The sequence below is a fragment of the Pseudarthrobacter sp. RHLT3-21 genome, from assembly GCF_059383495.1.
In genome coordinates this window covers 1-111,881 of record NZ_JBWZCI010000007.1, presented here as the reverse complement: position 1 = coordinate 111,881, position 111,881 = coordinate 1, and the positions used below count along the sequence as shown (strand labels likewise).

General features: G+C 64.6%; 113 protein-coding genes and 1 pseudogene (1 of these 114 running past the window's edge). 52 read left to right on the top strand and 62 right to left on the bottom strand.

All coding sequences use genetic code 11. The features are described 5' to 3' along the window. Positions 1 to 273, top strand: partial view of a (R)-mandelonitrile lyase gene (locus AC50YA_RS10065; RefSeq protein ID WP_494982143.1) — the 3' portion only. 135 nt of this gene lie to the left of the window's left edge; only the last 273 of its 408 coding nucleotides appear in the window; the start codon falls outside the window, past its left edge; its stop codon occupies positions 271 to 273. A 39-nt stretch (positions 274 to 312) separates the two neighbouring features. On the opposite strand, the gene AC50YA_RS10060 is transcribed toward AC50YA_RS10065, so the two are convergent. The 7 genes from AC50YA_RS10060 to AC50YA_RS10030 form a co-directional block, all read right to left on the bottom strand. Further along, a complete protein-coding gene (locus AC50YA_RS10060) occupies positions 313 to 1,203 on the bottom strand; it encodes a helix-turn-helix transcriptional regulator (protein ID WP_494982142.1) in 891 nt (296 codons plus the stop codon). Positions 1,204 to 1,315: 112 nt separating this feature from the next. Continuing rightward, entirely contained in the window at positions 1,316 to 2,299 is a 984-nt protein-coding gene (locus AC50YA_RS10055; protein ID WP_494982141.1) for a sugar kinase, read from the bottom strand. Next, positions 2,296 to 2,988, bottom strand: a complete 693-nt coding sequence (locus tag AC50YA_RS10050; protein ID WP_494982140.1) for a bifunctional 4-hydroxy-2-oxoglutarate aldolase/2-dehydro-3-deoxy-phosphogluconate aldolase — start codon at positions 2,986 to 2,988, stop codon at positions 2,296 to 2,298. The genes AC50YA_RS10055 and AC50YA_RS10050 overlap by 4 nt, the downstream gene beginning before the upstream one ends. A 5-nt stretch (positions 2,989 to 2,993) precedes the next feature. Continuing rightward, the gene (gene dgoD, locus AC50YA_RS10045) at positions 2,994 to 4,142 is read right to left on the bottom strand and encodes a galactonate dehydratase (RefSeq protein ID WP_494982139.1); all 1,149 of its coding nucleotides are present in this window, start codon (positions 4,140 to 4,142) and stop codon (positions 2,994 to 2,996) included. 6 nt (positions 4,143 to 4,148) lie between these two features. After that, positions 4,149 to 5,048, bottom strand: a complete 900-nt coding sequence (locus AC50YA_RS10040; RefSeq protein ID WP_494982138.1) for a carbohydrate ABC transporter permease — start codon at positions 5,046 to 5,048, stop codon at positions 4,149 to 4,151. Beyond that, positions 5,045 to 5,986, bottom strand: coding sequence for a carbohydrate ABC transporter permease (locus AC50YA_RS10035; RefSeq protein ID WP_463916119.1), 942 nt, complete (start codon positions 5,984 to 5,986; stop codon positions 5,045 to 5,047). Before AC50YA_RS10035 ends, AC50YA_RS10040 begins: the two co-directional genes overlap by 4 nt. A gap of 131 nt (positions 5,987 to 6,117) precedes the next feature. Next, complete coding sequence (locus AC50YA_RS10030; protein WP_463916120.1) at positions 6,118 to 7,410, bottom strand: ABC transporter substrate-binding protein; 1,293 nt, start codon at positions 7,408 to 7,410, stop codon at positions 6,118 to 6,120. Between the two features lie 135 nt (positions 7,411 to 7,545). On the opposite strand from AC50YA_RS10030, the gene AC50YA_RS10025 reads away from it, so the two are divergent. Beyond that, positions 7,546 to 8,364 (top strand): FadR/GntR family transcriptional regulator, encoded by an 819-nt coding sequence (locus AC50YA_RS10025; RefSeq protein ID WP_494982137.1) that lies wholly within the window; start codon positions 7,546 to 7,548, stop codon positions 8,362 to 8,364. Here the strand turns inward: AC50YA_RS10025 and AC50YA_RS10020 are convergent. From AC50YA_RS10020 to AC50YA_RS10010, 3 genes are all read right to left on the bottom strand, one after another. Continuing rightward, entirely contained in the window at positions 8,361 to 10,211 is a 1,851-nt protein-coding gene (locus tag AC50YA_RS10020; RefSeq protein WP_494982136.1) for a S8 family serine peptidase, read from the bottom strand. The genes AC50YA_RS10025 and AC50YA_RS10020 overlap by 4 nt on opposite strands. A 185-nt stretch (positions 10,212 to 10,396) precedes the next feature. Next, positions 10,397 to 11,269 carry an NAD-dependent epimerase/dehydratase family protein gene (locus AC50YA_RS10015; RefSeq protein WP_494982135.1) on the bottom strand — a complete coding sequence of 291 codons (873 nt, stop codon included), beginning with the start codon at positions 11,267 to 11,269 and terminating at the stop codon, positions 10,397 to 10,399. Then, a complete protein-coding gene (locus AC50YA_RS10010; RefSeq protein ID WP_494982134.1) occupies positions 11,266 to 11,856 on the bottom strand; it encodes an adenylate kinase in 591 nt (196 codons plus the stop codon). Before AC50YA_RS10010 ends, AC50YA_RS10015 begins: the two co-directional genes overlap by 4 nt. A gap of 409 nt (positions 11,857 to 12,265) precedes the next feature. Here AC50YA_RS10010 and AC50YA_RS10005 point away from each other — a divergent pair, with 409 nt between their 5' ends. From AC50YA_RS10005 to AC50YA_RS09970, 8 genes are all read left to right on the top strand, one after another. Continuing rightward, positions 12,266 to 12,739 carry a hypothetical protein gene (locus AC50YA_RS10005; protein ID WP_494982133.1) on the top strand — a complete coding sequence of 158 codons (474 nt, stop codon included), beginning with the start codon at positions 12,266 to 12,268 and terminating at the stop codon, positions 12,737 to 12,739. 90 nt (positions 12,740 to 12,829) lie between these two features. Beyond that, positions 12,830 to 13,975 carry a COG1470 family protein gene (locus tag AC50YA_RS10000; RefSeq protein ID WP_494982132.1) on the top strand — a complete coding sequence of 382 codons (1,146 nt, stop codon included), beginning with the start codon at positions 12,830 to 12,832 and terminating at the stop codon, positions 13,973 to 13,975. Position 13,976: 1 nt separating this feature from the next. Next, the gene (locus AC50YA_RS09995) at positions 13,977 to 14,486 is read left to right on the top strand and encodes a hypothetical protein (RefSeq protein ID WP_494982131.1); all 510 of its coding nucleotides are present in this window, start codon (positions 13,977 to 13,979) and stop codon (positions 14,484 to 14,486) included. Continuing rightward, positions 14,483 to 16,924, top strand: coding sequence for a beta strand repeat-containing protein (locus tag AC50YA_RS09990; protein WP_494982130.1), 2,442 nt, complete (start codon positions 14,483 to 14,485; stop codon positions 16,922 to 16,924). Before AC50YA_RS09995 ends, AC50YA_RS09990 begins: the two co-directional genes overlap by 4 nt. 482 nt (positions 16,925 to 17,406) lie before the next feature. Further along, positions 17,407 to 18,042: a GAF and ANTAR domain-containing protein gene (locus tag AC50YA_RS09985; protein ID WP_494982129.1), complete on the top strand. Its 636-nt coding sequence runs from the start codon at positions 17,407 to 17,409 to the stop codon at positions 18,040 to 18,042. 135 nt (positions 18,043 to 18,177) lie between these two features. Continuing rightward, positions 18,178 to 18,585 carry a response regulator transcription factor gene (locus AC50YA_RS09980; RefSeq protein WP_494982128.1) on the top strand — a complete coding sequence of 136 codons (408 nt, stop codon included), beginning with the start codon at positions 18,178 to 18,180 and terminating at the stop codon, positions 18,583 to 18,585. Positions 18,586 to 18,891: 306 nt separating this feature from the next. Next, complete coding sequence (locus AC50YA_RS09975) at positions 18,892 to 19,251, top strand: hypothetical protein (RefSeq protein WP_494982127.1); 360 nt, start codon at positions 18,892 to 18,894, stop codon at positions 19,249 to 19,251. A 123-nt stretch (positions 19,252 to 19,374) separates the two neighbouring features. Continuing rightward, the gene (locus tag AC50YA_RS09970; RefSeq protein ID WP_494982126.1) at positions 19,375 to 19,998 is read left to right on the top strand and encodes a hypothetical protein; all 624 of its coding nucleotides are present in this window, start codon (positions 19,375 to 19,377) and stop codon (positions 19,996 to 19,998) included. Between the two features lie 91 nt (positions 19,999 to 20,089). On the opposite strand, the gene AC50YA_RS09965 is transcribed toward AC50YA_RS09970, so the two are convergent. Next, positions 20,090 to 20,785 (bottom strand): HAD family hydrolase, encoded by a 696-nt coding sequence (locus tag AC50YA_RS09965; RefSeq protein WP_494982125.1) that lies wholly within the window; start codon positions 20,783 to 20,785, stop codon positions 20,090 to 20,092. A 273-nt stretch (positions 20,786 to 21,058) separates the two neighbouring features. Here AC50YA_RS09965 and AC50YA_RS09960 point away from each other — a divergent pair, with 273 nt between their 5' ends. The 8 genes from AC50YA_RS09960 to AC50YA_RS09925 all read left to right on the top strand — a co-directional run bounded on the left by AC50YA_RS09960 (position 21,059) and on the right by AC50YA_RS09925 (position 28,301). Next, positions 21,059 to 21,850 carry a GntR family transcriptional regulator gene (locus AC50YA_RS09960; protein ID WP_494982124.1) on the top strand — a complete coding sequence of 264 codons (792 nt, stop codon included), beginning with the start codon at positions 21,059 to 21,061 and terminating at the stop codon, positions 21,848 to 21,850. A 167-nt stretch (positions 21,851 to 22,017) separates the two neighbouring features. Beyond that, positions 22,018 to 23,181, top strand: a complete 1,164-nt coding sequence (locus tag AC50YA_RS09955; RefSeq protein ID WP_494982123.1) for an ABC transporter substrate-binding protein — start codon at positions 22,018 to 22,020, stop codon at positions 23,179 to 23,181. Continuing rightward, positions 23,178 to 24,101 carry an ABC transporter permease gene (locus AC50YA_RS09950; protein WP_494982122.1) on the top strand — a complete coding sequence of 308 codons (924 nt, stop codon included), beginning with the start codon at positions 23,178 to 23,180 and terminating at the stop codon, positions 24,099 to 24,101. The genes AC50YA_RS09955 and AC50YA_RS09950 overlap by 4 nt, the downstream gene beginning before the upstream one ends. Next, a complete protein-coding gene (locus AC50YA_RS09945) occupies positions 24,089 to 25,003 on the top strand; it encodes an ABC transporter permease (protein ID WP_494982121.1) in 915 nt (304 codons plus the stop codon). Before AC50YA_RS09950 ends, AC50YA_RS09945 begins: the two co-directional genes overlap by 13 nt. Continuing rightward, the gene (locus AC50YA_RS09940; protein WP_494982120.1) at positions 25,000 to 26,085 is read left to right on the top strand and encodes an ABC transporter ATP-binding protein; all 1,086 of its coding nucleotides are present in this window, start codon (positions 25,000 to 25,002) and stop codon (positions 26,083 to 26,085) included. Before AC50YA_RS09945 ends, AC50YA_RS09940 begins: the two co-directional genes overlap by 4 nt. Next, complete coding sequence (locus AC50YA_RS09935; protein ID WP_494982119.1) at positions 26,082 to 26,891, top strand: alkaline phosphatase family protein; 810 nt, start codon at positions 26,082 to 26,084, stop codon at positions 26,889 to 26,891. The genes AC50YA_RS09940 and AC50YA_RS09935 overlap by 4 nt, the downstream gene beginning before the upstream one ends. A gap of 260 nt (positions 26,892 to 27,151) precedes the next feature. Beyond that, complete coding sequence (locus AC50YA_RS09930) at positions 27,152 to 27,349, top strand: hypothetical protein (RefSeq protein WP_494982118.1); 198 nt, start codon at positions 27,152 to 27,154, stop codon at positions 27,347 to 27,349. A gap of 106 nt (positions 27,350 to 27,455) precedes the next feature. After that, positions 27,456 to 28,301: an alpha/beta fold hydrolase gene (locus AC50YA_RS09925; protein WP_494982117.1), complete on the top strand. Its 846-nt coding sequence runs from the start codon at positions 27,456 to 27,458 to the stop codon at positions 28,299 to 28,301. Between the two features lie 64 nt (positions 28,302 to 28,365). On the opposite strand, the gene AC50YA_RS09920 is transcribed toward AC50YA_RS09925, so the two are convergent. The 4 genes from AC50YA_RS09920 to AC50YA_RS09905 all read right to left on the bottom strand — a co-directional run bounded on the left by AC50YA_RS09920 (position 28,366) and on the right by AC50YA_RS09905 (position 32,216). After that, complete coding sequence (locus AC50YA_RS09920) at positions 28,366 to 29,553, bottom strand: fatty acid desaturase family protein (RefSeq protein ID WP_494982116.1); 1,188 nt, start codon at positions 29,551 to 29,553, stop codon at positions 28,366 to 28,368. 13 nt (positions 29,554 to 29,566) lie between these two features. Further along, positions 29,567 to 30,664 carry a ferredoxin reductase gene (locus AC50YA_RS09915; RefSeq protein WP_193341641.1) on the bottom strand — a complete coding sequence of 366 codons (1,098 nt, stop codon included), beginning with the start codon at positions 30,662 to 30,664 and terminating at the stop codon, positions 29,567 to 29,569. 211 nt (positions 30,665 to 30,875) lie between these two features. Further along, positions 30,876 to 31,079 (bottom strand): hypothetical protein, encoded by a 204-nt coding sequence (locus tag AC50YA_RS09910; protein ID WP_494982115.1) that lies wholly within the window; start codon positions 31,077 to 31,079, stop codon positions 30,876 to 30,878. Positions 31,080 to 31,181: 102 nt separating this feature from the next. Then, the gene (locus AC50YA_RS09905; protein ID WP_494982114.1) at positions 31,182 to 32,216 is read right to left on the bottom strand and encodes an LLM class flavin-dependent oxidoreductase; all 1,035 of its coding nucleotides are present in this window, start codon (positions 32,214 to 32,216) and stop codon (positions 31,182 to 31,184) included. A 75-nt stretch (positions 32,217 to 32,291) separates the two neighbouring features. Between AC50YA_RS09905 and AC50YA_RS09900 the strand changes: the two genes are divergently transcribed. From AC50YA_RS09900 to AC50YA_RS09890, 3 genes are all read left to right on the top strand, one after another. Continuing rightward, positions 32,292 to 32,630 (top strand): YnfA family protein, encoded by a 339-nt coding sequence (locus AC50YA_RS09900; protein ID WP_494982245.1) that lies wholly within the window; start codon positions 32,292 to 32,294, stop codon positions 32,628 to 32,630. Between the two features lie 84 nt (positions 32,631 to 32,714). Beyond that, the gene (locus tag AC50YA_RS09895; RefSeq protein WP_494982113.1) at positions 32,715 to 33,119 is read left to right on the top strand and encodes a YidH family protein; all 405 of its coding nucleotides are present in this window, start codon (positions 32,715 to 32,717) and stop codon (positions 33,117 to 33,119) included. Between the two features lie 4 nt (positions 33,120 to 33,123). Further along, complete coding sequence (locus AC50YA_RS09890; protein WP_494982112.1) at positions 33,124 to 33,465, top strand: DUF202 domain-containing protein; 342 nt, start codon at positions 33,124 to 33,126, stop codon at positions 33,463 to 33,465. Here the strand turns inward: AC50YA_RS09890 and AC50YA_RS09885 are convergent. The 7 genes from AC50YA_RS09885 to AC50YA_RS09855 are packed head-to-tail and all read right to left on the bottom strand — an operon-like array spanning position 33,462 to position 42,744. Continuing rightward, positions 33,462 to 34,688, bottom strand: a complete 1,227-nt coding sequence (locus AC50YA_RS09885; RefSeq protein ID WP_494982111.1) for an MFS transporter — start codon at positions 34,686 to 34,688, stop codon at positions 33,462 to 33,464. The genes AC50YA_RS09890 and AC50YA_RS09885 overlap by 4 nt on opposite strands. A gap of 16 nt (positions 34,689 to 34,704) precedes the next feature. Beyond that, the gene (gene narI, locus AC50YA_RS09880; RefSeq protein WP_494982110.1) at positions 34,705 to 35,505 is read right to left on the bottom strand and encodes a respiratory nitrate reductase subunit gamma; all 801 of its coding nucleotides are present in this window, start codon (positions 35,503 to 35,505) and stop codon (positions 34,705 to 34,707) included. 2 nt (positions 35,506 to 35,507) lie between these two features. Next, positions 35,508 to 36,128, bottom strand: a complete 621-nt coding sequence (gene narJ, locus AC50YA_RS09875) for a nitrate reductase molybdenum cofactor assembly chaperone (protein WP_494982109.1) — start codon at positions 36,126 to 36,128, stop codon at positions 35,508 to 35,510. After that, on the bottom strand, positions 36,125 to 37,837 hold the full coding sequence (gene narH / locus AC50YA_RS09870; RefSeq protein ID WP_494982108.1) for a nitrate reductase subunit beta: 1,713 nt from the start codon (positions 37,835 to 37,837) through the stop codon (positions 36,125 to 36,127). The genes narJ and narH overlap by 4 nt, the downstream gene beginning before the upstream one ends. Then, entirely contained in the window at positions 37,837 to 41,547 is a 3,711-nt protein-coding gene (locus tag AC50YA_RS09865; protein WP_494982107.1) for a nitrate reductase subunit alpha, read from the bottom strand. The genes narH and AC50YA_RS09865 overlap by 1 nt, the downstream gene beginning before the upstream one ends. A 57-nt stretch (positions 41,548 to 41,604) precedes the next feature. Next, entirely contained in the window at positions 41,605 to 42,003 is a 399-nt protein-coding gene (locus AC50YA_RS09860; RefSeq protein ID WP_494982106.1) for a hypothetical protein, read from the bottom strand. Positions 42,004 to 42,057: 54 nt separating this feature from the next. Next, positions 42,058 to 42,744 (bottom strand): DUF2848 domain-containing protein, encoded by a 687-nt coding sequence (locus AC50YA_RS09855; protein WP_494982105.1) that lies wholly within the window; start codon positions 42,742 to 42,744, stop codon positions 42,058 to 42,060. 151 nt (positions 42,745 to 42,895) lie between these two features. On the opposite strand from AC50YA_RS09855, the gene AC50YA_RS09850 reads away from it, so the two are divergent. Further along, positions 42,896 to 44,287 (top strand): MFS transporter, encoded by a 1,392-nt coding sequence (locus tag AC50YA_RS09850; RefSeq protein ID WP_494982104.1) that lies wholly within the window; start codon positions 42,896 to 42,898, stop codon positions 44,285 to 44,287. Positions 44,288 to 44,301: 14 nt separating this feature from the next. Here the strand turns inward: AC50YA_RS09850 and AC50YA_RS09845 are convergent, their stop codons facing one another. Next, on the bottom strand, positions 44,302 to 44,958 hold the full coding sequence (locus AC50YA_RS09845; protein ID WP_494982103.1) for a GntR family transcriptional regulator: 657 nt from the start codon (positions 44,956 to 44,958) through the stop codon (positions 44,302 to 44,304). Positions 44,959 to 44,990: 32 nt separating this feature from the next. On the opposite strand from AC50YA_RS09845, the gene AC50YA_RS09840 reads away from it, so the two are divergent. Next, a complete protein-coding gene (locus AC50YA_RS09840) occupies positions 44,991 to 45,785 on the top strand; it encodes a carbon-nitrogen hydrolase family protein (RefSeq protein WP_494982102.1) in 795 nt (264 codons plus the stop codon). 342 nt (positions 45,786 to 46,127) lie between these two features. Beyond that, the gene (locus tag AC50YA_RS09835) at positions 46,128 to 47,429 is read left to right on the top strand and encodes an ammonium transporter (RefSeq protein ID WP_494982101.1); all 1,302 of its coding nucleotides are present in this window, start codon (positions 46,128 to 46,130) and stop codon (positions 47,427 to 47,429) included. 152 nt (positions 47,430 to 47,581) lie between these two features. Here the strand turns inward: AC50YA_RS09835 and AC50YA_RS09830 are convergent, their stop codons facing one another. Then, positions 47,582 to 48,208, bottom strand: a complete 627-nt coding sequence (locus AC50YA_RS09830; RefSeq protein ID WP_494982100.1) for a PadR family transcriptional regulator — start codon at positions 48,206 to 48,208, stop codon at positions 47,582 to 47,584. A 227-nt stretch (positions 48,209 to 48,435) separates the two neighbouring features. On the opposite strand from AC50YA_RS09830, the gene AC50YA_RS09825 reads away from it, so the two are divergent. Continuing rightward, complete coding sequence (locus AC50YA_RS09825) at positions 48,436 to 50,802, top strand: transglycosylase domain-containing protein (RefSeq protein WP_494982099.1); 2,367 nt, start codon at positions 48,436 to 48,438, stop codon at positions 50,800 to 50,802. A 40-nt stretch (positions 50,803 to 50,842) separates the two neighbouring features. On the opposite strand, the gene AC50YA_RS09820 is transcribed toward AC50YA_RS09825, so the two are convergent. After that, on the bottom strand, positions 50,843 to 51,436 hold the full coding sequence (locus AC50YA_RS09820; RefSeq protein ID WP_494982098.1) for a DnaJ family domain-containing protein: 594 nt from the start codon (positions 51,434 to 51,436) through the stop codon (positions 50,843 to 50,845). 97 nt (positions 51,437 to 51,533) lie between these two features. Next, on the bottom strand, positions 51,534 to 52,571 hold the full coding sequence (locus tag AC50YA_RS09815; RefSeq protein WP_494982097.1) for an Lrp/AsnC family transcriptional regulator: 1,038 nt from the start codon (positions 52,569 to 52,571) through the stop codon (positions 51,534 to 51,536). A gap of 144 nt (positions 52,572 to 52,715) precedes the next feature. On the opposite strand from AC50YA_RS09815, the gene AC50YA_RS09810 reads away from it, so the two are divergent. Further along, the gene (locus tag AC50YA_RS09810) at positions 52,716 to 53,936 is read left to right on the top strand and encodes a M20 metallopeptidase family protein (protein WP_494982096.1); all 1,221 of its coding nucleotides are present in this window, start codon (positions 52,716 to 52,718) and stop codon (positions 53,934 to 53,936) included. A gap of 27 nt (positions 53,937 to 53,963) precedes the next feature. Next, entirely contained in the window at positions 53,964 to 55,256 is a 1,293-nt protein-coding gene (locus AC50YA_RS09805; protein WP_494982095.1) for an MFS transporter, read from the top strand. A 98-nt stretch (positions 55,257 to 55,354) separates the two neighbouring features. On the opposite strand, the gene AC50YA_RS09800 is transcribed toward AC50YA_RS09805, so the two are convergent. Together AC50YA_RS09800 and AC50YA_RS09795 are read right to left on the bottom strand one after the other, a co-directional pair. Next, positions 55,355 to 56,827: an MFS transporter gene (locus AC50YA_RS09800; RefSeq protein WP_494982094.1), complete on the bottom strand. Its 1,473-nt coding sequence runs from the start codon at positions 56,825 to 56,827 to the stop codon at positions 55,355 to 55,357. Positions 56,828 to 56,908: 81 nt separating this feature from the next. Then, on the bottom strand, positions 56,909 to 57,382 hold the full coding sequence (locus AC50YA_RS09795) for a MarR family winged helix-turn-helix transcriptional regulator (protein WP_494982093.1): 474 nt from the start codon (positions 57,380 to 57,382) through the stop codon (positions 56,909 to 56,911). A gap of 151 nt (positions 57,383 to 57,533) precedes the next feature. Between AC50YA_RS09795 and AC50YA_RS09790 the strand changes: the two genes are divergently transcribed. Further along, entirely contained in the window at positions 57,534 to 58,238 is a 705-nt protein-coding gene (locus AC50YA_RS09790) for a molybdate ABC transporter substrate-binding protein (protein WP_494982092.1), read from the top strand. A gap of 121 nt (positions 58,239 to 58,359) precedes the next feature. Here the strand turns inward: AC50YA_RS09790 and AC50YA_RS09785 are convergent, their stop codons facing one another. Together AC50YA_RS09785 and AC50YA_RS09780 are read right to left on the bottom strand one after the other, a co-directional pair. Further along, positions 58,360 to 58,857, bottom strand: a complete 498-nt coding sequence (locus tag AC50YA_RS09785) for an SRPBCC family protein (protein WP_494982091.1) — start codon at positions 58,855 to 58,857, stop codon at positions 58,360 to 58,362. A 12-nt stretch (positions 58,858 to 58,869) separates the two neighbouring features. After that, positions 58,870 to 59,202, bottom strand: coding sequence for an ArsR/SmtB family transcription factor (locus AC50YA_RS09780; protein WP_494982090.1), 333 nt, complete (start codon positions 59,200 to 59,202; stop codon positions 58,870 to 58,872). A gap of 182 nt (positions 59,203 to 59,384) precedes the next feature. Here AC50YA_RS09780 and AC50YA_RS09775 point away from each other — a divergent pair, with 182 nt between their 5' ends. Next, positions 59,385 to 59,927, top strand: a complete 543-nt coding sequence (locus AC50YA_RS09775) for a TspO/MBR family protein (protein WP_494982089.1) — start codon at positions 59,385 to 59,387, stop codon at positions 59,925 to 59,927. 185 nt (positions 59,928 to 60,112) lie between these two features. After that, the gene (locus AC50YA_RS09770; RefSeq protein WP_494982088.1) at positions 60,113 to 60,310 is read left to right on the top strand and encodes a hypothetical protein; all 198 of its coding nucleotides are present in this window, start codon (positions 60,113 to 60,115) and stop codon (positions 60,308 to 60,310) included. Between the two features lie 84 nt (positions 60,311 to 60,394). Here AC50YA_RS09770 and AC50YA_RS09765 read toward each other — a convergent pair whose 3' ends face one another. Further along, entirely contained in the window at positions 60,395 to 61,078 is a 684-nt protein-coding gene (locus AC50YA_RS09765) for a DNA alkylation repair protein (protein WP_494982244.1), read from the bottom strand. Positions 61,079 to 61,261: 183 nt separating this feature from the next. On the opposite strand from AC50YA_RS09765, the gene AC50YA_RS09760 reads away from it, so the two are divergent. Next, entirely contained in the window at positions 61,262 to 62,422 is a 1,161-nt protein-coding gene (locus AC50YA_RS09760) for a calcium:cation antiporter (protein WP_494982087.1), read from the top strand. 17 nt (positions 62,423 to 62,439) lie between these two features. Here the strand turns inward: AC50YA_RS09760 and AC50YA_RS09755 are convergent, their stop codons facing one another. Next, entirely contained in the window at positions 62,440 to 62,619 is a 180-nt protein-coding gene (locus AC50YA_RS09755) for a hypothetical protein (RefSeq protein ID WP_494982086.1), read from the bottom strand. A gap of 131 nt (positions 62,620 to 62,750) precedes the next feature. Continuing rightward, a complete protein-coding gene (locus AC50YA_RS09750; RefSeq protein WP_494982085.1) occupies positions 62,751 to 63,524 on the bottom strand; it encodes an oxygenase MpaB family protein in 774 nt (257 codons plus the stop codon). Between the two features lie 212 nt (positions 63,525 to 63,736). Here AC50YA_RS09750 and AC50YA_RS09745 point away from each other — a divergent pair, with 212 nt between their 5' ends. Then, the gene (locus AC50YA_RS09745) at positions 63,737 to 64,585 is read left to right on the top strand and encodes a matrixin family metalloprotease (protein ID WP_494982084.1); all 849 of its coding nucleotides are present in this window, start codon (positions 63,737 to 63,739) and stop codon (positions 64,583 to 64,585) included. 29 nt (positions 64,586 to 64,614) lie between these two features. Here AC50YA_RS09745 and AC50YA_RS09740 read toward each other — a convergent pair whose 3' ends face one another. Next, positions 64,615 to 65,319 (bottom strand): phosphonatase-like hydrolase, encoded by a 705-nt coding sequence (locus tag AC50YA_RS09740; protein ID WP_494982083.1) that lies wholly within the window; start codon positions 65,317 to 65,319, stop codon positions 64,615 to 64,617. A gap of 11 nt (positions 65,320 to 65,330) precedes the next feature. Continuing rightward, the gene (locus tag AC50YA_RS09735) at positions 65,331 to 66,089 is read right to left on the bottom strand and encodes a GntR family transcriptional regulator (protein ID WP_494982082.1); all 759 of its coding nucleotides are present in this window, start codon (positions 66,087 to 66,089) and stop codon (positions 65,331 to 65,333) included. A 164-nt stretch (positions 66,090 to 66,253) separates the two neighbouring features. Here AC50YA_RS09735 and AC50YA_RS09730 point away from each other — a divergent pair, with 164 nt between their 5' ends. From AC50YA_RS09730 to nboR, 13 genes are all read left to right on the top strand, one after another. Continuing rightward, complete coding sequence (locus AC50YA_RS09730; RefSeq protein WP_494982081.1) at positions 66,254 to 67,453, top strand: TIGR03364 family FAD-dependent oxidoreductase; 1,200 nt, start codon at positions 66,254 to 66,256, stop codon at positions 67,451 to 67,453. A gap of 42 nt (positions 67,454 to 67,495) precedes the next feature. Next, the gene (locus tag AC50YA_RS09725) at positions 67,496 to 68,410 is read left to right on the top strand and encodes a phosphate/phosphite/phosphonate ABC transporter substrate-binding protein (RefSeq protein ID WP_494982080.1); all 915 of its coding nucleotides are present in this window, start codon (positions 67,496 to 67,498) and stop codon (positions 68,408 to 68,410) included. Then, complete coding sequence (locus tag AC50YA_RS09720; RefSeq protein ID WP_494982079.1) at positions 68,407 to 69,162, top strand: phosphonate ABC transporter ATP-binding protein; 756 nt, start codon at positions 68,407 to 68,409, stop codon at positions 69,160 to 69,162. The genes AC50YA_RS09725 and AC50YA_RS09720 overlap by 4 nt, the downstream gene beginning before the upstream one ends. After that, complete coding sequence (phnE, locus tag AC50YA_RS09715; RefSeq protein ID WP_494982078.1) at positions 69,159 to 69,962, top strand: phosphonate ABC transporter, permease protein PhnE; 804 nt, start codon at positions 69,159 to 69,161, stop codon at positions 69,960 to 69,962. Before AC50YA_RS09720 ends, phnE begins: the two co-directional genes overlap by 4 nt. A gap of 241 nt (positions 69,963 to 70,203) precedes the next feature. Continuing rightward, entirely contained in the window at positions 70,204 to 70,701 is a 498-nt protein-coding gene (uraD, locus tag AC50YA_RS09710; RefSeq protein ID WP_494982077.1) for a 2-oxo-4-hydroxy-4-carboxy-5-ureidoimidazoline decarboxylase, read from the top strand. Continuing rightward, positions 70,698 to 71,039: a hydroxyisourate hydrolase gene (gene uraH / locus AC50YA_RS09705; protein WP_494982076.1), complete on the top strand. Its 342-nt coding sequence runs from the start codon at positions 70,698 to 70,700 to the stop codon at positions 71,037 to 71,039. Before uraD ends, uraH begins: the two co-directional genes overlap by 4 nt. Before the next feature lie 471 nt (positions 71,040 to 71,510). Continuing rightward, positions 71,511 to 72,851 carry an MFS transporter gene (locus AC50YA_RS09700; protein ID WP_494982075.1) on the top strand — a complete coding sequence of 447 codons (1,341 nt, stop codon included), beginning with the start codon at positions 71,511 to 71,513 and terminating at the stop codon, positions 72,849 to 72,851. Between the two features lie 66 nt (positions 72,852 to 72,917). Then, positions 72,918 to 73,601, top strand: coding sequence for a GntR family transcriptional regulator (locus AC50YA_RS09695; RefSeq protein ID WP_494982074.1), 684 nt, complete (start codon positions 72,918 to 72,920; stop codon positions 73,599 to 73,601). Then, entirely contained in the window at positions 73,598 to 74,419 is an 822-nt protein-coding gene (locus tag AC50YA_RS09690; protein WP_494982073.1) for an aspartate/glutamate racemase family protein, read from the top strand. Before AC50YA_RS09695 ends, AC50YA_RS09690 begins: the two co-directional genes overlap by 4 nt. A 24-nt stretch (positions 74,420 to 74,443) precedes the next feature. Further along, positions 74,444 to 75,895: an amidohydrolase family protein gene (locus AC50YA_RS09685; protein WP_494982072.1), complete on the top strand. Its 1,452-nt coding sequence runs from the start codon at positions 74,444 to 74,446 to the stop codon at positions 75,893 to 75,895. An 8-nt stretch (positions 75,896 to 75,903) separates the two neighbouring features. Next, entirely contained in the window at positions 75,904 to 76,635 is a 732-nt protein-coding gene (locus AC50YA_RS09680; RefSeq protein WP_494982071.1) for a maleate cis-trans isomerase family protein, read from the top strand. 210 nt (positions 76,636 to 76,845) lie between these two features. Then, positions 76,846 to 79,611: a pyruvate dehydrogenase (acetyl-transferring), homodimeric type gene (aceE, locus tag AC50YA_RS09675; protein ID WP_494982243.1), complete on the top strand. Its 2,766-nt coding sequence runs from the start codon at positions 76,846 to 76,848 to the stop codon at positions 79,609 to 79,611. Positions 79,612 to 79,642: 31 nt separating this feature from the next. After that, the gene (nboR, locus tag AC50YA_RS09670) at positions 79,643 to 80,251 is read left to right on the top strand and encodes a nicotine blue oxidoreductase (RefSeq protein WP_494982070.1); all 609 of its coding nucleotides are present in this window, start codon (positions 79,643 to 79,645) and stop codon (positions 80,249 to 80,251) included. Here nboR and AC50YA_RS09665 read toward each other — a convergent pair. Beyond that, positions 80,181 to 80,484, bottom strand: a pseudogene (locus AC50YA_RS09665) (hypothetical protein); the annotation flags it as partial. The gene nboR and the pseudogene AC50YA_RS09665 sit on opposite strands and share 71 nt — an antisense overlap. A 438-nt stretch (positions 80,485 to 80,922) precedes the next feature. Between AC50YA_RS09665 and AC50YA_RS09660 the strand changes: the two are divergent. Next, positions 80,923 to 81,327: a hypothetical protein gene (locus tag AC50YA_RS09660; protein WP_494982069.1), complete on the top strand. Its 405-nt coding sequence runs from the start codon at positions 80,923 to 80,925 to the stop codon at positions 81,325 to 81,327. A gap of 403 nt (positions 81,328 to 81,730) precedes the next feature. On the opposite strand, the gene AC50YA_RS09655 is transcribed toward AC50YA_RS09660, so the two are convergent. Then, positions 81,731 to 82,477 (bottom strand): HpcH/HpaI aldolase family protein, encoded by a 747-nt coding sequence (locus AC50YA_RS09655; RefSeq protein ID WP_494982068.1) that lies wholly within the window; start codon positions 82,475 to 82,477, stop codon positions 81,731 to 81,733. A gap of 54 nt (positions 82,478 to 82,531) precedes the next feature. Beyond that, positions 82,532 to 83,452, bottom strand: coding sequence for a cupin domain-containing protein (locus tag AC50YA_RS09650; protein WP_494982067.1), 921 nt, complete (start codon positions 83,450 to 83,452; stop codon positions 82,532 to 82,534). Between the two features lie 210 nt (positions 83,453 to 83,662). Here AC50YA_RS09650 and AC50YA_RS09645 point away from each other — a divergent pair, with 210 nt between their 5' ends. From AC50YA_RS09645 to AC50YA_RS09635, 3 genes are read left to right on the top strand one after another with little or no spacing between them, the layout of a single operon-like run. Next, a complete protein-coding gene (locus AC50YA_RS09645; RefSeq protein ID WP_494982066.1) occupies positions 83,663 to 84,472 on the top strand; it encodes an IclR family transcriptional regulator in 810 nt (269 codons plus the stop codon). Positions 84,473 to 84,519: 47 nt separating this feature from the next. Further along, positions 84,520 to 85,902: an MFS transporter gene (locus tag AC50YA_RS09640; RefSeq protein WP_494982065.1), complete on the top strand. Its 1,383-nt coding sequence runs from the start codon at positions 84,520 to 84,522 to the stop codon at positions 85,900 to 85,902. Between the two features lie 32 nt (positions 85,903 to 85,934). Further along, positions 85,935 to 86,858, top strand: coding sequence for a DUF6282 family protein (locus tag AC50YA_RS09635; RefSeq protein ID WP_494982064.1), 924 nt, complete (start codon positions 85,935 to 85,937; stop codon positions 86,856 to 86,858). A gap of 409 nt (positions 86,859 to 87,267) precedes the next feature. Here the strand turns inward: AC50YA_RS09635 and AC50YA_RS09630 are convergent, their stop codons facing one another. Genes AC50YA_RS09630 through AC50YA_RS09620 form a run of 3 tightly spaced genes read right to left on the bottom strand, consistent with a single transcriptional unit; the run spans position 87,268 to position 88,149 of the window. Next, positions 87,268 to 87,561 carry a type II toxin-antitoxin system RelE family toxin gene (locus AC50YA_RS09630; protein WP_494982063.1) on the bottom strand — a complete coding sequence of 98 codons (294 nt, stop codon included), beginning with the start codon at positions 87,559 to 87,561 and terminating at the stop codon, positions 87,268 to 87,270. After that, positions 87,558 to 87,833 carry a type II toxin-antitoxin system Phd/YefM family antitoxin gene (locus AC50YA_RS09625; protein ID WP_494982062.1) on the bottom strand — a complete coding sequence of 92 codons (276 nt, stop codon included), beginning with the start codon at positions 87,831 to 87,833 and terminating at the stop codon, positions 87,558 to 87,560. Before AC50YA_RS09625 ends, AC50YA_RS09630 begins: the two co-directional genes overlap by 4 nt. Continuing rightward, positions 87,805 to 88,149, bottom strand: a complete 345-nt coding sequence (locus AC50YA_RS09620) for a hypothetical protein (RefSeq protein ID WP_494982242.1) — start codon at positions 88,147 to 88,149, stop codon at positions 87,805 to 87,807. The genes AC50YA_RS09625 and AC50YA_RS09620 overlap by 29 nt, the downstream gene beginning before the upstream one ends. Here AC50YA_RS09620 and AC50YA_RS09615 point away from each other — a divergent pair. Beyond that, positions 88,123 to 88,386 carry a LysR substrate-binding domain-containing protein gene (locus AC50YA_RS09615; protein ID WP_494982241.1) on the top strand — a complete coding sequence of 88 codons (264 nt, stop codon included), beginning with the start codon at positions 88,123 to 88,125 and terminating at the stop codon, positions 88,384 to 88,386. The two genes, AC50YA_RS09620 and AC50YA_RS09615, sit on opposite strands and share 27 nt — an antisense overlap. Before the next feature lie 117 nt (positions 88,387 to 88,503). After that, complete coding sequence (locus AC50YA_RS09610) at positions 88,504 to 88,707, top strand: hypothetical protein (protein WP_494982061.1); 204 nt, start codon at positions 88,504 to 88,506, stop codon at positions 88,705 to 88,707. Between the two features lie 999 nt (positions 88,708 to 89,706). On the opposite strand, the gene AC50YA_RS09605 is transcribed toward AC50YA_RS09610, so the two are convergent. The 20 genes from AC50YA_RS09605 to AC50YA_RS09510 form a co-directional block, all read right to left on the bottom strand. After that, entirely contained in the window at positions 89,707 to 90,915 is a 1,209-nt protein-coding gene (locus AC50YA_RS09605) for a thiolase family protein (protein WP_494982060.1), read from the bottom strand. Positions 90,916 to 91,247: 332 nt separating this feature from the next. Further along, positions 91,248 to 91,970 carry a FadR/GntR family transcriptional regulator gene (locus tag AC50YA_RS09600; protein WP_494982059.1) on the bottom strand — a complete coding sequence of 241 codons (723 nt, stop codon included), beginning with the start codon at positions 91,968 to 91,970 and terminating at the stop codon, positions 91,248 to 91,250. Positions 91,971 to 92,182: 212 nt separating this feature from the next. Then, positions 92,183 to 93,712, bottom strand: coding sequence for a cytochrome b/b6 domain-containing protein (locus AC50YA_RS09595; RefSeq protein WP_494982058.1), 1,530 nt, complete (start codon positions 93,710 to 93,712; stop codon positions 92,183 to 92,185). A gap of 92 nt (positions 93,713 to 93,804) precedes the next feature. After that, positions 93,805 to 94,779, bottom strand: coding sequence for an electron transfer flavoprotein subunit alpha/FixB family protein (locus AC50YA_RS09590; protein WP_494982057.1), 975 nt, complete (start codon positions 94,777 to 94,779; stop codon positions 93,805 to 93,807). Positions 94,780 to 94,835: 56 nt separating this feature from the next. Then, positions 94,836 to 95,615, bottom strand: a complete 780-nt coding sequence (locus AC50YA_RS09585; RefSeq protein WP_494982240.1) for an electron transfer flavoprotein subunit beta/FixA family protein — start codon at positions 95,613 to 95,615, stop codon at positions 94,836 to 94,838. A gap of 249 nt (positions 95,616 to 95,864) precedes the next feature. Beyond that, complete coding sequence (locus AC50YA_RS09580; protein WP_494982056.1) at positions 95,865 to 96,851, bottom strand: NADPH:quinone oxidoreductase family protein; 987 nt, start codon at positions 96,849 to 96,851, stop codon at positions 95,865 to 95,867. Positions 96,852 to 96,882: 31 nt separating this feature from the next. Then, positions 96,883 to 98,010, bottom strand: a complete 1,128-nt coding sequence (locus AC50YA_RS09575) for a CaiB/BaiF CoA transferase family protein (protein WP_494982055.1) — start codon at positions 98,008 to 98,010, stop codon at positions 96,883 to 96,885. Next, positions 97,994 to 99,682, bottom strand: coding sequence for an AMP-binding protein (locus tag AC50YA_RS09570; RefSeq protein ID WP_494982054.1), 1,689 nt, complete (start codon positions 99,680 to 99,682; stop codon positions 97,994 to 97,996). Before AC50YA_RS09570 ends, AC50YA_RS09575 begins: the two co-directional genes overlap by 17 nt. An 11-nt stretch (positions 99,683 to 99,693) precedes the next feature. Then, positions 99,694 to 100,725: an acyl-CoA dehydrogenase family protein gene (locus tag AC50YA_RS09565; RefSeq protein ID WP_494982053.1), complete on the bottom strand. Its 1,032-nt coding sequence runs from the start codon at positions 100,723 to 100,725 to the stop codon at positions 99,694 to 99,696. Further along, positions 100,722 to 101,501 (bottom strand): enoyl-CoA hydratase-related protein, encoded by a 780-nt coding sequence (locus AC50YA_RS09560; RefSeq protein WP_494982052.1) that lies wholly within the window; start codon positions 101,499 to 101,501, stop codon positions 100,722 to 100,724. Before AC50YA_RS09560 ends, AC50YA_RS09565 begins: the two co-directional genes overlap by 4 nt. Next, positions 101,498 to 102,352 carry a 3-hydroxyacyl-CoA dehydrogenase family protein gene (locus AC50YA_RS09555; RefSeq protein WP_494982239.1) on the bottom strand — a complete coding sequence of 285 codons (855 nt, stop codon included), beginning with the start codon at positions 102,350 to 102,352 and terminating at the stop codon, positions 101,498 to 101,500. Before AC50YA_RS09555 ends, AC50YA_RS09560 begins: the two co-directional genes overlap by 4 nt. A 23-nt stretch (positions 102,353 to 102,375) precedes the next feature. Continuing rightward, a complete protein-coding gene (locus AC50YA_RS09550; protein WP_494982051.1) occupies positions 102,376 to 103,254 on the bottom strand; it encodes a 3-hydroxyacyl-CoA dehydrogenase family protein in 879 nt (292 codons plus the stop codon). Positions 103,255 to 103,275: 21 nt separating this feature from the next. Continuing rightward, positions 103,276 to 104,022 carry an SDR family NAD(P)-dependent oxidoreductase gene (locus AC50YA_RS09545; RefSeq protein ID WP_494982050.1) on the bottom strand — a complete coding sequence of 249 codons (747 nt, stop codon included), beginning with the start codon at positions 104,020 to 104,022 and terminating at the stop codon, positions 103,276 to 103,278. Next, positions 104,019 to 105,242, bottom strand: coding sequence for an acyl-CoA dehydrogenase family protein (locus AC50YA_RS09540; RefSeq protein ID WP_494982049.1), 1,224 nt, complete (start codon positions 105,240 to 105,242; stop codon positions 104,019 to 104,021). Before AC50YA_RS09540 ends, AC50YA_RS09545 begins: the two co-directional genes overlap by 4 nt. Beyond that, a complete protein-coding gene (locus AC50YA_RS09535) occupies positions 105,242 to 106,045 on the bottom strand; it encodes an enoyl-CoA hydratase/isomerase family protein (protein ID WP_494982048.1) in 804 nt (267 codons plus the stop codon). Before AC50YA_RS09535 ends, AC50YA_RS09540 begins: the two co-directional genes overlap by 1 nt. Continuing rightward, on the bottom strand, positions 106,042 to 107,280 hold the full coding sequence (locus tag AC50YA_RS09530; protein ID WP_494982047.1) for a CaiB/BaiF CoA transferase family protein: 1,239 nt from the start codon (positions 107,278 to 107,280) through the stop codon (positions 106,042 to 106,044). Before AC50YA_RS09530 ends, AC50YA_RS09535 begins: the two co-directional genes overlap by 4 nt. Positions 107,281 to 107,334: 54 nt before the next feature. Continuing rightward, a complete protein-coding gene (locus tag AC50YA_RS09525; RefSeq protein ID WP_494982046.1) occupies positions 107,335 to 108,675 on the bottom strand; it encodes an MFS transporter in 1,341 nt (446 codons plus the stop codon). Between the two features lie 642 nt (positions 108,676 to 109,317). Further along, complete coding sequence (locus AC50YA_RS09520) at positions 109,318 to 109,614, bottom strand: hypothetical protein (protein WP_494982045.1); 297 nt, start codon at positions 109,612 to 109,614, stop codon at positions 109,318 to 109,320. A gap of 259 nt (positions 109,615 to 109,873) precedes the next feature. Then, positions 109,874 to 110,176: a DUF4193 domain-containing protein gene (locus AC50YA_RS09515; RefSeq protein WP_494982044.1), complete on the bottom strand. Its 303-nt coding sequence runs from the start codon at positions 110,174 to 110,176 to the stop codon at positions 109,874 to 109,876. A 231-nt stretch (positions 110,177 to 110,407) separates the two neighbouring features. Then, the gene (locus AC50YA_RS09510) at positions 110,408 to 110,629 is read right to left on the bottom strand and encodes a hypothetical protein (protein WP_494982043.1); all 222 of its coding nucleotides are present in this window, start codon (positions 110,627 to 110,629) and stop codon (positions 110,408 to 110,410) included. A 187-nt stretch (positions 110,630 to 110,816) separates the two neighbouring features. Here AC50YA_RS09510 and AC50YA_RS09505 point away from each other — a divergent pair, with 187 nt between their 5' ends. Then, on the top strand, positions 110,817 to 110,960 hold the full coding sequence (locus tag AC50YA_RS09505) for a hypothetical protein (RefSeq protein ID WP_494982042.1): 144 nt from the start codon (positions 110,817 to 110,819) through the stop codon (positions 110,958 to 110,960). A gap of 373 nt (positions 110,961 to 111,333) precedes the next feature. Here AC50YA_RS09505 and AC50YA_RS09500 read toward each other — a convergent pair whose 3' ends face one another. Beyond that, on the bottom strand, positions 111,334 to 111,744 hold the full coding sequence (locus AC50YA_RS09500; RefSeq protein WP_494982041.1) for a hypothetical protein: 411 nt from the start codon (positions 111,742 to 111,744) through the stop codon (positions 111,334 to 111,336). Between the last annotated feature and the right edge of the window lie 137 nt (positions 111,745 to 111,881).

Below are 111,881 nucleotides of genomic sequence, written 5' to 3'. Positions count from 1 at the left end.
CCTGGCGCGCACACCGCCTGGCACAAGCACGCTGTCGGGCAGACCCTGCACGTCACGGAAGGCATCGGGTACGTGCAATCGCGTGGGGAAGAGCTGATCAAGCTGCAGCCCGGCGATACCGTCTATACGCCCGCGGGAGAGTGGCACTGGCACGGTGCGACGGAAGACAACTTCATGTGCCACCTCGCCCTGTGGGAAGCGCCAGTGGACAGCGACGAGCCCGAAACAGTCTGGGGTGCCAAGCTCACGGCCAACGAATACCCCTCGACGTAGGAAGACGACAGGCACCCGCAGTAGGGCCGCAGCGCGGCGTTACTGCCGGTGCCTTGCAGTCGGTCCTGGTTCGGCAAAGGCCTCCTCGTGTGTGGCAGCCCAGGAGGCCAATAGCTGCAACGCATCGGCCGTCGGGGAGCCCGCCGGTGCGGTGTAGACGTTCAACACCAGGCCCGGCTCACTGGGCAGCTCCATGGACTGGTAGTTCAAGTCAAGGTTACCCACCACCGGGTGATGCAACCGCTTGAGCCCGCTGCGGTGGAAGACCACGTCCCGGGAAGCCCACCGGTCCCTGAACAGCTCGCTCTGCGTCGACAGCTCGCCGACGAGCCGGATCAGTTCGGGATCGTGCGGATGGCGGCCTGCTTCGAGCCGGAGCATCGCCGCGGCATCGTTGGCGATCTGATCGTAGTCACGCCAGAACTCCCGGGCCGCCGGGTCAAGGTAGGTGAACCGGGTGGTGTTCACAGGCCGGCGCGCATCTTTGAACACGGGCGCGTAAAGGGCCCGCCCCATCCGGTTTGCAGCCAGGATGTCATGGCGGCCGTTGCGAACCCACGCCGGCGCGTCAGCCATGGCATCGAGCACCTGCTGGACTTCGGGCCGGACGGTACCGGCAGGCTTGCTGCGGCTCCTGCGAACCGGCCCGGCGGCGCGGGCGAGGTCAAAAAGGTGCTCCCGTTCGGCTTCGTCCAGCTTCAACGTGCACGCAAGGGCATCCAGCACGCTTTCCGACGCCCCGGCGAGGTTGCCGCGCTCCAGCCGCACGTAGTAGTCCACGGACATGCCGGCCAGCATCGCCACTTCCTCACGCCGCAGGCCGGCGACCCGCCGGTTCCCGCCGTACGCAGGCAAGCCGGCCTCCTCGGGCGAAATCCGCGCCCGCCGGGAACTTAGAAACTCCTTTATGTCCGCGCGCACATCTCCCATACCCCTACGGTAAGCGCCCGCGGTCCCGGGCGGCAGGCACTGTCAGTACCTGCCTGCTCCGCGCCCAAGGAATGGAAGCCCAGACAAGACAAGCCCAGACAAGACCCGGACGCTACCGCTGGGTGGTTCCGCTGGCGGTGGTGCCCAGCATGGCGAGCTCGGCCCGGCTGGGCAGGCCCTCCCAGTCGCCGGCAGTGCTGACGGCGAAGGCCCCCATGACGGCGCCGCGTTGCAGGCGGCCGGCAACGTCCTCGCCGTCGAGCAGGGCAGAGAGGTAGCCGGCGGTGAAGGCGTCCCCCGCGCCCACGGTATCGATGCTTGTCACCGCGACGGCGGGCGCCTCGAACCGCCCGGAAGCTGCGTGGACGCCGGCGCCGGCGGCTCCCCGCTTGACCACGACTTCACCGACCCCCTGCTCCAGCAACGAGGCAGCGAGCGCGGTTTCGGCGTCGTCGTTCCCCAGGAAATCAGGGCCGCTCAAGGCGGCGGACGCCACCAGGTCCAGTTCGTCGTCGGACGCTATCAGGATGCTGGCGTGCCGCGCGATAGGAGACAGCACGGCGCGGGCCTCGTCCCGGGTCCAGAGCCGGCTGCGGTAGTTGACGTCGAGGGAGACCACCACACCGTCCGCTGCGGCACGCTCGGCGGCGTATTCAAACGCCTTCCGGGCTTCCGGGCTGAGGGCGGGGGTGATGCCGGTCAGGTGCAGGACGCGCGGGCCGGCAGCGAGGGCAGTGTCCACGTCGTCCCGGCTGACGGTGGAACCGGCCGAACCTGCGCGGTAGTAGAAGGCCCGGGTTACGTCCGCGGTCCGCTGTTCGAGGAACATCACGCCCGTGCTGCGGGACGGATCCACCCGGCATTGCGTCCGGATGCCCTCGGAGCGGAGCTGCCGCAGGATGTATTCACCGTGCGGATCGGCGCCAACCGCACCGGCCCACGTGACGCTGTGGCCCAGCCGGGCAACGCCCACAGCGACGTTCGATTCTGCGCCGGCCACGTGCATGGCCAGGCTGCCGCCGGCGGACAAAGGCCCGGCGGACCGCAGCGACACCATGGATTCGCCGAAGGTCAGAAGGTCGACGGCGGCGCTCACCGCACGCCCGCTGCCGCGGTCGCTGCGGCCGTCCGGCGGGCAAAGGCGTCCGCCAGGTCCACAAACGCGCGGGCACGCCCGCGCATCGGGGCTAGGTCTCCACCGGAGCCGGCATCACCGAACAATGGCCCGCCAAGCCCGACGGCAATCGCGCCGGCTTCCCAGTAGCCCGCCGCCTCGTCCAGGCCCACGCCGCCCACAGCGATGAACGGGATCCCGGGGAAGGGATCGCGCAGGGCTTTGAGGTAGCCGGGGCCGCCGATTGACGCGGGAAAGAGCTTGACCGCCGTAGCACCGCGGTTCATCGCTTCGTACGCTTCAGTGGGGGTCAGGGCCCCGGCCAGGACAGGAACGCCCTGCCGCGCCGACTCCGCGATCGATGCCGCCAGAGCCGGGGTCACCATAAACTGGCCGCCCGCCTCTGCCACGTTGTGCACGTCCTGAACGGTCAGCACGGTTCCGCCGCCCACGTAGCAGCCCGCCGGCGCGGCAGCGCGGACCTCCCGGATTGCCTCCAGCGCCCCCGGCGTGGTCAGGGCGATTTCGACGAAGCGGAACCCTTCCGCCATCGCGGCGAGGGCAGCCTGCGCGGCGGCCTTGCCGTCCGTGCCGCGCACGATTCCCACGAGCCGCGACTCCTGAATTCCGGACAGCAGGGCTTCGGGCGTGATGTCCGTGCTGTCAGTCATGTTGTCTACCATTCTGCAAAGGCTCCGTCCGAGTGGCGCCAGACCGGCCCGCGCCAGGCGTGGCCGCGCTTGTCTGCGGCGCGGACCACGGCCTCGTCGATTTCAATGCCGAGGCCGGGGCCGGTCAGCCGTTCAATGTGGCCGTCCACGAACTTCAGCGGCGATTTGTCCACCACATAGTCCAAAACTTCGGCGCCCTGGTTGTAGTGGATTCCGATGCTCTGTTCCTGGATCAGGAAGTTGGGCGTCGCGAAGCCCACCTGCAGGCACGCTGCCAGGGCGAGCGGCCCCAGCGGGCAATGCGGGGCCAGCTGGACGTCGTAGATTTCCGCGAGCGAGGCGATCTTGCGGACCTCGGTGATGCCGCCGGCGTGCGAAAGGTCCGGCTGGGCCACGGCAATGCCGGCCTGCAGGGCGGGCAGGAATTCCTGCCGGCTGTAGAGCCGCTCACCGGTGGAAACCGGCGTCGTGGTTGAGGAGGTAAATTCGCGCAGCAGGTGCGTGTTTTCCGGAACCACGGGTTCTTCGAGGAAGAACGGCCGGTACGGTTCCAGCAGCGGCGCCACCCGTCGGGCGTTGGCTAGGCTAAAGCGGCCATGGAAGTCCACCGCGACGTCGCGGTGATCCCCCAGCACCTCGCGGGCCGCGGCAACACGGCGGACGACGCCGTCGATCTCTGCGACCGAGGCGACGGGACTCATCCGGCCGCTGGCATTCATCTTGACGGCGGTCAGGCCCACTTCCAGCTGGGCGCTGATCTGGTCCGCCACTTCGTTGGGTTCGTCCCCGCCCACCCAGCCGTACATCCGGATCCTGTCGCGGACGTGGCCGCCCAGGAGCTGGTGCACGGGGGTGTTGAAGTGCTTGCCGGCGATGTCCCAGAGGGCCTGGTCCAGTCCGGAGACTGCACTGGCCAGGATGGGTCCGCCGCGATAGAAGGAGCCCTTGGTCATGACCTGCCAGTGGTCTTCGATCCGGAGCGCGTCGTTGCCGATCAGCAGCTCCGAGAGCTGGCCGACGGCGGTGCGGACCGTTTCGCTGCGCCCCTCGCAGGTTGCCTCGCCCCAGCCAACGATGCCGCTCTCGGTCTCGATCCGGACAAAGAGCCATCGCGGCGCGACGAGGAAGGTTTCAATTCTGCTGATGATAGTCATGCCGGCCTAGCCCTTCGTAGCGCCGGCGGTCATGCCGGAGACGATGTACTTCTGCGTGAAGAGCGCAATGATCATGATGGGGATGGTCACCACGGTGGCGGCCGCCATCAGTCCGCCCCAGTCGATGCTGGCGTAGGAGACAAAGTCGAAGATGGCCACGGGAAGCGTCTTGGTCTTGGACCCGGACAGCACCAGGGCGAACATAAAGTTGTTCCACGAAAAGATGAAGGACAGGATGCCGGCGGTGGCCATGCCGGCCACGGACAGCGGAAGCGTGATGCGCTGGAACGCGCCGATGGGGGTGAGTCCGTCCACCTGCGCCGATTCCTCTAGTTCCATTGGGAGTGAATCGAAGTAGCTCATCATGATGTAGACGATCAGCGGCAGCGCGACGAACATGTGGCTGAGGATCAGCACCTCGAACCCGCCCACCATTTTCAGGTTGGAGAACACGTAGTACCAGGGGACCAGCAGCGAGACGCCCGGAATGACGCGGGCCATCAGGACCACCAGGGCTGAGCGGTGCATGGTGAACCGGCTCATGGCGTAGGCAGCCGGGACGCCCAGCACCAGCGAGAGGGCCGTGGAGACAAAGGCCACCCAGAAGCTGTTGAAGATGAACACGAAGTAGTTGTTCCGCTGTAGCACATTCGCGTAGTTCTCGAATGTGGGACTGAAGATGAACGATTTGGCGGTGTCGTAGATGTCAACGTTGGTCTTCAGCGAAGCCAGCAGCATCCAGAACAGCGGTGCCACCAGGAACAGCACGACGGCGATAAGGGCGGCTACGCGGAAGACCTTGTAGGCACGGGTGCCGAGGGGCTTCTTTGGGCGGCGGACCGGCCGGGGCTGCCCGGCGGGGGTTCGGTTTTCGATGTCTTCTGTGTTTTCGTTCAGTACGGTCATTTGCTTACCGCTTTCTTGCGCATGGTCAGCAGCCACATGGAGCCGATGATGATCATGAAGAACAGGATCAGCACCGCGGAGGACAGCCCGTACTGGTTGTAGTCGAAGCTCAGCCCGTAGGCGTAGACGTTCAGGGTCTCCACTTCGTGGAAGGATCCGCCGCCCTTGCCCTTGGTGGCGTACAGGATGTCGAAGGTCTTCAGGGCGTCGATGCCCCGGAGCAGGATGGCCACGATCACGGTGGGCATCATGAGCGGCAGGGTAATGAAGAAGAACCGCTGGAACGCGTTGGCGCCGTCCATGCGGGCCGCCTCGTCGGGCTCCTCGGACAGGGAGGTCAGACCGGCAAGCAGGATCAGGACCACCATGGGGGTCCACTGCCAGACGTCCATGAAGATGGTGGTGCCGAGTGCGGTGTCCTGGCCGGACAGCCAGGGCTGGGCGGGGATGCCCACGGCGCCGAGGAGCTGGTTCGCGAACCCGATGTTGGGATCGAAGATCAGCCGCCACATCATGCCAACGGCTACAGGGGTGGCGACGAGCGGCAGCAGGATGGCTACCCGGACCCACTTTTCGCCGCGAAACGGGCGCCAGAGCAGCAGGGCAATGCCCATGCCGAGCGCCACTTCGCAGACCAAGGCAACGCCGGTGAAGGTGAGTGTGCGGCCCACCGCAGGCCAGAAGCGTTCGACGTCGGACAGGACCGTCATGTAGTTTTCCAGGCCGATGAACTCGGTGGCTGCCCGGACGGAGCCCTGCGAGTCGGTCAGGCTCAAGTACAAAGTCCAAGCCAGCGGGAAGATGATCAGGACGCCGACGAAGGCCATCGCCGGGGCTGCGAAGAGCCATTTGCGGTGCCGGTTGGCCCAGTCAGAGAATTTGTCGCGGCCACTGGGGGCACGGCCTGCATTCCGGGCTGCGCTGCGGGGAGAAGTCATTACAGACATGGTTCACCTAAGGAGTTGGGGGGTGAAGAGTGGCCAGGGCGGGACGGCAGCGTCACTGCCGTCCCGCCGGGGCTGTTGGGGGCACCGGGCCACATTGGCTGAGCCCCGGTGCACCGCGTGCGTTACTTCTTTTCGCTGTCCAGGAACTTCTGGAAGGCCTCATGGGCCGAGTCCGCTGCTGCGGAAGCGTCGGCGCCGGTGATGCTGGCAACAATCGGCTCGCCCACGATTTCGCGGGCCTTGCCTACGGTGACTACCTCGGGACGGTCGTGGCCCACGCCGTTTTTGGCGCTGGTGGCAATGGCTTCGGCCAGATCCTTCGGGTACGTGGCGGTTCCCGCGGAGTCAGCCCAGACGGAGGCGCGGGGTCCGGGGACGCCGGCCTTCTGTGCGGCCAGGGTGCGTTCCTTACTCGTGGCCCACTGGATGAACTTCCAGGCGTTGTCCTGGTTGCCCGAAGCCTGGTTCACGGCCAGGCCCCATGACGGGATGTTGTACGGCTTGGAGCCGGCGGGACCGGCGGGCAGTGCGGCGAACCCGACCGTGTCGGCCACCTTGGACTTGGCAGGATCGGTGGCGTTCTTGTAGAGCGAGTCTGCCTCGGTGTAGAAGGCGGCCTTGCCCTGCGTGAAGATTGCCATCGCTTCGGGCCAGCTCATGTCCGTGCTGACGTTGGCGGGGCCGTAGTTCTTGATCAGGCCACCGTAGTAGGCGTAGGCCTTTTTGGCAGCAGCCGAGTTGACCGTGGACTTGCCGCTGGAATCGGTGAAGTCGCCACCGAAGCTGTACAGGAAGCTGGAGAACTGGGTGACAGCAGCGGACTTGCCGGTGCGGGCCACAAAGCCGGCAGTGTCCGGGTTGGCTGCCTTGATGGCCTTGGCGGCCGCTTCAAGCTCCTCCATCGTCTTGGGAACCTCAAGGCCGGCAGCCTTCAGCAGGTCCTTGCGGTAGTAGAGGACTTCGCGCTCGGTGATGATGGGGACGCCCACAACCTTGCCGTCCGCCGTGGTGGCCTTGACCGGGCCCTCCTGGTAATCCTTCCAGTCCCAGCCCGAATCCGAGGAAACCTTGCTGGTCAGGTCCGCGAGGTAGCCGTTCTTCGCGAACGCCTTGCCCTCCTGGAGCGGGCGGTACATCATCACGTCGATCTCGTCGCTGCCGGCGTTGAGCTTGACGTTGTACTGATCCGAAAGCTGGTCTTCGCCGAGCTGGGTCAGTTCCACCTTGAGCCCGGAGGACTTCTCGAATTCCGGAATGGCGGCCTTGATGCCTTCGGTCCAGACGTGGTTGGCGAGAGTCACCCGGACTACGCCCGATTCCTTGGCGTCGCTGCTACCGCTGCCGCCGCAGGCTGTCAGGCCCATTGAAAGTGCCGCGGCGACTGCCGCGTACTTCATTACTGAACGTCGCTTCATGACGACTCCCTTGCTTTTAGGCTGACCTCACTGTCCAGCCAACTACAAATGCATCTTTACATCTGCTCTGGAAGAGAGCATAGGTAAATAAGGCAGACTTAAACAACCCCTTTTGGTAACGAGTATGATTTATCTATGAAAACCCCAAAGGCGGAGTCCCCTACTGACCGGCATGCTGCGTTGGTCCAGAGCCTCGGACTCGCCATCGCAGAGGGGTCCCTTGCCCAGAATTCGGTGGTGCGGCTGGACGAGCTGGAGGCGCAGCACAAGGTATCCCGCTCAGTGGTCCGGGAAGCCGCCCGGGTCCTGTCATCGAAAGGCATGCTGGCATCCCGCAGGCGGTTCGGCACTGTGGTGCAGCCCGAGGACTCCTGGAATCTGTATGATCCCCAGGTGATCCGCTGGCGGCTGGCTTCGTCCCGGCGGCTGGAGCAGCTTCAGGCCCTCAACGAACTCCGTGGCGCGATCGAACCCCAGGCCGCCCGGCTCGCGGCCGAGCGCGCGTCATGGGATGCCGGCAGCGATCTTGTCTCCCTGGCAGCGCGGTTATGGGCCGCGGGTCAGCGCGGAGAGCAGGAGGAGTTCCTGCGGCTGGACGTGGAGTTCCATGCCGCCGTCCTCAAGGCTTCCGGCAACGCCATGTTTGCCCAGCTCCAGAATCTTGTGGCCGCGGTCCTCACCGGACGGACGGAACACGGCCTGATGCCGGCCCTGCCGCAGCACGAAGCACTGCAGCTGCACGTTGACGTGGCCAGCGCCATCCAGCGTGGTGAGGCCAGCGCGGCACACGCCGCCATGAGCAGGATCGTGGAACAGTTCGCCGAAGAGGTTGGCCATATCTGGTCCGAACATTACGCCGACGACGTGCCGGACGCGTCCCTGCAGCACGCAACGGAGGCCGACGGCGCCCCCCAATTGCCGCCGTCGGCCTCCCCTTCACCCATCGGCAGCTAGAACGAACCCGTGGTGAACTGCCAGGTCGTGGTGGCCAGCTGATTGCCCGCGAGGTCGCGGATGGACGTCCCGCCGCCGGTGACGGTCACTGTGTATTTCGTCTTGGCCGCAAGGGTGTTCTGCGGGTCCAGGATCCACTGGTTGCCGGTGCCGTTGCGGACGACGGCGGCCGGGACCACGGCCCCTGTGGCGGCGTTCCTCACCGTGAACGTGGCCGTGCCGACGCCCTGGACTGGCTCACTGAAGGTCACCGAGAGGTTGTTGTTCCGCCTGACCAGGATGGAGTTGCTGCCCGGCGTGAACCCCGTGACCGTGGGCGCCGGGCCGGTGGTGAACGTCCAGCTCGTGCTGGCCAGCGGTGTGCCTGCGGTGTCTCGGATGGCGGTGGCGCCACCCACCAGCGTCGCCGTGTAGGTGACATCCTCGGCCAGGTTGGCGGACGGATCCAGGGTGGCCGTTCTGGTTGTGGCGTTGTAGCTCACCGTTGCCGGCATGGCAGTGCCGGCGGCGTTCCGGAGCACATATGTTCCGGTGCCAACCCCTTGGACGGCCTTGCTGAACGTGGCCGTTACGTTGCTGGCGACGGGCACCGCCGTCGACTGCGGTCCGGGTGATTTGGCCGTAACTGTGGGGGCAGGGGCGGGCGCTGGTGCGGGGGCGGGTGCTGGTGTTGGTGCTGGCGTAGCCGGCGCCGTGGCGTACAGCAGGCGGTTCGGCGTGCCGGCTCCGGAGCCCGTGATGACTCCGGCGGTGGCGTTCGAGGTCAACGCAGAAGCGACCTGGGCCGGGGTGAGTGCCGGGTTCTGGGACAGCAGCACCGCCGCGGCGCCGGCCGTGTGGGGCGCTGCCATGGACGTGCCGGACATGGAGGCAGTTGCCGTGGACGACGTGAAATACGCGGAGGTGATGCCGACGCCGGGTGCATACAGATCCACGCAGGAACCGAAGTTGGAGAAGGAGGCCTGGCGGTCGGCGGAATCGCTGGCCGCCACCGTGACCGCTGCCGGGAGCCGCGCCGGCGAGCTCCCGCTGGCGTCCGCGGCGGAGTTGCCGGCGGCAACCACTGCCGTGACGCCGTCGTTGATGACACCCTGGAGCGCGGAATCCACGGCTGCGCTGGCCGCCCCGCCCAGGCTCATATTCACCACGGCGGGTGTTCCGGCGGCGTGGTTGGCGGCGATCCAGTCCAGGCCAGCCACCACGTCGGAGTTGAAGCCGGAGCCGGAGCAGTCCAGGACCCGGACGGGGACGATCGTTGCGGCCTTCGCCACGCCGTAGGTGGTTCCGGCCACCGTCCCGGCCACGTGCGTGCCGTGGCCGTTGCAGTCGCCCGAGCCCCGGCCATCAGCTACGGCCGTCCAGCCTGCCGCCACCCGGCCGGCAAACTCGGAGTGCGAGGCGAGCACGCCGGTGTCCACCACGTAAGCGCTGACTCCGGCGCCGGCGGCGGTCCAGGTGTAGGAACCCGAGAGCGGCAGGGCCCGCTGGTCCACCCGGTCCAACCCCCACGGCGCGGGCTGCTGCGTCGCGGACACGGTAAGGGGCGCATCCACCTCCACGGATGCGACGCCGGCCGAGCGGGACAGTGCCGCGGCTTGCGCCGGCGTCGCAGTGACCACGGCGCCGCGCAGGGCGTGCGAAAAGGAGCGGCCGACGCCGATGCCCTGGGACTTCAGGCGGGCCGCCTCAGCAGGGACGTCAGTTTCCGCGGTGTAGCGGACCAGGTACCGGACGCTTGGGTCGTTGCCGGCCGGCGCAACGGCCGCGGCGGGCAGGCCGGAGGCGGTCAGGGCCACCGCAGATATCAGCATGGCGGCAGCGGGCAGCACAAAACGGAAGGTGCGCATGGTGGGGTCCTAGCGTGGCGGTCTGGACTGTTGTGGGCGGCGGAAATCCCCGCTTAGCACCAGAATAGGAGCCCGCAACCCGACGTGCCCGGGAATTGAGCCGATCCTGCGCCAACCCTTCGACGGCTGCGGAATTCTGTGGCTTCCCTTGATGATCTGCACTCGGCGCTTAAGTTATCCGCACCTCAGTCCTCCGTGGACGTGGTCCTGTTGGAGTGGTAAGTCCGCCACGTATGTTCAGGCTCGAAGCCCAACAGGCGCCGGGCCTTGTCGATGGACAGCATGGTCTCGTGTTCGCCCAGATCCTTGGTCACGGTGACGTTGGGGAACACCTCCGCGGCAAGGCTGGCGCTGGAACGCGTCATGACGGTGTCCGCGTTCGCGATGATGAAAGCCTCGAATCCAGGCTGGCCGTTTTCCAGCGCACGCGCCACAGCCTGCGCGCCGTCGCGCCCGTCGATATAGCCCCAGAGGTTCCACTTGCGAAGCGTGGCGTCGGCATCGAACGACGGGAACCGTTCGTAGTCCTCAGGGTCCATGACGTTGGAGAACCGCAGGCCCGTGATGCTCAATTCCGGATCCCAGCGCGTCAGCTGGATCGCCATCTGCTCCTCGAGGTGCTTCACGAGCGAGTAGGTACTTTCCGGCCGGGCGGGGTATTCCTCATCCACGGGGATGTAGGGAGGGTCCACGTCGAAGGGCAGTCCCAGCACTGTCTCGCTGGAGGCGTAGACCACCTTTTTGATCCCGGCCCGCCGGCACGCCTGGAAGACGTTGTACGTGGACAGCATGTTGTTCTCGAACGTGGCCGCGTCCGGCATTAGGCCCGGTGCGGGTACGGCGCCCAAGTGGACAACGGCGTCGAACCCGGTGAGCCTGCTGTCAAGGCTGAAAAGCACATCCAGGACCTGCCCGTAGTTGCGCAGGTCCACGATGGCAAGCCCCGGGCTCCGTTCCCCAGTCCTGTCCAGGTTCATCACCTGGTGGCCCTCCTCGGTGAGCCTGCGGACCACGTGCCGTCCCAGTTTTCCGCTTCCGCCGGTCACTGCAATCTTCATGGTGTCACTCCTGGTGCTAGGAACTTTTCGACGGCGGCGATGGCACGTGTGGTGATGGCGCCGGGGTCACCGCTGCCGTCCACCGAAACCACCATGCCCCGGCCGGCGTAGACCGCCACGACCTCGTGGGTTTCGCGGTGGTAGAGGTCCAGCCGGCGCCGGAACACCTCGATGGTGTCGTCCTTCCTACCCTGTTCCTTGGCCCGCTGTAGCATCCGTTGCTCGAGTTCGGAATCGGGGGCGCGGAGTTCCACCACGGCGTCGAGACGGTGGCCCTGCGAAGCCAGCATGTTGTCCAGTTCCATGATTTGAGGAGCTGTGCGGGGGTACCCGTCCAGCAGGAAACCGGGCTGCAGATCGGCGTCGAGGAGCCGGTCCTTCACCAGGGCGTTGGTGAGCTGGTCCGGCACAAAAGCACCGTCGTCGAGATACTTGGCGGCCTCCAGACCCAGCGGCGTCTCCTGGCCGACGTTGGTCCGGAAGATTTCTCCCGTGGATACCGTCGGGATGCTGAAATGCCTGGCGATGTGCACCGCTTGGGTGCCTTTCCCTGAGCCCGGCGGCCCGATGATGAGCAGTCTGGTCATGTTCCTGTCCCTCCGCGGCGTCCTTGCCGGCTGGTCTCGGGTTCACCGCCGGCAGCGCCAACGTGTGCCTCATTCTGCCCATAAGTCGCAGCACAACACCAGCCTCCGGGAGGGCACCTGGAGGCTGGCGTTGTTGTGAAGGGTCTGCCATGCCTGCGGGGTGTCGCCTATCCCTGTGTCGCCTGTCCCTGTCCCATTCGACGCCGAGGAGTGGGCCAGCCTAACCGAGTAGACCAAGTAGGGCGGGAGCTTTTAGGAGAAGAAAGACAAGTACCTACCCACGTTGTTATGGGTAATTACCCATGGAACCTTTGGGCTATCGGTACTCAGCCAGGGGCCGCAACCAGCCAAACAGAAACACCGGCCGGCACAGCGAGTGCATCGGTCTCAACAAAAAGGGGAAATCCTCATGCGCAAAATGTCCAAGAAGAACAAGATCGTCGCAGTTTGTGCCGCTGCAGTCCTGACCAGCGTGGGAGGCGGAGTCGCTTTCGCCTACTGGACCACCACGGGTTCCGGTACCGGCTCCGGCGCAACTGGTACAAACGTCGCGATCTCGGTCGTGCAGACCAGCACTGTCACTAGTCTGCAGCCGGGCGGGGCACCACAGCTGTTGAACGGCAACTTCGACAACGGCAACACCAGCCCGGTCTACGTTACCGACGTGGTAGCGAGCATCGCGAGCGTGACCCCTGTCGGGGCAGGGACCTGTGACGCTACCGACTTCACCCTCGCAGGCGCCACGATGGCCGTAGGCGCGGAAGTGCCAGCCGGTACCAGTAAGGGCTCGTGGACCGGTGCGACGATCGCGTTCAACAACAAGGCGACCAACCAGGACGGCTGCAAGGGCGCCACGGTCAATCTCGCGTACGTCAGCCACTAATGACACCCGTCGGTGGGCCGGGTGCTGTAGCCCGGCCCAGCGACGGACCAACAAACCATTCGAAACACACCCGTTCAGAAGGGGTACGAGATGCAGAAGCAACGATGGTCCTTCCCGCCGTCCGCTCGCTCGGCCAGGACCGCCGTTAAGCTGCTGCTGCTCGGACTGCTGGTCATGCTGGTCCCGGCCGGTGCACTGCTCGCCGCCAGCCAGAACGTCAAGCCCGGCATCACCCTGCAGATCTCGCCTGCAAGCCAATCCATCGAGCGGGCCAAGACCGCCAGTTATATGGTGACCGCCACGTCAACGGGCGGTTTTTCCGGTGCCGTCTCGCTCAGTGCAAGCGCAATGCCTGGCGGATCCTCTGCCACCTTCTCGCCGTCGTCCGTCACCTTGAGCACAGGCAGCACAGCCACAGCAACGATGAATGTGTCGACCAGCCAATCCAGCCCGATCGGGACCTACAGCCTCAGCATCAGCGGCGTCAGCGGCAAAGTCAGCGGCACCGTTTCTGCCGGGCTGACCGTTAATTATCCGATTTCCAGTTCATTCTCGATAAGCGCGACGCCCGCCTCCGTGACCGTGCCGCCAGGTTCCATCGGTGTGTATTCAATCCAGCTCTCCCGCAACAACTTCGCCAGACCGGTCAACCTGAGTGTGTCAGGTGGCCTGCCGTCAGGTTCCACCCCCGCCTTCGCGCCGAACCCGGCCACTGGCAACTCTTCGACACTGCAGATCACCACGCCATCCAATGCTTCGGATGGCACCTACACGCTTAAATTGGTGGGCTCCGGGCCCGATGCCAATGGCACAACCCAATTTGCCTATGCCAGCGTTCAACTGGTCATCGACTCGACACAAAAGGATTTCACCCTCTCTGGAAACCTGGCAGGCCAGCTGGCGCCGGGCACGTCCCTCCCGCTGGATCTCGGCATCACCAATCCGAATAAAAAGGCCTTGGCGCTGACCAACCTGTCCGTCTCGATCAAGAGCGTGACCCGGACTGCCGACGCCATCGCCCGGAACCTCCAGTGCGGGACAGCCGATTACACGGTGACGCAGTACAGCGGCCCGTACCCGCTGACAGTGCCGCCCGGCAGCACCTCGCTGTCCGGCCTACGTATCCCTGCGAACCAGCGGCCGCAGTTCAGAATGCTCGACACACCCGCCAACCAGGACGGATGCAAGGGCGCAACCCTCCAACTGGTTTACTCCGGATCAGGACAAGGTAACTGAGATGAATTCCATGGGATGGATGAGGGCCAGCCGTGCCCGCGGTGCCAAAGTGGCAGTCCTGACGGGCGTGCTGTCTTTGGCGATCGGCGCCGGGACAGCGTATGGGTACTGGGCCACCGACGGCTCCGGCAGCGGGTCCGCTGCCGCCGGCACCATGCAGACTGTCACAGTGGACGCGCTCATTCCCGGTGACACTCCGGCGTCGACCCTGATTCCAGGCGGGACTGCCGACGTTGTGCTGCGCGTAACCAATCCCAACCCCTATTCCGTCCAGGTATACAGCGTCAGCAACAACGGCCCAGCCAGCGCCGACAACGCCCATCCTTCCTGCACCACCACGGGCGTCACCTTCGCCGGCTCTCCCGGTCCACTCAGCCCGGCCGTTTCCATCGCAGCGAATTCGAGCACCTTGGTCACTCTTCCCGGGGCGGCGAGCATGAACGCGACGTCGCAGTCAGCCTGCCAGGGCGCCACCTTCCACCTTCCAGTCACGTTGGCGGTCCGAAAATGAGCACTCAATCACGACACCAGATGCCCCGCGCCGGCTGGCTTAGGACCCGTGCCCCCTGGGTAGTGATCGGAATCCTCCTGGTGTCCGGCATCGGTTCCGCGGCCTACGCGTTCTGGCAGTCCATCAGCAGCAGCAATTTCGCCGTCGCGGCCGGCGACGTCGTCATGCCCGGAAGCAAGCCATCCGCCTCTGTCACTGGAGCCAACATCTCCGTCAGCTGGCCCGCCGGTTCGACCTCGGACGGCCGTGCTGTCACCGGCTATACCGTGGCCCGCTACAACGCCACTACGGGCGGATCCAAAACCCCAGCCACGGGCGCCTGCGGCGGCACCGTCACGGTCCTCAGTTGCGCGGAACAAAACGTCCCCGGCGGAACGTGGTACTACACCATCACCCCCACCATCGCACTCTGGAACGGCGCAGAAAGCCCACGCAGCGATGGCGTCAACAGTGACACCACGCCTCCAGTGGCCTCCGTGGCGTCCATTTCCCCGACGCCCAACGCGTCCGGCTTCAACAACAGCAGCCCCGTCATCGTCAACCTCACAGCCCAGGACAACGCAGGCGGGTCCGGCGTCGCCTCGATCACCTACGCAGTTGATTCCGGCAGCCCGACGACGGTGAACGCCGCCAACGCAGCCGTCACCGTGAGCGGTGACGGTACACACGTCGTGTCGTATTTCGCGACGGATAACGCGGGCAACGCAAGCGCCTCCCAGAATCTTGCGGTCAAAATCGACACGGTGGCGCCAGGAAGGCCTTCCATCATCGTGCCCACGTACGTGAACATCGCCAACGTGGCCGGTGTCCCCGTCAACGGCACAGCTGAGCCCGGTTCAACGCTGACCCTTACAGTTGCCGATGCCGGGGCGGCCCACACGGTGTCACAGACAGTGACAGCCAGCGGCGCCGGAGCATGGACCGCAGCCGGCCTCAATCTGACCTCCCTGGACCAAGGCACCGTCACGTACACCGCCAAAGCCACCGACGCTGCCGGCAACACTGGACCCAAGGTAACCGTCACCAGCATCAAGGACACACTCGCCCCCGGCGCCCCAACGATCTCTGCCCCGCTGTACGTCAACGGCGCCAACGTTGCCAACGTGCCGGTCAACGGCACGGCGGAGGCCGGCGCGGCAGTAACTCTGCGCGTTACCGATGCAGGGGCCGCCCACACAGTGTCGCAAACTGCGACGGCCAGCGGCACCGGTGCATGGTCCACAACCGGGCTCAACCTGACCGCACTCAACGACGGCGCGGTCGCGTACACAGCCACCGCTACCGACGCAGCCGGCAACACCGGGACTACCGTCACTGTTACCAAGACCAAGGACACACTCGCCCCCGGGCTGCCGACGGTCAGCGTTCCACCGTTCGTCAATACCGCCAATGTGGCTAACGTCCCGGTCAGCGGCACGGCCGAACCGGGCGCAACGGTTGCCCTGACCGTCACAGACCCTGGGTCAGCCCACACGGTGTCACAAACTGTGACGGCCAACGGTGCTGGCGCATGGTCCGCCACGGCCCTTAACCTGACCACGCTGAACCAGGGCACGGTCACCTACAAGGTCACTGCCACCGATGCGGCCGGCAATGCCAGCGCCACCGCGACCACGACGAACACGAAGGACACGGTTTCCGCCACTCCCGTAGTCACCCCTCCTCCCTCCGTGAATATCAGCAATGCGGCCAGTGTCCCGGTGAACGGCACGTCCGATGCGGGGGCCTCGGTCGCTCTCACCATCACCGACGCCGGTTCCGTTCACTCCATCAGCCGGACTGTCACTGCTAATGGCTCGGGAATCTGGTCCATCGGCACGGTCGATCTGGGCACATTCAACTCTGGTGTCATTAGTTACTCGGCGACGGCAACGGACCCGGCAGGCAATATCAGCGCCGCAGGTACAGCAACAAACACTAAGGACGTCGTGGCGCCAACGGTCACAGGGGTCGCGTTGGCCGGTGGAACTGGAGCCGCCGACAGCGGAGACTCAGTGACCATCACTTATTCGGAACGCATGGATGCCACCAAGTTCTGCGGCGCCTGGACCAACTCCGGCACCGGAACTCAGAATCTGAACGCCTTTGATGACGTGACCGTCACGCTGACGGACAACGGGTCCAACGACAAACTGACGGTCTCCAGTGTTGCATGTCCCTCCCTCAATATCGGGACAGTGAACCTGGGCGGAAACTACCTTAACTCGGGGACGGCAACGTTCCAAGGCACGGGCAACGGCAAGGTCTCCTCTGTTCAATGGGATCCGCTGACCTTCAAGCTCACCATCGTCCTCGGAAACCTCAAAACCGGGACAGTATCCTCGGGCGCCACCGTTGGAAACCCGTCCTACACCCCGCCGTCGGGCCTATCCGATGTGGCCGGGAACCCGCTCGCGACAACAACGTTCAACAACTCTGCAAGTACGTCAAGGTTCTGACACCCGGCACTGCCGGCGTCAGAACCCGGAGGGCCTGACACCTCGGCTTCCAATGAGGTAGTACCTGCTGAAACCCCTGGACCTAGCTAAGGTCCAGGGGTTTCAGCGGGAGGCACTGGCTGCACACGACCGGAATCTAGCGACCAGCATCTTCCCCGGGCTTGGTGGCCAGAACGTGAGCCGCCCGATGTGCCCCCTGCCTGGACTTCTTATGGCGCTTCCCACGGCCCCGGCCTGTATATAATTCTGGTTATCGGTTTAGCAGCAGGCCGTTGGAGTTCGTCGATCCAGCGACCGTCGCCACCTATTGCCACTACGGCAGGTTGTGCGGGGTGTTGCCGGCTCGTTTGACCTGAGCGAATGGCACTAAGAACCGTGGCCAGCGAGTCAACAGCAAAAAAGCTACATCAATCACTGAGCACCTGCACGAAGAACTCCTCAACAGCTCCGACGTCGAGGAGTTCCTTGATGAGCTCGCCCGGGTGTCGGCCCGCAATCTTTCCGAACCCGGCGACGAAGTGCTGTGCGGCATCACGCTCCTGCGCCAGCGTAAGGCGGCCACCATTGCCAGCAGCGGCGCCGCTGCCCGCGCTGTCAGCCAGATTGAATATCAGTCCGAGCAAAGCCCGGGCATGGCCGCGTCGCTGGAGCAGGTGACGGTCCATGTCCCTGACGTGAAGGACGAAGCGCGCTGGCCGGAATACTGCGAAGCCGTCCTGGCCCAAGGCATCCGTTCAGTCCTGGCCATCCCGTTCCGGCTGGAGGGGGAAACCAAAGCCACCCTCCTCCTCTATTCCCACCGGACCTCCCGCTTCGAAGGCCGCGTCCTGAAGGCTGCCGAGGACTTCGTCCGCCAGACTTCCCTGGCCCTCCGGCTGGCCGTGCGTTTCGCCCACTACAGCGAGACGGCGGCGCATCTGCGCGCCACCCTCGAATCACGCACGGTGATCGATATGGCCGTGGGCGTCATCATGGCCCAGAACCGGTGCAGCCAGCAGGAGGCCTTTGACCTCCTCAAAGCGGCGTCCAGCACGCGCAATTCCAAGCTGCATATCGTCGCAGCGGCCGTGGTGAACGCGCTGGGCCAAGGGCCGGCCCGGACGCACTACGACGGCTGAGCCCCGCCCCCGCAACCGGCGGCCGGCAAGGTGACCGCTGAGACGACCGGCGGGCAGTTTGCGGAATACGTGATTATGACGTTTTCCACCCCGCCGGCCCCGTACACTGGTGGCAAAGCAGGCTGAGGGGCTTTCATGGAAACAAAACGCATCTGCCTTGTCATCGAGGACAACGATGACATCCGCGGTCTGATCACGGTGGTCCTGACCCGCGCAGGCTTTTCCGTGCGTTCGGTTGCTAACGGCGCCGAAGGAATTGCCGCTGCCGCTGAACCATCGGTTGCGCTGATCACCCTGGACCTCGGCCTGCCGGACATGGACGGGCACGTCGTAGCCCGGGCAATCCGTGCCTTAAGCACCGCTCCCCTGCTGTTCCTCACCGCCAGGTCCGAGGAGGACGACATTCTGGCCGGAATGGCCTCCGGCGCTGCTGCCTACCTGACCAAGCCCTTCCACCCCAAGGAACTGCAGGAGCTCGCACTGCGGCTCTGCCCGGCGGACGCCACCGCCTGCCAGAAGCCGACGCCACAACGGCAGCAGTAAGCCGCACCTTCGCGCCTGCCCACCCACTCACCCACTAGGGGGGGCGCGCGAGGGAGCCGAAAGGTCCCGGCCGGCTGCAGCTCCCGGTGGCGATCGACGGCGTCGTGGTTTCCCCGGGAGACAGCGTCACCTCCCGAATTCGCCGGAACGGTGCGGGGTCGCCGTAGCTCTACGGCCGCCCCGCACCGTTCCGGCGATCCGGCGATCCGGCGATCCGGCGATCCTGCGGCCAAGGAGCCACCCCTTCACAGGCGCAGCACATCCTCGGCAAATCGAAGCGATAGCTTGGTTGCCTACAAATGAGGCATGACTCCTCTCAAGAACAAACCACGCAAGGGCAGCCACGTTCGGCGCGCCGTCGTCGCCGGGGCCGTTGCCCTGACGCTTTCGGCAGGAGGTGCCACGGCCTGGGCGTTGGACCGGTTTGTGGTCCAGCACGTGGAAATCTCGGACGTCTCCGCGTACCAGGCCAGCCAAACGGGAACCAGCCAGGGCACGACGGCGGCCACCACCAGCGATTCCGCCGCCACCGCCGTCACCACAGACACGTCCTACGAGTCGGACAGCTCGAACATCAACATCTCCACGGTGACCACCGGCAGCGGCGACAGCACCGTCACCTACTACGTTGCCGACGTCTTGCTTGGCGATGCCACCACCCTCTAATCAGCCTTCGCCAACGACAGCTTCGGCGAAAACATCATCGAAACCACCTCGGCCATCGCGGCGGCCAACAACGCGATCTTCGCCATCAACGGCGACTACTACGGCTTCCGCGATACCGGCATCGTGATCCGCAACGGCGTGGTGTTCCGCGACGACGGCGCCCGCCAGGGCCTGGCCTTCTACCGCGACGGCACCGTCAAGGTCTACGACGAAACCGCCACCACCGCCGAGCAAGGCCTGGAGGCCCAGCACATCGTGATGTCCGGCGGCACGGCCAACATCACCGCGAACGACGACGGCGTGAACGCCTCGGGCGGGGCCTCCACCTCCAACTCGGCCCAGGTCGGGATGGGCGGCGGCGAGATGGCCGTGGGCGACTACACCGCGGAAATCACCGGCGGCTCGCTGACCATCAACGCGCAGGGCGACTGCCTGGACTCCAACGGCAACGCCAGCATCTCCGGCGGCACCGTGGTGGTCAACGGCCCAACGAACTCAGGCAACGGGGCGCTGGACGTCAACGGCGAACTGACCGTCACCGGCGGCACTGTTGCGGCGGCCGGCAGCGTGGGCATGGTGGTCACACCGGGCACCGCCTCGACGCAGTCCGGCGTGCAGGTCACGCTCGGATCGGCTGTTCCGGCGGGCACGGTGGTGCAGATCGCCGATTCCGCGGGCACCGTGACGGCCGGCGAGTACACAGGTGCCCAGGGCCCGGGTGGCGGCGGCTTCGGCGCCCGCCCGTAGGGTGTGTTGCTAAAGCTGGCTCTTTGGCCATACGCCGCCGCGCAGGTCGACAGCGCGTAGACCTGAGAACCTGGCGGAACTCGATCCGAAACTACCCCAGCTCCAGCTCCAGGCATTCAGGTCCGAGCGCCGGGACCAGGATCCGGGCGTGCTGCACCAGTACCTCGCGGGGATGGGTGCCCTCGACGCAGATGGCAACCATGCCCGCGGCAGCTACGGCACCCAGGCCCGGCAGCGAGTCCTCAAACACGGCAATGCGGGCAGGGTTCTCCAGCCCCAGCGCGGCGGCAGCGCGCTGGAAGCCTTCCGGATGCGGCTTGCCCTCCGAAACATCCTCGTCCGTCACGACGACGCCGAACAAGTCCAGCAGGCCCGCCCGTTCCAGGGCAGGAAGTACCTGCGGTCTGCTGGCCCCTGTCACAACGGCCAACTTCAGTCCCGCGGCGTGAAGAGCGCGCACCAGCTCACAAGTGGCCGGCCGGATCAGGCTCTCGCGTACCACCCGGGCACTGTAGGACGCGTCGATGAGTCCCAGGAACTCATCCACCCTGCGCACCGGTCCGGAGGCCAGGGCAAGGATCGAAGCCATGATTTCGCGGTCGCTGCGGCCGGCCAGGTCCTCCTGGTACTGCCGTTCGGTGATGGTGACGCCGCACTCGGTGTCGGCCAGTTCGATGAACAGGTCCCGCAGCACGCTCTCGTCATCGGAGAGCGTGCCGTTGAAGTCAAAGAGAGCGCCATCAAAGGTGGCCAGGGTTGATGTGGTGCTGGCGGCGGCTGCGCCCATAGCGTGATTCCAATCTGCAGATGGTGGTGCTTCCGACGGCAATTTTGGCGGCGCGACCGCCGTTCAATGCGCTCAACGGCAAGCAGAGTTCGGTCTAGACCATTTGGTCCCGTGTGACAGTGTAGCCGGGATTAATCCGCCGCCGGCCACGCCCCGGCGGACGCCTGCGTACGCCGGGCAGAGCTGCGCCGCGGCCGGCCGGAAACTGGCCGGCGAATGGACCTATGCTTGGTTTCGGGGCCATTCGCTTCACTGAGGCCTCACCGGGGCGGTATGAAGGAGTCGAAAATCAACACCGACGAGTTGCTGGAGCAGGCGCAGAATCTCACCTTCGATCCGTCCTTGCCGGCCCATCAGGTGGTCCACGGCTGGTTGACGGACCTGGTTCTGGCCGGCTCGCTGACCCTGGGCAGCAAGCTTCCCGCCGAACGGCAGTTGGCGAGTGCACTGGGCATCAGCCGGATGACTCTCCGCCAGGCCCTGGACACCCTGCAGCATGAAGGGCGCCTCATCCGCGCCGTTGGCGGCCGCGGCGGTTCCTTCATTTCGGAGCCCAGGGCCTCGGTGGATATCTCGAATCTGATGGGACTCAGTGCCCAGTTGCTCAAGAGCGTCCACAGTGCGTCCTCCCGCCTGCTCGACGCCGAAACCGGCCCCGCCGGCAGACTGGTTGCGGAGGCCCTGCAGCTGCCGCCCGACGCTGAAGTGCACAGGATTCGCCGCCTCCGCTACGCCGCCTCGACACCGGTGGTCCTGGAGGACTCGCACTTCCCGGCGGACCTGTTCCCCGGGCTACTGAGCCGGCATCTCACCGGTTCAATGTATGCGGTTATGGGCGAAGAGTATGGCCTGGCGCCGTTCTCCTCCGTTGAAGAGCTGAACCCCTCCGTGGCTGGCCCGGCGAATTCGAAGCTGCTGGAAATCGGTCCCAGCGCTCCGGTGCTGACCATCAAGAGAACCGCCCTCTGCGAGGACGGCCGGCCGGTGGAGTACTCGGAGGATGTGATCCGCACTGATCGGCTGCGGATCATCGTCTCCGGCCGCGTAGACCCCTCCGGGCGGTAGCCGGCTCCGCCCCGACCCCAGGCCGTAGCGGACCTGCGCAGATGAACTATGGTCTAGACCATAGTTCATCTGCATGACACTTTGCCTTCATCAGGAAGCAACATTGCGCTGCGACGTTGGAGTCTCCACGCCGGCCTCTGCGCCACCTAGAAATCTGGAGAACACCAATGAATCCCCTAGCCATTTCGACGGCTTCACCTTCGTCAGCAGTCTCCCGCCGCGGACTGATGCGCGGCGCCCTGGGGTTGGCAGGCCTTGCCGCAGTGGGCGGCTCCCTGACTGCCTGCGGCAGCACGCCCAATGGCGCGGCCCCTGCCGGAACCAGCCTGGCTGAGATCATCACCGGTGCCCAGAAGGAAGGCAAGGTCCAGCTCATCGCCGTGCCGGGGGACTGGGCCAACTACAAGGGCCAGTTCGAGGGCTTCAAGAAGAAGTACGGCATCGAGACCCCGGTCGCCAACCCGGACGCCTCCAGCGCCGATGAGCTCACGGCGGTGAAAAACCTCAAGGGACAGGACACCCAGCCAGACGTGATTGATATCGGCTACTCCTTCACCAAGCCCGCCATCGACCAGAAGCTGATCGAGGCCTACAAGCCGAGCAACTTCGAGGAGATCCCGGCCGATTTGAAGGACCCCGACGGAATGTGGGTCGGGGCGTACTACGGCGTGGTCCAGGTCGGCACCAACACCAAGATCGTCGAAAGCCCCAAGTCCTGGGCCGATCTTCTGGACCCGAAGTACAAGGGCAAAATCGCCCTCCCCGGTGATCCCCGCAAGGGTGCCTCGTCCATCGCAGCCGTCTACGCGGCCGCGCTGGCGCACGGCGGCAGCCTGGACAACATCCAGCCGGGCATCGACTTCTTCGAAAAGCTGGCCAAATCCGGGAACCTTGCGAGCATCACATCTCCCGTCTCGGCACTGAGCACCGGCCAGGCCGCCGTCGTCTTCGACTGGAACTACAACTTCCTGGGCATGGCAGGCGAACTGGCGAAATCCGGCGCCACGCTGGAAACCCAGGTGCTCTCCGAAGGCGTCTTTGGCAACTACTACGCCCAACCGGTCGCCACGAAGAGCCCGCGGCCCAACGCCGCGCGCCTTTGGGTGGACTGGCTGACAAGCGACGAAGGTTCCGAACAGTTCGCCCTGGGTGGTGCCGTGCCTGCGCGGTTCGTCAAGCTCAAGGCTGCCGGCAAGCTCTCGGCTGAAGCGCTCGCCAAGCTGCCCAGCGCCGACGTGATTGCCAAGATCAAGTTCCCCACGATTGCCCAGGGCGCTGCGGCCAGCGAGCTGATCATCGACCAGTGGGGCCAGAAGGTCGCCTCGCTGTGACGCTCCAAGCCGAACGCGCCTTGGGCGCAGCTGGTCCGGCGCCGGCGGGACGTGAACGTCCCGCAGCGCCGCGGCGCGGGGGTGGCCGCACGGCCGGCTGGCTGGGGGCCATGCCGTACCTGCTGTTCCTGGCGGTTTTCCTCGTTGCTCCGATTGCCACCAACATTTGGACCAGCTTCCACGTGGACGGGAACCTTTCGCTGGCCTCCATGGCGAAGCTTTTCGAGCCGCAGTACCGGGATGCGTTCATGCAGACCATCCAGCTTTCCCTGCTGACCGCCGGGGCCGGCGGCGTGCTGGGGCTGATCCTGGCCTGGGCCCTGGCCACCTCCGAGCGGCCCAAATGGCTGCGGAACCTGGTGCTCTCCTTCTCGGCAGTGGCGTCCCAACTGGGCGGTGTGGCACTGGCCTTCGCATTCGTCGCCGCCATCGGGGTCCAGGGCCTGGTGACCCGGATGATTCTCAGCCTGACCGGCTGGAACCTCAGTGACAGCATCCAGCTGGCATCCTTTTGGGGCATCGCACTGGTCTACCTCTATTTCCAGATCCCGCTGATGGCCATCTTGATGCTGCCGGCCTTCGGAGCCCTGAAAAAGCAGTGGTCCGAGGCCGCGTACAGTCTGGGAGCCAGCCGCTTCCGCTACCTCAGGGACATCGCATTCCCCATCATGTGGCCGCCCATCATCGGTGCGCTGCTCCTTCTGTTCGCCAATTCCTTCAGCGCTTATGCCACCGCCTACGCACTGGCCGGCGGCCGGGTCAACCTGGTGCCGATCCTGATCGGATTCTTCGTCTCAGGCAACGTGATGACGGACGACAGCTTCGCCGCCGCATTGGTCACGGGCATGATCGTGATCGTGGTGGCTTCCATGGGCCTGCGGACACTGCTGGAACGGAGGAGCAACAAATGGCTGCGCTAGACACCCCCGCTGGATCGAAGCCCCTGTCGGGGCGGCGCCGCCCCGGTGCGCGGGGAACGGCCCAGGGGACCATCTTCGCCGTCGCGCTTATCCTTTTTTTCACGCCGTTGGTATCCTCCGCGGCCTTCGGCTTCACGCTGCCGGGCAAGGGATTCACCCTGGATTCCCTCGACGTCGCAGTGCAGAACACCAACTTCCTGCCGCAGCTGTCCACCACCCTTCAGTTGGCGGCGCTCAGCACCCTGGCCTCGCTGCTTCTCCTGGTGCCGACCCTGCTCTTCCTGCACCTCCGTGCACCCAAGATGCTGCCGCTGACCGAATGGCTCTCCGTGGTCCCGTACGTGGTGCCGGCCATTGCCCTGGTGAGCGGCGCCAATTTGTTTTTCCGCAACGTGGCCCCCAGCTTTCTAGTCAGCACCTATTCGCTGGTGCCGTTCTACATGGTGCTGACCCTGCCGCTGGTGTACCGGACGCTTGATGCCGGCATCCGTGCCTTGGACATCAGGACCCTGTTCGCGGCCAGCGCCAGCCTGGGAGCCACGCCATTGCAGACCCTGGTCCGGATCATTCTTCCCAATCTGCGCGCCGCGATGCTGGGGGCAAGCCTCCTGTCCTGCGCGCTGGTGCTGGGCGAATATGCACTGGCCAGCCTGCTGCTGCATTCAACGTTCCCGGTGTTCATGGTGGAGGTGGGCATGAACCAACCGCGCGCCGCTGCAGCCTTGTCCTTCTTGTCGATCGTCGCCACCTGGTTGTTACTGGCGGCGCTCTCCGGGGCCTCCGCCAAGCGGAACAGGAAACGCAGCTCGACTCGCTCCAAACGGCAGGCTTCCAACGGCCTGCAACTCCAAGAGTCCGCCCCCGCGGGGCCGTGCTCCGCTACGAAAGGAATATCCCGATGACCCGGGACGCAGCTGAAGTTTCATTGACCGGAATCAGCAAGAGTTTTGGCGGACGGTTGGTGCTGGACAAGCTGGATCTGACCCTCGACGGCGGAGAGCTCCTGGCACTGCTGGGACCGTCCGGGTGTGGCAAGACCACCATCCTGCGTGTCCTGGCCGGCCTGGAATCCCCAGATGCCGGAACGGTGCGGATTGCCGGCCGGGACGTGACCCATACCAGCGTGCGCAACCGTGGCATCGGAATTGTGTTCCAGGCCTACAGCCTGTTCCCGCACATGACGGCCTTAGAAAACGTCGCCTACGGACTACGGATCAGGGGGGCAAGCACGGGCAAACGCACGGCGCGGGCCACGGAACTTCTCGAGACGGTCGGGCTGGGCGAACACCGGGACAATTTCCCCTCACAGCTCTCCGGAGGCCAGCAGCAGCGCGTTGCCCTGGCCCGAGCACTGGCGATCGAGCCGCGCGTGCTGCTGCTTGACGAGCCGCTCTCCGCACTTGATGCCCAGGTCCGTGTGCATCTGCGCGACGAAATCCGGCGGATCCAGACACAGGCAGGAACCACCACGCTGCTGGTGACCCACGACCAGGAAGAAGCCCTGACCGTGGCCGACCGCGTTGGCGTGATGCTCAACGGCCGGATCGAGCAGCTGGGCACGCCGGAGGATGTCTACCAGCGTCCCCGGACGGCCTTCATTTCCGAGTTTGTCGGAGCCGTGAACCGCATACCGGCGGATCGGTTCGGCGCCCAGGTGCTGGTTCTGGGCCGGCGCATGGCCATATCCAACGCGGCCCCGGAGGCCTTGCCGGCCACGGAATTGGAGGCCCTGGTGCGGCCGGAAGACCTGGAGCTGAAGGGCGCAGGCGACGGGCCGGGCGTCATCAGGTCACTGGTGCTGCGCGGCGCCGTGACAAGTGCGAATGTCTCGCTTGGCGGCTCCCTGCTGCGAGTGGACCTGCCCTCGCATGAGGCGGCCAACTTCACCATTGCCCAGCGCGTGGACGTCTCCCCCAGGCACAACACTGCGCTGGTGGATGGGGTCCGCAACGGTGCCGAGGCCAAGGAAGAGGTCGCCGCGTGAGCCCGAAGATTTGCCTTGTGGGCATCGACGGCCTGCGCGTGGACCTGGCCCGGGGCAGCGGCCTGATGCCAACCCTAGATGCGGTGATCGCTGACGGGGTCTTCAACGAGCTGCGCATGGAGGTGCCGACGCTGTCCGGACCCGGCTGGTCCACCCTGCTGACGGGCCGTCCCCATGCCGATCATCAGGTCAAGGACAACCACTTCGTGGGCCATGCCCTGCTGCATTGCCCGGATTTTCTCAGCCAGGCCTACTTTGCGGACCAAAGCACCACCACCCTGGCCGCAGGGGGTTGGCCCCCGCTGGTGGACCCGTCGGGTATCGGTCCCGTGATCTGGGAGCGGCGCGAGCAGCAGCGCTCCGGGCAGCATCGGGTGATTGCCCGCGACGGCGAGACCTACGGCTACAAACTCGTCGATGCCGAGATCGCAGACCATGCCGTCGATGCGATTTCCGGGCGGGGGCCGGACCTGTCCTTTGTCTACTTCTGCGACGCCGATGACGAGGGGCATGTCTACGGGCCGCACACACCGGAGTACGCGGCAGCCATGGGCCGGGTGGACAACCATCTTGCGCGGATCCGGGCCGCTATCCGGCACAGGGTAGAGGTTCTGGGCGAGGACTGGTTCATGGTGCTGACGACTGACCACGGGCACCTGGATGAGGGCGGACACGGCGGTGACAGCCAGGTGGAGCGGACATCCTTTGTGGCAGCCACCCGCTTCGGCGGCTCCATGGCGGACTGGCCCGCCCAGCTGACACCCAGCCAGCTTGCCCCCCTGCTGCTGAGCTGCCTCTCCGCCTAAACTTTCTCGGCGGCGGGGCTTCCGATGTCCTGCGGGTGACGGACTCTCCATGGACAGACAGGTCCGGCCAGCCCTTCTTGCCGTCGCTGGGGTGCCGTCGGCCGCCGGTGGCCGGAGACGTCTTCATTGAGGTCGGTGAGAGAGCGTCGGTGATTTTCCTGCAGGAAGTGAGAGAGCGTCGGGGGCGGGTGGAGGTGTCTGGAATCCCGTTATCGGCGCATACTTGAACGCACAGGCGGCCACGGCCATGGGAGGACACCATGAAGTTTATCGGAGCACTGATTGTCATCTGGCTGATCATCGGAGGAATCGCCGCCTGGCAGCGCGGCTACTTCGGCGGGGCTCCCGGGTCCTGCGCCCAAGCCGGAACGGTGGCCGTGACCATCGTCGCCGGGCCCTTGAACTATATGGGCGTCAACCCGCAGATCGCGTGCGAACTGCCCCAACCCTCCCAGTAGCCACATCCTTGGTGCCGCGGCGGGCAATCCCTAGAGTAGGGAATGCCGGGCGTTGGCTTTTGCTTGCGCCCGAAACTGATCCCGAAGCTTTGAAAGGACCGCCGAGATGGCATTCGTCACCGTTGGAACCGAGAACAGCACCGATATCGAGCTCTACTACGAAGACCACGGGAGCGGCCAGCCCGTTGTCCTGATCCACGGCTACCCGCTGGACGGATCATCCTGGGAAAAGCAGACCACCGCCCTCCTGGAGGCCGGCTACCGCATCATCACCTATGACCGCCGCGGCTTCGGCAAGTCCAGCAAGACCAGCAGCGGCTACGACTACGACACCTTCGCCGCCGACCTCAACACCCTCCTGAACAGGCTGGAAATCCACAACGCCGTACTGGTGGGCTTCTCCATGGGCACCGGCGAGATTGCCCGTTACCTGAGCACGTATGGCTCCGCCAGGGTGGCCCGCGCAGCCTTCCTCGGATCCCTGGAACCGTTCCTTCTGCAGACGGACGAAAACCCCGACGGCGTTCCGCAGGAGGTCTTCGACGGGCTGACCGAAGCCGTCACCGCTGACCGGTACGCGTTCTTCACGGAATTCTTCAAAAACTTCTACAACACGGACACGTTCCTGGGCACGCCGCGGCTCAGCCAGGAAGCCGTGGACGCCAGCTGGAAAATCGCATCCGGAGCCGGCGCCACCGCATCAGTCGCCGCGCAGCCCACGTGGCTGACCGATTTCCGCGGCGACATCCCCCGGATCGACGTCCCCTCGCTCATTGTCCACGGCACCGCGGACAACATTCTCCCCATCGACTCCACGGGCCGCAGGTTCGCCAAGGCCCTGCCGTCGGCGGAGTATGTGGAGATCGAGGGCGCCCCGCACGGCCTCCTGTGGACGCACGCCGCGGAAGTCAACGAAGCCCTGCTCGCCTTCCTGAAGAAGCAGGCCGGATAACAAAAAGAGTGGAAGGGCCAGGCGATTTCGCCTGGCCCTTCCACTCTTATAAGGCTTAGTCAGCTCAAGCCCTGGCTGCCTTGCCCGGCAGCGCCAGCTTGAAGACCTTCGCCCAGGAAGATCCCACCTGCTTCAGCAGCGGACCTGTGGTGTACTTCAGGCCGTAACGCTGGCAGATCTCGCGTACCCGCGGAGCAACCTCGGCGTACCGGTTGGACGGCAGGTCCGGGAAGAGGTGGTGTTCGATCTGGTGCGACAGGTTGCCGGTCATCAGGTGCATGAACTTGGACCCGGAGATGTTGGCGGAGCCGATCATCTGGCGGACGTACCAGTCACCGCGGGTTTCGCCTTCCACCATTTCCTCGGTGAAGGTGTCAGCGCCTTCCGGGAAGTGGCCGCAGAAAATCACGGCGTGTGCCCACACGTTGCGGACGGCGTTGGCGGTCAGGGTGCCGTAGAGGGCCTGCTTGCCGGACCCGGTCAGCATGGCGACGGCCGGTGTGGCGGCGTAGTCCTTGGTGAACTGGGTGACTACCTTGCGGCCCAGGGCCTTGAGGTCCTTGTGCAGCGCTTCCTTGGACTTCTTGCCTGCCTGGTACTCAGCAAGCTCAAGGTCGTAGATGGCGATGCCCCATTCGAAGAGCGGGGAAAGGATGGCGTTGTATACCGGGTTGCCCAGGTTGTGGGGCTTCCACGGCTGGTTCTCGTCCATACGCAGGAGGTTGTACCCGACGTCGTTGTCCCTGCCCACCACGTTGGTCCAACGGTGGTGGAGGTCGTTGTGAGTGTGCTGCCAAGCGCGCGACGGGGTGACGAAGTCCCACTCCCAAGTGGTGGAGTGGATGTCCGGGTCCCGCATCCAGTCCCACTGCCCGTGCAGGATGTTGTGGCCGAGTTCCATGTTTTCCAGGATCTTGGCGAAGCTCAGCAGCGTGGTGCCGGTGACCCAGGCTGCCTTGTTCTTGCTGACCAGCAGTGCCGCGCGGCCGGAGATCTCCAGCCCGCGCTGGATCTTGATCATGCGGCGGATGTAGGCGGCGTCGGAGGCGCCGCGCTTGGCCAGGATTTCGTCGCGGATCGCGTCGAGTTCGCGGCCCAGCTCAGCTACCTGTTCGTCGGTAAGGTGCGCTGCGGCAGGAGGGCGGACCAAGGGGCTGCCGGACTCGGCCAGCGCCCCGGGGCGCGTCTTTGCCGCTCCTGTGGGGGCGGTGTTGCTGTCGGAAACTTTCTTGCTTTCTGAAACTACTGACATGCGGTATTGCTCCTCAGAGTTCGAGGTTGACGGGTCCGGCGGCTGCCGAGACACACGTTTGGATTAGTTGGCCGGGTTCGCCGTGGACTTCGTTGGTGCGAAGGTCACGGACCTGTCCGGCCAGGAGCGGAGTCAGGCAACTGTGGCAGATTCCCATCCGGCAGCCGCTGGGCATCAGCACCCCGGCGTCCTCGCCGACGTCGAGCAGCGGAGTATCGCCGTCGGCGTCAATTTCCCGGTCCGACGCCTCAAAGGTGACCAGGCCGCCGTCGTGCCCTACACCTCCGGCGAAGGTGGTGTTGAACCGTTCAATCATCAGGTTGCCGGGATCGCCGGCGAGCGCAACATCGGAACCGGGGGCGCCGGCGGTGAGGGACGCCTGCTTCCACAGGGCCTCGGCGTCGTCCAGGAAACTGTCCGGACCGCAGGCGTAGGCGGCCCGTTCCTTCCAGTCCGGGCAGATCTCATCGAGCTCGGCCGTGTTGGTCAGGTCCATCCGGCCCTGCTCGCCGGTGTACCAGTGGGCCAGCCGGAAGTTAGGGAACTGGTCAGCCAGTTCAGCGAGTTCCTCGCGGAAGAGGCTGTCGCCGGGCGTGCGGGCGGAGTGCACCAGGACGACGTCGGCATCCGGGCGGCGGGGAACAAGGGTGCGGATCATGGACATCACCGGAGTGATGCCGCTGCCGGCGGTGACCATCAGGAGCGGCCTGGGGTGCTCGGGCAGGACGAAGTCGCCTTGCGGGGGTGCCAGGAAAAGGACGTCGCCCGGTTTGGTGGTCCGGACCAGGGTTCCGGAAACAGCGCCCACGTCCGTGACGGTGATGGCGGGGTCCTTGCCGGCGGGGGCGCTCAGCGAATAGGAGCGCCAGTGGCGGACGCCGTCCAGCTCAACGCCGATACGCGCCCACTGGCCGGCCAGGTGTGAATGCCAGCCGCGGCCGGGACGGAAAAAGATGGTGGCCGACTGCGCCGTTTCCTGGACCACACGGGTCACCACTCCACGCAGCTGGCGCGCGGAGAAGACAGGGTTGAAGAGCGCCAGAATATCTTCCGGTGCCAATGGCGTGGTCAGTACGGAAGCCGCCTGTGCCAGCTGACGTAGCCGGATCATGCAGTAAAACCTAAAGCGGCGCGAGCCATATTTCTCTCTCCTGACCGTTCCGCAGTCACGCAGTAATAATGGGGCGCTTAGCCCCCAAAGCCTGCTACAAGCCTAACGGCTCTGGCTTGTGGATGGTTCCTTGTGCAATATTAGTAAGGATGCTGACTAATTTCCACTGCAGATCACCGGAACGGGCCGGACCGACGGCGGTGGACGGTTTTCAGCGGTCGTCGCGGTCCTGGAATTCCTCATCCAGGTCATGGTGCCTGAACTCCGTCTCCGGGTTCGGTTCGCCGTCGGCCACGTACTCATAGTCCAGTTGACGCTGCACCTGGCTGTCCAGAACCTGCAGCTCCCGGTCCGGAATGCTGGAAAGATCTTCCGGGAACTCGTCTTCCGGTGTCAGGTGTAGTTTTTCGGACATGGTGAGCCTCTCTAGGCCGTGAGGAATAACCGGGCCTCAATGGCCCGCACCTTCTCAGGATATTACGTTCCGGGCGGATCACCCAGCGGAATCTGCGCCGGATCAGGAACGGGCCGGGGTCCAGCCGACGGCGGGAGCAATGTATCGGGCGATGTTGCCCAGCATTTTGGCGTTGAAGTCAACGCCCAACTGGTTGGGCACTGTCACCAGCATTGTGTCCGCGGCCTGGACCGCGGCGTCGGCCGCCAGCTGTTCGGCCAGGACATCCGGGGCGCCGGCATAGGTCTTGCCGAAGCGTGCCGTCAGGCCGTCGATAACGCCCACCTGGTCCCGGCTGTCCCGCAGCGCGCTGCCCGCAAAATACCTGCTGTCCTCGTCGTCGACGATGGGCAGGATGCTCCGGCTGACGGAGACACGCGGCTGGTGGCTGTGTCCTGCCGCGGCCCAGGCGTCCCGGAAAAGTTGGATTTGCTCCGCCTGCAGCTGGTCGAAGGGGACGCCGGTGTCCTCGGTGAGCAGGGTGGAGCTCATCAGGTTCATGCCCAGTCCGGCCGCCCACACGGCGGTGTTGCGGCTTCCGGCGCCCCACCAGATCCGCTCCGCGAGACCCTGCGACTGCGGCTGGACCGGCAACAGGCCGGTGGCACCGCCGGCGTAGCGCGGGTCCGCCTCAGCCACTCCGGCGCCACTGATGGCGTGCCGGAACCGGGCTGTGTGCCGGCGGGCCATGTCTGCGTCGGTCTCCCCTTCTGCCGGTTGGTGGCCGAAGGCGGCGGCTCCGTTCCGGGCGGGCTCGGGTGAACCGCGGCTGATGCCCAGCTGCAGCCTGCCGCCGCTGATCAGGTCCGTGGCCGCGGCTTCCTCGGCCATGTACAGCGGATTTTCGTAGCGCATGTCGATTACGCCGGTGCCGATCTCTATCCGGCTGGTCCGGGCGGCGATGGCTGCCAGCAGCGGGAAGGGGGACGCCTGCTGGCGGGCGAAGTGGTGCACGCGGAAGAATGCGCCGTCGATTCCGAGTTCCTCGGCAGCCACGGCCAGCTCAATGCCCTGAAGCAGGGCCTCGCCGGCGGTTCTGGTCTGTGAACCCTGGCCGGGGCCCCAGTGGCCGAACGAAAGGAATCCGATGCGTTGCATGTATGGCCCAACCTCCCCGCGGCCGGCCGCATTCCCTGCTGGCATGATGAGCCTGTGAATATTCCTGCTGAAACCGTGGCGATCGCCAAAACGACTGTGCTCTTCCTCCTTGCCGCCGCTGCCGAGATCGGCGGCGCGTGGCTCGTGTGGCAGTCAGTCCGCGAGGGCAAGGACTGGTGGTGGGCAGGGCTGGGTGTCATTGCCCTGGGCCTCTACGGTTTTGTGGCGACCCTGCAGCCCGATGCCCATTTCGGCCGGATCCTGGCCGCCTATGGCGGCGTGTTTGTGGCCGGTTCGCTTGCGTGGGGAATGATCTTTGACGGCTTCCGGCCGGACCGGTGGGACATTGCGGGCTCCGTCATCTGCCTGGTCGGCGTGGCTGTGATCATGTTTGCCCCGCGAAGCGCGGCCTGAGCCTCTGGCCGGGGTCCGACGGCGGCCGTCCACCCAGGTTCCCAAGCGGCCGGACCGCCGGACTCCAACGGCTAAACTGGCCCGGTGCCCAGCAACCAGACGCCGCCCAGCGATCCCCTGCCGCCGTCGCGCGGGAGGATCGCCGAACGGCTGTTGCCCGGCGGTACCGAACCGGACCCGCGCTTCACGCTCGCCAATGAACGCACTTTCCTTGCCTGGATCAGGACCGCGCTGGCGCTCCTGGCCGGCGGCATCGCCATTGAGGCCTTCACCCCGGACCTGTTCCTGGAACCTGTCCGCAAGAGTCTGGCGGTACTTCTCCTGCTCCTCGGCATGCTGCTGAGCGCCGGAGCCGCAGTGCGATGGATCCGCGTCGAACGGAGTATGCGCAACAAAACTCCACTCCCGCTGCCGCTCATTGTTCCGCTGCTGGCCGGCGCCGGGGCGCTGGCTGCCGCCGTCGTCCTCGTCTTTATCCTCTGGCGTTAGCCCCGTGGTCCGCACCCGCCGGCCCGCGACCGGGCCGCACGCGGATCCCGGGCTCCAGCCCGAACGGACCACGCTGGCGTGGGGGCGCACCATGATGGCACTGGTCACGGTCAGCGCCATTTTCCTGCGCTGGCTTCCCCACCACGGCCTGCCCATCCTGCTGCTGTTCGCAGTGTCCGCTGCCGCCGCGGCCGCCATCTACCTGACTCAGCGCCGGCGGTACGGCGCCAGCGCGCGGGGAATCCGGCACGAAAGGGTCGACGCCGATACATCAGCGGTGCTCTGGACCGCCTTTGCCGGTGTTGCGCTGGGAGCACTGGGGATCGGTGTGGTGCTGGCGGGTTAGGCCTTCACCATGTGCGCCATCTTTGAGGGCCCCCGCAGGACCAGGGCGGTAAAGCACAAAGCCACCAGGGCGGTGGCAACCAGCAGAAGCAGGCCGATCGAATAGCTGTGGGTCGCGGCGTCGTAGGTTGCACCCATCACGAGCGGAGGGAAGTAGCCGCCCAGGCCGCCGGCGGCACTGACCACTCCGCTGATGCTGCCTACTTTGCCCGGAGGGGCGAGCACCCCCACCCAGGCGAACACTCCTCCGGCCCCGAATCCCAGCGCCGCTGCCATGGCGACGAACGTCAGTCCGGCGGGGACTTCGCCGTCGGGCTGCAGGTTTACCACCCAGGCAAGCACCGCCACCCCCGCCAGGGAGACGAGCACCACCGGCTTGGAGCCGAATTTGTCAGCGAGAACGCCGCCCAGCGGCCGCGCCAGTACTGCCGCCAGCGCGAAACCTGCGGTGCGTGCCCCGGCGCCGCTCGGATCGAAACTGTAGACATCGCGCAGGTAGGTCGGAAGGTACGTGGCAAAGGACACGAACCCGCCGAAAACGACAGCGTAGAGGAAACACATCTTCCACGTGACAGGGGTTTTTACAGCATCCATGAGCTTGGGAATCACCGGGGCGTTGCTGCGCGTCCAGCCCGGGGATTCCTTCATCAGGAACCAGACCAGGGCCGCCATGACGGCTAGGACCGCGGCGATCAGCAAGTGTGTGGGGAAGTACCCGATTCCGGCAACCAGCCGCGGGTTCAGAAACGCCGCCAGCGCCGTGCCGCCCATGCCGGCGCCAAAGACGCCGGTGGCGAAGCCACGGCGGTGCGGCTCATACCACCCGCTGACAAAGGGGATTCCGACGGCGAACACGGTCCCGGCAACACCCAGCAGCAGCCCCGCGCCCAGCACCAAGGCGAACGAACTGAGCAAGCCGCCTACAGACACGAGCAGGATCGGCAGGATGGAGGCCAGCAGCACGAAAGTGAACATGGCCCGGCCCCCGTGCTTGTCCGTGAGGGCGCCGACGGCGATCCGTCCCAACGAGCCGACGAACACGGGCATGGCGACGAGTACGCCGGTGGCTGCCGGATTGAGGTGGAGGTTTTGCGTGTAGAACGAGCCCAACGTGGCGACGGAGTTCCAGGCCCAGAAGCAGACCACCGAGGCTGAGGTGGCGAGCACCAGGTTGAGTGTCCGGCCAGCGGGGGCGGACGTGCGAAGCGGCACTGATCCGGCCACGGTTTCCTCCTTCAGCTCAACGGTTGCGGGTATCTCTGTCCTTGGTTCCCACCGGCGACCAGCCTCGCCGCACCGGGGTACTGGAAGTCCTGTCCTTGTCTCGGGAGCGGTAGACGATGTAGGGCCGGAAGAGGTAGTGCAGCGGCGCCGTAAACGCGTGTACCAGCCGCGTGAACGGCCAGATCACGAACAAGGCCATGCCTACCAGGGTGTGCAGATGGAAGGAGAACGGCGCTGCCGCCATGGCCCCGATGTCCGGCTGGAAGACAAAAAGGGAACGGAACCAGGGAGCCACCGTTTCGCGGTAGTTGTGCCCGTGTTCGCCCTCAAAGACACTGGCCAAGGTTGTCCAGAGTCCGAAGACGATGGCAGCCGTCAGCACGACGTACATCGTTTTGTCATTTTTCGTGGTGGCCATGAAAACCGGCCCCGTGGTGCGGCGGCGGTAAATCAGCAGGAGGATCCCACCCAGCGTTCCGAGCCCTGCGATGCCGCCCACCATCAGGGCGTTGAAATGGTAGAACTCCTGACTCATCCCCACCGCCTGCGTCCAGGCCATGGGGATGACAAGTCCGAAAAAGTGCCCGGCGATCACGGCCAGCAGGCCGAAGTGGAACAGCGGCGACGCAATGCGCAGCAGCCTGGATTCGTAGAGCTGGGAGGACCTCGTGGTCCAGCCGAACTGGTCGTATTTGTACCGCCAGATGAGGCCGCCCACCAGCACCACCACCATGACGTACGGCAAGACGCCCCACAGCACAATGTCCAGGGCGGAGAGTTCGACGGCGGAGCCGGGCTCGGTTTCGAAAGTCAGCATGGTCAGGCCCCCTTCACGGGCAGCAGCCGCGGATCGTAGGGGTCCAGGCCCACGGCTTCGGTGGGCGGACCGTAACCGGCCATCCGCATGACGGCCTGCTCGTCGGCGGGGGATTTCCCGGGCAGGGTGGCGCAGATGGCCTGGAGGATGCATGCATGCGGGAGTTCGTCCCGCAGCAGGCCGAAGCGGAGCATCTCGAGGCTCGCACGGTATCGGATCAGCAAGTCACGCCCCGCCGCTAAGTCCACCAGTGCGGCGTATTCCAGGACCATCGGCAGGTAGTCTGGCAGTTCTCCGTGGGTGTCCACCAGGATGTCGCTTTGACGGTAGGCCTGTTTGAAGGCGCCCAGGACTTCGCCGCGGCGCCGGGTATCCCCGTCCGTCCAGTAGGACAAGTGGAGGGCATGGCGCCGGCCGAGGTCGAACTCGCGAACATAGTGGGCCTGGATCTCCATGGGCGGCGTGGATTCCAGCCGGTCCAGGACTTCCGCGAAATCCGTCACGGCCCCGGGAAACTCGGCCAGCGCGGCGCGCATCAGCGGGACCCGGCCGATGAGTTCTTCGTCCGGGTAGGACAGGCACCAGGCTGCCGCGAGGTACACGACTTGCTGGCGGCGGGTCATGGCTGCTCCCCCGATGCCGGGGTCCCGGCAGCGCCGCCGGGTGCCCCTGGAAGCTGTTGCTTTTCCGGGAACAGCCCGGAAGGGGCGCCGGTACCGTCCCAGTTCAGCAGGTTCACCCGGCCGCGCAAGGTGGTTTCGCCGGGCGCGGAGCCGGAGGTCTGCCGGTCCCGGAGTGCGTTGAAAGTCTCTACCGCCACCGGGACGGGCCTGCCGCTGGCCTCACCGAACGGTGAGGAGTCCTGCATGCCCGGGCCGCCGTCGAAATCAAGTGAACAGCCCATCTCCTCAAGGTCATGGGCCTGTTCAACGTGCGCCTTCGGGATCACGTAGCGTTCCTCATACTTGGCGATCGCCATCAGCCGGTACATCTCGTACATGGTTTGGCTGTCCATGCCCACAGCCTCCGGAATGGAGTCGTCGGGGTCGTTGCCCAGGCTGATGCCGCGCATGAAGGAGCGCATGGCCGCGAGCTTCTTCAGCACCGCTGTGACCCGGTCCGCGTCCCCGGCGGTGAAAAGTTCCGCGAGGTACTCCACCGGGATCCGCAGCGCGTCGATGGCGCCGAACAGATTGCCGTGATCCTCGCCGTCGTGCCCCTGGTCCCGCAGCAGGTCCACCACCGGCGAAAGCGGCGGCACGTACCAGACCATGGGCATGGTCCGGTATTCGGGGTGCAGCGGAAGTGCCACTTTGTAGACCTTGGCCAGGGCGTAGACCGGCGAGCGCCGGGCGGCATCGATCCAGTCCTCCGGGATGCCCTGGGCCCGGGCCTCGGCCTGGACGGCGGGATCGTTCGGATCCAGCAGCACGTCCATCTGGGCGTCGTAGAGCTCCTGGGGGTCAGTGACGGACGCCGCAGCGGTGACGGCATCGGCGTCGTACAGGAACAACCCCAGATACCGCAGCCTCCCCACGCAGGTCTCCGAGCAGACCGTCGGCAGCCCCACCTCCACCCGTGGGTAGCAGAAGGTGCACTTTTCGGCTTTGCCCGTCTTGTGGTTGAAGTAGATCTTCTTGTAGGGGCACCCGGTGACGCACTGGCGCCAGCCGCGGCACTTGTCCTGGTCCACCAGGACAATCCCGTCCTCCACCCGTTTGTAGATGGCGCCGGAGGGGCAGGAGGCCATGCAGGACGGGTTCAGGCAGTGCTCGCAGATCCGCGGGAGATAGAACATGAAGGTCTGCTCGTACGCGAATTTGATCTTGTCCTCGGACTCGCGGCGGACCTTTTCCACGATCGGGTCCAGGTGGCCGTATTCGGTGGAGCCGCCCAGGTCATCGTCCCAGTTCGCGGACCAGGTGATTTTGGTGTCCTCGCCGGTGATCAGGGACTTGGGCCGGGCCACCGGGAAGTCGTCGCCCAGCGGCGCGTCCACGAGGGTCTTGTAGTCGTAGGTCCACGGCTCGTAATAGTCCTTGAGCTCGGGCTGGATCGGGCTGGCGAAGATTCCCAGGAGCTTCTTCACCCGGCCGCCGGCCTTGAGCACCAGCTTGCCGCGCTTGTTCAGCTCCCAGCCGCCCTGCCATTTCTCCTGGTCCTCGTAGCGGCGCGGGTACCCCTGCCCGGGGCGCGTTTCGACGTTGTTGAACCAGACGTATTCGGTGCCCGCGCGGTTGGTCCAGGCCTGTTTGCAGGTCACGGAACAGGTGTGGCAGCCGATGCATTTGTCCAGGTTCATGACCATGCCCATTTGAGCCATAACACGCATCAGTACTGCACCTCCTGTGAACGACGTCGGACGGTGGCAACCATGTCGCGCTGGTTTCCGGTGGGGCCAAGGTAGTTGAAGGCGTAGGCCAACTGGGCGTAGCCGCCGATCAGGTGCGAGGGTTTGACCAGCAGCCGGGTTACGGAGTTGTGGATGCCCCCGCGCCGGCCTGTTGCCTCGGACTTCGGCACGTCGATGGTGCGTTCCTGCGCGTGGTGGACGTAGACCACACCGGCCGGCATCCGGTGGCTGACGATCGCCCGGGCCACGAGGACGCCGTTGATGTTCAGGCACTCCACCCAGTCGTTGTCCTTGACCTGGATGGCGGCCGCGTCGGCGGGGCTCATCCAGACCGTGGGCCCGCCGCGGGACAGTGAGAGCATCAGCAGGTTGTCCTGGTATTCGGAGTGGATGGACCACTTGGAGTGCGGTGTCAGGTAGCGGACCACCACCTCCATGGCCCCGTCCTGGCCGAGCTTCGGCTCACCGAAGAGGCGGTGCATGTCCAGCGGCGGCCGGTAGATCGGCAGGGCCTCGCCGATGTCGATCATCCAGTCGTGGTCGAGGAAGAAGTGCATCCGACCCGTCAGGGTGTGCCAGGGCTTGAGCCGCTCGACGTTGATGGTGAACGGGGCGTAGCGGCGGCCGCCCGTTTCGGAGCCGGACCATTCCGGCGAGGTGATCACCGGTACCGGGCCGGCCTGGGTCTGGGCAAAGGTAATGAACTTTTCTTCGGAGCCTTCGGACAGGTCCGCCAGTTTCCGGCCGGTGCGGATCTCCAGGTCCTTGAAGCCCTGCACGGACAGGGCCCCGTTGGTGGTGCCGGAGAAGGCCAGGATGGCCTCCGCCATTTTCGCGTCGGTATCGATCGCGGGCCGGCCGTCCGCGGCGCCGCCGAGCATCACGCCGTTGGAGCGGCTGAGCCTCTCCAACGGGCCTGCGAGTTTGTAGGTGACGTTCTTGACCGTGAAGCCCAGTTTGTCGGCGAGCGGCCCGACGGCGGCGAGCTTGTCCGCGATGGCGGTGTAGTCCCGCTCCACCACGGAAAAGACGGGCATGTTCTGCCCGGGAACCGCGGGGATGGACGTGTCCCGCCAGTCCCGGACGATCCCGCCGGGCTGGGCGAGCTGGCCGGGGGTGTCGTGCTGCAGCGGCACGCTGACCAGGTCCCGGCGGACGCCCAGATGGGTTTTCGCCAGGCGGGAGAACTCCTGGGCCAGCAGGTGGAAAGTGTCGAAATCCGTCTTGGTTTCCCAGGGCGGATCGATCGCGGGGCTGAAGGCGTGCACGAAAGGGTGCATGTCGGTGGAGGACAGGTCGTGCTTCTCGTACCAGGTGGCGGCCGGGAACACGACGTCGGACAGCAGTGTGGTGGAGGTCATCCGGAAGTCCGCGGAGACCAGCAGGTCCAGCTTTCCTTCCGGCGCCTGCTCATGCCATTTCACGTCCTTGGGCTTAAGCCCTTCGGCGTGGTCCTTGCCCAGGACGTTGTTGTGGGTTCCCAGCAGGTTCCTCAGGAAGTACTCATTGCCCTTGGCGGAGGAGCCGAACAGGTTGGAGCGCCACAGCACGAGCGTCCGCGGCCAGTTCTCCGGGGCATCCACGTCCTCGATCGCCGGATTCAGTGTGCGGTTTTTCAGCGCGTCCGCGATGTAGCTGGGGGTGTCCTTCGCGGTGCCGGCGGCGACGGCGGCCTCCGCCTCGTCCGCGAGGTCCAGCGGATTCCGGTCGAACTGCGGGTAGAACGGCATCCAGCCGAGCCTCGCGGACTGGGCCAGCGCGTCCGCGGTGTGCATGCCATCCAGGGCCCCCGTGGAGAGCGGGGATTTGAGCGCATCCGCGGAGTAGCCGTCCTGGCGCCACTGGTCCGTATGCATGTACCAGTAGCCGGTGCCGATCATGGTCCGCGGCGGCCGGGACCAGTCCAGCGCGTTCGCCAGCGACACCCAGCCGGTGGCGGGCCTGGTCTTTTCCTGCCCCACGTAGTGCGCCCAGCCGCCGCCGTTGCGGCCCATGCAGCCGGTCAGCATCACGAGGGCCAGCACCGCCCGGTAGGTCGTGTCGCCGTGGAACCACTGGCAGATCCCGGCGCCCATGATGATCATGGAGCGGCCCTTGGACTGCTCGGCGTTCCGGGCAAACTCGCGGGCCACCCGGATGCAGGCCTGCGCCGGGACAGACGTGATCTCCTCCTGCCAGGCCGGAGTGTAAGGCGTCGAGGCGTCCTCATAACCTGAGGCCCAGTCCCCCGGTAGCCCTTCGCGGCCGACGCCGTACTGGGCCAGCATGAGGTCGAACACGGTGGTGACCAGCTGGCCCTCAACCTCGAGGACCGGCACTCCGCGCGTCAGCACACTGCCGGCCCCGCCGGCGTCCTCGAAGCACGGCAGCAGGATCTCCGCGCTTTCCCCGGAGACCTCGCGCAGCGACAGTGCGGGCTCGATCCCCTCGAGGTCCAGGTTCCATTTGCCCTCGCCGCTGCCTGAGTAGCGGAAGCCCATCGAGCCGTTGGGCACGGCGGGGAGGCCGGTCTTCTTGTCGAACAGCACGGTGCGGAACGCCGCGTCCTCGGCCCCGGACTCCAGCGTGAGGTCCTTGGCGGTGAGGAATTTCGACGGCGTGAGGGAACCGTCGTCGCGCCTTTCCAGCCGGACCAGAAAGGGCAGGTCGGTGTACTGGCGGACGTAGTCGGAAAAGAAAGGCACGTCACGGTCGATGAAGAATTCCTTGAGCATGACGTGCCCCATGGCCATCGCCAGCGCGGCGTCCGTTCCGGCTTGTGCGGGGAGCCATTCGTCGGCGAACTTCGTGTTGTCCGCGTAGTCCGGGCTGACCGTCACCACCTTGGTGCCGCGGTAGCGCACCTCGGCCATCCAGTGCGCGTCGGGGGTCCGGGTCACGGGGACGTTGGAGCCCCACATCATGAGGTAGCCCGCGTCCCACCAGTCGCCTGATTCCGGGACGTCGGTCTGGTCGCCGAAGACCTGCGGGCTGGCCACGGGGAGGTCGGCGTACCAGTCGTAGAAGGACGTCATCACCCCGCCGATCAGCTGGATGAAGCGGGTCCCGACGGCGTGCGAAACCATGGACATCGCGGGGATCGGCGAGAAGCCGGCGCACCGGTCCGGCCCGTAGGCCTTGATCGTGTTAACGTGCGCGGCGGCGGCGATTTCGATCGCCTCCTGCCAGGACACCCGCACCAGGCCGCCCTTGCCGCGGGCCTGCTGGTAGCGGCGCCGCCGTTCCGGGTCCCCCACGACGTCGGCGAAGGCCAGCACCGGGTCACCCAGCCGGGCCTTAGCCTCACGGTACATCTCCACAAGGACGCCCCGGGCGTAGGGGAACCGGACGCGCGTGGGCGAGTAGGTGTACCAGGAAAAGGCCGCCCCGCGCGGGCACCCCCTCGGCTCGTATTCCGGGCTGTCCGGCCCCACGGACGGGTAGTCGGTCTGCTGCGATTCCCAGGTGATGATGCCGTCCTTGACGTACACCTTCCAGGAACACGAACCGGTGCAGTTCACCCCGTGCGTGGAGCGGACCACTTTGTCGTGGCTCCAGCGGTCGCGGTAGAAAATATCGCCCTTGCGGCCGCCCTCCCGGAACACCGCCCTGCCGTCGTCGGTCTGGTCCCATTTTGTAAAAAATCGGCCCAGCTTGAGCATCGCGTCTGATGCGGGTCCATCTAACCCCGCATGGGGTCCGGCAGCCATGGGGAACACGCTATGGGATCGCCGCCCATAGCGCCAGAGTCTTAACGCCCCTTCGGTTCAGAACATCGGCAGGAGAAAGCCCACGATCAGCGCCACGGCACCGATCCCGGTGAGTACACGGCCAAGTACGACGGCGGTCCGCCCCACCGCTTCGGGCGCAGCGGTCTGCCACTGTGTGGGGCGCTTGGGATGGAAGTAGATCGGCAGGGTGTCGCCCACGGCAAGGTCCTTGATGTCGTGGGGTGACATCGGGGCGTGGTGGACCTGGTACTTGCGGTCAAACCAGCGGAAGCCCGTTCCGGTGGCGTCCGCGTAGACCACCGCTTCGGCAACGGTCCACGGGTGCACAAACCGCCGGAGGATGCCCGAGTAGAAAAGCAGGGCAAGCCCCGGCGGAAGGCACAGCCAGGTCATCATTTCCAGGATGGGACCTGCCATTTCAAGCGCAGTGGGCATAGCAATGATGCTACCGGGAGTTTGCATCCCCCAGCGTGCCCCGGCCTGACGGAATCAGCCGATGGGCTCGGCCATCTGCTCAACCACGTACTGGGCATCCACAGTGGATCCTGTCACGGGGTCTGTCATCTCCACTTTCCAGCTGCCGGCGAACTGGTTCACCCCGCCGGCCATGGCCACCGTGCCGGAAATCAGGACCGTCCCCGGCTCATTCAGGCCGCGCTCGGTCAACACGTCCAGCCAGTAGTCGGGGGTCAGCAGGGCTTCCAGCGAGCTGTCCTGGATCAGCGTGTCCGGGGTATCGCCCTCCCCCACCCAGCCCTTCAGCGTGATCTGGTCCAGGTGGCCGCGCACGTCCTCCAGCCGCCACGCCTTGCGGCCCAGGACGTCAGGGCTGGCATTCTTGCTCCAGGCCACCCCATGGACCTCAAGCTCGCGGTCCGTGTGGTCGCACGCGACCGTCAGCAGCACTCCGTCGTCCGTAATGACCAACGCCCATTCGGCTTCGCCTGACGTCCGGGCATGCTGCACCCGGACTTCGGAAACCTGCTGCGCCAGGTACGGCGAGACCGGGTAGAGCGCGGGCGTGGTGACGGGGCCCGGAACGCCCAGTTCAGCCAGTTCGGCAATGTGGGCCTGGACTTCCTCCTGCTCCCGCCCTGCATAACCGGCGTTCAGGAGGTGCTTGACCTGGACTGTCCGGGTGCTGCCGTCGGGAAGTTCGAAGCTCAGAGTCGTCATGTTCTGTCCATCCTTTGCGTGTGCTGCTGAAGAAAGTTTACAAACCGGAAACCGGAAACGGTGGCCAATGTACATCCAGTATGCGTAATGTATACATTTAACGCCAGCGTGACAGGCGTCACCCGTAAACATCTCGTGGAGGACAACACCCATGGCTAACGTCCCAGTTCCGGCTTCCGGCGCAGCGCCGCGTCCGGACAAGCCGATTCACCCCAAGGGCCTGTACAAGGCCTTCGCCGCCAGCCTCACCGGCACAGCCCTCGAGTGGTACGACTTCGCCGTCTACTCGGCCGCGGCCGCCGTCGTATTTCCCCTCGTCTTCTTCCCGTCATCAGATCCCCTGACCGGCACCATCCTGGCCTTCTCCACCTATGCGGTGGGCTATGTGTCCCGCCCTGTCGGCGGCATCATCTTCGGCCGGCTCGGTGACCGGATCGGCCGCAAGAAGGTCCTGGTGACCACCCTGATGATCATCGGCGTGGCCACCGTTCTGATCGGCGTGCTCCCCGGTTACGACAGCATCGGCATCAGCGCGCCCATCATCCTGGTGCTGCTGCGCTTCGCCCAGGGCGTGGGCGTCGGCGGCGAATGGGGCGGCGCCGTGCTGCTCTCCAGTGAATACGGTGACCCCCACCGGCGCGGTTTCTGGGCCTCTGCAGCCCAGGTGGGCCCGCCCGCCGGCAACCTCATGGCCAACGGCGCCCTGGCTGTCCTGACCCTCGCCCTCACCGAGGAACAGTTCATCGGTTTCGGCTGGCGCATCGCGTTCCTGGTCTCGGCCCTGCTGGTCGGTTTCGGCCTCTGGATCCGCCTGAAGCTGGAAGACACCCCCATCTTCAAGGCCATCGAAGCCCACGGCGAACAGCCCAGCGCCCCTGTCCGCGAGGTCTTCAGCAAGGAACTCCGGCCCCTCGTGGCCGCCACGCTGTGCCGGGTGGGCCCGGACGTGCTCTACGCCCTGTTCACCGTTTTCACTCTCACCTACGGCATCCAGGCCCTCGGCTACGAACGCAGCCAGGTCCTCACGGCAGTCCTGATCGGCTCCGCGTTCCAGCTCTTTATGATCCCGCTCGCCGGCGCCGTGTCCGACCGTTTCAACCGCCGTCTGGTCTACGGCACCGCAGCAGTGGTGGGTGCCGTGTGGACGTTTATCTTCTTCGGCGTCCTGGGCGCCGACAACGAGCCGATGCTCATCATCGGCATTGTGCTGGGCCTCATGGCGCACTCGTTTATGTACGGCCCGCAGGCTGCCTTCATCGTGGAGCAGTTCTCTCCGAGGCTCCGGTCCACCGGCAGCTCACTGGCCTACACCTTCGCCGGTGTGATCGGCGGCGCCATCGCACCCCTGATGTTCACCCTGCTGCTGGCGCAGTTCGGCACCTGGATTCCCGTAGCCATCTACGTGGCAGTCGCTGCAGGCGTCACCGCCGTGGGCCTGGCGCTCGGCCGGGATTCCAACACCGTGGAGGACGAGGACTACCGCCTGTTGCTGGAAGGCTCCGCGGCAGCGCGGCAGCATTCCGCCGCCGGCAACGCCAACTGACGAAACCAGCTCCATTAGGTGCGGAGCAGGATATCCCGGGTGACAGCCAGGTGATGGTCAATAGCTTCCTGCGCCTTCGCGGCGTCGCCGGACACCAGGGCATCGAGGATGTCCTGGTGTTCGGCGCACACATTTCCGCGCCGGTCTCCGGTGCGGAAAAGGGCAGAGACTCCCACCAGGATCTGCCGGACGTGGAGCTTGCTGTACGTTCGGGAGATGAGCTCATTGCCCGCGGCGTCGATCAGCAGCTGATGGAAGAGGGTGTCCAGCCGGATGAACTCCTGCGCAGCCTCCGCATTCAGCTGCTCGGGAAGCTGGGCCTGCTGATCCAGGGTGTCCTGCATCGTCTTCGCAGGAACGCGGCGCTGTTCGATAACCAGGCGGGCGGCGTGGCTTTCCAGCACACCCCGGAGTTCCATGAGCTCCGACATTTCGCGGCCCGTCACCGGCGGCACATAGGCCCCGCGCTGCGGAATCAGTTCCACCAGGCCGTCGGAGACCAGCAGGAGGAGCGCCTCCCGGACCGGAGTCCGCGAGACGCCGATCTCGGCGGCCAGCTCCTGCTCGTTCAGGAACTTCCCCTGCACCTCCGGGTCAATCAGGATGTGGTCGCGCAGATACGAATACGCCTTCTCGCGGCCGGACGCCGCTGTCCCCGAACTTTTTCGCATACATTATGTATACAACAGACTGGAGTAATTTCATGCGTTTAGCAGTGGCCCAAATCATCACCGGAGCCGATCTGGCCGCCAACCTCGAGCTGATTCGAGACTACGCCACGCGTGCCACAGCCGCGGGAGCGGAGCTGGTGGTGTTCCCGGAAGCGGCGATGCGCGCGTTCGGCAACAGCCTGACGGACATTGCCGAGCCGCTGGACGGGCCGTGGGCCGCGGCCGTCCGCAGCATCGCCCGGGAGCTGGACATCACGGTCGTGGCGGGCATGTTTACGCCGGGCGACGGCGGCCGCGTGCGGAATACCCTCCTGGTCACCGGCCCGGGCATCGAGACCTCCTACGACAAGATCCATCTCTTTGATGCCTTTGGTTTCGCCGAGTCCGATACCGTGGACGCCGGAACAGCCCCCGTGACCTTCGAGGTGAACGGCACCGTCTTCGGCCTGGCCACCTGCTACGACGTACGGTTCCCGGCACTGTTCACGGCCACTGCCAAAGCCGGCGCCCAGGTCAACATCGTCTGCGCCTCGTGGGGTTCCGGCGAGGGCAAAGCTGATCAGTGGGACCTCCTGGTCCGTGCCCGCGCCTTGGACAGCACCACCTTCGTGGTGGCCTGCGGACAGGGCGATCCGGCAAGCGTCGGCATGGCCTCCGCAGGCAAGGCTCCCACCGGCGTCGGCCACAGCGCCGTCATCTCTCCCCTGGGTGCTGCACTGGTGGCCCTCGGCGGCGAACCGGAACTCGCCGTCGTCGACATTGACCCGGCCGTCGTTGCCGAGGTCCGCGGCGAACTGCCCGTCCTGGCCAACGCCCGGACCTTCTGAACCCCGCTTAGCGGCCGGGGGCAGTGAGCCGCCGTTCACTTTCAGGAAATGTTGCCATTTTCAACGTCCGACGGCGGCTTCTCACCACCCGCGTACACCCGCGCCCGCCATCGCTGGCATCAGGGTCGCAGGGCGTCCCTCCCGGGCGCCCTTCAACAGGTCCCGTTTACACGCCGGAAACATCACCGTCATGCGATCTTCACGAAAGCCGCCTGGCCGTAACCTGTCCGCAACTTAGCGAAGTACAAACGGAAACACGCGGCGACAAGTATTGATCGGGGGGATTGCGCGGGCCACACAGGAAAAGTCCCCGTATTCAGGATCAATGGAAGGGACCCACCGGTGGAGATCAGTGCGCAACACGTCTGGATGATGATCGCGGCGGCAATGGTGCTGTTCATGACACCCGGACTCGGTCTCTTCTATGGCGGCATGACGCGCGCCAAGGCAGCGCTGAACATGATCATGATGAGCTTCATCTCCGCCGGCATCGTAGGAGTTGTGTGGGTTCTGTGGGGATACTCCATGACCACCGGCGAGGGAATCCTGGGCATTTTTGGCAACCCCTTCGCCAACTTCGGGCTGCAGAACCTCATGGGCTCCCCTGACCTCATAAAGGCAGGCTTCAGCGCCACGTTCGCCATTGTCACCGTGGCCCTCATCAGCGGTGCCATCGCGGACCGCGCCAAGTTCAGCGCCTGGGCAGTGTTTGTGCCGCTGTGGGTCACTTTGGTCTATTGCCCCCTTGCCTACATGATCTGGGGCGGCGGGCTCATGAGCGCCGGCGGAGCCATCACTGAGGTCTTCGGCCAGGTCATCGACTTCGCCGGCGGTGCCGTGGTGGAAATCAGCTCGGGCACGGCGGCACTGGTCCTGGCCCTGGTGGTTGGCCAGCGCCACGGCTTCGCCAAGGATCCCAGCCACCGCCCGCACAATGTCCCCTTCATCATGCTGGGTGCAGCCATCCTGTGGTTCGGCTGGTTCGGGTTCAACGGCGGCGCCGCCACCACCGCGGAGCAGGCCGGCCTGATCTGGATCAACACCCTGGTCACCCCCGCCGCGGCCATGCTCAGCTGGCTGCTGACGGAGAAGATCCGCCACGGCCACCCCACGTCCCTGGGCGCAGCCTCCGGTGTTGTCGCCGGCCTGGTGGCTATCACACCGTCCTGCGCCAACATCAGCCCAGTGGCCGCCATCGGCCTGGGCCTGGTTGCCGGGGCGGCCTGCTGCGTGTTTGTTGACCTGAAGTACCGGTTCGGGCTTGACGACTCCCTGGACGTGGTGGGAGTCCACCTCGGCGCCGGGCTCATCGGCACACTCGCCCTGGGCTTTGTCGCTCTCCCCGTGGACGGCCAGGGCGGCGGCCTCTTCTACGGCGGCGGTCTCCAGCAACTGACGGCTCAGGCCGTAGCGGTAGTGGTCACCGTGGCCCTCTCCGGTGGTGTGACCCTGGTGATCGGCCGGGCCATCAACAGGACCATCGGGTTCCGGGTGAGCCATGAAGCCGAGATGGTAGGCGTGGATCTGTCCGAGCATGCCGAGACCGCCTACGCCTTCGGTGGCCTGGGGAGCCACTTCAACCCGCTGGGCCGCGGGCTCACTGTGACTGCTGCCGCTCCCGCCAAGGAAGACACCTTCGCCTAAGGCCACAAGGTTCGAAAGAGATCACGAAGACCCTATTCTTTGCCAACCCGCAAGGGCCTCGACAAAAGCATCATGGACGAGCCCGCCCTGAGCGTCTACTAAAGGCCTGCCGAAACATCTGGTTGAGCCCGTTCAGCATGACCTGAGCGGGCTCAGTCGGCCAGGATCTGGTAGAGCGCGCGGCGGGTTTCGTCGAGCTTTTCCACCGCGGCGTTGCGCTGTTCCTCCGTGGCGGCCGTCCGGAACTGGTGAATGACCCCCATCAGCTTGCCCACACTCTGGTGGAACGCCGGCCCGGATCCTTCCGCATCGCTGTTCCACGCGTTCCCCAGCTCCTCCGCATGCTCGGCCACGTAGGCCTTGCCCGCATCGGTGAGGGTGAAGTCGGTCCGCCGGCCCTCGCTGAGGGGCGCAATGAGGTCCTCGTCCACCAACTGCTGCAGCGTCGGGTAAATCGACCCCGGACTGGGCCGCCATGCGCCCGACGTTTTCTCCGCGATGGTCTTGATCAGGCCATAACCGTTGGACGGCGCCTCGGCCAGCAGCGACAGGATGGCCCACCGGACGTCACCCCTGCTTGCCCGCCGGGGACCGGGCCCAAAACCGGGACCAAACCCTCCGCCCGGTCCAAAACCGGGACCGAATCCGCCCCGTGGCCCAAAGCCCGGGCCGAAGCCTCCCCCGCGGTGCCCGTGCGGGCCACGGCGGCCCCTGCCGCGCTCAAACCGTCCCCGCCCGAACGGCGGTTCCAAAAACTTATCGTCGTGAATGCCTTTCATGGTGGCATCGTCCCTTCTCTGTCTTCTTGAATGCTCTGTCTTTGTTGAATGGTTATCAGTCAACTACTCACCGACACTTAACGATATATCGGTATGTATCGCGTAACAAGACCCGGCGCAAAACCAGTGACGGAAAATTGCGGCTTGGCATCAATTGATCCAGCATCTGGATGCAGCGCGTCAGGCGGCGTATCCTGTTCACACGTCGCTAGCTTGAGGGCTGAACAATGGCGAAGAAGAAGAAACGCCAGCATCGTCTGGCCAGGGCCCTGGGAAGGGTCATCGGATTCTTTGCGGCGAGCGCAACGTGCGGCGTCCTGGCCGCAAGCCTGGTTGTCCCTGCTGTTGCGACTGTCGGCTACGGAGTCAGCACATCCATCAGCTACTTTGAAAATCTGCCCTCGGAACTGATCGTTTCGCCGCCGTCGCAGTCCACCAAAGTCCTCACCTCCGACGGCCAGCCGCTCGCCACGTTTTATACTGAGAACCGGATCAAGATCCCCCTGGACCGGATATCCCCCTATATCCGGGATGCCATCGTGGCCATCGAGGACAGCCGCTTTTATGAGCACCCGGGCATTGACCCGCAAGGGATTCTCCGGGCTGCAATCTTCAACCTGACGAGTGAGGGCAGGCAGGGCGCCTCCACGATTACCCAGCAGTACGTCACCAACGTGATCAACGAGTCCTTCGTGTCCGAGGACAAAACCGGCGAGGTCATCCTCAGCGGCCAGAAGAGCCTTGGGGACAAGCTCCGCGAGATGAAGCTGGCCATTGCGCTGGAGAAGAAGTTCAGCAAGGACCAGATCCTCGAGGGCTACCTGAACATCGTGTTCTTTAACCGCGAGGCCTACGGAGTCGAGGCGGCGGCGCGGTATTTCTTCAGCACCGGGGCTGGAGACCTCACGCTGCCGCAGGCCGCCCTGCTGGCCGGTCTGGTCAACAGCCCCAGCTACTACAACCCCGCGGTCAATCCGGAGCAGGCCACGAGCCGCCGGAACCAGGTTCTTTCCGAGATGCTTGCCACGGGCAAGATCACCCAGGCGGACCACGACGCCGCCGCGGCCACGCCCATCGAGCTCAAGCTCAGTCCGGGGAAGCAGGGCTGCGCCAACGCCCAGATGGCACCCTACTTCTGCGACTACGTTTCGCATCTGATCCTGAACAACCCGGCCTACGGCACCACCCTGATCGAGCGCGAGCGCAAGCTGTACCGCGGCGGGCTCACCATCGTCACCACGCTGGACAGCCGGCTCCAGGCGGCGGCCCAGGCACAGGTTGACAGCACCGCCGGAGCGAATCCAGACCGCTGGGGCGCGTCCCTGGTCTCGATCCAGCCGGGCACGGGGAAGATCCTGGCAATGGCGCAGAACACGGTATTCCTGCCGGCCGAAGGTAAGTTCGATACCCAGCTGAACTTCAATGTGGATTCCCATGATCCGCAAGGCAATGACCTCAACGGGGCGGGCGGTTTCCAGCCCGGCTCCACCATGAAGCCCTTCACGTTTGCCGAGTGGCTGAACGAGGGCAAATCGCTGACCGGCGTGGTGGACGCCTCACGCCGGGTGTATCCGCTGGGCTTCCCGTGGCGCTCCAGCTGCGGAAAGGTGTTGGGCGCCTACAGCACGGCGCAGAACAACCCCGAGCTGGGCGCCGCCGATGACCTGCAGAATGCTGACGAGGGCTATTACCGTCCCATGCCCGTGAACTACGGGCTGTACAACTCCATCAACACGGCCACGTTCGCCGAGGCTGCCCAGCTCGACTTCTGCGGCATCCAGAAGATGGTGGACGCCGTGGGGCTGCACAGCGGACTGGATGGCGCCCAGATCAGCATGCATCAGCTGGGCAATCTCCTCGGCGCCATCGGCGTCGCCCCGGTCCATCTGGCCAATGCCTTCGCCACCTTCGCCAACGACGGCCGGTACTGCTCCCCCATTGCCGTGCTTGAGGTGACAGACGTGACGGGCGGGAAGTTTCCGGTCCAGGCCAGCGATTGCCGCAACGCCGTCAAACCGGAGGTTGCCCGGGGTGTCAACGCAGTGCTCCAGGACGTGCTGAAGGTCGGCTCCGGGGTGTGGATCAACCCCAAGATCCACACGCAGATGCCCGTTGCCGCCAAGACCGGGACCTCCAACAACAACGGCTCCACCTGGGTGGTGGGCTACACCTCGGGACTGGTCACAGCATCATTTTTCGGCGACGCTCTGGAGGGCCAGAACCGTCCCGGCCAGAACGTGACCGTCAACGGCCAGTTCTACCCGCGCCTTGACGGCTACATGATCGCGGGGCCGCAGTGGGTCAACTACATGCTCCAGGCGGCCCCGCTCTACCCGGCAAACCCGTTCCCGCCGCCGCCGGCATCCATGGTGGCGCCGCCTACACCGTCTCCCGCGCCGGCGGCGCCGCGGCCGGTTCCCGCACCGGATCCTGCCCCAGCGCCGGTTCCCGTTCCCGCCCCTGCACCGGCTCCCGCGCCAGAGCCACCTCCTGCTCCCGCACCCGCGCCGGTCCCGCCCGCGCCGGTCCTACCGCCGCTTCCCGAGATTCCGGGCTTTCCGCCTGCGAACGGTCTCCCGGGTGGCAGACCCTGAGAGCCGACGACGGCGGGAGGCGCCGCCGTCGTGCGTTCTCCTAAGTGACGCCGCGCCAGAGCCGCTGCCACCACGTGCGCTGTGGTTCCGGTTCGGGCGGGGCTGCCTGTGCGAGCGCGCCACGGCGTTCGTGCCAGCGCACTACTTCCGTTTCGGCGTCCCGCGTTTTGGTGGTGACGGGCGGGCCGCCCTGGAGCTGGCGTCGGGCGTCGATCACCCGGGCGTTGAAGTCAGCGAGGATGTCCCGGACCTGTTTTTCGGTGAACTGGGCATCAAGGCGGCCGTCCAGTTCGGCGTCTTCGGTGCGGAGCAGGATGGCTTTGGGCCCCAGACCGCTGATGTTCTCACGCTGGATCAGGCCCTTGACCCACCAGTCGGGATCGTAGGCCTCCCCGAGCCCGGGGATGGGCTTGCCTGCGTATTTGAGGTTGTCGAATTTGCCCTGTGCCATGGCATCCCGGATCAGATACTCCGCCCGCCGGGCATCGTCCACCTTCTTGCGCGTGTCCCGTTCCTGCGCTTCGGCGGCCTCGAGTTCCGCTTCTTCTTCAGCGTTGATCCCCGCTCCGCGGTAGGAACGCAGCCCCACGGCACGTTCCAGCCGGCGCTTGAAATACCCCGCCCCACCGCTCATGGAATGCCACCGCCTCCGCGCCTGAATCGAGTCTTTTTTCCAGTATTCAAGCGTCCGCATCTGATTTCAACGGTGCCAATGGCAGCCGCTTGGAAGCTCAGGGGAACCCTACGGACGGCAGCTCCGCGGTTGAGACCACGACGGCGCCGCTCGCCGTCGAATCCGGGTTCAGCATCCAGCCCATCCGCTTGGCGCTGCTCAGGATCACGACGCTCTCCACGAGCTCGATCTGCGGGATGCGTTGCTGGAGGGCCAATTCGGCGTTCATCACATCGGCCAGCGAATTCAGCCACATGAGGATCACAAAATTTGTGCCTCCGGTGGTGGACGCGCTGAACCGGACAGTGCGGAGGCTGCGGAGTTCAGCGGCCGCGGCCTCGTGCTGGCCCGGCGGCACGTTGGCGAACCACTGGCAGCTCACCGGGTAGCCGGAGAGGTTCTGGGCAATTTCACAACGGAAGGACAGCAGCCCGCTGGATATCACCCTGTTGAGCTGCCGCTGGACCGTCGCCGGGCTCCGGCCCAGGCTGCGCGCGATGTCCGCTGCGCTCGCTCGCGCGTCCCGCGCCAGGAACGGGATCAGATCCAGGTGGCTGGGCGGCAGCGGGGCCCCAGGTCTCGAGGCTGCCGAACCGGTGACTTCAGGACTGGCAACGGCCGAAAGCGCATTCTGCTTCGCCTTGTCCAAGGTATTGAGCCGCCACGCATGGCCAGCGGAGTGCAGACGAGTACCCAGCGAGGTCCGGTACTTCACCAACCCGCGGATCTCCTTGAACCGCGGAAGGACATGATCCGTGAACCGGGCCAAGGTGGGCGCTATGACCGTCAGCATAAGGTCCCTGTTGCTTGCCGCCTCCTCCACGGTGACCACCTCAGGGATGGCGGCGAGCGCCGCGGTCACCTCGGCCCGTAACTGCATTTCGCAATCCACGCTCACCAGTGCCAGGCACATCTTTTTGGGATCGCCGATCACGTGGGCCGTCGTCCAGGCCGCCCCCGACAATCTCAGCCTGTCCCAGCGCGCAGCCAGCGTTGTGGCGTGCACTCCCAGCACATCGGCTGCATCCGACCAGCTGATCCGCGGCGCGACCTGCAGCACGTTGATCAGGGCCAGGTCTTCCTCGCTGAGTACCACTTCGCACGCTTCTATCCTTGGTGAATAAATCCTGCCATATCCATCATACTTTTGATTTTTTTCAGCTATTTCCCAGCCTGTGAACCACATCACCACACAATGGGAGCAGGTCACTGACCAAACGTTCAGAAATTAGGAGAGTAGATGTCGATCATCACCGATGCGAAGGATCTGCAGGCCGACCTTGGCCGGCTGCGTCACGAGCTGCATCAGGAACCGGAGATCGGCCTGGACCTTCCCCGGACCCAGGAAAAAGTCCTCAAGGCGCTCGACGGCCTGCCGTTCGAAATCACCCTGGGCCAGAGCACGACGTCGGTCACGGCCGTCTTACGCGGCACCGCGCCGCACGCATCGGCAACGAAACCAGCAGTCCTCCTGCGTGCCGACATGGACGGCCTCCCCGTCCAGGAACGCACCGGCGTCCAGTTCGCGTCCAGGATCGACGGCGCCATGCACGCGTGCGGCCACGACCTCCACACCGCCATGCTCGCCGGAGCAGCCACGCTTCTGGCCGAGCGCCGGGACCAGCTGGCCGGCGACGTCGTGCTAATGTTCCAGCCGGGCGAGGAAGGCTTTGACGGGGCGGGCCACATGATCCGCGAAGGCGTGCTGGACGCGGCCGGGCGCCGGGTTGATGCCGCCTATGGGATGCACGTGTTTTCCGCTTTGGAGCCGCATGGCCGGTTCTGCACCAAACCGGGCGTGATGCTGAGCGCCTCGGACGCCCTCACCGTCACGGTTCTGGGCGCCGGCGGCCACGGCTCGGCCCCGCACGCGGCCAAGGACCCCGTCACGGCGGCCGCAGAAATGGTGACAGCCCTGCAGGTCATGATCACCCGCCAGTTCAACATGTTCGATCCCGTGGTCCTGACGGTGGGCGTCCTCCAGGCAGGCACGAAGCGCAACATCATTCCGGAATCGGCGCGCATCGAAGCCACCATCCGAACCTTCTCGGATGCCTCCCGGGAGCGGATGATGTCCGCCGCTCCCACGCTACTGAAGGGCATCGCCGCTGCCCACGGCCTTGAGGTGGACGTCGACTACCGTCACGAGTACCCCCTCACCGTCAACGACGACGACGAAACACGCACCGCGGAAAAGACCATTGAAAACCTCTTTGGACACTCGCGCCTCACCCGCTGGGCCACCCCGCTCAGTGGATCCGAGGATTTTTCGAGGGTGCTGGCGGAAGTACCCGGCACGTTCATCGGGCTCAGCGCCGTCGCCCCCGGCGCCGACCACACGACAACCGCATTCAACCACTCCCCCTACGCCGCCTTCGACGACGGCGTTCTCTCCGACGGCGCAGCGCTCTACGCAGAGCTCGCAGTCTCCCGCGTCGCGGCACTTGCCGTCGCCAACTGACCTTCCCGCCACCCCTTGGAGCATGTCATGACCACAACTGCAGGCGTCCCAGCCGACGTCCAGGTTCACAAGTCCCACCTGCGCACCCTCATCGGCACCGGCATCGGCAACGCCGTTGAATGGTACGACTGGGCCATCTATGCCACATTCGCGCCCTTCATTGCCAACGCACTGTTCAGCAAGGCGGATCCGACGTCGGCCTTCCTGGCCACCCTGGCGATCTTCGCCGTCGGCTTTGTCGCCCGTCCGTTTGGCGGCTTCGTGTTCGGCTGGATCGGTGACCGGATCGGCCGCAAGACATCCATGACGTTCGCGGTGGGCCTCGCCGCCGTGGGCAGCCTGATCATCGGCGTCGCCCCCACCTTCGAAGCTGTGGGGGCCTTTGCCTCGGTCCTGCTCCTGGTGGCCCGGCTGATCCAGGGCCTTGCCCACGGCGGCGAGCTGCCGTCGTCGCAGACCTACCTCTCGGAAATGGCGCCCAAGGAAAAGCGCGGCTTCTGGGCAACGCTCATTTACACGTCAGGTACGGTCGGCATCCTGGCCGGAACCATGCTCGGCGCCATCCTGTCCAACGTATTGAGCACGGCCGACATGAACGCCTGGGGCTGGCGGGTGCCATTCCTGATCGGCGGCGCCATGGGCCTCTACGCCCTGTTTATGCGGGCCCGCATGAAGGAAACGGCGGCGTTCGAGGCAGAATCGCCCAAGGAAAAGCACGAGCCGATGTGGCCGCAGATCTACAAGCACCGCAAGCAGGCCCTCCAGGTGATTGGCCTGACCGTCGGCCTGACTGTGTCCTACTACATCTGGGGTGTTGTGACTCCCAGCTATGCCTCGTCGGTCCTCAAGATGGACCGTGGAGAGGCCCTCTGGGCCAGCGTGATCGCCAACGTGCTGTTCATCGCCGCGCTTCCGTTCTGGGGCAAGCTCTCGGACCGTATCGGCCGCAAGCCCGTCATGATCATGAGCGCCGCCGGCGCCGCGCTGTTCCACTTCCCCATGACCTGGCTGCTGAAGGACTCCCCGTGGCAGCTCGCGGTCACCATGTCCGTCATGCTGTTCTTCATCGCCGGCAGTGCAGCAATCGTCCCGGCCGTTTACGCCGAACTGTTCCCCACCAAGATCCGCACGGTGGGCGTGGGCGTCCCGTACTCGATCTGTGTCGCAGCCTTCGGTGGTACCGCGCCGTACCTGCAGGCCTGGCTCGGCTCCATCGGACAGGGCAACCTTTTCAACGTCTACGCGGTGGTCCTGCTGGCTATCAGCATCGCGTTTGTCTTCACCATCCCTGAAACGAAGGGCAAGGACCTGACGCACTGATCCGTTCCAGGGCGGCCACAACGACACAAGAGACGCCGACGTCGGGAGGTCCCGCCGTCGGCGTCTTTTGCGTGGGGCGCGTGCCCCGCTGAGGAGACTCAGCCCAGGTGGATGGGCTGGTTCTCGTCGCTGCCGCTGAACGTCTCCTTGGTGATGGTGATGAGCAGCAGTGCGACCGGCGCGATCAGGATGGCGACGCCGGCGGCCCACAGGAAGACCGACGAGTAGCCGGCGGACAGCGCAGCCATCTGGCTGCCACCGGCGGCTGCGGTTGCTGCGGCGGCGATGGTGCTGAAGAGAGCGATCCCGAGTGAGCCGCCGATCTGCTGCGAGGCGTTGACCAGCGCACTGGCCACGCCGGCGTCGTCCTTGTCCACACCGAACAGGGCGAGGTTCTGCATCGGCACAAACACCATGCCCAGGCCGATGCCCATCAGGATAAGTGCGGGCAGCATGTTGACCGCGTAGGTCCCGTCGGCGGTGACCTGGGTCAGCCAGAGCATGGCCGCCGCCATAAAGACAGGCCCGACGGCGGTGGGGATTTTCGCGCCGAGCTTCGGCAGGTTCTTGGCCACCAGGGTCGCGGTGACGATGAGGACCACTGTCATGGGCAGGGAGGCGATCCCGGCGATGAACGGTGCGAAGCCCAGCACAATCTGGATGTAGAAGTTGACGAACAGGATGCCGCCGATGAGAACCGCGCCGGAGAGGAATGCCGCCAGGTAGGCCGCTGCCCGGTTGCGCTCCGTTGCCACGCGCAGGGGAAGGAGCGGGTGCTTGACCTTCTTTTCGACGGCGACGAACAGCACCATAAGCACCACACCGGCGAGGATGAAGCCCCACGCCTCCGGCGCGGCCCAGCCATGCTCGGCATTGGTGAAGCCGTACACCAGGGAGCCCAGTCCCAGTGCGACCACGGCGACGCCGGGCCAGTCGTATTTGGCAGGGCCTGCCGCTTTGCTTTCGCGGGCCATGTACATCACGCCGAGCAGGGCAATGATGGCGATGGGCACGTTCACAAAGAAGGTCCAGCGCCAGGACACGTAGTCCGTGAGGAAACCGCCCAGCAGGACGCCCACCGCCGCACCAACGCCGCTGATGGATCCGAAGATGGCGAAGGCCGTTCCGCGGTCCTTGCCGCCGGGGAAGGAAACAGTCAGCAGTGCCAGCGCCGCCGGAGCCAGCAGGGCAGCGAAGAGACCCTGCAGGACACGTGCGCCGAGCAGTTCCCAGGTTTCCTGCGCGATTCCGCCGATCAGCGATGCAATGGCAAAGCCTGCGGCCGCGACGATGAACGTCCGCTTGCGCCCCCAGAAGTCCGCCACACGTCCGCCGAGCAGCAGGAACGCGCCGAACACCAGGGCGTAGGCCGTGACCACCCAGGACCGCGTGGCGTCGCTGATGCCCATTTCGATCTGCAGGCGGGGCAGTGCCAGGTTCACGATGGTGCCGTCAAGCACCACCATGAACTGCGCCAGGGCAAGGAAGACCAGCGCACCCCACTTGCCTTTTGGCCGGCCCACCTGTGTTGCGTCGGCCGCTGCTTCTGCTGTCTGCGTTGCCACGGTCATTTTCACCCTTCAAAGTCCTAATACTTATACAAGTATAAGTACTTTGAGGCCTGGAAACGGACCGGATTGAGGTGAGATGGGTTACTCCGGTTCGGCGAGGAAGCCGGCAAGACGCTCCAGGGCCGGCAAGCTTGCGGCAAGCTGTTCCCGCTCCGCCGGCAGCAGCCGGGACCCGGCGGATTCCAGTGCCTCGGCCCACGCCCCCTCCAGGACGGTCCTGATGCGCTGCGACTCGGACGTGGGATGAAGCACCACGTACCTTTTGTCAGCCACGTCCCGGGTGCGCGTCACCAATCCCAGGGCAACAAGCTCGCGCAGTTGCGCGCTCACGTTGCTGAGCTGCCGGCCGAGACGGGCGGCCAATTCGGCCACAGTAATACCCGGGTGGCGTTCGATGACCCGGATGATGTCCAGCAGCCCGCTGGAGAGAGGGAGGATGCCGGTCCCCTCGTGGGACTTCCGGTGCACTTCGAAGGAGATGTCGAGGATGGCCACCGCCAGTTCCCGGGACTTGTCCGTATCCGGTTGCTGTCCCGTGGTGCTGAGGCTTGCCATCTTCCAAGCATAGGGGCGATTCGGAGCCGCCCTTCGAGGCTTACTCAGCCAGCAGGAAGCACCAGTTGTCCGGGGCTTAACAAATCACAGTGCGCTCTCCCACAGGGTAAGTCTTGTGGGAGCGCGCACTACTTTAAGGACTCTGACGAACATGCTTACTGCAAACGAAGACACCCGGCCACTGACCATTTTCTGCGCCTTTGCGCTCAAGCAGGCAGTCCAGGACGTCATCCTTCCGGCGTTCGCCCGGGCCGGCGGGACCCCGGCGGAAGCCGTCTTCGAGCCAACATTCCGCCTTCTCACGCGGATCGAGGCAGGCGCCCGGCCGGACGTCATGGCAGGCATCACCGGTTCACTGGCGGACCTGGTTGCCGCCAACATCCTGACGGCCCCCAGGCCGGTCGCCCGGACCGGGGTGGGCGTGGCAGTTGCACCGGACGCCCCGATCCCTGACATCAGCACCGTGGACGCCTTCATCGCCGCTGTGACGTCCGCCCGCTCCGTGGCCTATTCCCGCAGCGGCCCCAGCGGGATCTATTTCGCCGGACTCTTGGAGCGGCTGGGGATTGCTGAGCAGGTCAAGGCCCGGGCCACCGTGATTGATGCCGGGCCCACGGCCGTGGCGCTGCTGGACGGCCGGGCCGACCTCGCGATCCACCAGCTGAGCGAACTGATCCTCGTTCCGGAGGTGAAAATCGTTGGCCCGCTGCCCGCGGCGGTTCAGGACTACACGGACTTCTCCACGGCGCTCGGCAGCGAAGCGTCCCAAGCGGCGGGGGCCGCAGCTTTGCGCGATTTCCTGCACAGCCCCGGGGCCCTCGCGGCCTACGCGGCCAACGGGCTGGAACCCGCCTAGAGGACCAGTACCCAAGAACAAAGGGGAGAGTACGACGGCGGGCCGTCCCGCCGTCGCACTCTCCCCCTTTTGCTCTCGAACCGGCGCTGTTACACCCGAGCCCTGTCAGGCGGGGAAGCTGTTAGGCGCGGACGTGCTGGGCGAGCACGGCGTCGATCTGGCCCGCCGCTTCCCGCATGCCCTCTTCCATGCCCATCTGGACCATCTGTTCCATCTGCTCTTCCGACTCGAAGGTGGACCGAACGGTCATCCGGGTGCGGCCGCCGAGGTCCTCGAGGTCAACGGCGGCATGCGTGATTCCCATGGCCTCATTCGGGGCGCCGTCGTCATCGGCGAAACCGTCGTCGAACTCGAGCCTGCGCGGCGCCTCGACGGCGGTGAAGCGCCACCAGCCGCCGGCCTTCTCCCCGTCGGGGCCGGTCATGTAGTAGCCGGCCTTCCCGCCGGGCTGGAAATCGAACTCCTCGAATGTGGCCGGCCAGGTGGGCGGACCCCACCAGCGCTCCAGCTGGCGGGGGTCTTCCCAGATCTGCCAGACACGGTCGACGCCGGCGTCGAACTCGGCCACGAGGGTGAAGCTGAGTGCTTCGAGATTCTTGGTGGAACTGATAACAGGCATTGCAAAACCTTTCTATCCTTCAGCCAGAATGTCTGCGATCCGCCCGGCGCGCTGCCGCCAGATCGCCTCATACTCGTCGAGCAGGCGGCGGGCCTTCTGCAGTCCTTCGTGGTTACCCCGCACAATCTGCTCCCTTCCGCGCTTCTCCTTCGTTACCAGGGAAGCCCGCTCCAGCACCGCCACATGCTTCTGGACGGCGGCGAAACTCATGGCGTAGAGGGCTGCGAGGCCGGAAACGGAATACTCCCCCGCCGTCACCCGCCGGACAATGTCCCGCCGGGTGGCGTCCGCGAGCGCCTGGAACAGGCGGTCAACGTCCGCGTCTCTGAGCTGATCTACAACCATTTGGTTGTACGGTACGCCCGGCGTGGCAGGGTGTCAGGGCTTGAATGCGGTCCGCGAGATGGCATTTCACGGCAGTGCCGCCGATCAACATTGCCGCGAAATGCCATCTCGAAGGGTCGCAGAAGAGGCCTCCGCCGCATCCCGGTTTGACGCGGATACCCGCCATTGTCCACAGTGGGTCAGTGCCTGCCACCGTCCACACCGAAGCCCCAGATCCGGCAGTCCCGGACGGGCCATCCCCCTCGCGGCAGATCGCTGCCCTGATCGGCTTCCTGGCGCTCTCCTGGGCCGTGTCGTTCCTGGGGTCCCTCCCGGTCCGCGCGGCTGCCGGCGGCTGGTACGCTCTGGCGGACAAAGCTCCCTGGACTCCTCCCGGGCTGATGTTCACGTCAGTCTGGCTTATCCTGTACGCAGCCATGGCCGTGGCGGCCTGGCTGGTGTGGCGGCAGCGGCGCCTCCCGCGCCGGCGCGCACTCAGGCTCTATTCGCTCCAGCTGGCCCTAAACCTGCTCTGGCCCATGACGTTCTTCGGCCTGTTTCCCCTGCTGGGGACCGCGGCGCTCTGGCTGGCCCTGGCCGTCCTCGCCGCCCTCACCCTCACCGAGGTCCTGACCGTTCTGCGCTTCGGACCCATCAGCCCGGTGGCCGGCGTGCTGATGCTGCCGAACGTATCGTGGCTCGTTTTTTCGGCGTCCCTGAACCTTTACGCTGCCGTCAGTAACTAAGGGCGGCGGGAGCGTGTAATCGCTCACACTTTCGCCATTTCTGTTGCAAATGTCGGCGGCGACCATGAACCATGAGATCGGGACCCCGTTCCCGCACTACCAAGATCAGCAATCCTCACCGACGAGGGTGCGGCCCCCTCAAGGACGACGCGGAGCCGTTAACTGCATGAGCGAAAGTACTGACAATGACGTTTGAGAACACTGACTCCATCACGCTGAAAATCTGGGACCGGTCTGCGGTTGAGCACACCCTTGAGAGCATCGTGCACGACCTCTCGGTCAGGGCGAACACCACCAAATGCCGCATCGCGGTCCAGTGCAGCGGCCCCAATACTTTCACGGTCAGCGTCCGTGGCCAGGAACGCCAGCTCGCCACCATCTGATCGGTTCACGGCTAAAACTGAAGCGGACGACGGCGGGACATTCCCGGCGTCGTCCGCTTCCGTTTTGTGCCCGGGCGAATAGCCCTACGCCCTGCCCTGGCGGCTCACCATCTCGTTAATCCAGATCGGCGCGAACGGCGAGGTGCAGTTCGGCGGCGTCGGGTAGTCCTTGAGGACCTCGAGCCGCTCGCCGATGTCGAGCGCGCGGGCCCGGTGCTCCGCGTGCTCGATCCCAATGAAGGCCAGCGTGTGGTTCATCGCCCACTGCAGCCGGTCCGGGGCGTCCTTTATCTCCGCCTCGATGGTGTCCAGCAGTTCCGGGGGGTCGAGCCCCGCGGGCTTCTTCGCCACGCGTTCGCTGGTCAGGGCCCAACCGGCGCTTGCCACCACCGGATCCGGGTCCGCCGCCCAGGCCACGCGCAGGTCCTCCGCATGCGGGCTCTTCTTCACCACGTAGTTCACCAGCCAGTCGTGCACCTTGGGGGCGCGCGCCTCACGGAGCATGGTGTCCAGTTCGTCGCGCTCGAAGGCCTTGGGCCGGCAGATCAGCAGCGCCACGAGCCTCGCCGCAGTGTCGTTTGAGGCCCAGAGCTCGCGGGCGAGTTCCTGCCGTGTCTTCAGCCGTTTCGCGACAGCGCGCAGCCTGGTCAGGTTCACCCCGTGGTCGTCGCCGCGCTTCTCGTTCGCCTCGCGCATCTTCGGGTCTTCAAGCACAGCCAGCTCGGCCATGACTTCGCCCAGCAGCCCCGCCGATATCGCCTCCGACATGTCATCCTCCCGGTCACCCTTGTGTCGGTTCCAGCGTACGGCTGCCAGCACGCAAGGGTCCCGTCCATCGCGGAGGTCATGAGCAGTAACATGAGCCGTACTGTGTGACGGCAGCACCGCGGACGGGACGGCCCGTTCGTTTCGGCCAACACGGGGACGGCCCCGTGGAATGAGGTTCAACCCGTGGTTTCCTCTACTGCGAGATCCATTTTCACGCCCGTCGCCATAGTGCGCCTCGTGGTCGGCTGGGGCGCCGTCGTCGGCCTGGTCTTTGCCGGGCCCCCGCTTGAGCCACCCGTCCCCGCATGGCTTCTGGTTACTGCACTCGTGTTCATCGTCGGGGTCGTTCTGGTCTGCGCCTTTGGGGTGGTCCACGAGGCCGAGCATCTCGCCCAGCGGCTGGGTGATCCCTATGGCTCCCTGGTCCTCACACTCTCGATCGTGCTGATCGAGGTAGTGCTCATTTCCGCCGTTATGCTGGGGCCCGGCGAGCACACCACCATCGCACGGGATTCGGTGATGGCCGTGTCGATGATTATCCTCAATGCCGTGATCGGGCTCTCTGTTCTCGTCGGGGCGATCAAGCACGGCAACCTGGGCCACAACCGCACCGGCACCTCCTCCTATCTCGCCCTGCTCGTCGTTCTCGCCGCGCTGGCCTTTGCCCTGCCGGCCCTGATTGGGCGTGACGGCTCCTACACTCCAGGCCAGAAAATCCCGATCATCGTGCTGACCCTCGCCCTGTATGCCTTCTTCCTCTACCGGCAGATGGGCAGGCAGGCCGATGATTTCCGGGAAGTGGATCGTCGCTTCGCCACTGACCCTGGCTTACGTGGCAGCGTCGCCGCCGAGCGGAGCCGCCCTAGCGTCACCCAGGTCATCGCCGAGCATCGGACCGAGGTATTGCTGCGGATCGCGCTGCTTATCGTGACGGTCCTGCCCATCGTGCTGCTCTCGCACGATATGGCCACTCTCCTGGATGACGGGCTCGAGCGCGTCGGTGCGCCGGTAGCGCTTTCCGGCATCCTTATCGCCATGATTGTTTTCTTGCCCGAGTCGATCACGTCAGTGCGTGCAGCGCTGCGGGGTGAGATTCAGCGTGTCAGCAATCTCTGTCATGGCGCCCTCGTCTCCACAGTCGGCCTGACAATTCCCGCCGTCCTCATCATCGGCGCCCTCACCGGTCAGGCCGTCGTGCTCGGCGAGTCCCCGGCCAACCTGTTACTCCTCGGCGTCACGTTGATGCTGTCGGTGACAACTCTTGCCTCCAAGAAGGTGACAGCGATGCACGGCGCCGCGCATCTCGTTGTCTTCGCGGTCTACGGCATTGCCGTCTTCTCCTGAGTCTCGCGGGCCCCGGCCTACTCTTCGCCGGTGTCCCGCGCTTCCAGGTGCTTCGCCATGGCTTCACAGGCCTGGTTCCAGCGCACTGTGAGGGCCTGCCGGTTCAACGGTTCGAACATGCTGTTGAGGACTTTCTCGACTGCGTCGTATGCGGCGTCCCGAACGCGTTCCTGCGCCGCTGGGCTGTAATAGTTCATGACAGGGATTCGTAACGGGGACGCCGAAAGATGGCGTGTCACGGCCACCATCGCTATGCAGGGCGCCGCAGGTGAGGAAGAACGACGGCGGGACCTCCCGCCGTCGTCCGCTTTCCGCGCGCGGTGATTTCCTACGAGGTGCGGAGCCGGCCGAGGCAGTAGTTTTTGACGCAGTGCCGGACCGGCCGCGGCAGCCGTGGATACACCAGAGCGGACCACCGGGTGGTGCGATCGAACAGGCGGCTATGACGGTCGCTCCACGTCAGCCCGAAGCGGGTGCGCAAGTGGTCCGGCAGCAGACCGGCGGTAATGAACCGGATCAGGGGCATGCTCAGCCGAAGCCACAGCGGCCCGGCCGGCGGGTACAGAAGGTCGCGGGCGACGCCGGTGGTGACGGCGTCGAGTTCCAGTGCCTTCAGGCACGCGTCCCAGTAAGCCTTGAAGGCTGCGCGGTCGGCCGGCCACAGGTCCGCCGGAAGTTGCAGGACGGTGCCGATTCTTGCGTAGTCGCTGTACGTGAGGTCGGCTGTATCGTCGTCCAGTGGGCCGTAGATTTTCTCGTATACGGTGATGGTGGTGTCGTACAGGGTTGCCACCACCCATAATTGCGCCTCCGCATCGAACGCACTGTACCCCTCAGAGCCTGCATCGGGCTTGCGGCGGACCGCCGAGTGGGCCCGGTTAACCTTGCGCCGCACCGCCGCGACCTGATCCTCGGTTCCGTAAACCACGGCATAGACGTAGGTGACGGTGGATCGGAAGCGGTCCAGTGGCCGGGCAATAAAGTCGCCGTGCTCGGCAACGCCATGGCCAACGGCGGGGTTCGCGATCTGCAGCAAAATGGCGCGGCCCGCCCCGGCGAGCAATACGCCTTCAGCACCGATATCGGCCAGGTTCCGCACCATGAACCCACGATACCGGAGAAGACCACCGCGCCCGGAGGCAGTACTACCCCAAGCCCAAGACGCGGGCGAAGCCCATCGAGGACCGGATCGCCTTCCGGCGCGGCGTGACCATCGAGGAGTAGCCCGGAGTAATTCCGTACGGATCTCCGCGACCGCCACTATGCTGGGCTGACCGTCAATGGAGATGGGCTTGGCAGCACAAGGGGCAACTGGTGAAATCAGATTCTGGCGACAGGGACTTTCCCCGCATCCGCCGTTCGTCCAGCGTGCGCAAGTGGAGATCCCGCTCCGCCATGGTCCTGGGCATTGCCCTCGTGGTGGGTCCCTATTTCACGCCGACCCTCTTCGAACGGTTTGTGTTGCCGGCAGCCATGCCTCACCTACCAGGCGCCAAAGTGCCGCCGCCAGGGTTTGAGGCCGCGTCAGCTCCGCTCGGCCTGCCTCCGGCCACCAGCGGATCCACCGCCTATGTCCTGCAGAAGTCTCCGGACCCGGGCCAGCCCTTTGCTGCCTACGACCCGTGCCGTCCAGTGCACTACGTGGTCCGGCCGAACAGTGCGCCGGCAGGAACAGACCAGCTCATCCAGGAGGCCGTTTCCGCCGTTTCCGCGGCCTCAGGACTGCAGTTCGTCTATGACGGAACCACGTCCGAAGCGCCATCGGAAACCCGCGAATCCTACCAGCCGGAGCGCTACGGCAAGCAATGGGCGCCGATTCTCATTGCCTGGTCGTCTCCGGAGGAAGCACCCCTGCTGGCTGGAAAGGTTGCAGGGACCGGCGGAAGCTCCTACGCCCACATTCCTGGCGAACCCTATGTGTACGTCGCCGGCCAGGTGACTCTTGATGCGCCGGGCCTTGCAGAAACACTTACCTGGCCGGAGGGACCCGCCCACATCCGCGCCATCATCATGCACGAGCTGGGGCACGTCCTGGGGCTGGGGCACGTGAACGATCCCACGCAGCTGATGTATGAGGAAAACACCGGGCAGTTCGATTTTGGCGATGGCGACCGAGCCGGCCTGGCGCTGCTGGGAACCGGGGCGTGCGTCCCGCGGTTGTGACAGCGGCGAGGCAGCTGACCGTTTGACCGTCAGAGGACGACGCCGGGACTTCCGGCGGCCAAGGCGCCCACCAGTTCGGGGAGGTCCTTCACCCCGGGAAGGATACGCAGGTGCGGGTGGCGGCCCAGCTCCTCCGCGCCGAGCTTCCCCGTCAGGACCCCGACGCCGGCCACGCCGGCATTTGCCGCGGCCTGCAGATCGTTGACGGTATCGCCGGCCGCCAGCACGGCGCCCACGTTCAGTACGCCGGTGCGTTCCATGGCGCGGTGGATCATGTGGGGAGCCGGGCGTCCGCGGGGCACTTCGTCCGAGGTGACCACGGCGTCCAGCAGCTCCCCGGCACCCACGCGCCAGCCCAGGGTGGCCAGCAGCGGATCCGCCACATCCCGCGAGAATCCGGTGGTCAGCGCCACCTTGACTCCCATGGACTTCAAGGTCCGCAGCGCGTCCTCAACACCGGCCAGGGGAACGGGCGCGTTCGCGGCGTAGAGGGCCGCCAGGATCTCCTGGAAGCGGATAAACGTGCGCGCAACGAGCCCGGCTTCGGCCGTGATGCCGCCAAGTTCCAGCAACGCTGCGATGGCTTCCGTCTTGTCCGCGCCCATCCACGTCTGAAGATTCACGGCGGTCACCTCGGCACCGGCCTCGCAGACGGATTCCTCGAGCGCTCGGTAGACATCCCCATGTTCGTCGATGGTGGTTCCGGCCATGTCCAGGGCTACAAGTTCAATCATTACGGTGTTCCTTAGGCTGTGGTTGGCACGCGGACCAGGTTGGCGCGGTGCTCGCTGGTGTTTTCGATGGTGAAGTTGGTCAGGCCCGGGATGTACCTGTCGTCGGAGTACTCGATCGGCTCGCCGGTCGAGGATGAGGTCAGCCGCCGTTCGCGGAGCAGAGGCGAGCCGGGTTCGACGCCGAGCAGTTCCACGTCCAGCCCGTCCGCTGCCACGGCGTCGATGGTGTGCCGGCCCCGGCTCAGGTCCACGCCCTGGCTTTTCAGGAAGCTGAAGATGGAGCCGCTGTCCGTATCGAAGTCAAAAAGAAGCCTGCCGACGTCGAGGACAAAGCTTGTCCGCTCCACCATGGCCGGCGCGTCTACGAGGAGCCGCAGCCGCAGGACCTCCACCACAGGCTCACCCACCTTGATGTCCAGCTGGGCTGCCACCTCGGGCGAGGCCGGGCGACGGGCGATCTCCCGGGTCTGCTGTCCCGGGGTCCTGCCAATGGATCCGGCCCACTCCGTAAACGACATGAACGTCGTGAACGGCTGGGACAGCGCAGCACGGCCGGCGACCGGCTGCTTGCCGCGCCCGCCCAGGATGAGGCTCTCCGTGCGCAGGGCTGAGAGGGCCTGCCGGACGGTTCCCCGGGAGGCCTCGAATTCCCGGCAGAGCTCTGCCTCGCTGGGAATCCGGAATCCCTCGGGCCACATGCCCGACGTGATCCGACTACGGAGTTCATCGGTCAAGCGCTGGTGGAGAGGCTGAAGCTGCGATAGGGACATGACTTGATCATACAAGTTGAATTCACGGCCTTCCAGGGATTTCAGCCGTCTCGAATGAACACGGCATTAACTCCGCGGGCCTTCAATGAACAAACCGTAAACTTGTTCAAACAAGTGCCATATTGGCTTGATTGACGCGCTCCGGAGCGGCCACTATCGATCTTGTGAATACCGAAAACCTTCAAAACCAAGCCGCCGGCAGCCTTCCGTCCTCCGTGGACGTGGTGGTGGTCGGGGCAGGCATCGTGGGCCTGGCCCACGCGGCCCTTGCCGCTGATCGCGGGCTCTCCGTGCTGGTCATTGATCGCGATCACCGCGCGGTGGGCGCTTCCATCCGGAACTTCGGACACTGCTGTATCACCGCGCAGACCGGCGACTTGTATGAACTGGCCATCACCGGCCGCAAGCACTGGCTCGACTTCTCGGAACGCGCCGGCTTTTGGGCTACGGAATCCGGAGCCGTGGTGGTGGCGCGCACCGCAACAGAACTTCGCGTCCTGCACGAACTGGCGGAACGCCGCGAACCCGGCCAGATCGTGCTGCTCAGCGCCGCGGAAACGTCCGCCCGGCTGGGGCGAGTGGCTACCCCGGAGGGTCCGGACGCAACGGAAGGTCCCGTCGTCGTCGGCGGTGCATGGCTGCGTGATGACCTCCGCGTCGATCCCCGGACCACGGTGGCGAGCCTTGCTGCCTGGCTGGATTCGCGTCCGGACACGTCCGTGCGATGGAATACGTCCGCCGTCGGCTTTGCCGCGGGGACCGAGCGGACAGCCCTGGTCCGTACAAGCCGCGGCGAGGTGGAAGCCAACCACGTGTTTGTGTGCGTGGGCCACGACGTGGACCTGCTCTTCCCGGAACTTGCCGAAGGGCACAAGATCGAACGCTGCTCGCTGCAGATGACAGCCGCGGCGGGCCCCGAAGGCTTGGAGCTGGAACCGGCAGTCCTGACCGCCACCTCCATGCTCCGCTACGGGGCCTTTGTGGAGATGCCGTCCGCGCCGGACCTCCTGTCAGAGGTTCAAGCACAGGATCCGGCCCTCCTGGACATCGGCGCCAACGTGATGTTCACCCAGCGCCCTGACGGTTCCCTGCTCCTGGGCGACTCGCACGCCTACCAGAAAACCGCCGACCCCTTCCTGGCAGAGGCCACCACAGCGCTCCTGCTGGACCGGATCCAGGACGTCCTGGGGGTCGAATCCCTCGACATCACGGAACGCTGGCAGGGCATTTACGCCTCCAGCGAGGTGGGCCCGCTCCTTGTTGCCGGCGTTGCCCCCGGCGTCACCGCCGTGTCCGTCACGGCGGGAATCGGCATGACCGTTTCCTTCGGCCTGGCGGCGCGCAACGTCTCCGCCCTCCCCTAATCCGCCATCGCGCTTCTCCCCCCAAAACCCTCAAGGACCCCCATGAAAACCCGCTACCTCGCCCTGATTCCGGCCGCCCTGCTCGCCGCCGTCGGCCTGTCCTCCTGCGCCAGCCCGGCCGCCCAGAACGTTTCAGCCAACCCCGCCTACTGCGCCGACGGCCCCATCAAGTTCGGCATCGAACCCTATGAGGACCCGGCCAAGCTCGAACCCGCCTACCGCGTCCTCGCCGATGCCATGGCTGCGAAGCTGGGCTGCGAGGTGGAGGTCCAGGTGGTGGAGGACTACTCGGCAGAGGTGCTGGCCATGGCCAACAACCGCCTGGACATCGGGCAGTTCGGCCCCATGGGCTACGTCTTCGCCAGCACCAAGGCGGGAGCGGAGCCCATCGCTTCGTTTGGAACGGCCGACGGCGAACTCAGCACCTACACGGCCGGCATCTGGGTACCCAAGGACTCCGCCATCCAGTCGATCAACGATCTCAAGGGCAAGGATGTGGCACTTGGCGGCATCGGCTCCACCTCCGGCGATGTCCTCCCCCGCTATGGGCTCAAGAAGGCCGGCATCAGCGAATCCGACCTGGACATCAGCTACGCCGGCGGGCATCCCGAAGCCCTCCTGGCCCTGACCAACGGGACGGTGGACGCCGCCGAGATCAACTCCCAGACCCTTGCCTCTGCCACCGCCGCGGGCACCTTCAAGCCGGAGGATTTCCGCCAGATCTGGACCTCGGAAGCCATCCCCAACGATCCCATCACCATCCGCAGCAACGCCGACCCGGCCCTCAAGGAAGCCGTCCGCGACGCACTGGTAAACCTCCCCGCCGAGGCCATCGAAGAAGTGGGCGCCTTCCTGGACGTCACGCCTCCGGGCCCGCTGCTGGCCGTCACCAAGGAGACCTACCAGCCGCTGTTCGACCTCGCCGCCACCATGGGACTGACCGAGGAAGACCTGTGACAGCGGTCCAGGTGGCTGGCCTGACCAAGGCCTACGCGGGGACCACGGTTCTGGACGGCGTCGACTTCACCGTCCGGGCTGGGGAACTGCTGGCCTTCCTGGGCGCCAACGGCTCGGGAAAGTCCACCACGCTCAAATGTGTCATCGGGCTGACCCGTCCGGATGCCGGCACCGTCCGCGTCCAGGGCAGGGATCTGGGGACCCTTCAGGGCCGGGCACAGATCCTGGCGCGCAGCCAGGCGGCCATGGTCTTCCAGAAAATCCAGCTTGTTCCGCGCCGGACGGCCCTGGACAACGTCTGCTCCGGCGGACTGCTGCGGGTCCGCGGCCTCGCCTCGGTCAGCCCGGCGTTTTTTGCCAAAGACCTGAAGGAGGAAGCCATGGCATGCCTGGACCGCGTAGGGCTGGCAGGGATTGCCCTGGAACGGACGGGGAAGCTGTCCGGTGGGCAGCAACAGCGCGTCGCGATTGCCCGGGCCCTCTGCCAGCGCGCTTCGGTGCTGCTCGCGGACGAACCAGTCTCCGCCCTGGACCCGCATGCGGCGGAACAGGTCATGGCGCTGCTGGCCGAACTTGCCCACACGGAGAACCTCGCCGTCGCTGCGGTGCTCCACCAGCCGGACCTCGCAATCCGTTACGCGGACCGCGCCATCGGCCTCCTCAAGGGAAAAATAGTGTTCGACGGCGGCCCGGCCGGCCTGACGGACGATGTCCTGGACACGCTGTACGCACCGGACAGGGTTGCAGCATGAGCGCCCCCGCACTCCCCCGGGCACGGCGCCAGTGGACCCGCACCGGGACCGTCGCCACCGCCGTCGTACTCCTCATTGCCATGCATGCGGTGGCCCTGGAGAGCACGGAGTTCAAACCTGCCCTGCTGGTCGACGGCGCCCAGGGCATGGGGCGGTTCCTCGCCGAGGCGTTCCCGCCGGACCTGAACTGGGAGAAGGTAATGAAGCCCAGCCTGGAAGCAACCCTGGTGACGCTGTGGATCGGGCTGCTGGGAACCACCCTGTCCATTCCCACCGCCCTCCTGCTGGCCGCGCTGGCGTCGGAAACCACTACTCCGCATCCCGTCGTTTACCAGGCGGCGCGTGCTGTGCTGTCCTTCTTCCGGGCGGTGCCTGACGTTGTTTTTGCGCTGATTTTTGTCACCGCCGTGGGGCTGGGCCCGTTCGCCGGCGTGTTGGCCCTGATCTGCCACAACACCGGGGTGATGGGGAAGCTGTGGGCCGAGGCCATGGAGGAGAGCGACCAGGGACCCGTCCAGGCGCTGGCCTCCGCCGGTGCCAGCAAACTGCAGCAGACGTTCCACGCGAGCATCCCGCTGGTGGTCCCCCAGTTCGTGGGGCTGCTCCTTTACCGGTTCGACGTGAACGTGCGGTCCTCGCTGGTCCTGGGCCTGGTGGGTGCCGGCGGCGTGGGCCTGCTCATCAACCAGGCCATCAAGTCGTTCCAGTTCGATCAGATGCTCACGCACATCATCGTGGTGCTCGTCCTGATCGTGCTGGTTGACCAGGCGTCGGCACTGATCCGGCGCAGGCTCGCCTGACCTGCGCCCCCGGAACAGAAACAGCGGACGACGGCGGGACCTCCCCCCGTCGTCCGCTTTCTGCTGGTGGCGTTACCCCTTCCGTTGCGGCATCACCCAAGCAGCGTCCCGGAAGTTGACACCCGCAGGTGCGTGCGGTTGACTTTTGCATATGCTGAAATAACAGTTCCATGATGCGGAATAAAATATCCGCATAGCCTGACACCGTGGATGCCAGCATCGAAACACGAGGACTTGCCTCATGCATCTTGAACAATTCAATGCGGCCGGCCGCACCGAGGCTGCCGATTTCCTGCGCCCCTGCCTGGACATCCAACGCTGGATCGACGAGCTCGCCGACGCCCGGCCCTATTCCAGTCCCGACGCGCTGCTGGCGGCAGGCCGTGGCGCAGCCAACCCCTTCACCCCGGCGGAGATCGAAGCAGCTCTCGCCCACCATCCGCGGATCGGCGAGCGGGCACAGGGCGACAGCGCGGAAGCGAAGCTGTCCCAGTCGGAACAGGCCGGACTGGGCGTGGCCGATTCTGCCGTCGCCGAGGCCCTGGCGGAAGGCAACCGGGCCTACGAGGAGAGGTTCGGACAGGTGTTCCTGATCCGCGCTGCCGGCCGCAGCCGCGAGGAGATCCTGGCCGCCCTCAACACCCGGCTCGCCCACACCCCCGACGCAGAACAATCAATCATTGGCCAGCAGTTGCGGGAAATCGCTGTGCTCCGACTCGAAGGACTGATGGGCAAATGAGCATTTCCCACGTCACCACCCACGTACTCGATACCGGCTCCGGTAAGCCGGCGGCCGACGTCCCGGTAACCCTCCACGTTCTCGACGGCGAGCGTTGGGTCCAGATCGCCGAGGGCGCCACCGACGCGGACGGACGCGTCAAACAGCTGGGACCGGAGCGGCTCCCTTCCGGGACCTACCGCCTGGCCTTCGACACGGGAAAGTACTTCGCCGCGAGCGGCACCGAAACGTTCTTCCCGGAGGTAACCCTCACGTTTGGTGTGGTCGAGGCGGAGGCCCATTACCACGTGCCGCTCCTGCTGAGCCCGTTCGCATATTCCACCTACCGGGGCAGCTGAGCACGCCGGCACCCGCCAGAACCTGCCAGAACCTGCCAGAACGAACCTGCCAGAACCTGCCACGGCAGGAAGGGCCCGCGGCGACGCCGCGGGCCCTTTGTGCGCCCATCTTCCGGCCCGTCGATACGGCCACTCCCGCCGCAGTCACGCCGCCGGCCGGATCCCCCACATCGCTCCGCCCCGCCCCGCCGCTCCGGCAGGATCCCACACCCGCCACAGTCACAATCGGTGATTTAGCCCGGGTGGGCCATAACGGAGGAAATTCCCTTGACAGTGGCACGGGTCACTTCTATTCTGAATTTTGGGATCCCAAATTGGGATCCCAAAAGATCGCGTTACGGATCCCGAGCCGCAGTACATTGCCCGGCGCTTCCGGATTGGACCCAGGACGCCCCACCAGCCGGCCTCCTGCCCCGCGAACACCCAGGTCTATTCCCCGTCTGCAATCTTCCTCTCTGTGAAGGAGAAGTTGTGTCTGTTCAAAATACTGAAACCGCTGTACCCCTCCCCGACGACAAAACCGGCAAGGACGGCGTGCAACGTCGCACCAACGTCCGCTGGAAAATGTTCCTTCTCCTACTGGTTCTCGTCGCCGTCAACTACATCGACCGGGGCTCCATCTCGGTGGCCCTGCCGATCATCCAGAAGGAATTCAACCTCGCCCCCGAACTCGTGGGCCTCCTGCTCTCCGCTTTCTTCTGGACCTACGCGCTGATGCAGGTCCCGGTAGGCCTCCTGATCGACAAGTTCGGTCCCCGCAAGGTCATGACGGCGTCCTGCGTCGGCTGGGGCGCAGCCACTGCAGCGTCGGGCCTGGCTGGGAGCTTCCTCAGCATGTTCATTGCCCGGCTGGGCATTGGCGTCACGGAAGCCGGTGTTATGCCGGCCGGCGGCAAGCTCAACGCGATCTGGATGCACAAGTCAGAGCGCGGACGCGGCGCCACCATCCTCGACGCCGGCGCGCCTCTTGGTGCCGGCCTGGGCGGCCTCATCATTGCCGGCCTGATCGCCTCCACCGGCAGCTGGCGCCTCTCGTTCATTATCGCCGGCGCCGCCACCGTGCTGATGGGCCTTGCCGTCTGGTGGTACGTCCGCGACAACCCCCGCCAGCACCGCGGGGTCAACGACGCCGAGGCGGAATACATTGAGGCCTCCCACGCGGCCGAGGACGCCGCGGCGGAGCTCGACGGCAGCAAGGGCAAACGCGCCCTCCTGCCCTACTTGAAATTCCGTTCCTTCTGGGCCATGTGCTTCGGCTGGCTGGGCTTCAACGGCGTCTTCTACGGACTGCTGACCTGGGGACCGCTCTACCTGGCCCAGGACAAGGGCTTCGACCTCAAGACCATCGGCTGGTCCACATTTGTCATCTTCGGCGCCGGCTTTGTCGGCGAAATCCTGGGCGGTGCGATCGCCGACAAGTGGCAGTCCACCGGCGCCTCCGCCAACCGTGTCATGCGCACGCTGCTGGGCACGTCCAGTGTTGTGGTGATCGGCGGCCTGATCGGAGTCACGGTCGTGGCCGATCCCACCACCGCCGTCGTCCTCCTGTCCGTGGTCATGTTCTTCCTCCGCTGGGTGGGCCTGTTCTGGAGCATCCCCTCCATCCTGGGCGGCCGGACCAACGCCGGCGTCCTGGGCGGGGCGATGAACTTCAGCGGCAACATCTCCGGTTTCGTGACCCCGATTGCGGTCGGTCTGATCGTGGGCGCCACCGGCTCCTACACCTGGGCACTGCTCTACTTCGTGGGATCCGCGATCATCATGGGCGTATCCGTCCTGACCCTGAACTACAACAAGCGGCTACCTGTCTAAGCTAGCCAAACACCTGTTCCTGAAGCCGGGAACGCAGTGCCGGACGAGAACCGAGAGTGGAGAGACATGCACAGCGCAGAAGAGACCCAGGACAAGGAACGCCCCCTTCGGGAGGCTGTCCGGGACACCCTCCGCAACAGGATCTTTGAAGGGCATTACGTTCCCGGCACCAGGCTGGTGGAACGCGACCTGGCCGCTGAGTTCAAGGTTTCCCGCCTTCCCGTCCGCGAAGCGCTCCGCATGCTGCGCCAGGAAGGACTCCTCAGCGACCGGGGCGCCCGCGGAGCCGAGGTCAGCACCCTGAGTCCCAAGGACGTCGAGGACCTGTTCGACGTCAGGGAGTCCCTCGAGGTGCTTGCCTGCCGGCTGGCCGCCACCCGCGCCACCACCGAAGACCTCAGCGGCCTCAAAGCCCTGCTTGACGAGGCAGGCCGCTGCCTCGCCAAGGGCGCCATTATGGAAGCCCACCGGGCCAACAGCGAATTCCACGATGCCATCACCCGGATCGCGGACAACGGCTTCCTCAAGTCCGCACTGGAACCGCTCCAGGGCCGCATGCACTGGCTCTTCCGCCACGTCAGCGATCTGCCGGAGCTGATCGAAGAACACCGTGCCCTCTACGCCGCCATCGCCAGCGGCGACCCGGAACGGGCCGCCGCCCAGTCTGCGTCTCACATCGGCAAATACCGCGACCAGTTTCCGGAGGATTTCAGCCGGACAGAACCCGCCCTTCATCGGAAGAACCCATGAAACTTCTTGTCATCAACCCCAATATCAGCGACGACGTCACCGCCCTGATCGAGGCGGAGGCCCTCCGCTCCGCCTCCCCCGGAACCGAACTCGTGGTCCGGACCGCCGGGTACGGCGTCGAATACATCGAAACCCGCTTTGAATCCCTGATCGCGGCGGGAGCCGTCGCCGAAATCGTCGCCGAGTACACCCGCGACGGCGCCGGCGTCGACGGCGTGGTGGTGGCCGCATTCGGCGACCCCGGGATGCCGGCACTGAAGGAACTCACCGACATCCCCGTTATCGGAATCACCGAGGCGGCCCTCTGCGCCGCCGCCCTGCAGGGGCACCGGTTCTCCATCATCGCCATCTCGGACCGGATCCGGCCCTGGTACCAGGACTGCGTGGAGCGCTTCGGGCTCGGCGGCAGGTTGGCGTCGATCCGCTCCATCAACGAGGCCCTCAACGGCATCGCCTCAGTGCAGCAGGACTTCAAGGCAACCCTGCTGGCGCTCAGCCAGCAGGCCGTCACAGAGGACGGGGCCGACGTCGTGATCCTCGCCGGAGCACCTCTCGCCGGCCTGGCCCGCGAACTCCGCGGGCAGATCGGTGTCCCCGTGGTGGACGGTATCTCCGCAGGCATCCGCATGGCGGAAGCGGTCGTCGGCCTCGATTCCGGCCCGCACCGCGCCGGCGCCTTCGCGCCTCCCCCCGCCAAGGCCCGCCGCGGCCTCACCGGGAACCTGGACGCCGCCCTCACCACCGCGCAGAACGCCGCCGCGCACGATCCCGCCCGCAGCGGCGCCACCCAGCCGGCCTCGCCCGCACCGGCCAACTAGCTACTTCTACTTAGGAGGACACCGATGTCCGACACCCCAGAACTCGTCATCGCCAACGGCACCGTGGTCAACAGCTTCGGCCGGCGGCACGCCCATATTGTGGTCCGGGAGGGCCGCATCGACCGGCTCGTGGACGCCTCTGAGCCCATCCCCGCCGCTGTTCGCGTCATCGATGCCGCCGGCCGGCTCGTCATTCCCGGCGGCGTCGACGGACACTGCCACGTGGCCCAGATAACCGGGCGGTTCCGCACCCTCGATGACTACCGGACCACATCGACGGCCGCGTTGTGGGGCGGCACCACCACCATCATCGACTTCGGCATCCCCCGGGACGCCCGGGAAACCCCGCTCGCGGCCGTCCTGCACAAGAAGGAACTGGCCCGCGAGTCCCGGTGCGACGTTGCACTGCACGGCTCCGTGGTCAGCTGGGACGAAACCGTGCCGTGGCAGCTGGAGCAGCTCGCCGCCGAGGGTGTGCGTTCGGTCAAGATGTACACGACCAACCGCGGCAGCACCATGGCCGACGGGGACACCATCCTGAAGGTCATGCGTGAAATGGTGCGCCTGGACGGACTGACCTACATCCATGCCGAACACGACCCCATCATTTCGGACTGCACCCAGCAGCACGCCGACGACGGCCGGATCGGCGTCGAGCACCTGCACCGGACCCGCCCCGAGCTCGCCGAAGAGGTCTCGGTCAAGGAGACCCTGGCCATGGCCGAATACACCGGCGCCCCCGTCTACTTTGTGCACCAGTCGACGCCGGGCGCGGTTGACCTGGTCACCGAGGCCCGCAGCCGCGGGCAGGAGGCCTACTCCGAGACCTGCCCGCACTACCTCACCCTCGACGACAGTGTCTACGGCTCGGTAATGCCGGAGTGGTACGCCTGCTGCCCGCCCATGCGCAGCCCGCAGACCGTCGCCGCGCTCCGGGAACGGCTTGCCGACGGCGCCATCCACGCCGTCGCCTCCGACCACTCCTGCTACGACCTCTCGCAGAAGCGGGAGCGCGCGGACGACATCCGCGAAATGCCGCACGGCCTCCCGGGCGTCGAAACCCGGATGCCCGTCACCTTCACCGCCATGATGGAGGCCGCCCGCGGCGGCGAAGCGCGGGTGGAGGACTTCGTCGAAGTCTTCGCCGCCGGCCCTGCCCGCATCAACGCCCTCCCCCGCAAGGGAACCATCGCCCCCGGGTTCGACGCCGACTTGGTCATCTTCGATCCGGCCGAGGAACGCGTTGTCGACGGCGCCGCCCTGCACATGGGCACTGATTTCTCCCCGTTCGACGGCCGGACGCTCACGGGCTGGCCCGCCGTCGTCGTCTCCGCCGGACGCGTGGTGGTGGACAGCGGCGGGTTCCACGACCCCGGGGCTGTTGGCCGCTTTGTGGCCCGCAAGGGTTTCACCGAACACCGCGACGCACTGTCCTGGCCCCAGGAATCCCGCCCCGCCGTCTACGCCGCCAGTTAGGAACCCCCATGCCAAGCCAAGCACGCAAGACCCGCATCGGCATGATCGTGCCGTCCTCCAATACCTGCCTGGAGCCGCAGAGCTACCGGATTCTGGGCGAGCGGGACGACGTCACCATTCATTTCACCCGGATCCCGGTCACCCGGATTGCTCTGGACGACTCTTCGGACAAACAGTTCGACTCCAGCGTTATGCGCACCGCCGCGGAGCTGCTGGCCACCTCGGATGTGGATGTCATTGCCTGGAACGGAACCTCGGGGTCCTGGCTCGGAGCAGAGCATGACCGCACCCTGGTGAAGGCGATCACCGACGCCACCGGGATCCCTGCCACGACGTCCACTCTGGCCTACTTGGAGGCGTTCAAATCATTCGGCACAGAGCGGATCGGGCTGTTCACTCCGTACACCGGGGACGTCAACGAGCAGATCGTGGAGTCCTACGAACGGGACGGCATCAAAACAATCGACAACCGGTTCCTGGGCCTGAGCGACAACGAGTCGTTCGCCCGCGTGGCGGATGACGAAATGCGACCGGGTTCGCTGGAGCTCGCCGCGTCCAAGCCAGATGCCATCATCTACCTCTGCACCAACCTCTACGGCGCCAACATCACCGCGGAAATTGAGGCCGAGACGGGCGTTCCCGTGCTGGACTCGGTGGCCGTCACGCTGTGGCATTGCCTCAAGATGGCGGACGCACCGCTGCTGGACCCGCGCTGGGGCAGGCTCCTCACGTCTCCCTGAAAAGCAACGCGGGGTCAGATACGGCCGATTCCAGGCGGCCTAATGGGCCGTATCCGACCCCGCGTTGCGTGTGGCTCCGTTAGCAGCCAAATGTGACCGTCCGCTCGCCTTGACGCGCGGATCGTCGCCTAGATAATCTCGAGATGCAATAAAGTTTTCTCACAGAACGAAAACTTGAGCCAACTATTCAACGATGAAAAGAGGCTGGACGTGGCTGCAGGAGAAGAGACCTCCCATATCCTCAGCGGGTTGACAAACCAGCTGCCCGATCGTGATCCGGAAGAGACCGCCGAATGGCTGGAGTCCCTGGATGCCCTGATTCAGGAACAGGGCACCGAGCGTGCCCAATACATCATGCGGAGCCTGCTCCAGCGCGCCGGCGCCCAGAGCGTGGGCGTGCCGATGGTGACCACCACGGACTACGTGAACACCATCCCGGCGGACCAGGAAACGGCGTTCCCGGGGGACGAAGAGATCGAGCGGAAGTACCGGTCCTGGCTGCGCTGGAACGCCGCCATCATGGTGCACCGGGCGCAGCGGGCCGACATCGGCGTGGGCGGACACATCTCCACCTACGCCGGTGCCGCCACCCTGTATGAAGTCGGCTTTAACCACTTCTTCCGCGGCAAGGACCACCCCGGCGGCGGTGACCAGGTCTTCTTCCAGGGCCACGCCTCCCCCGGCATGTACGCCCGCGCGTTCATGGAAGGCCGGCTCGCCGAGGAGGACCTGGACGGATTCCGGCAGGAAAAGTCCAAGGAAGGCCACGCGCTCTCCTCCTACCCGCACCCGCGCCTGATGCCGGACTTCTGGGAATTCCCCACGGTGTCCATGGGCATCGGCCCGATGAACGCGATCTACCAGGCCCAGTCCAACCGGTACCTGCACAACCGCGGCCTGAAGGACACCTCGGACCAGCAGGTCTGGGCGTTCCTGGGCGACGGCGAAATGGACGAGCCCGAGTCCCGCGGCCTGCTCCAGCTCGCCGCCAACGACAAGCTCGACAACCTGAACTTCGTGATCAACTGCAACCTCCAGCGCCTCGACGGTCCCGTCCGCGGCAACGGCAAGATCATGCAGGAACTCGAAGCGTTCTTCCGCGGCGCGGGCTGGAACGTCATCAAGGTCGTCTGGGGCCGGGAGTGGGATGACCTGCTCACCCAGGACTCCGACGGCTCGCTCGTGAAGATCATGAACGAGACCCCGGACGGCGACTACCAGACCTACAAGGCAGAGTCCGGCGGATTCGTCCGCGAGCACTTCTTCGGCAAGACCCCGCAGACCAAGGACATGGTTGCGGACCTCTCCGATGACGAGATCTGGAACCTCAAGCGCGGCGGCCACGACTACCACAAGGTCTACGCCGCCTATAAGGCAGCCACCGAATTCAAGGGCAAGCCCACCGTGATCCTGGCCAAAACGGTCAAGGGCTACGGACTCGGACCCCACTTTGAGGGCCGCAACGCGACCCACCAGATGAAAAAGCTCACCCTGGACGACCTGAAGAAGTTCCGCGACTACCTTCGCATCCCCATCACGGACGAGCAGCTCGACGCGGACCTCTACCGGCCCCCGTACTACCACCCCGGCATGGACTCCCCCGAGATCAAGTACCTCATGGAGCGCCGCCGCGCCCTGGGCGGTTTCGTCCCCGAACGCCGGCCGGACCACACTCCGGTGGAGCTGCCGGACGCCAAAACCTATGAGGTTGCCAAGCGCGGTTCCGGGAAGCAGCAGGCCGCCACCACCATGACATTTGTGCGCCTGCTTAAGGACCTGCTCAGGGATAAGAAGTTCGGGCACCGTATTGTCCCGATCGTTCCGGATGAGTCCCGGACCTTCGGCATGGACGCGTTCTTCCCCACGGCCAAGATCTACAACCCGGACGGCCAGGCCTATCTTTCCGTGGACCGGGACCTGGTCCTCGCGTACAAGGAATCCGCCCAGGGCCAGCTGATCCACCCCGGCATCAATGAGGCAGGCGCCGTCGCGGCTTTCACCGCCGCCGGCACCGCCTACGCCACCCACGGTGTACCGCTGATCCCGATCTACGTGTTCTACTCCATGTTCGGCTTCCAGCGCACCGGCGACGCCTTCTGGGCCGCCGCGGACCAGATGACCCGCGGCTTCATCATCGGCGCCACCGCCGGCCGCACCACCCTGACCGGCGAAGGCCTCCAGCACGCCGACGGCCACTCACCGATCCTCGCCTCGACCAACCCGGCCGTCCTCACCTACGACCCCGCCTACGGGTACGAGATGGGCCACATCATCCGGGACGGCATCGAGCGCATGTACGGGCCGGCCGCAAGCAGCGATGGAACCGGACCTGCATCCGATAAGAACCTGATGTACTACATCACGGTCTACAACGAGCCCATCTCCCAGCCGGCCGAACCTGAGAACCTCGACGTCAACGGAGTGCTGAAAGGCATCTACCGGGTGTCGGCGTCGGGGCTTGAAGGGCCCAAGAGCCAGATCCTGGCCTCCGGCGTCTCCGTCCCCTGGGCTCTTGCTGCCCAGCGGATCCTCGCCGAGGACTGGGGCGTCTCCGCCGACGTCTGGTCCGTGACGTCCTGGAACGAACTGCGCCGGGACGGGCTCGCCGCGGAGGAAGACGCCTTCCTGAACCCGGGCCAGCCTGCCCGCATACCGTTCGTTACGCAGCAGCTCGCCGATGCGCACGGGCCTGTTGTGGCGGTGACCGACTACATGAAGGCCGTGCCGGACCAGATCCGTCAGTTCCTCCCGCACCAGTTCGCCTCGCTCGGAGCAGACGGCTTCGGCTTCTCCGACACCCGGGCCGCAGCCCGCCGCTTCTTCAAGAACGACACCCACTCGATTGTGGTGAAGACCCTGCAGCTGCTGGCTTCGCGCGGCGAGGTGGACGGCGGCGTGCCCGCCTACGCGATGGACCGCTACAAGCTCCTGGACGTCAACGCCGGGACCACCGGCGGCGCGGGCGGCGACTCCTGACCCCGGTCATCTGGCTGGATAGGCTGGGACGATGGCTGACCTGGACACACAACGCACGACGGCGGTGCTGCTTGCCGCCGGCGCCGGGACGCGGCTGGGGCTCGGGCCCAAGGCGTTGCTCCGGTTCCGCGGCCGCACGCTCGTTGAAGTCCTGGCAGACGTGCTGCTCGCAGGCGGCTGCCGCGAAGTGGTGGCGGTGCTCGGCGCGGACGCGGAAACGGTCCGCGTCGCCACCGATCTCAGCCGGCACCGGGTCATCGACAACCCGGACTGGGCCACCGGAATGGGAAGTTCGTTCCGGGCGGGAGTGGCCGCAGCAGCCCCGGAGGACCATGTGCTCATCGCGCTCGTGGACCAGCCCGGCCTGACCGCAGAAACCGTCGCCAGGTTGCTGGCATCCCACCGGACTGGCCGGGTGACGGCGGCCGCCTACCGTGCCCCCGAAGGGAAACTCCGCCGGGGACATCCGCTGCTCCTGGATTCCAGCCTCCGCGCTGAGGCCGCCGAAATGGCAACGGGCGACGGCGGGGCCCGTTATTTCCTCCAGGCCCATCCCGAACTGATAGACCTCATCGATTGCAGTGACCTCTTCGGCGGCGAGGATCTTGACTCCCCCGAACAGCTGCACCTCCTCGATTAACTCCGGGCTTCGTTCGTCCCGCCTGCCGCATCGGAAGACCCTCAGGCGCGGCAGCGCGTGTGCCGCCTCCTGTGGAACGCGGATCTGTAGCGACGCCGAGGGTGATGGCGGAAACGTGGTGGGTGATTTGGTCCTTGAACGGCCATGATGATGGTAACGCTTCGATCGAGCTGGCCTTCCCACTTGGAGACAACGAACGTGGCGACGCAGTTGCCCAGGAGGTTCACCACCACCCCGCGTCGGGTCCATGAGGGCGGTCTGCACCGATGTCCCGTCTCATCTAAGTTGGCCCATGAAACCCCCGGAAACTCGCGGTTGGGCCAACTGTAGTGAGACAGAAACCATTAGTGGTCCATCTGTAATGAGACTGGGCCACTTTAGATGAGACAGGACAATTGAGACAGGACAGTAGGTCCGTTACGAAGATGCCCCCTTCTAAGCGTTCAGCTTTACGTAACGTCCGATATCGGCGTTGAAGCAGCGCGAGCTACCGGCATGTCCGGAATTTAACGCGGATGTTGATTGCCAAGACAGTTGGCCAATTGACACGCTAGTTGGCCAAACCTGCCAAGGGGCTGGCCAGCACAGGGCCTGCGGCCGCAAGATGCAGCCCTCTGACCGGCGGCGTCTAGAGTTCGAGCGTCGCACGCCAGGTCGCTTGATAGAGACTGGTGACGCCGCAGCTTTACGACGATATCCGCGGCGTCGTCGTCCAAAACAGCGCGTCGATCTTCGACTGCCTCTGGCAGGGGCACCGCCTGCACGGCCCCACCGGCCGCGACCACCACAACATCCGCGGCGGTCTCCGTGGCAGCCTCGACCTGTATCCCGCCGTCGTACGAATCCTCACCATCGCGGTCGAGTACCTCGAGCTCTACTGGCCGATCACCCACGGCAAAAGGGCCATGCTTCTGCACCCACGCCCCGAGCAAGGACGGCTCTACCCCTACCTACGGCCACGCCTGGAATGGATCGGATCGGGCCCGGAGAGCTATCGGATCATCGACGGTGTCGTCGCCGCCCTGATAGCAGCGCTCAGCCTCCGCGACATCGAAGTCCTCCCGCCGCGGTCGTGATGGCCGAACCCCACCGCGGATTTTTGGCCAACTCCGCTGGCAATAGGACGCCGTCCGCGAGGCTGAGATAATCGCAATTCTCGTGGCCAACTACCTGTTGCGCTGGCCAAGAAGGCTGGCAAGCCACAGCGGAGCCCCTAGCAAGGTGAAACGGTCTTGTACCAGCTGTCTGCGTTTAGGCCGGGCCGGTAGCGGCCCGCCGGCCCCGAATATGCTGTGGGGTACCGCGGATGGAAGCGTTTCCTGCTCCCTTCTGGGTGTCATAAGAATGCGAGGCACCAGCGGTGTGGTGCGAGGGTCCGCGGAGTTCATAACTCGGGGAGACTGCTTCGCTTCATCCGCCTTTTGCCAGCAAAGTAAATGGCGCAAAGCTCTTTGGAGCATTTGTTGTCGCGTTAGTGGATCAGGGATGTTGCGCCTTGACTGTTCTTGTGATGTTTGATGCTTCGGCTACGAGCATTGCGGTGTCGCTGCTGGCCATCACGAAGTCGAATCCTTGGTCCAGGGCGGTCTTGGCGCCTGCGGCGGTGCCCGAGGCAAAGCCGCAGGGTTTTCCGGCCCGGTGGGCAACGTCCAGGGCGTGCAGGTAGAGCTTGACGACTTCGGGGTCGGTGGGCGTGGTGCCCATATCCATGCTCAGGTCAGCGACGCCAATGAAGAGGGCGTCGATGCCTTCGACGGCGGCGATCGCCTCCACGTTGTCCAACGCGGCTTTGCTTTCGAGCTGGGGAATGCAGAGGGCCTCGTCGTTGCCTGATGCGAGGTAGGTGGCCGTGGGTAATGTTCCCCATCGGCCTGCCCGGCTCGTGCCCCCGGCGCCCCTGATCCCCAGCGGAGGGAAGCGGACGGACCTGGCAGCGAGTTCGGCCTGCTCGGGGGTGTCGATGTGGGGAATGAGGACGCCGGACGCTCCGGCGTCAAGGATCCGCTGGATGGAGGAGGGGTTGAGCTCCTCGACGCGTACCAGGGCGAGCAGGCCTTCCGCAGTTGCGGTGTTGATCAGTTGGTAGGCCGTGCGGACGTCGATGGGGGCGTGTTCCTGATCAATGACCACGAAGTCGAAGCCTGCGTGCGCCATGATCTGTACGGATTCGATGGGTGGCAGTTTGACCCAGGTGCCGACCGACCCGGGCTTGTTGAGGATGGACACTGGGGCCGCCTTCTGTGACATGTGGGATTGGTGGACGGTGGGCCTACCGGACGGCTATTTGCGGGGGTACTCGCCGGCATTAAGGACCCAGCCCTGCTGGGCGGAGAAGTCCTCGCGGGGCGGGCTGAAAATGTCGATGAGGATGTTGGTGCCGGGTCCCGTGGCCCTGGTGGTGTGCACGGTGGGCGGCGGGATGATCGCCAGGGAGGGGCTGCCGACGGGCGTGTGCTCGTCCTCGAGCCACTGGTTCATGTCCGGAGTCCATGGTGTCCGGATGTGGTGGGTAAAGTTTCCCCGGACGGCCAGGGAACCCTGTTCGAAGTCGTCGTGGTGGTGGGGGGAGAGCTTGGTGACGTCGCGTGGACCCTCGGTGGGGTACATGTAGTTGATCATGAGGGTCCGGGTGCGGAAGATCCGGCCGAATCGGCCTGGCTCAGGCGTGAACTCGTCCATCGGGTAGACCCGCAGCTGGTCGCCGTCGACAGGTTCGGGCCATTCTTCCAGCGATGCCACGCGAGGGTGGTCGGCACGATAGTCCGCAGCGTTGTCCGCCTGGGCTGCGAGGTCGGCTGTGCGGATATCAAAAACACGTACGACGTCGGTGGGCTGGTCCGCCCTGATGACGGACTCGCCGGCAGGGATGACTACAAGGCTTTGGCCCTTGGCCGTGACCTCGGCGCCCACCGCGTCGACGGTGACGATCGCGTGATCCTGGTGAAGGATGGCGACGTACTCATCCTGCCCTTCGGGCCGGCGCAACTCGTCACCTGCCGACAGCCGGGTATAGGCAACGATGAAGTTGTGGCCGCGGGTTATCCAGGTAGGGCTGCCCAGCTGGCTCACGTGGGTAGGGTCGCCGTCGAACTCTGCGTAATGGGCTGCCGCGATCGCGGCGTCCGGGGCTATGGCGGTAGCGGCGCTTGCTGGGGCAGCAGCGCGGCCCAGGCCGGCGCGGGGATCTGACTTATCAAACATGGGTCTCTCCTCTTGACGTAGTACTGCACCTGGTTCGCTTTGCTTGGTCATACCTCACAATGCGAACAAATCCAGCGGATTGCGCGGCGGAGTCCGCGGACCAGTGCGGTGCAGCGCTTGTGATTGTGGTGCAGTTCACTTAGAGTATCAACAAATGGTCGCGCATTGCGAACACAGAATCATTCATACGAACAAAGTCAGGGAAATCGAATGTCTGAGGAAACTCAAGTCGGCTCGGCCTCGGATATCCAGGCCGTCACCCGGGCTGCCCAGATCCTGCAGCTCTTCGGTCCCAACCGTCCGCAGGTAACAGCCGCCGAGGCCGCTGACCTGCTGGGGCTTAACAGGTCCACTGTTTACCGGTACTGCAACTCATTGGTCGCTGCCGGGCTACTGGAACGTGGGCACGCCGTCGGATCATTCGTTCCCGGCGGTCTGCTGCTCCAGCTGGGCACGTTCGCCATGAGCCAGCGCAAGGTCCTTGACCTTGCCCCGGCCGTGATGCGCGATCTTAGTTTAGGTGCCCACATGACAGCCGTCCTCAGTCTTTGGGGTTCCGGCGGGCCTGTGGTGTCGCGGGTGGAAGAAGACACCAGCCGCAACGTTGTGGTCTCGGTCCGCGTGGGATCGCAACTTCCGCTTACCTCGGCCCAGGCCAAGGTGTTCCTCGCCTTCACCTCGGATCAGCTGCGGACCGAGCGGATGCTCTCCGCGCTTCCGCCGGAGCACCAGGAAGCCCTTCGGGCAGAAATAGAACTGACGCGCGAGACCGGCGTGGCCACAAGCCCTGACCTCGGCGGCGTCAACGCGGTATCGGCCCCGATCTTCGATGAGCACGGAATCTGTGCCTCCCTCGCCCTCGTGGCCACCAACCATGTCCTGGGCCTGGACCGTGATTCGCAGGCCGCATGGGACGTGGCAACAGCTGCCGCCGAACTCTCCGCTGCGCTGGGCGCCGGCACCCGGCTGATGGCCACCGAGTCCCCGGTAGTCAGTGTCAAAGCAAGCTCCAGCAACTAAAAATCAACATGCTCCCCAATCCCCGAAAAAATCAACGGAGGACTACGATGTCCACGCACCCCACTCTGCAGACCCCCGCGCCCGCCAGTCCCAGTCCCACCGCAGGCAACGGCGCCAAGCCGGACGCTGGCCGGTCCGCGCTGAAGGGCGGAATCTTCGGCTACTACGCCGACCAGTTCGATATCTACCTGCCCATCATTACCCTGGCCCCAGCCATGATCTACTTCCAGCCCCCGGAAATGGACAAGGGCACGGCCGCCACCATCGCGGCACTGGTCTTTGCCTCCACGCTGATCGCACGTCCGCTGGGCTCGGCCATCTTCGGCCACTTCGCAGACAAATTCGGACGCCACAAGCTCACGCTGGTTGCTCTGGCCGGCTTTGGCCTCGCCACGATGGGCATCGCGTTCCTGCCCGGCTTCCAAAGCATCGGCACCTGGTCGGTTGTGCTTCTCGTCCTGCTCCGTTTCATCGGCGGCGTCTTCCTCGGCGGTGAATACAGCACCGCTGTCCCGCTGGCCATGGAATGGACGCCCAAGAAGCACCGCGGCCTGGCCAGTGGCCTGATCACGGCCACCAACCCGCTGGCCAACGCCACCATTGCCGTCTTGACCTTTGCCCTGCTCATGGCGCTTCCCGCAGGAAGCGTCGACTCGCCCTACGTCCAGTGGGGCTGGCGCATCCCGTTCGTCATCGGCGGACTGCTTGCAGCTGTAGTTTTCGTTTACTACGTCCGCCACGTGGAGGAAGCTCCCGACTTTGACGCGTCAGCGACCAAAGAGTCACCTGTAAAGGCCCTCTTCCTGGGCCGTCACCGCCGCAGCCTCATGCAGGTGTTCATCCTCATGACCGGACTCTGGTTCCTGACCAACGTAGCGGCAGCCATCCTTCCCGCCACGCTCAAGAATGCGGTGGGAGTGCCGGACAAGACCGTCAGCGTCATTATGCTGATTGCCTCCGTGGTCACCATCGGCGGGTTCCTGGGCGCCGCGGTACTCTCCCAGAAAATCGGCCGCCGGCGCTTCTACATCGGCTTCGGCGTCGCGTCGCTTTCGGTCGCCTCCGCCGCTTTCGTGATGCTGCTGAACACGCCGGCCGAGGACCTGGTGTCCGTGACCATTCTGGCTGTTGTCATCGACGTGTTCACCATCTCTGCCTTCGGCCCCATCGCCGCGTACCTCACCGAACGCTTCCCGGCGGCGATCCGGGCGAGCGGCTACGGCATCGGCTACAGCTTCGCGCTGATCATCCCCGCGTTCTACACCTTCTACCTCAGTGGGCTCACGGCGTTTATGCCGATGGCCTACACCCCGATCGTCCTCATAGTCATCGGCGGCGTGCTGCTGTCGGTCGGCGCATACCTAGGTCCAGAAACCAAAGACGTTGACATGGGCTCCGCGGCTGTTGAGCCAGCCGGCTCCCCGTCCTAGCGTCCCACTTCGTTCGTATCCAAGGAGAAAACATGACCACCCTCGCAACTGACGAACACGTCTTCACCGACCACCGGATCCCCGAACTGCTCGTCGGCGCAGTGGACCTGCATGTGCACCCGGCGCCGTCGCCGTTCCCCCGCAACATCGGCATCCGCGGCGTGGCCGACATGGCCCACGCCGCCGGATTCCGTGCCATCTTGATCAAGTCCCACCACCACAGCATGGTCACCGACATTGCCGCTGTGGACGATGCCATTGGCGGACTGCCCCTCCCTGTCTACAGTGGCGTGGCACTGAACAATTACGTCGGCGGCGTCAACCCCTACGCCGTGGAACTCAGCCTCCAGATGGGCGGCCGCATGGTCTGGATGCCCACGGTGTCCTCTGAGCAGCACATCTGCGTGCACGAACGTGAAGAGCACCTGAAGTTTCCCTCCACGAGCATCACGTTGCGCAAGACGGCGCCGATCAGGGTGATGGACGACGACGGCACCCTCCTTCCGGACACGGTAGAAGTCCTGCAGTTGGTCAAGGAGGCCGACGCAATCCTGTCCACCGGACACATGTCCCCGCCTGAAATCACCGCAGTACTCCGGGCAGCGAAGAAGATGGGCCTGCGCCGCCTGGTGGTGAACCACCCGAACTTCGTCATCGAAGCCAACCCCGCCCAAGCCCGGGAATGGGTGGAGCTCGGCGCAGTTGTGGAGCACGGACTGGTGCAATACGACGACCGCACCACCTTCTTCCAGTGGAACGTTGACACCATGCTCAGCTTCATCAACGCAGTCGGGGTCGACAACACCATCATCGGTTCCGACCTCGGCCAGAAGAACAATCCCTTCCCCATCGACTCCTACGAACGCGTCCTCGGCCAGCTACTGGACTCCGGCGTCAGCAGGGAAGATGTCCGCAAGCTCGTGGCCGTCAACACCGGCCGGGTCCTGGACGGCTAACAGGCAACGTCTGGATAAGATCCATTCAACTCGACCGCATCCAGAACGACGGTCTCGTGACTATGGCTGAGGACACGACCGCCGACGCAGTGGAGCCGGTCTTGTATGTTCGGGTTCTGCTCACTGCCGACCAGATGCACGCGAATATGGAGGACCGGCGTCTGGTCCTCCATATGACCGGGAGTCTCGCCCGGTAGTTTGCGACGACGTTTGTCCTGAATCGATGAGTGGCTTCATACCAGGGGATTGAGCTCGCCCTGGTATGAATTGAGCCACGAACTGCCGTAGGTCTCCGGCACGACCCCTTTTGCGGTCTCTCCCCGGCCATTTTAGGATGCCGATAGGGACCTTTCGTCAGCCTGAGCTGGGGGAGAGGCTCCCAGCTGGCACATCTTTCCTTGAAGTTCGGCTAACGCGGCTTGTATACGTCGGATCGGTGTTCGATGCGGTGGACGTACAGGATGTGGTCTTCAACGTCGAGGGTGAACAGCACGCGATAGTCGCCGCGCCGTGCCGTGTGCAGGCCGAGCAGTTCATTCGTGAGGGGTTTGCTCAGCCGCCGGGGGTTGTCGGCCAGCGGGCCGGTGACGAATTCAACGATCGCTGCTGCCGCCTTCTCGGGGAGCCGGCGGAAACCCTTCAGGGCCGGACTCGTGACTTCGACCTTCCACGCAGCCGTATCACCGGGTTCTGTGCCGGTCACCGCGGCGGCAGTCCGAATTCGCGGCGCAGGTCAGCACCGCTGGTCGTGTTGCCTTCGGCGATGTCGCGCCGCGCCTGGTCCAGGTCTTCGCGGATGCCCGGCCGGGACAGCCAGTGGATCGTTTCCTGGAGAGATTCCAGGTCGTCCGCGGACATCAGCACCGCTGATGGGTGCCCGTGTCGCGTGATCTGAATGATTTCGTGGGTCGTGTCTGCTTCCTCCACGAGGGCTGAGAGTTTGTCCTTAGCCTCGCTGAGCGGTACGGTTCTCATGCTTGAAATTATAGCCTGAGATTAGGCCACCAACTAGCCCAACTTTTAGCCGATAATGAAGATTATGACAAGCTGAAGCTGATAGTGAACTCTCAGTTATGATGCAGTCCGGCAGGACTACCATCGACGACGACGCGGAGTGAAGTTCGTGGCGAATGCGATCGCTTGGAGCTGGGCTGGACTCAAGGCAGCCGGAGACAGCTTGGGCGGCCGAGTCGATATCGAAAAAGTCCGGATCGTACGGCCGGTGGTTGCCGGTCACATCGGCTACCCATGCCTTGGTTTCGACATGGTCTTCGTGGGCACGGTCCGCCAGGATGTCCAGGATCTGCTCATATCCTGGGTAACCGCCGGAATCTTCACCAGCCTGGCCGATGTCCGCTCCGGCGCCCTGGATCTGGCCCTGGTGTCCGTGCCCAAAGAGGCTGCGCCCGGCCTCGAGCTGTATCCGCTGCACGCCGAGGGAATCGTCCTTGCATGCCCGGACTCCCACCGCCTGGCCGGCAGGAAGCGCGTGAGCTTGTCCGAGATCGCGGACGAGCCCTTTCATTGACTTTCCCGAAGGCTGGGGAAACCGCACAACAGTGGACGCCGCTTTGGCCACGTCGGGGCTGCACCGCACGGTCCACACCGAAGTGGTGTCCTTCACCATGGCCATGGCCATGGAACTGTGCGCCGGGAGGACCTGGGCGTCGCTTTCCTGCCCGAGTCGGCGCTGCAGCACGGCCAGGGGACGGGCATCCGGGTCCTCCACACACCCCTGGTGTGGCGCATCCAATTGGCCCGCTCCGCCACCCGCCAGGCCACCGCCGCCGAACGCGTCATCATCGGCGAATTCCGCCAAACCCCGATCTACGCTCCCCGGGACGAATGAATCCCCCGGGGAAGCCCCCACAGGGCTGGAACTTTCCCACCCGGATCCAAGATCGGATCGAATTAGAGGAGTGACTTTGAGGTTGGCTGTCCAGGTGGATAGTGTGGCCCGGGCCGTCCCTCCGGCACGCAGTGCACTCAGGCAGTGCACTGCGTTTCCTGCGCCCTCCGGGATCAGCCGCCCAGGCCGAGCTGGGACATCATCCCCGGCATGTCGTAAAAAAGATTCTCCTCGACGATCTGGCCCGTTGTCCCAGCGCGCCACGGTGCAGAAATCCACGGTGAAGGACTTGCCCGTGGGTGGAATCTCTGTGCCGTCGGGCAGAACCATCGGTCCGGTCATCGCGCCGGTGAAGCGGGCGATGGAGCAGGTCCAGTCGCCGCTGGCGAACAGGGTCTTGTAGGGCCGGTTGCCGACTTGTTGTCCGGGAACGTCCTGAACATGGCCTCGCTTTCGGCGCGGTGGTCCATTCTGCGCCTGGGAAGGGGTCCCCACCGCGACAACCTCCGACCATCCCCCCGCTGCGAAAAATCCCATACAGATGCTTGTGACTGTTGGTTGGGAATGGCGGTTAATTCGCAGTTGGAAATGGCGGCTTCGGTGGCCGGTTGGGATCCCTGACCAGGCGTTCGACGAAGCGTCGAACGGGCGCAACTGAGTACGTATGCCGTTGTGGTCTCGAATCCCGGGCGCTGAGGACAATGGCTCCATCTGCAAGCGGCTCTTGCCTTGTCTCCCCTGTCAGACTGCCGGTTTAGGTGTTAGTCGGTCGGAGTCGACATGATGCTGGCTGGCCCCTCGAGGCTGCCCGGCAGCTGTCACCTTTGTGTTTTACGGCAAAGCCGCCGATGTGGCGCAACACTGATGAGCTTGGCCTCCCGGCTCCGGTTCTCACGCCTTCCAGCGTTGGTATTCACCTGTTTCGCCGTGGTGATCTGTCATCCGGTCGTAGTCGTTTTGTCGCTCGCTTCCGGTAGCCGGTCGTCCGGGAGAGCCAGATCAAGAACGGCTCAGATTGGCGGTTGCGGTGACGTTTTCGAGCACGACGGCGAGGCCCTGGCCGACGCCGATGCAGATCGCGGCGACGCCCCAGCGCTCACCGGAGGCCTGCAGGCTCCGCGCCAGGGTGCCGAGGATGCGCCCGCCGGAGGCGCCCAGCGGGTGGCCCATGGCGATCGCGCCGCCGTGACGGTTCACGATGGCGGGGTCGATGCCCCAGGCGTTGATGCAGGCCAGGGACTGGGCGGCGAACGCCTCGTTGAGTTCGACGGCGCCGACCTGGTCCCAGCCGATGCCGGCCTTGGCGAGGGCCTTGTTCGCGGCCTCCACCGGAGCGTAGCCAAAGAACTGGGGATCGTTGGCGTGCGCGCCGCGGCCGGCGATCCGCGCCAGCGGCTCCAGGCCCAGCAGCCCTACGGCGTTCTCGCTGCCCAGCCACGCCGCGGAGGCGCCGTCGGAGAGCGGGGACGCGTTGCCGGCGGTGACGGTCCCGTTGTCGGAGCGGAACACGGTCTTCAGCCCGGCAAGCTTCTCCGCCGAGGACCCGGCGCGGATACCTTCGTCGCGGACCAGGTCCGTGCCGGGGACCGGGACCACGAGGTTGTCGTAGAAGCCCTCGTCCCAGGCCGCGGCGGCCAGGTTGTGCGAGTTCGCGGAGAACTCGTCCTGCGCCTCGCGGGTGATCCCGTATTTTTCGCGCAGCCGTTCGGTCGCCTCGCCGAGGGACACGGTCCAGTCCGGGCGCATGGCCTGGTTGACCAGGCGCCAGCCCAGCGTGGTGGAGACCAGCGTCATGTCACCGGCCGGGTAGGGCTTCTCGGTCTTGGGCAGCACCCAGGGGGCACGGGACATGGACTCGGCGCCGCCGATCAGCATCAGCTCCGCATCGCCGGTGTTGATCTGCCGGGACGCGATGATCGCCGCATCCAGCGAGGACCCGCAGAGCCGGTTGACCGTGGTGCCGGGGATCGAGACCGGCAGCCCGGCGAGCAGGGTGCCCATCCGGGCGATGTTGCGGTTCTCCTCGCCGGCGCCGTTGGCGTTGCCGAACACGACTTCGTCGATCCGCCCGGCGTCGAGCTTCGGGGCGCGCTTCACGGCTTCGCCGATCACGTGGGCGGCGAGGTCATCCGGACGGACGCCGGCGAGTCCGCCGCCGAACTTCCCGAACGGGGTCCTGAGGGCGTCGTAAATAAAAGCCTGGTTCATGAGTGTACCTCTGTGTTTTCGAGCTCGTTTGGGACGTGGAGGCCGTCGTTATCGTCTGTGACGGTGTTTTGTCCTAGCGGGAGGCTAGGCCGAGCGCGTTCTGCCGGTCGTCGCCGACCTGCTTTCGCTCGGCACTTCCACAATCTGTTCATTTGGAGTTGTTCGCACTTGCATTAAGGCCGGGCGACTAGCCGTCTGCGCTACGGCACGCTCGGCACTTCCACAATCTGTTCATTTGGAGTTGTTCGCACTTGCATTAAGGCCGGGCGACTAGCCGTCTGCGCTACGGCATCATCGTCGTGGGTATGGAACAACTTTCGGGGCGCCCTGCGTTATTCGGCCCGGTGGGCGATGATGTGTCCGCGCAGATAGCTCAGGTGTTCGATGATCGCAGCTTCGCCAGCATCCGCGTCCTGCGCCTCGATCGCCTTGAGGATTGTTTGGTGCTGCCTGAAGGTATTCCGCCCGACCTGGGGCGAGAGTTCCAGGTAACTTACGGGTTCTGTCGCATTGTGCAGGGCAGTCACGAGGGAAGCGAGTACCCGGTTTCCTGAGGCCCGGGCGATTCTGCTGTGGAACCTGCGGTCAAGGTCCGGAACCAGGGGGTCGTCGACGGAGATGCTCTTCTGTCGTTCGACCACTGTGTGAAGCTCGTCAAGGTCGGCCTGCACGCGGTTCTTTGCTGCGAGCCTGACGGCAGGGATTTCCAGCTGCTGCCGGACTTCGGCGACCTCTTCAAAGTCGACCCGCCCCAACGCCATGAGATTACTAACTGAATCGCTCACGGCAAATCCCAAGGCGGAGTAGTCAACCGCTTGAACGAAGTTCCCACCGCGGGCCCCAGGAACTTTTCGGATGAGGTGCTGGGTCGACAGCACACGCAGCGCTTCCCGTAGCGTTGCCCTGCTGACGCCAAATTGTCGGGCAAGTTCTATCTCTGGCGGCAACATTTCGCCGCTCTTCAGCTCGCCGGCAAGAATGGCACCCTTGATGGTCTCTTCGACCTGCTCCCGTGGCCGCAGGACGGAATGGCCAATCATTTTGCTGGCCGACATCGCTCCATCATCCCCTTGCTGTAAAAGTCGAACATTAGCTTCTTGTAAAACTATAAGACCATGGCTGGCTTTTTGAGACGACTGGAGATGCACTGCAGGCGGGGAGGGCGGGGTTTCCGGACGCAATGGCATATGGAGTGGGGAGCCCGCCCTTGGTGCGACGGGGACCCTCGCCGGGACCGGGATGTAATCAGTTTCAAGGCATGTCCACGTCACCTCGAAACTTTCCCCATCTGAGATGCGATGGGAGTTGTGAATACTGGTCCGGTGAGAAACCAGGCGGCGGCGATGACCAGAAGTGAAGCGAGGAAGATGACGAGTCCCCACGCGTCGACGGCATCACGCGAGGTATACATATGGTTCAGGTTCCGCAAGGCGCCAGTGAAGAACACCAGGAAGACGTGCACCCCGGTGAAGGCGACAAAATAGATCATTACTGGGAAGTGGATGGCGCGGGCCCATTCGACGGGGTACTTTTTGGTGAGTTTTTCGGCTTTTTCTGGCCACCATGTTGAGATTCTGACGCCGGAAACGATTGCCAATGGGGTGCCGACGAACACCGTAAGGAAGTAAGCCATCACTTGAAGGGCGTTGTACTTGATCCATCCGTTCTCCGTAGGCCAGTTCAGAGATGCGTACTGCAAGCCTGCTGAGAGCATATTGGGGAAGATATCCCAGCTCGTTGGAACAATTCGCATCCATTGGCCGGTCACGAAGAGCAGGATGATGAAGACGGCCCCGTTAAGCACCCAGAGCACGTCGAGCACCTGGTGCGTCCACTGGGACAGGGCGATCTTCTTGGGAGTGTTGCCTCTCGGGGAGAATAGAGAATTCTTCTTTGGAGTCCAGTATCCGGCCGGGCGCCGTTCCAGACGGACTTGCAGCCCGGTACGCACGATGAGCACCATAAAGAAAATGTTGAAGAAGTGTTGCCAGCCCAACCACGCCGGAAGGCCCTCAGGAGCCGAAGCGGGTATCGATGCATGGCCTGGATAGGCTGCCAGGAAGTCCTGGACGCCCTCCAATGCGTGCAGCCAGCGCGCGGCCAACACTAGCGCCAGAGAAATTATGATCAGCCCGGCGCAATTCAGTGCGGGTCTTACCCATTTCGCACGTTCGGCAGGGATGCGTTTCTTTGCGTCCTGCGGCGTGATTCCTGGGGGCGTGGCCGGCAGGTCGTCTGCTTGGTTGCGCCCGTCCAGGGGTGGCGGAGGAACGGAACCGGCCACGCTGGCCTGCCGGCTTGTGGATCCTGACGTCGAAGTCGCGGAGCCGATGCGCCGCTGGTCTGATGCGGCTCGGACGTCCGCCGGCTCGCCGGTCGATGACGCCGAACCCATCCTCTGTTTGCGCGCAGGGGCAGTCGTTTCCACAGGCGATGTAGCGCTCACGACCGCCACCCCTGGGTGAGTGTCCGGCGTGGGAGACTGTGTAGGAACCTGACTGGAACTGACGACAGGTGAGTATCCTGCCATCCGTTTCTTGTGCGCTGCAGGTGCCTGCGCGGGCACAGGGTTTTTCTGGTCCGCTGGTGCCGCTTCGGTGGACGTCGCGGGAACGGATTTGTCAGGCGCAGGGGCTGCCGCCGTTCCCACGTGGAACGTGACGGCCAAGGATGAAGGGTCGGGCACGGCTTGCGCCGAAATATGGTTTGGCAACGGAGTCCAGCCGGCCATACGCTGCTTGTCTTGTCCGCCTGACGGCTGCGTCTTGACGTTGGGATTTGTGTTTTCGCTACGCAAGGTCGGTGCTCTCCTTTCGGCCGCCGCCCGGGAGACGGGAAACGGGATGTTTGCGGTGTGTCTTCAACAGGACACCCCCTGTTTTCTGGGGCTCAGCCTTGGCGGGCTTTGATCTCCTCGATGAGCTGGGGGACGACGCTGAATACATCCCCCACGATGCCAAAGTCGGCGACTTCGAATATTGGCGCGTCTTCGTCCTTGTTGATCGCCACGATCGTCTTTGAAGTTTGCATACCTGCTCGGTGTTGTATTGCCCCCGAAATGCCGAGAGCGATGTACAGCTGCGGTGAAACGGATTCTCCGGTCTGGCCGACTTGGTGGGACTGAGGAACGTACCCGGCGTCCACTGCAGCGCGGGATGCGCCGACGGCGGCTCCCAGGCTGTCGGCCAGCTGTTCAACCAGGGAGAAATCCTCTTTCGAGCCAAGCCCGCGTCCCCCGGCAACTACCGCCTTAGCCCCTCGGAGAACAGGACGCTCCGGCGATAATGGAGCTTCCAGCGATTCAGTGATGGCGGCGCCCGGAGCCACGGTCGTGGCGATCCGGGCCGTGGTCACCTTCGGATCCGTCACGGGCTCCGGGCGGGTGTCGATCGACCCCGGGCGAAGGGTGATGATCATTAGTCCGCCTTCCACAGTGGATTCGGTGGCGAAGTCGCCCCCGAATATTGAATGCTGGGCGATCGCTTCATCCGCGTCGAACCGCAGCCGGACCGCGTTTGCGGCCACGGATCCACGAGCCACCACGGCAAGACGGCCCGCTACTGCCTTCGAATCGTTGGTATGCGGGAGGAGCACGGCCAACGGGGAATAAACCTTTGCAGCGTCGGCCAAAGCCCCGACGGCAGCCGAGCCAAGTTCGGTGCCACTGTTCTCCGCTACGGAGACATACACCTCAACCGCACCGAGCGCGCCGAGTTCGGAGACGATGTTTTCAGACGCGTCTGATGCGCCTAGCACGACAGCCACCGGGGTGCCGATTGTCGATGCCGAACCAAGCATTCCCGCCGCTGAGGGCTTGGCCGCACCCTCGGCCGTGGTCTCAATATAAACTAGGACGTTTCCCATATTCTGGATTCCTTTAGTCAAAGTCTGCAGTAGTGGCCAGAAGGCCGTGATAGGGCTTAGATCAGCTGGTTCTGCTTGAGGAAATCAGCCAGCCTGGCGGCCGCTGTGCCGTCGTCGCTGATTCTGGGTCCGGCTTCTTTCGGAGGGCGCTCGGCAGCGGAGACCATCACAGACCGCACGGTGGTGGCTGTGGGGCCCGCCTGAATACCCAGATCCGCCAGCGACCACATTTCAAGCGGCTTCTTCTTGGCTTGCATGATGCCCTTGAAGTTCGGAAGGCGGGCTTCAGCGGACTTTTCCGTGACAGAGGCCACCGCCGGCAAGGGCGCGCTCAGCTTCAGCGAACCCCCGTCCACTTGTACTGTTCCGGCCACCGAAGCTCCGGACAGCGCCATCGCATCCAACGCAGGCAACATGGGAAGGCCAAGTAGTTCCGCCACCATTGCCGGTACCATTCCGCCAGAGCCGTCTGTGGTTTCGTTGCCGGCCAGCACCAAATCCGCGCCGATCCTTGTTACCGCTGCGGCCAGCACTGTCGCGGTTTGTACCATGTCCGAACCGATCAGTGCGGGGTCCGAAACAAGTACGGCTCTGTCCGCACCCATGGAAAGCGTCTTGCGCAAGGTCTTCGAGGTATCCTCAGGCCCCATCGACAACACCACAATCTCAGTGTCGGGGTTCCCGTCTTTGTACTGCAACGCGTTTTCCAGAGAACGCTCATTGATCTCGTCCGGCACCGGTTCTGACGCGCTGCGGTCGAGCATCCCGGTTTCCAGATTCAGCTTTCGATTCGACCAAGTATCCGGAACCTGTTTGGTGAGCACAACTATCTTCATGTTTCCGCTCCTCTCTTCATCTGGGCGCCGCGCATCAGGCAATCCAGGATGCTCGACGTTGGTACGTATTATGGGTGATACACGGTGTTTGCATGTCCGCGGAAGTTACTTGCGGGCGTTAGTGATGGCGCGCTTATTGGGGCGGCCGGGTGGCCCACCCTGACGTGGATTGCAGGATCGGACGTGCGGTCCCCGAGCTGGAAACCTCTAGGACCAGAGACCGAGTCGTCGGGCCGGCGGGCCGCGACCTCAGCCGTTCCTTCCGGTGACGATGACGATCTTGCCGCGGACCTTTCCATTGCTGACATGCTGGAGTGCTTCCGCAGCCTGGTCCAGCTCATAAGTACGATCAACCTGGGGATCCAGCTTGCCGGCCGCAACCATGTCGAGCATCTGTTGCATCGCTGAGCGCATCTCGTCCGGCATCCTGTCCCGATAGTCACTGGCCTGGAGGCCAATGAGCGAGATGTTCTTGACTAGCAGGTGACCGGGCTTGACGGGAATCTGCCCGCCGGAAGCAAACCCGACAATCACCACCCTTCCCTCCCATGCCGTGGCACGGATGACCTGGCTGAGTATGTCCCCGCCAAGCGTCTCCAAGGTGATGTCCACACCCCGACCACCGGTGAGCTCCATCAAGTCATCCCGCAGGCGACGGGGGTCGGAGGTCAGCACGTGGTCAGCTCCCTGTTTGCGGGCGAGCTCCGCCCGGTCCCCGTCACGGGCCAGCGCGATGACGGTGGCGCCGAGAGCCTTCGCCAACTGGACGCCCGCCGAGCCGACTCCACCACCTGCGCCGGTAACCAAGACGACGTCTCCGGCGGCGATGCCGGCCCGACGGACAAGTCCGAACCACGCTGTGCTGTAGACCAGGCCAAAGGCTGCCGCCTCAGCGAATCCAACGTTATCCGGCAGCGGAAAAAGGAGGTCCTCGCGGACCCTGACCTGTTCGGCATATCCGCCGAATTCCACCAGGGTGAGAACCCTGTCGCCCGGTCGAACCCGGGTGACGCCCTCCCCCAGAGACAGGACCGTCCCGGCCGCCTCCTTCCCTGGGGAAAAGGGCAGAGCCGGGAGGACTTGGTAGCTGCCACTGGCCACGAGGATGTCCGGAAAGTTGACGCTGGCCGCAGCCACGCCGATGACGACCTCGCCCGGGCCAGGAACAAGATCATCAACCTCTTCCACGACGAGTGACGCCGGCGGACCAAATTTCTTAACTAGTGCTGCGCGCAAGGTTCATACCTCGAATTCCTAGAGTTGCGGATCAGCCCCACACGCTGCCTGATGGTAGGGCGGCGAGGCTCGGGTAGCGGACCGTGCCAGGGACTGAGCGGAGGGCAGGGTCGATGGGGCTTGGGAGTGCGCCGGTGGACTCGCGGCCGTCCGTGACCCTGTCCAGGGGGTCCACGGTTACGAATCCGGCCTCGACTGCCTCGTCGAACGTGTTCACGACCACGGTGCAAACCTCCTGCCCGTCCAGCACGTCGCGCCATTGGGCCGAAGTGCGGGAGGCGAAGATCCTTTCCATCGCCTCCATGACCGGCCGCTCCCGGCCCTCATCGTCCACCAGCTCAGGAGGAAGCCCGATGATCGCAGCCAAGCGCTCCCAAAATTTCTGTTCGAGGGCAGCAACGGCAACATGGCGGCCATCTGCTGTGGCGTAGATGTTGTATCTTGGGCTGCCGCCGGTCAGGAGCTCCTGGCCCGGCGTCGGCCACCCACCGCCGGCGCGGTGCGTCGCGAGGTAGCCATAAGCCAAGACTTGCAGGTTGTGCACCATGGAAACCTCCAGGCGCACCCCTTTCCCCGTTGTTTCTTTACGGCGAAGGGCCAGCAGAATGTTTACTACTGCGGGGTAGGTGCCACCGGCTATGTCCGCGAGGACTGTGGGGGGCAGCGACGGTTTGTCAGCCACTTCTGTGGCCACGCCCAGCAGACCCGACTCCGCAAGATAGTTGAGGTCATGGCCGGCCTTCTGCGCGTGCGGGCCTTCGGAACCGTATCCGGTGATTGAGCAGTAGATGACACCGGGGTTCACGGAGGTAGCCGCCTCATAGCCGAGGCCGAGCCGGTCAGCTACGCCCGGCCTGAACTGCTCGATCACCACATCCGCGTCCCTCATCAGCTCCAGCACTCTTGAGCGCTCCCCTACGTCCTTGAAGTCCACGGCGTAGGCCTTCTTGCCACGGTTCAACAGAGCGTAATTGGCGCTGGCCTCCCCGAGTTTCGGGGAGTAGCTGCGCATTTCGTCGCCCCGGATGGGGCGTTCGAGCTTGACCACGTCGGCTCCAGCCTCAGCCAACATGAGCGTCGCCAGGGGACCGGGCAGGAGCGTGGACAGATCCAATACCCTGACCCCAGACAAGGGCAGGGAATCATCCCGCGCTGCCATGGGGCGCTCCTTGCTGTTCGACGGCGAGCATGTCCCGCAGTTCAGACTTCTTGATTTTCCCGCTCGGAGTCATAGGCATTTCGTCAAGGCGAATGATCTCTTCCGGGAGGTAGTGCCGTGACAGCCCCCGGTTGAGAAGGTAAGCAGAGAGGGAATCAAGAGTGATGCCGGCCCCTTCCTTGATGACCAGGACAACACCGATTCGTTCACCGAGCCGGGTATCCGGAATACCGACAACCGCGGCCTGGATGACCTCGGGATGGTCGAAAATCATGGATTCGACATCAGTCACCGGGATGTTCTCCCCTCCCCTGATGATGATGTCCTTCGTGCGGCCCCTGAGAGAGATCCAGCCGTGTTCGTCAAGACTTGCCGTGTCGCCGGTTCTGAACCAGATGCCGTCCTGGAATGCCTCCTCGGTGGCGTCCGGGCGGTCGAAATAGCCAAATGTGACCCCGGGGCCGCGGATAATCAGGTTTCCTACGTCTCCGACGGGGACGTCGTTACCGTTCAGGTCGACGACCCTCGCCTCACTACCGGCGAAAATGGACCCGTCCGTCTGAAGGATCGCATCCGGCTCCCGGGGAGTACAGGAAAGCAGAATGCTGCATTCGGTCATGCCCCAGGCCGGAGCCACATAGGCGCCCAGCGCCTTTGCTGCCTGTTCAGGGAGGTTGCGCGGGACCGGCGATCCTGCGATAACCAGACATTCCAGCGGGCATTCGGGGTCGTCAGCCAGGTTTGTGCGCATCATGTCCTGGAGGAATGTCGGTGCCCCGAAGAAGCAGGTGACACCCTCCCGCCGGATCACATCGACGCCCATTTGCGCGTTCCACCGGTCGACGTACACCCCTGTCCCTGCCAGCAGCGTAGTAAGCATCACGCCCCAGACGAATCCCGTGTGGTGGCCGATAGGTGAAGCCACCAGATGGATTGCGGGGTCGCCGAAGACGCGCGGGCCGATGTGGTTGGCCTGCTGGCGGACCGAGTACAACAGCGTTTCGTGGGAGTGCATGGCCCCCTTTGGCTCACCGGTGGTTCCCGAGGTGAAACCCAGGTAACAGATGCTGGCCGGGTCCGGTGCGGGCAACACTTTCGCTGGTACCTTGTCGAACGATGACCACAGCCGTTCGCCAGGGAGCAGATCGCTCCCGTCCTCGTCCACCACGATGACGTGCTTCAAAGACGGCACATCCTCCCGCAGGTGTCTGGAGAGCAACAGATGCTCGGACCGACGGTAACTCCGCGGAATAATCAGTACCTTAGCCTTGCTCCTGCGCAGGACGGCCAGCGCCTGCTGTCGCCCGTACGCCACTGGCACACCGGCATAGACGGCCCCAAGCTCGTTTATGCCAAACACGAAGGCGGCATATTCCACCCAGTTGGGGAGCATGACCACCACACCGTCGCCCTGCACGACGCCGAGTGAATCCAATGAGGCGGCAACATGGTGTGCTGCCTCGTCCAGCTCGTGGTAATTCATGCGCCGGGAATCACCGTCGTCGCTGTATCCCACCAGCGCGGTCCGGTCAGGGTGCTTCTGTGCCGCTTCCGTCAGGAGCGACCTGAGGGTGCGGTTCTCCCACAGTCCTTCATCCCGCCACTGCTCGGCCTGTTCGTCAGTGACGGGGGTCAGCTGACCGCCAAGACGTTCAGAAATGGATGCACTCATCAGACGTCCTTTCATGCTTCAGTCGGTGGATTGCCAGCGATGTCACGGGATGCCGCCATAACAGCTCCCATGGGGTCCGCCGCAGCGCGCAGTGACACTGCGTCGCGTACGAACCGCTCGGCGGGGTACTCACTGAGATATCCGTACCCCCCGTGGGACTGCAGGGCCTGCGCCGCAACGCTAATGGCTGTCTCGCAGGCCATCGCCAGTGCGGCTGCGGTCTGTCCGGAATCAGCCGGATCTGCACTAAAGACGGCCCCAATGGCCGTCGACGCGCCGGACGCCTGAGCCTGCAGTGACTGCCGGACGGCCGGGATGGCCGTCAGCGGTCCACCAAACTGGTCGCGGCTTGAGGCGTACTGCAAAGCTGCGTCGGCAGCTGCCCCTGCGATGCCTGCAGCGACCGCGGCTGCTCCAAGCCTGAGCAGACCCCGTACTGCCTGGGCATCAACTTCGATGGTTTGTACCAATTCGGCATTGACGGATAGCGCCAGCGTTCTAGCCCCACCCAGGCCGGTCCGTTCAACCGGCTCAGCCGTCAAGTCCTCCGGCTGCAGGACATAGGCGGTGCTGCTTGGACCCAGCACCACAACGGCGGGGATTCCGGAGGCAGTATCCACCCGGGCGATGGTCCCCTGAAGGCCTTCGCCCGAGGCCGTCAGCTGGACATGCTCACTGAAATTATCAACCACGGCGACCCCGGCAGTGCCCTCATTTATTGCCGACGCCAGATCTCCGAACCTGTCATCGGCACCGATCGCCGTCAGTGCTGCTTGCGCCTGGACTGATGCCCAGCCCAGTGCAGGCCAGAGCCGTCCGAGGCGCTCCAGCACCAACAGAACACTGCCGCGCTGGGCCCCTGAACCGCCAAATTCCTCATCCACACCGAGGGACCACAATCCCAGCTCGACGAGCTGTGCTTTTGCTTGATCGATGTCCGCAGTTTTTTCGTCGTCCAAGGGCTCTTGCCCGTCCAGCAAATCATTCAGCAGTGACAGGACGTCCTGCTCTTCTTCGTCCAGTCGCGGTCCGCGCCAGCTCATTTCCAGAACCTATCCGTGATGGGCTGCCGGCGCTCACCGAAAGCCTCTGAGACTTCTTGCGCTTCCTGTGTCTGCAGGTAGAGGGTCAGCTGCTGGTCGTGGGCCATGCGTGCCTGGCCGGAGACACCGTTGTGACGGGCAGAGAAGGCTGCTTTCAGGCTTCCAAGTGCCAAGGGGCTACGGGTCGCAATCTCCTGTGCTACCTCAACTGCCCGAGCCAGCGCTTCGCCCGCAGGGACGACCTCGTTCGTCAAACCCATGGAGAGGGCTTCGGCGGCCGAATATTTCTTGTTCAAGTACCACATTTCCTTGGCCCGCTTGCGGCCGATGGTGTCTTCCAGATACCAACTGCCATATCCGGCGTCGAAGCTGCCCACCATCGGACCGACTTGACGGAACACCGCGTTCTCGGACGCGATGGTCAGGTCGCAGACCGTGTGAAGCACATTTCCGCCGCCCACTGCGAACCCATTCACCGCCGCCACAATTGGCTTGGGGATGGTGTCGATCGCCTGGTAGACATCAATGATCGGCAGGACCTGGGACTGGTCCATCGACGTAATCGGATCGTGTTCGCCGCCAATGCAGAAGAACTTGTCACCGGCACCGGTTAGCACGGCAGCCCGCAGGCTGGGATCGAGCCTCAGCTTTTGGAGTGCGTCGAACAGTTCCAGGCAGGTCCGGTGCCGGAGTTTGTTTCCGGATTCCGGCCGGTTTATGGTGATCACCAGAACCGCATCGTTCTTCTCAACGAGTAGATCGTCGTAGGCGTTCATGTCGTCACCCTCCCTGTTCGGAAGCCCTTTCCGTTCTTGTTGCCCAAGTGGCCACCGGCTACCAACTGCTTCAGAAGCGGCGGTGGTGCAAACTTCGGATCAAGCGTCGCCCCGTACGCGCTCGTGGTCGCGTGCTGGTGCACGTCGAGTCCAATCAGATCCAGCAGTTCCAGCGGACCCAGCTTGTGTCCGAGGCCCAACCGGACGGCCACGTCAATGTCCTCAGCGGTAGCGAGACCTTCGTCGTACGCCTGGATGACATCATTCAGATAGGGCATCAGGAGCCAGTTAACCAGGAAGCCTGGCCGGTCCTTGACGACGATCGGCTGCTTTCCGAGTGACTCGACGAACTCCACCAGCGTCTCCGCCAGAGCGTCGTCGGTCTCCAGAGCCCGGACGATCTCAACAATTTTCATCAAAGGTGCCGGATTGAAGAAGTGCAGGCCGGCGAACCTGCCGGGGTTCTCCACTGAGGCGGCCAAGTCCGTGACTGAAAGGGCCGATGTGTTGGTCAGGATGGGAACCTCCGCACCGACCACCGTTGACACCTTCGACAGAAGAGACTTCTTGGCCGTGGGGTTCTCAGTCACTGCTTCAATGACGAGATCCACCCCCGCCAGGTCACCTAGGTCCAAAATACCGTGGACCCGGCCCTGAATGGTCTCGCTCTCCGATTGGGTCATCTTGCCACGGGCGACTCCTCCCGAGAGGAAGTCCGCCAGAAAGCCCATTCCCGCGTCTATGCGGTCCTGGGCAGTTTCAAGGACCCAGACATCGCGTCCTGACTGGGCAACAAGCTGGGCTATTCCGGCCCCCATTGTCCCGAATCCCAGCAGTCCGATCTTTTGCATGTCCATTACTTCCTCATCTCCCGTCAGGATCCAAACAATCGTGTGTTCTCGTACTCGTAAAAGCCCCTGCCGGTTTTCCTGCCCAGGTCCCCGGCGGCGACCATCCGGTCCACCATCGGCGGCGGAAAGAATCGGGGATCGCGGAGTTGCTCGTAGAGCCTCGTGGCCACCTGCTGATGGATGTCGAGGCCAACAATGTCCAGCAGTTCGAACGGGCCCATCGGGTGTCCGAGAGCGCCCTTGACTGCTGCATCGATGGATTCCTTGGTCCCCAGCCCGGCTTCCAAGGCGGCGATGCAGGAGTTTTCCCAGGGGATCAGGAATCTGTTGACGATAAACCCCGGACGATCCTTGGTGACCACAGTGGTCTTGCCCAATGTGGTCAGGAACTCGAGCGTTGCCTCATGCGCCCACTGCTCCGTATGGCGTCCGTCGGCCAGTTCGACCAGCGTCATCAGGGGTGCGGGGTTGCAGTAGTGCGTGCCCACCACTCGGCCAGGGATCTTTGATCCAGAGGCAATGCCGGTCACCGACAGCGTGGACGTGTTCGTGTGGAAGAGGGTGCGCTCCGAGACGATGTCATCCAGTCGGCCGAATGTCTCTTTCTTCAGGCCCAGGTCCTCATAGATTGCTTCCACCACGACGTCGGAGGGCGCAAGGTCACGGAGGTCAGTGGTGCCATTCAAAGTTTTCTTGGCCGCGTCGGCCTCTTCGGGGCTGAGCTTGCCTTTCTGAACACTGACGTCGAAGAAGCCACGGATGGTTTCCAGGCCGCGCTGGAGGTTCTGTTCATTGACGTCGAACAGGAGCGTGTTGTGTCCTGCCTTCGCCATCACTATTGCGATGCCCGAGCCCATGGTGCCGGCGCCGAGCACCGCCACCATCTTTTTTTCGTTGATCATCGGAAGTCCTTTCGTGAGTGGTTAGCGGACCGTTTGGCCACCGTCGATGACGATGGTTTCTCCGGTCATGAAGTCCGAGGCCGGTCCTGCCAGAAGGAGCACCCAGGGCTGTATCTCCGTGGGTATCCCCATGCGGCGGGCCGGGATCGCCCGGACAACCTTTGCCGTGAGGTCTTCGTCCATTTCTCGATTGAGATCGGTGGCGAAGTAGCCCGGGGCAATGGCGTTGACCTGGATCCCGGATCGTGCCCACTCGATCGCCATGCTCCGGGTCAGGGCAAGGACTCCGCCCTTGGACGCCGAGTAAGCGGCATGGTTTGGGACACCCTGCAACGCGAAGTTGGACGCGATGTTGATGACTTTGCCGGAGCCTTGGGCAACCATATGGCGGCCGGCGGCTTTCGAGACGAGAAATACGCCCCGCAAATTCGTGGAAATGACCTGGTCCCACTCGTCAGCCGGCTGCTCGAGCAGCGGGGTGCTTGCGACGATCCCGGAATTGTTGACCAGGATGTCGATCCGGCCGAACTCGGCCATCGTCGCCTCGACCATTTGGTTAACGGACTCCTCGTCCGTGATGTCGGTGGGGCACGCCAGTGCCTTCCCGCCTGCGGCCCGTACTTCCTCCACGAAGGAGTCAAGTTCGTCCTTGGTGCGCGAGGCTACGGCAACCGCCGCACCAGCATCGGCCAGTGCCCGTGCCATCGCACGCCCCAGTCCGCGCCCGGCGCCTGTGACAATAGCAACCTTCCCTGTCAGGTCGGTCATGATAGTGACTCCATCGCTCTATTCGTTTCCCGGCCAATGAGCAGCCGCTGGACTTCATTTGTACCGTCGTAAATCTGGGTGACCTTTGAATCCCGGAGGCACCGCTCAACCCCGAGTTCCTTCATGTCGCCGAGAGCACCTAAGAGGCGCGTACATTCCACCGACGTTTCCCAGCCAAGGTCGGTGCAGGACTGTTTCATCATGCCGATCTGGCCGGGAGCGATCTTGGGGTCCTCATCAACTTGCCGTGCAACGGCAAGGAGCAGCAACCGGCCCTGCAGGATCTTTCCGCGCAGAGTCGCGAGGGCGAAGGTCAGTTCGTCCGGCAGCCGGGGCCCGTATTTGTGGCTCAAGGCGTGCAGGGTGCGAGCATAGGCAGCACGGGCCAGGCCTACACCCTGGGCTGCGGCGCTGATACGGGACTTCACCACGGAGCTCATGACCACGGACCAACCGCCCCCTGGTTCCCCGAGCATGTGATCATCGGGTACGAAGACGCTGTCGAAAAAGACCTCAGCAGTAGAGGAGGCGTGCATGCCCATCTTGTCGAAGGCCTGACCTCGGGTGACCCCTTCGGCGTTGCCGTCCACGACGAAGGCGGTGATCCCTTGGCGGCCCTTGGAGCGGTCAACGGTGGCGAAGCAGATGATGGTGTCGCACCGGTCGCCGGTGGTGATGAACGTCTTGGATCCGTTGATCCGGTAGCCACCGTCCACCTTTGTCGCTGTTGTGCGCAGGCTGGCCACGTCACTGCCTGCATCTGGCTCGGTTATCGCCAACGATCCCCACTTGCTGCCATTCAGAAGGGCCGGAATGTGCCTTTTCGCGAGCTCTTCGCTGCCCGCCAGGAGGATCGGGTAGGCGGTGTGCATCTGGGTCATGAACACCAGGCTTGTTGCGCCGCAGCCAGCCGAGATTTCTTCCATGGCCACGGCATACGCCACGTTGGAATCGCCGCTGCCGCCTAGGTGCTCAGGGAACACCAATCCCATGAGGTTGGCTTCCGCCAAAGCCAGGACGCTGTCGGCAGCGAACTCGTGGGTAGCGTCAGCTTTGGCCGATCCTGGCGCCACTTCGTGGGCGACGACCTCCCTCGTCCGGAGCCGGATTTCCAGCTCGCGCTGGGTGAGCAGCGCATCAGCGGCGGGTTCATCCAGTAGCCTGTGCATCGCCTGGTAGGAGACGGGGTCCGCCTCCAGCGAGATGAATTGCTGGGTCATTATTCTCCGTGGTTGTTCTGGTCGGCGGACTGGGTGAAGACGGCCGGTCTTTTTTCAAAGAACGCGCTGATCCCTTCGCGCGACTCACTGCCTGCAGCCGCCAGGGCTGCCAGCCCGGTCTCAAGGTGGAGGCCGGCGTCCAGTGGCGTGTCATGGCTGAAGTCCAAGGATTGGAGGATCGAGCGGACGGAACCGGGGCCTTGAGCTGCGACCTTGTTGGCGTATTCCATCGCTGTCTGGAGTAGGATCTCCGGTTCCACCGGTTCCAGTGGTGTTAGGCCCAGCTGGTAGGCGCGGTCTGCCTTGAGCCTGGCCCCTGTCAGCATGAGATGGGCTGCCGTCGCCGTGCCCACGGCACGCGGCAGCCGTTGTGTGCCCCCGTACCCTGGAATCAAGCCGAGCGATGCTTCAGGAAGCCCCAGTGATGCCCGCGTGGAAAGGACGGGAAAGGTGGAAGCGAGGATCAGTTCGAACCCTCCACCGAGCGCGATACCGTTCACTGCCGTGATCACAGGGATGCCTGATGTCTCGATGGCCCTGAAAGCCTGCTGTCCGGCGTGCAGCGTCCGGTATGCATCATCGGCGCTGATGCCTTCCAGTTCTCGTAGGTCCGCACCGGCACAGAACGCCTTCTGGCCGGCGCCGGTAATTACCACGGCACGCACGTTTGGATCGGCGGCGGCCGCCGCGATCCCGTCCCTGATCTCCTGGATCACCCCGGCGTTCAAGGCATTGTGGGCGTGTTCCCGGTCAATGGTCATCAGCACTACCGGGCCATGCCGTTCGTTGCGCAGTTCACTCATCGCGCTATTGCCTCCGCCGTTGCGGGGCGTGCTTCCACTGCCCCATCGTTGACTAGCTGCTCGATGGACTCGGTCTCGTAGCCAAGGCGCTGCAGGACTGCAGCTGTATCAGCACCGAGTTCCGGGAAGCGTTCGTTGCGCGGCTCGGGCAGGGACGCCAAACGGAAAGGGCTGTGGACGGAATGAAGTCCTTCCCCGTCGGGCACCGGCAACAGTGCCTTTCTGGCCAGGACCTGCGGATCAGTCACGACTTCGGACAGGCCCTGGATAGGCGATGCCGGCACGGCGTGTTCCCGCAGCACCGCGAGCCATTCGGCCGCAGTTCGCCGCCGGAGTTTCTCCGCGACTCGATCAGAAATTTCCTTACGGTGTGCATGGCGCCCCGTGTTATCGGCATAGGACGGTTCAGCCGCGAGGTCGTCGAGCCCAGTCACTCGGCAGAACCGCTGCCACATGGCGTCATTACCGATCGCCACCACGATGTCGCGGTCTGCCGTCGGGAAGCTCTGGTAGACCGCGAGGACAGAGTCTGTGCCTCCGCTTGGCGCAGGCTCGGCTTCGCCGGCGAGGTGGGCGGCGATGCGTGGTGCCATGATCGCCAGGTCCGTGTCGAGGAGGGAGACGTCAATTACCTCCCCTTCTCCGGTACGTGCCTGTCGAACCGCGGCGGCGGAGATGGCCAGCGCCGCACACATGCCGGTCACGACGTCCGAAAGCGCAGTCGATACCCGCTGCGGGGACCCGCCTTTGGCACCGGTGACTGACATGATCCCCGAACGGGCCTGAGCCACCAAATCGTATCCGGGCAAGTCGTGATCCGGGCCGTCAAGTCCAAAGCCAGAGAGCGCACAGTAGATCAGGTTTGGGTACTTGGCAGTCAGGGTCTGGTGATCGATGCCGAGCCTGGCGAGCTTGCCTGGGTTCAAGTTCTGCATAAAGACATCGGCGCTGGCAATGAGGTCGTGCAAGACTCGAATTCCGTCCGGGTGGCGGACATTCACTACGACTGATTGCTTATTGCGGTTAGCTGAGGCGAACCATGCAGATACGCCGTTGACAAATGGAGGTCCCCAAGCCCGGGCATCATCTCCCTTGCCTGGACGCTCGACCTTTATCACAGTGGCGCCAAGATCGGCCAGATACATAGATGCCGTTGGTCCCGCGTAGGAGGTCGTAAGGTCCACGACGGTGAGACCTGTCAGGGGGCCCGGGGCATTAGTGACTGCCTCATGCATTGTGGATCATCCGCTCCATTGAGTTCAAGCTGAAATGCTGGATCGTGCTGGCTTTCAATTGGAATGCTCCACTTCCGAGGATCGCTGTTCCTCCGGGTGATTGTCCCAGTGGATGTCGTCATCGCGGGATTCCCGGCTGGCTAGTACGGCGATGAATGTCAGTACCGCGCCGAGGATGATATAGACGGAAAGAGGCCAGGAACCGGGGACCATTGATCCGACCCAGGCAGCCACAAACGGTACCGGGGCGCTGAACATCAAACCTCCCAGAGTGTAAGCAATGCCTGACCCGGTGTAACGCAGGCGGGTCGGGAAGACTTCGGGAAGCCAGGCCGCCTGCGGGCCGTAGGTCAGTGAATGGCAGAGGGGCAGTGCTATCAGCATGGCAACGATGACGGCGAAGGGGTTTCCGGTCGCGATGAGCCAAAAGAAGGGGAACGCCATCAGTGCAGTAAGCACGCACCCGGCCAGCATGATCGCCCGGCGGCCGTAACGGTCGCACAGCGAGGCGAACAACGGAATCGTGAAGATCTGCACAGCCGAAGCAATGAACACGGAGAGCAGCATAGTGTTGCGCGATACACCTACCGTTACCCCGTAAGAGAGGGCGAAGACAGTCGCCATGTAGAACGGAATATTTGCTGCGGCCATACCCAAAGCGCCAATGATCAGCCTCTTGGGCGCCGTGCGGAAGACCACACCGGCAGGGAACTTTTCTATCCGCTTCTCCTTCTTCAAGGAAGCGAAGGCGGGGCTTTCCTCGATCCTAAGGCGGATGTACAGGCCGACGAGGACCAGGACGGCACTGAGAAGGAACGGAACTCGCCAGCCCCAGGAGGTAACGGCCTCTTCCGGGAGTTGCTGCACGGCCCAGAAGCTCCCTGTTGCCAGGACGAGGCCGAGGGGAACACCAACCTGTGCAAAGCTGCCGTAAAAAGCACGTCGGTTCTTCGGCGCGTGCTCGACCGCCATCAGTACAGCTCCTCCCCATTCTCCGCCCAGCGCCAGTCCTTGGATGAGACGGCAGAGCACGAGAAGCACCGGAGCCAGCAGTCCAACCTGGTTATAGGTTGGCAGCAAGCCAACGGCGACAGTGGCGAGGCCCATCATCAAAAGGCTCGTGATCAGCATGCGCTTCCGGCTGACCCGGTCGCCGAAGTGGCCAAAGATCACGGCGCCGAGAGGGCGTGCGACGAACGCAACGCCGAACGTGGCGAATGATGCCAACGTTCCCACCAGCGGGTCAAGGCTCGGGAAGAAAAGCTTGCCGAAGACCAGTGCGGATGCGGTGCCAAAGATGAAGAAGTCGAAGAACTCGACGGTTGTTCCGATCAAACTCGCGGCGGCGACGCGGCGAATCGCCTTGCCGTCGGGGGCAGCTGTCGTCGTTGACATAGGGGAAGCCTCTCTGGTGAAGCTGGGGGTGGCCAGGCTGCAAGGTTCAGGCGGCAACCTTTGAAGTGATAATGAACACTCTAACCACTTTCAGACATTAAGCACAAGGTCTGACATTAATGAATGGTGAATAATGACCGATTACTTGCCGGGTCGTCTTTTTCCTGTGACGTGGCAGGAAAACGGACGCCTCGTGGCCTTCACGCCCAGTTGAAGACGAACAGTTATCGCGCTGGCAGGTCAGCCGAATTCCCTGAGCCAAAAATTTCTAATACCCGCCTACCGATACTGGCGTTACGTCAGGGTGCCGGCGAACCGCATTTGGTGGGAAGACGGCGGAGTTCCAATGGCTGCTCACCTGATCCCTCGCGGGCAAGTCCTGCATCGGCGGTCGGGATAGCATCTGCTGCATGGACAAGGAGCGAGAGCTGTTTATTGCCGAGCTGGAGGCCGACGCCGATCGCCTGCAAGGTCTGAGCCTGGAAGACCTCGGCTACGTAACCGGATCCCCGGGATCTGTCCGACGAGGACCTGGCCGGCGTGGATTCCGAAACGATGGAATGGATGGCTGGCGTTTCGGCAGAGGACCGCCGTCGGAGTTTGAGCCGGGCCCGCCTGCTGGCCGGGGCCGTCTGGCACGCCTCAGTCCTTCTCATCGATCAGCTGTTCCAGGACATCCACACGCTGCATGGAAAAGAGTCCATCACGCGTGAAGACATCGACGCAACCTGGGGTCTTTCTGGCCTGCCACCGCAGTACGCGGCAAAGTACAACGGACTCTTTGCCCAGCGATTCCTGGTGGTGGCCGCTGACATGACCATGAAACTGGCCAGCGGCTGGACCTCGCCCAGCTGCGTGGCCCAGGAGCTCGCCGTCCGGTGCCTCCTGGACCAGATCGAGATCACAGCAGATACCTCCGGCCTGGACCTTGACCCGCATTCACCGACAGGATCCTCGAAGACACCGACAGCGACATGCTTTACGACCGGAGTCTCGACGGATTCCAGCACGATGAAGGTCTGGACCAGCAGCTCCGCCTGGCACCCATGGCACTGGAGCACTGGTTCGAACCTTTCAACGATGAAAGGCACGTTCCCCCTTACTCCCGCTGACCCAATCCCGCGCTCCCATTGCCTGGCAGTCCGGCTAATTCACGCTGATGTGGTTGTTGGTTCAGGCATTCTGGAAGAGCTGGGCCCTAGCCTTCACACTCGATGCAGTACGAGTGGCCGTTCTTTTCGAGTGCGAGCTGGGACCGGTGCCGGACCAGGAAGCAGGAGTAGCAGGTGAACTCGTCCCCGGCCTGGGGAATCACCTGAACGATTAGTTCCTCGGCGACGAACTCTCCGCCGGGGGTCATCGCGTCATCCAGCGCGTCGGCCTCGTCGAGGTCGCGGACGACGCTTCTGGCATCCGGTGCGTTCGCGGACTGCAGCGCCTCGAGGGAGCGCTCCTGTGATTCCTTGACGTCGGAACGTACTTCGTCGTAATCGGTTGCCACTGCGGTGATTCTCTTCTCTAACGTTCTTACCGGACGGAAATGCAACCTACACCACGGCTTCGCTGTTCCCCTGCCGCGGGACGGGACACCGCCTTGATATGACTTTTCGAGCGTTAGGCCTTCCCTGAGGTGGAATCGTCGTTCGCGGTTCCGGCGGCCTTTGACGGCCAGCAGCAGCCGGACGAACGGCGATGACCCTGAGTCTTTGTCACGAAGGACGAACCCGGAGACCTACTCCGACGGTGTCAGGTCGGGGTCGTGGCCGAGGACTGTGAGCAGATCCCGGAGCGACATCCTTAATTGCTCATATCCGTGTTGATAGAAAAGCGGGGTCATCTCGTGCAAGCCGGTGTCGTCGAGTTCCTGGATCATTTCCACTGTCTCCAGGATCAAGGCCTCGACCTCAGGTGGCAGCCGTCCCGGCCAGAATGCAGTGGCGTCGGGCCTGGTCACGATATTGTGCCTTTCCCGTTCAATCTCTTCCCATCTCAGGCGCTCGGGCGGCGGGTGAGGACGGTGTTGAGGCGGCGGACGGCGTCCAGTTCCTTGTCACGTCTGATGGCCGCTGTGGTGCGGAGGCGGCGCGGTCGTGTCAGGGGAAAGATCATGACTGTCCTTTTCTCTTCGCGGGGTCTCTCCGGTGAAACGTGAAAACGCCGGGCATAAGCATGCCGACCTGGTCTCCTACTCGGCCTACATGCACCTTGACCGTCATGCGAGAAACGAATTCGCGTGGGGCTGGTACGGGCAGTTCATCTCGAATACGTCGCCGGAACTGATCTAAGCCGTTAAACAGCTAAGCCCGCCAATCCGCGAAAGCGGGGCGAGCTTGCATAAGAAGCATATCACTACACGGGTGTAACCAACGCCGAGCATCTATGTGGTCCAGTGGGTACTTGCTGCCGTGGCACCAAGGCGCGTCGCAGTTCAACTTAGCCATAGTAAATGGGGCTTGGTCTACCTTCCCGTGCATCCTGTCCTTTTCCATCTAACTTGTCGCAGCTGTGGGCGTTGACCTGCGGTGCGACAACTGTTGTGGAACTGTTCCTCGCGGGTAGTTTCGTTTTATTTGTCGCAGATCGAACAATTGGGTTCTGCGGGAACTTTCCACACGGCACCGGGACAGCTCTCGCGGTACTCATGGCGTGTTCTGCGGGTCAAGCGTCCTGGAATGTGGATCGGCCCCTTGAGTCTCCCCGCTGATGCCGGAGCATTGATCCGCGTGATGTCCCTGCAGGTTCGATGGTGTCCGGTCCGGTGAATCCGGGAAGCCAGTCCTCAGTCATCCAGCGCCGCAGGGGATCGTGTGCTCCTTGGGGTTGCCATCCGTCGGTGACTTGCTCGCTGATTCTGGTCAGAAATCGGTGAGGGTGCGCGGAGCGGGCGATTGATGCCCAACACGGTGATGCCAGTGTGGAAGTCAGCGCCACGATCGACGGGTAAAGGGCGGCGGCGATAGCGGCCTGGGGCGGGTTTCCGTGATGGACGGAATCGAGGCTTGATACCCGGTCCGCGAAGTCATCGAAGTGGAGGAACTGATCGTACCAGCCCAGTTGATGTTCATTCATCGTGTGATCCTGGCCGACGTAGCGGCTCCCTAGTGTAGCGTGTCGGTGATTCCTTTGGGTCTGAATTTTTGTCAGACTTGACCCATGGTCTATCTGGCAAAGGCACTGGAACTGCGCAACGGGGACCGCGAGGCCCT

Bases quoted from the DNA above. Each gene is read 5' to 3' on its own strand.
- AC50YA_RS10060 (WP_494982142.1), bottom strand. From the start codon at position 1,203: ATGGGAGATGTGCGCGCGGACATAAAGGAGTTTCTAAGTTCCCGGCGG.
- AC50YA_RS10050 (WP_494982140.1), bottom strand. From the start codon at position 2,988: ATGACTGACAGCACGGACATCACGCCCGAAGCCCTGCTGTCCGGAATT.
- dgoD (WP_494982139.1), bottom strand. From the start codon at position 4,142: ATGACTATCATCAGCAGAATTGAAACCTTCCTCGTCGCGCCGCGATGG.
- AC50YA_RS10040 (WP_494982138.1), bottom strand. From the start codon at position 5,048: ATGACCGTACTGAACGAAAACACAGAAGACATCGAAAACCGAACCCCC.
- AC50YA_RS10035 (WP_463916119.1), bottom strand. From the start codon at position 5,986: ATGACTTCTCCCCGCAGCGCAGCCCGGAATGCAGGCCGTGCCCCCAGT.
- AC50YA_RS10030 (WP_463916120.1), bottom strand. From the start codon at position 7,410: ATGAAGCGACGTTCAGTAATGAAGTACGCGGCAGTCGCCGCGGCACTT.
- AC50YA_RS10025 (WP_494982137.1), top strand. From the start codon at position 7,546: ATGAAAACCCCAAAGGCGGAGTCCCCTACTGACCGGCATGCTGCGTTG.
- AC50YA_RS10020 (WP_494982136.1), bottom strand. From the start codon at position 10,211: ATGCGCACCTTCCGTTTTGTGCTGCCCGCTGCCGCCATGCTGATATCT.
- AC50YA_RS10015 (WP_494982135.1), bottom strand. From the start codon at position 11,269: ATGAAGATTGCAGTGACCGGCGGAAGCGGAAAACTGGGACGGCACGTG.
- AC50YA_RS10010 (WP_494982134.1), bottom strand. From the start codon at position 11,856: ATGACCAGACTGCTCATCATCGGGCCGCCGGGCTCAGGGAAAGGCACC.
- AC50YA_RS10005 (WP_494982133.1), top strand. From the start codon at position 12,266: ATGCGCAAAATGTCCAAGAAGAACAAGATCGTCGCAGTTTGTGCCGCT.
- AC50YA_RS10000 (WP_494982132.1), top strand. From the start codon at position 12,830: ATGCAGAAGCAACGATGGTCCTTCCCGCCGTCCGCTCGCTCGGCCAGG.
- AC50YA_RS09995 (WP_494982131.1), top strand. From the start codon at position 13,977: ATGAATTCCATGGGATGGATGAGGGCCAGCCGTGCCCGCGGTGCCAAA.
- AC50YA_RS09990 (WP_494982130.1), top strand. From the start codon at position 14,483: ATGAGCACTCAATCACGACACCAGATGCCCCGCGCCGGCTGGCTTAGG.
- AC50YA_RS09980 (WP_494982128.1), top strand. From the start codon at position 18,178: ATGGAAACAAAACGCATCTGCCTTGTCATCGAGGACAACGATGACATC.
- AC50YA_RS09975 (WP_494982127.1), top strand. From the start codon at position 18,892: ATGACTCCTCTCAAGAACAAACCACGCAAGGGCAGCCACGTTCGGCGC.
- AC50YA_RS09965 (WP_494982125.1), bottom strand. From the start codon at position 20,785: ATGGGCGCAGCCGCCGCCAGCACCACATCAACCCTGGCCACCTTTGAT.
- AC50YA_RS09960 (WP_494982124.1), top strand. From the start codon at position 21,059: ATGAAGGAGTCGAAAATCAACACCGACGAGTTGCTGGAGCAGGCGCAG.
- AC50YA_RS09955 (WP_494982123.1), top strand. From the start codon at position 22,018: ATGAATCCCCTAGCCATTTCGACGGCTTCACCTTCGTCAGCAGTCTCC.
- AC50YA_RS09945 (WP_494982121.1), top strand. From the start codon at position 24,089: ATGGCTGCGCTAGACACCCCCGCTGGATCGAAGCCCCTGTCGGGGCGG.
- AC50YA_RS09940 (WP_494982120.1), top strand. From the start codon at position 25,000: ATGACCCGGGACGCAGCTGAAGTTTCATTGACCGGAATCAGCAAGAGT.
- AC50YA_RS09930 (WP_494982118.1), top strand. From the start codon at position 27,152: ATGAAGTTTATCGGAGCACTGATTGTCATCTGGCTGATCATCGGAGGA.
- AC50YA_RS09925 (WP_494982117.1), top strand. From the start codon at position 27,456: ATGGCATTCGTCACCGTTGGAACCGAGAACAGCACCGATATCGAGCTC.
- AC50YA_RS09920 (WP_494982116.1), bottom strand. From the start codon at position 29,553: ATGTCAGTAGTTTCAGAAAGCAAGAAAGTTTCCGACAGCAACACCGCC.
- AC50YA_RS09915 (WP_193341641.1), bottom strand. From the start codon at position 30,664: ATGATCCGGCTACGTCAGCTGGCACAGGCGGCTTCCGTACTGACCACG.
- AC50YA_RS09910 (WP_494982115.1), bottom strand. From the start codon at position 31,079: ATGTCCGAAAAACTACACCTGACACCGGAAGACGAGTTCCCGGAAGAT.
- AC50YA_RS09905 (WP_494982114.1), bottom strand. From the start codon at position 32,216: ATGCAACGCATCGGATTCCTTTCGTTCGGCCACTGGGGCCCCGGCCAG.
- narI (WP_494982110.1), bottom strand. From the start codon at position 35,505: ATGCTGACTTTCGAAACCGAGCCCGGCTCCGCCGTCGAACTCTCCGCC.
- narJ (WP_494982109.1), bottom strand. From the start codon at position 36,128: ATGACCCGCCGCCAGCAAGTCGTGTACCTCGCGGCAGCCTGGTGCCTG.
- narH (WP_494982108.1), bottom strand. From the start codon at position 37,837: ATGCGTGTTATGGCTCAAATGGGCATGGTCATGAACCTGGACAAATGC.
- AC50YA_RS09865 (WP_494982107.1), bottom strand. From the start codon at position 41,547: ATGGCTGCCGGACCCCATGCGGGGTTAGATGGACCCGCATCAGACGCG.
- AC50YA_RS09860 (WP_494982106.1), bottom strand. From the start codon at position 42,003: ATGCCCACTGCGCTTGAAATGGCAGGTCCCATCCTGGAAATGATGACC.
- AC50YA_RS09855 (WP_494982105.1), bottom strand. From the start codon at position 42,744: ATGACGACTCTGAGCTTCGAACTTCCCGACGGCAGCACCCGGACAGTC.
- AC50YA_RS09850 (WP_494982104.1), top strand. From the start codon at position 42,896: ATGGCTAACGTCCCAGTTCCGGCTTCCGGCGCAGCGCCGCGTCCGGAC.
- AC50YA_RS09845 (WP_494982103.1), bottom strand. From the start codon at position 44,958: ATGCGAAAAAGTTCGGGGACAGCGGCGTCCGGCCGCGAGAAGGCGTAT.
- AC50YA_RS09840 (WP_494982102.1), top strand. From the start codon at position 44,991: ATGCGTTTAGCAGTGGCCCAAATCATCACCGGAGCCGATCTGGCCGCC.
- AC50YA_RS09830 (WP_494982100.1), bottom strand. From the start codon at position 48,208: ATGAAAGGCATTCACGACGATAAGTTTTTGGAACCGCCGTTCGGGCGG.
- AC50YA_RS09825 (WP_494982099.1), top strand. From the start codon at position 48,436: ATGGCGAAGAAGAAGAAACGCCAGCATCGTCTGGCCAGGGCCCTGGGA.
- AC50YA_RS09820 (WP_494982098.1), bottom strand. From the start codon at position 51,436: ATGAGCGGTGGGGCGGGGTATTTCAAGCGCCGGCTGGAACGTGCCGTG.
- AC50YA_RS09810 (WP_494982096.1), top strand. From the start codon at position 52,716: ATGTCGATCATCACCGATGCGAAGGATCTGCAGGCCGACCTTGGCCGG.
- AC50YA_RS09805 (WP_494982095.1), top strand. From the start codon at position 53,964: ATGACCACAACTGCAGGCGTCCCAGCCGACGTCCAGGTTCACAAGTCC.
- AC50YA_RS09800 (WP_494982094.1), bottom strand. From the start codon at position 56,827: ATGACCGTGGCAACGCAGACAGCAGAAGCAGCGGCCGACGCAACACAG.
- AC50YA_RS09795 (WP_494982093.1), bottom strand. From the start codon at position 57,382: ATGGCAAGCCTCAGCACCACGGGACAGCAACCGGATACGGACAAGTCC.
- AC50YA_RS09790 (WP_494982092.1), top strand. From the start codon at position 57,534: ATGCTTACTGCAAACGAAGACACCCGGCCACTGACCATTTTCTGCGCC.
- AC50YA_RS09785 (WP_494982091.1), bottom strand. From the start codon at position 58,857: ATGCCTGTTATCAGTTCCACCAAGAATCTCGAAGCACTCAGCTTCACC.
- AC50YA_RS09780 (WP_494982090.1), bottom strand. From the start codon at position 59,202: ATGGTTGTAGATCAGCTCAGAGACGCGGACGTTGACCGCCTGTTCCAG.
- AC50YA_RS09770 (WP_494982088.1), top strand. From the start codon at position 60,113: ATGACGTTTGAGAACACTGACTCCATCACGCTGAAAATCTGGGACCGG.
- AC50YA_RS09765 (WP_494982244.1), bottom strand. From the start codon at position 61,078: ATGTCGGAGGCGATATCGGCGGGGCTGCTGGGCGAAGTCATGGCCGAG.
- AC50YA_RS09755 (WP_494982086.1), bottom strand. From the start codon at position 62,619: ATGAACTATTACAGCCCAGCGGCGCAGGAACGCGTTCGGGACGCCGCA.
- AC50YA_RS09750 (WP_494982085.1), bottom strand. From the start codon at position 63,524: ATGGTGCGGAACCTGGCCGATATCGGTGCTGAAGGCGTATTGCTCGCC.
- AC50YA_RS09740 (WP_494982083.1), bottom strand. From the start codon at position 65,319: ATGATTGAACTTGTAGCCCTGGACATGGCCGGAACCACCATCGACGAA.
- AC50YA_RS09735 (WP_494982082.1), bottom strand. From the start codon at position 66,089: ATGTCCCTATCGCAGCTTCAGCCTCTCCACCAGCGCTTGACCGATGAA.
- AC50YA_RS09725 (WP_494982080.1), top strand. From the start codon at position 67,496: ATGAAAACCCGCTACCTCGCCCTGATTCCGGCCGCCCTGCTCGCCGCC.
- phnE (WP_494982078.1), top strand. From the start codon at position 69,159: ATGAGCGCCCCCGCACTCCCCCGGGCACGGCGCCAGTGGACCCGCACC.
- uraD (WP_494982077.1), top strand. From the start codon at position 70,204: ATGCATCTTGAACAATTCAATGCGGCCGGCCGCACCGAGGCTGCCGAT.
- uraH (WP_494982076.1), top strand. From the start codon at position 70,698: ATGAGCATTTCCCACGTCACCACCCACGTACTCGATACCGGCTCCGGT.
- AC50YA_RS09695 (WP_494982074.1), top strand. From the start codon at position 72,918: ATGCACAGCGCAGAAGAGACCCAGGACAAGGAACGCCCCCTTCGGGAG.
- AC50YA_RS09690 (WP_494982073.1), top strand. From the start codon at position 73,598: ATGAAACTTCTTGTCATCAACCCCAATATCAGCGACGACGTCACCGCC.
- AC50YA_RS09685 (WP_494982072.1), top strand. From the start codon at position 74,444: ATGTCCGACACCCCAGAACTCGTCATCGCCAACGGCACCGTGGTCAAC.
- AC50YA_RS09680 (WP_494982071.1), top strand. From the start codon at position 75,904: ATGCCAAGCCAAGCACGCAAGACCCGCATCGGCATGATCGTGCCGTCC.
- nboR (WP_494982070.1), top strand. From the start codon at position 79,643: ATGGCTGACCTGGACACACAACGCACGACGGCGGTGCTGCTTGCCGCC.
- AC50YA_RS09650 (WP_494982067.1), bottom strand. From the start codon at position 83,452: ATGTTTGATAAGTCAGATCCCCGCGCCGGCCTGGGCCGCGCTGCTGCC.
- AC50YA_RS09645 (WP_494982066.1), top strand. From the start codon at position 83,663: ATGTCTGAGGAAACTCAAGTCGGCTCGGCCTCGGATATCCAGGCCGTC.
- AC50YA_RS09640 (WP_494982065.1), top strand. From the start codon at position 84,520: ATGTCCACGCACCCCACTCTGCAGACCCCCGCGCCCGCCAGTCCCAGT.
- AC50YA_RS09635 (WP_494982064.1), top strand. From the start codon at position 85,935: ATGACCACCCTCGCAACTGACGAACACGTCTTCACCGACCACCGGATC.
- AC50YA_RS09625 (WP_494982062.1), bottom strand. From the start codon at position 87,833: ATGAGAACCGTACCGCTCAGCGAGGCTAAGGACAAACTCTCAGCCCTC.
- AC50YA_RS09615 (WP_494982241.1), top strand. From the start codon at position 88,123: ATGGTCTTCGTGGGCACGGTCCGCCAGGATGTCCAGGATCTGCTCATA.
- AC50YA_RS09605 (WP_494982060.1), bottom strand. From the start codon at position 90,915: ATGAACCAGGCTTTTATTTACGACGCCCTCAGGACCCCGTTCGGGAAG.
- AC50YA_RS09600 (WP_494982059.1), bottom strand. From the start codon at position 91,970: ATGTCGGCCAGCAAAATGATTGGCCATTCCGTCCTGCGGCCACGGGAG.
- AC50YA_RS09590 (WP_494982057.1), bottom strand. From the start codon at position 94,779: ATGGGAAACGTCCTAGTTTATATTGAGACCACGGCCGAGGGTGCGGCC.
- AC50YA_RS09585 (WP_494982240.1), bottom strand. From the start codon at position 95,615: ATGAAGATAGTTGTGCTCACCAAACAGGTTCCGGATACTTGGTCGAAT.
- AC50YA_RS09575 (WP_494982055.1), bottom strand. From the start codon at position 98,010: ATGGCAGCGCGGGATGATTCCCTGCCCTTGTCTGGGGTCAGGGTATTG.
- AC50YA_RS09570 (WP_494982054.1), bottom strand. From the start codon at position 99,682: ATGAGTGCATCCATTTCTGAACGTCTTGGCGGTCAGCTGACCCCCGTC.
- AC50YA_RS09565 (WP_494982053.1), bottom strand. From the start codon at position 100,725: ATGAGCTGGCGCGGACCGCGACTGGACGAAGAAGAGCAGGACGTCCTG.
- AC50YA_RS09560 (WP_494982052.1), bottom strand. From the start codon at position 101,501: ATGAACGCCTACGACGATCTACTCGTTGAGAAGAACGATGCGGTTCTG.
- AC50YA_RS09555 (WP_494982239.1), bottom strand. From the start codon at position 102,352: ATGCAAAAGATCGGACTGCTGGGATTCGGGACAATGGGGGCCGGAATA.
- AC50YA_RS09550 (WP_494982051.1), bottom strand. From the start codon at position 103,254: ATGATCAACGAAAAAAAGATGGTGGCGGTGCTCGGCGCCGGCACCATG.
- AC50YA_RS09545 (WP_494982050.1), bottom strand. From the start codon at position 104,022: ATGACCGACCTGACAGGGAAGGTTGCTATTGTCACAGGCGCCGGGCGC.
- AC50YA_RS09540 (WP_494982049.1), bottom strand. From the start codon at position 105,242: ATGACCCAGCAATTCATCTCGCTGGAGGCGGACCCCGTCTCCTACCAG.
- AC50YA_RS09535 (WP_494982048.1), bottom strand. From the start codon at position 106,045: ATGAGTGAACTGCGCAACGAACGGCATGGCCCGGTAGTGCTGATGACC.
- AC50YA_RS09530 (WP_494982047.1), bottom strand. From the start codon at position 107,280: ATGCATGAGGCAGTCACTAATGCCCCGGGCCCCCTGACAGGTCTCACC.
- AC50YA_RS09525 (WP_494982046.1), bottom strand. From the start codon at position 108,675: ATGTCAACGACGACAGCTGCCCCCGACGGCAAGGCGATTCGCCGCGTC.
- AC50YA_RS09520 (WP_494982045.1), bottom strand. From the start codon at position 109,614: ATGCGGGTCAAGGTCCAGGCCGGAGGTATCTGCTGTGATCTCGATCTG.
- AC50YA_RS09500 (WP_494982041.1), bottom strand. From the start codon at position 111,744: ATGAATGAACATCAACTGGGCTGGTACGATCAGTTCCTCCACTTCGAT.